General features: G+C 58.4%; 68 protein-coding genes and 1 riboswitch. Of the genes, 34 read left to right on the top strand and 34 right to left on the bottom strand.

Annotated elements, in window-relative coordinates; translation table 11 throughout:
* The first annotated feature begins 226 nt into the window (after nt 1-226).
* The 15 genes from ACNKU7_RS16480 to ACNKU7_RS16410 all read left to right on the top strand — a co-directional run bounded on the left by ACNKU7_RS16480 (nt 227) and on the right by ACNKU7_RS16410 (nt 17,214).
* A complete protein-coding gene (locus ACNKU7_RS16480; RefSeq protein WP_418298101.1) occupies nt 227-619 on the top strand; it encodes a hypothetical protein in 393 nt (130 codons plus the stop codon).
* 157 nt (nt 620-776) lie between these two features.
* Nucleotides 777-1,220: a hypothetical protein gene (locus ACNKU7_RS16475; protein WP_418298100.1), complete on the top strand. Its 444-nt coding sequence runs from the start codon at nt 777-779 to the stop codon at nt 1,218-1,220.
* 58 nt (nt 1,221-1,278) lie between these two features.
* Complete coding sequence (locus ACNKU7_RS16470) at nt 1,279-1,659, top strand: hypothetical protein (protein ID WP_418298099.1); 381 nt, start codon at nt 1,279-1,281, stop codon at nt 1,657-1,659.
* Nucleotides 1,660-1,834: 175 nt separating this feature from the next.
* The gene (locus ACNKU7_RS16465; protein ID WP_418298098.1) at nt 1,835-2,875 is read left to right on the top strand and encodes an ankyrin repeat domain-containing protein; all 1,041 of its coding nucleotides are present in this window, start codon (nt 1,835-1,837) and stop codon (nt 2,873-2,875) included.
* Between the two features lie 188 nt (nt 2,876-3,063).
* Nucleotides 3,064-3,504: a GNAT family N-acetyltransferase gene (locus ACNKU7_RS16460; protein ID WP_418298097.1), complete on the top strand. Its 441-nt coding sequence runs from the start codon at nt 3,064-3,066 to the stop codon at nt 3,502-3,504.
* 70 nt (nt 3,505-3,574) lie between these two features.
* Nucleotides 3,575-4,066: an arsinothricin resistance N-acetyltransferase ArsN1 family B gene (locus ACNKU7_RS16455; protein WP_418298096.1), complete on the top strand. Its 492-nt coding sequence runs from the start codon at nt 3,575-3,577 to the stop codon at nt 4,064-4,066.
* A 92-nt stretch (nt 4,067-4,158) separates the two neighbouring features.
* The gene (locus ACNKU7_RS16450; protein WP_418298095.1) at nt 4,159-4,362 is read left to right on the top strand and encodes a hypothetical protein; all 204 of its coding nucleotides are present in this window, start codon (nt 4,159-4,161) and stop codon (nt 4,360-4,362) included.
* Between the two features lie 113 nt (nt 4,363-4,475).
* Nucleotides 4,476-4,991 carry a GNAT family N-acetyltransferase gene (locus ACNKU7_RS16445; protein WP_418298094.1) on the top strand — a complete coding sequence of 172 codons (516 nt, stop codon included), beginning with the start codon at nt 4,476-4,478 and terminating at the stop codon, nt 4,989-4,991.
* 34 nt (nt 4,992-5,025) lie between these two features.
* On the top strand, nt 5,026-5,421 hold the full coding sequence (locus ACNKU7_RS16440) for an ACT domain-containing protein (protein WP_418298093.1): 396 nt from the start codon (nt 5,026-5,028) through the stop codon (nt 5,419-5,421).
* A 105-nt stretch (nt 5,422-5,526) separates the two neighbouring features.
* Nucleotides 5,527-6,417 carry an MBL fold metallo-hydrolase gene (locus tag ACNKU7_RS16435; RefSeq protein ID WP_418298092.1) on the top strand — a complete coding sequence of 297 codons (891 nt, stop codon included), beginning with the start codon at nt 5,527-5,529 and terminating at the stop codon, nt 6,415-6,417.
* 196 nt (nt 6,418-6,613) lie between these two features.
* Nucleotides 6,614-8,515: a glycoside hydrolase family 13 protein gene (locus ACNKU7_RS16430; RefSeq protein ID WP_418298091.1), complete on the top strand. Its 1,902-nt coding sequence runs from the start codon at nt 6,614-6,616 to the stop codon at nt 8,513-8,515.
* Nucleotides 8,516-8,576: 61 nt separating this feature from the next.
* Nucleotides 8,577-11,042 carry a glycoside hydrolase family 31 protein gene (locus tag ACNKU7_RS16425; protein ID WP_418298090.1) on the top strand — a complete coding sequence of 822 codons (2,466 nt, stop codon included), beginning with the start codon at nt 8,577-8,579 and terminating at the stop codon, nt 11,040-11,042.
* Between the two features lie 77 nt (nt 11,043-11,119).
* Nucleotides 11,120-13,021, top strand: coding sequence for an alpha-amylase family glycosyl hydrolase (locus ACNKU7_RS16420; protein WP_418298089.1), 1,902 nt, complete (start codon nt 11,120-11,122; stop codon nt 13,019-13,021).
* Nucleotides 13,022-13,146: 125 nt separating this feature from the next.
* A complete protein-coding gene (locus ACNKU7_RS16415) occupies nt 13,147-13,983 on the top strand; it encodes a DUF3014 domain-containing protein (protein WP_418298088.1) in 837 nt (278 codons plus the stop codon).
* Between the two features lie 366 nt (nt 13,984-14,349).
* Nucleotides 14,350-17,214, top strand: a complete 2,865-nt coding sequence (locus ACNKU7_RS16410) for an FG-GAP-like repeat-containing protein (protein WP_418298087.1) — start codon at nt 14,350-14,352, stop codon at nt 17,212-17,214.
* A 250-nt stretch (nt 17,215-17,464) separates the two neighbouring features.
* Here ACNKU7_RS16410 and ACNKU7_RS16405 read toward each other — a convergent pair whose 3' ends face one another.
* Complete coding sequence (locus ACNKU7_RS16405; protein ID WP_418298086.1) at nt 17,465-17,806, bottom strand: hypothetical protein; 342 nt, start codon at nt 17,804-17,806, stop codon at nt 17,465-17,467.
* A gap of 118 nt (nt 17,807-17,924) precedes the next feature.
* Here ACNKU7_RS16405 and ACNKU7_RS16400 point away from each other — a divergent pair, with 118 nt between their 5' ends.
* Nucleotides 17,925-20,495 carry an FG-GAP repeat domain-containing protein gene (locus ACNKU7_RS16400; RefSeq protein ID WP_418298085.1) on the top strand — a complete coding sequence of 857 codons (2,571 nt, stop codon included), beginning with the start codon at nt 17,925-17,927 and terminating at the stop codon, nt 20,493-20,495.
* A 92-nt stretch (nt 20,496-20,587) separates the two neighbouring features.
* On the opposite strand, the gene ACNKU7_RS16395 is transcribed toward ACNKU7_RS16400, so the two are convergent.
* Genes ACNKU7_RS16395 through ACNKU7_RS16350 form a run of 10 tightly spaced genes read right to left on the bottom strand, consistent with a single transcriptional unit; the run spans nt 20,588 to nt 28,972 of the window.
* Nucleotides 20,588-21,328 carry a hypothetical protein gene (locus ACNKU7_RS16395; RefSeq protein ID WP_418298084.1) on the bottom strand — a complete coding sequence of 247 codons (741 nt, stop codon included), beginning with the start codon at nt 21,326-21,328 and terminating at the stop codon, nt 20,588-20,590.
* Nucleotides 21,309-22,118 (bottom strand): FTR1 family protein, encoded by an 810-nt coding sequence (locus ACNKU7_RS16390; RefSeq protein ID WP_418298083.1) that lies wholly within the window; start codon nt 22,116-22,118, stop codon nt 21,309-21,311. The genes ACNKU7_RS16395 and ACNKU7_RS16390 overlap by 20 nt, the downstream gene beginning before the upstream one ends.
* A gap of 21 nt (nt 22,119-22,139) precedes the next feature.
* Entirely contained in the window at nt 22,140-22,442 is a 303-nt protein-coding gene (locus ACNKU7_RS16385; RefSeq protein ID WP_418298102.1) for a cupredoxin domain-containing protein, read from the bottom strand.
* A 37-nt stretch (nt 22,443-22,479) separates the two neighbouring features.
* On the bottom strand, nt 22,480-23,913 hold the full coding sequence (locus tag ACNKU7_RS16380; protein WP_418298082.1) for an ATP-binding protein: 1,434 nt from the start codon (nt 23,911-23,913) through the stop codon (nt 22,480-22,482).
* Nucleotides 23,910-24,572, bottom strand: a complete 663-nt coding sequence (locus ACNKU7_RS16375; protein ID WP_418298081.1) for a response regulator — start codon at nt 24,570-24,572, stop codon at nt 23,910-23,912. Before ACNKU7_RS16375 ends, ACNKU7_RS16380 begins: the two co-directional genes overlap by 4 nt.
* Nucleotide 24,573: 1 nt before the next feature.
* Nucleotides 24,574-25,251: a tetratricopeptide repeat protein gene (locus ACNKU7_RS16370; RefSeq protein WP_418298080.1), complete on the bottom strand. Its 678-nt coding sequence runs from the start codon at nt 25,249-25,251 to the stop codon at nt 24,574-24,576.
* Nucleotides 25,251-26,075: an SDR family oxidoreductase gene (locus tag ACNKU7_RS16365; protein ID WP_418298079.1), complete on the bottom strand. Its 825-nt coding sequence runs from the start codon at nt 26,073-26,075 to the stop codon at nt 25,251-25,253. Before ACNKU7_RS16365 ends, ACNKU7_RS16370 begins: the two co-directional genes overlap by 1 nt.
* 1 nt (nt 26,076) lies before the next feature.
* On the bottom strand, nt 26,077-26,748 hold the full coding sequence (locus ACNKU7_RS16360) for a TenA family transcriptional regulator (protein WP_418298078.1): 672 nt from the start codon (nt 26,746-26,748) through the stop codon (nt 26,077-26,079).
* The gene (locus ACNKU7_RS16355) at nt 26,748-28,268 is read right to left on the bottom strand and encodes an AMP-binding protein (protein WP_418298077.1); all 1,521 of its coding nucleotides are present in this window, start codon (nt 28,266-28,268) and stop codon (nt 26,748-26,750) included. The genes ACNKU7_RS16360 and ACNKU7_RS16355 overlap by 1 nt, the downstream gene beginning before the upstream one ends.
* Nucleotides 28,259-28,972, bottom strand: coding sequence for a thermostable hemolysin (locus ACNKU7_RS16350; protein WP_418298076.1), 714 nt, complete (start codon nt 28,970-28,972; stop codon nt 28,259-28,261). Before ACNKU7_RS16350 ends, ACNKU7_RS16355 begins: the two co-directional genes overlap by 10 nt.
* 565 nt (nt 28,973-29,537) lie before the next feature.
* On the opposite strand from ACNKU7_RS16350, the gene ACNKU7_RS16345 reads away from it, so the two are divergent.
* Nucleotides 29,538-32,468 carry an FG-GAP repeat domain-containing protein gene (locus tag ACNKU7_RS16345; RefSeq protein WP_418298075.1) on the top strand — a complete coding sequence of 977 codons (2,931 nt, stop codon included), beginning with the start codon at nt 29,538-29,540 and terminating at the stop codon, nt 32,466-32,468.
* Nucleotides 32,469-32,585: 117 nt separating this feature from the next.
* Here the strand turns inward: ACNKU7_RS16345 and ACNKU7_RS16340 are convergent, their stop codons facing one another.
* A complete protein-coding gene (locus ACNKU7_RS16340; protein WP_418298074.1) occupies nt 32,586-35,138 on the bottom strand; it encodes an alpha amylase C-terminal domain-containing protein in 2,553 nt (850 codons plus the stop codon).
* 345 nt (nt 35,139-35,483) lie between these two features.
* The gene (locus ACNKU7_RS16335) at nt 35,484-37,205 is read right to left on the bottom strand and encodes an alpha-amylase family glycosyl hydrolase (protein ID WP_418298073.1); all 1,722 of its coding nucleotides are present in this window, start codon (nt 37,203-37,205) and stop codon (nt 35,484-35,486) included.
* 225 nt (nt 37,206-37,430) lie between these two features.
* Between ACNKU7_RS16335 and ACNKU7_RS16330 the strand changes: the two genes are divergently transcribed.
* Nucleotides 37,431-38,273: a universal stress protein gene (locus ACNKU7_RS16330; RefSeq protein WP_418298072.1), complete on the top strand. Its 843-nt coding sequence runs from the start codon at nt 37,431-37,433 to the stop codon at nt 38,271-38,273.
* Between the two features lie 61 nt (nt 38,274-38,334).
* Here the strand turns inward: ACNKU7_RS16330 and ACNKU7_RS16325 are convergent, their stop codons facing one another.
* The 4 genes from ACNKU7_RS16325 to ACNKU7_RS16310 all read right to left on the bottom strand — a co-directional run bounded on the left by ACNKU7_RS16325 (nt 38,335) and on the right by ACNKU7_RS16310 (nt 47,435).
* Nucleotides 38,335-39,825, bottom strand: a complete 1,491-nt coding sequence (locus ACNKU7_RS16325) for a tryptophan halogenase family protein (RefSeq protein WP_418298071.1) — start codon at nt 39,823-39,825, stop codon at nt 38,335-38,337.
* Nucleotides 39,826-39,950: 125 nt separating this feature from the next.
* Entirely contained in the window at nt 39,951-42,800 is a 2,850-nt protein-coding gene (locus ACNKU7_RS16320; RefSeq protein WP_418298070.1) for a TonB-dependent receptor, read from the bottom strand.
* 219 nt (nt 42,801-43,019) lie between these two features.
* Complete coding sequence (gene glk, locus ACNKU7_RS16315; RefSeq protein ID WP_418298069.1) at nt 43,020-43,982, bottom strand: glucokinase; 963 nt, start codon at nt 43,980-43,982, stop codon at nt 43,020-43,022.
* Nucleotides 43,983-44,558: 576 nt separating this feature from the next.
* Nucleotides 44,559-47,435 carry a glycosyl hydrolase gene (locus ACNKU7_RS16310; protein WP_418298068.1) on the bottom strand — a complete coding sequence of 959 codons (2,877 nt, stop codon included), beginning with the start codon at nt 47,433-47,435 and terminating at the stop codon, nt 44,559-44,561.
* A 298-nt stretch (nt 47,436-47,733) separates the two neighbouring features.
* Between ACNKU7_RS16310 and ACNKU7_RS16305 the strand changes: the two genes are divergently transcribed.
* Entirely contained in the window at nt 47,734-48,903 is a 1,170-nt protein-coding gene (locus ACNKU7_RS16305) for a helix-turn-helix domain-containing protein (RefSeq protein WP_418298067.1), read from the top strand.
* A gap of 166 nt (nt 48,904-49,069) precedes the next feature.
* Here the strand turns inward: ACNKU7_RS16305 and ACNKU7_RS16300 are convergent, their stop codons facing one another.
* From ACNKU7_RS16300 to ACNKU7_RS16270, 7 genes are all read right to left on the bottom strand, one after another.
* A complete protein-coding gene (locus ACNKU7_RS16300; RefSeq protein WP_418298066.1) occupies nt 49,070-51,610 on the bottom strand; it encodes a glycoside hydrolase family 3 protein in 2,541 nt (846 codons plus the stop codon).
* Between the two features lie 476 nt (nt 51,611-52,086).
* The gene (locus ACNKU7_RS16295) at nt 52,087-53,607 is read right to left on the bottom strand and encodes a tryptophan halogenase family protein (RefSeq protein WP_418298065.1); all 1,521 of its coding nucleotides are present in this window, start codon (nt 53,605-53,607) and stop codon (nt 52,087-52,089) included.
* Nucleotides 53,604-55,151, bottom strand: coding sequence for a tryptophan halogenase family protein (locus tag ACNKU7_RS16290; RefSeq protein ID WP_418298064.1), 1,548 nt, complete (start codon nt 55,149-55,151; stop codon nt 53,604-53,606). The genes ACNKU7_RS16295 and ACNKU7_RS16290 overlap by 4 nt, the downstream gene beginning before the upstream one ends.
* 210 nt (nt 55,152-55,361) lie before the next feature.
* Nucleotides 55,362-58,355: a TonB-dependent receptor gene (locus ACNKU7_RS16285; protein ID WP_418298063.1), complete on the bottom strand. Its 2,994-nt coding sequence runs from the start codon at nt 58,353-58,355 to the stop codon at nt 55,362-55,364.
* Nucleotides 58,356-58,733: 378 nt separating this feature from the next.
* Entirely contained in the window at nt 58,734-59,720 is a 987-nt protein-coding gene (locus ACNKU7_RS16280) for a sugar ABC transporter permease (protein WP_418298062.1), read from the bottom strand.
* Nucleotides 59,717-61,981 (bottom strand): extracellular solute-binding protein, encoded by a 2,265-nt coding sequence (locus tag ACNKU7_RS16275; RefSeq protein ID WP_418298061.1) that lies wholly within the window; start codon nt 61,979-61,981, stop codon nt 59,717-59,719. Before ACNKU7_RS16275 ends, ACNKU7_RS16280 begins: the two co-directional genes overlap by 4 nt.
* 23 nt (nt 61,982-62,004) lie before the next feature.
* Nucleotides 62,005-63,105, bottom strand: coding sequence for an ABC transporter ATP-binding protein (locus ACNKU7_RS16270; RefSeq protein ID WP_418298060.1), 1,101 nt, complete (start codon nt 63,103-63,105; stop codon nt 62,005-62,007).
* Between the two features lie 375 nt (nt 63,106-63,480).
* Between ACNKU7_RS16270 and ACNKU7_RS16265 the strand changes: the two genes are divergently transcribed.
* The 9 genes from ACNKU7_RS16265 (at nt 63,481) to ACNKU7_RS16225 (ending at nt 85,259) form a co-directional block, all read left to right on the top strand.
* On the top strand, nt 63,481-65,052 hold the full coding sequence (locus ACNKU7_RS16265) for a TolC family protein (protein ID WP_418298059.1): 1,572 nt from the start codon (nt 63,481-63,483) through the stop codon (nt 65,050-65,052).
* A gap of 93 nt (nt 65,053-65,145) precedes the next feature.
* Nucleotides 65,146-66,003 (top strand): efflux RND transporter periplasmic adaptor subunit, encoded by an 858-nt coding sequence (locus ACNKU7_RS16260; RefSeq protein WP_418298058.1) that lies wholly within the window; start codon nt 65,146-65,148, stop codon nt 66,001-66,003.
* Nucleotide 66,004: 1 nt separating this feature from the next.
* Nucleotides 66,005-67,315: an efflux RND transporter periplasmic adaptor subunit gene (locus ACNKU7_RS16255; protein ID WP_418298057.1), complete on the top strand. Its 1,311-nt coding sequence runs from the start codon at nt 66,005-66,007 to the stop codon at nt 67,313-67,315.
* 39 nt (nt 67,316-67,354) lie between these two features.
* Nucleotides 67,355-69,601, top strand: coding sequence for a hypothetical protein (locus tag ACNKU7_RS16250; protein ID WP_418298056.1), 2,247 nt, complete (start codon nt 67,355-67,357; stop codon nt 69,599-69,601).
* A gap of 80 nt (nt 69,602-69,681) precedes the next feature.
* The gene (locus tag ACNKU7_RS16245; protein ID WP_418298055.1) at nt 69,682-79,416 is read left to right on the top strand and encodes an isopeptide-forming domain-containing fimbrial protein; all 9,735 of its coding nucleotides are present in this window, start codon (nt 69,682-69,684) and stop codon (nt 79,414-79,416) included.
* A 192-nt stretch (nt 79,417-79,608) separates the two neighbouring features.
* Nucleotides 79,609-81,102 (top strand): coniferyl aldehyde dehydrogenase, encoded by a 1,494-nt coding sequence (locus tag ACNKU7_RS16240; RefSeq protein ID WP_418298054.1) that lies wholly within the window; start codon nt 79,609-79,611, stop codon nt 81,100-81,102.
* Between the two features lie 409 nt (nt 81,103-81,511).
* Nucleotides 81,512-83,770: a TonB-dependent receptor gene (locus ACNKU7_RS16235; protein WP_418298053.1), complete on the top strand. Its 2,259-nt coding sequence runs from the start codon at nt 81,512-81,514 to the stop codon at nt 83,768-83,770.
* Nucleotides 83,771-83,931: 161 nt separating this feature from the next.
* Complete coding sequence (locus tag ACNKU7_RS16230) at nt 83,932-84,897, top strand: hypothetical protein (RefSeq protein WP_418298052.1); 966 nt, start codon at nt 83,932-83,934, stop codon at nt 84,895-84,897.
* Nucleotides 84,894-85,259 carry a hypothetical protein gene (locus ACNKU7_RS16225; protein ID WP_418298051.1) on the top strand — a complete coding sequence of 122 codons (366 nt, stop codon included), beginning with the start codon at nt 84,894-84,896 and terminating at the stop codon, nt 85,257-85,259. Before ACNKU7_RS16230 ends, ACNKU7_RS16225 begins: the two co-directional genes overlap by 4 nt.
* On the opposite strand, the gene cobO is transcribed toward ACNKU7_RS16225, so the two are convergent.
* The 6 genes from cobO to radA all read right to left on the bottom strand — a co-directional run bounded on the left by cobO (nt 85,260) and on the right by radA (nt 92,495).
* Nucleotides 85,260-85,883: a cob(I)yrinic acid a,c-diamide adenosyltransferase gene (gene cobO, locus ACNKU7_RS16220; protein ID WP_418298050.1), complete on the bottom strand. Its 624-nt coding sequence runs from the start codon at nt 85,881-85,883 to the stop codon at nt 85,260-85,262. It abuts the gene before it with no gap.
* 196 nt (nt 85,884-86,079) lie between these two features.
* On the bottom strand, nt 86,080-87,969 hold the full coding sequence (locus ACNKU7_RS16215) for a TonB-dependent receptor plug domain-containing protein (protein WP_418298049.1): 1,890 nt from the start codon (nt 87,967-87,969) through the stop codon (nt 86,080-86,082).
* Between the two features lie 116 nt (nt 87,970-88,085).
* A riboswitch (cobalamin riboswitch) is annotated at nt 88,086-88,267 on the bottom strand.
* A gap of 226 nt (nt 88,268-88,493) precedes the next feature.
* Nucleotides 88,494-89,276 carry an ABC transporter ATP-binding protein gene (locus ACNKU7_RS16210; protein WP_418298048.1) on the bottom strand — a complete coding sequence of 261 codons (783 nt, stop codon included), beginning with the start codon at nt 89,274-89,276 and terminating at the stop codon, nt 88,494-88,496.
* Complete coding sequence (locus ACNKU7_RS16205; RefSeq protein WP_418298047.1) at nt 89,273-90,265, bottom strand: FecCD family ABC transporter permease; 993 nt, start codon at nt 90,263-90,265, stop codon at nt 89,273-89,275. Before ACNKU7_RS16205 ends, ACNKU7_RS16210 begins: the two co-directional genes overlap by 4 nt.
* Entirely contained in the window at nt 90,249-91,097 is an 849-nt protein-coding gene (locus ACNKU7_RS16200) for an ABC transporter substrate-binding protein (RefSeq protein ID WP_418298046.1), read from the bottom strand. Before ACNKU7_RS16200 ends, ACNKU7_RS16205 begins: the two co-directional genes overlap by 17 nt.
* Nucleotides 91,098-91,100: 3 nt before the next feature.
* Nucleotides 91,101-92,495, bottom strand: a complete 1,395-nt coding sequence (gene radA / locus ACNKU7_RS16195; RefSeq protein WP_418298045.1) for a DNA repair protein RadA — start codon at nt 92,493-92,495, stop codon at nt 91,101-91,103.
* A gap of 355 nt (nt 92,496-92,850) precedes the next feature.
* On the opposite strand from radA, the gene ACNKU7_RS16190 reads away from it, so the two are divergent.
* The 3 genes from ACNKU7_RS16190 (at nt 92,851) to ACNKU7_RS16180 (ending at nt 94,729) form a co-directional block, all read left to right on the top strand.
* Nucleotides 92,851-93,633: a 4'-phosphopantetheinyl transferase family protein gene (locus tag ACNKU7_RS16190; RefSeq protein ID WP_418298044.1), complete on the top strand. Its 783-nt coding sequence runs from the start codon at nt 92,851-92,853 to the stop codon at nt 93,631-93,633.
* A 70-nt stretch (nt 93,634-93,703) separates the two neighbouring features.
* Nucleotides 93,704-94,081, top strand: a complete 378-nt coding sequence (locus tag ACNKU7_RS16185; RefSeq protein WP_418298043.1) for a hypothetical protein — start codon at nt 93,704-93,706, stop codon at nt 94,079-94,081.
* A 138-nt stretch (nt 94,082-94,219) separates the two neighbouring features.
* Nucleotides 94,220-94,729 (top strand): DUF411 domain-containing protein, encoded by a 510-nt coding sequence (locus tag ACNKU7_RS16180; RefSeq protein ID WP_418298042.1) that lies wholly within the window; start codon nt 94,220-94,222, stop codon nt 94,727-94,729.
* 138 nt (nt 94,730-94,867) lie between these two features.
* Here ACNKU7_RS16180 and ACNKU7_RS16175 read toward each other — a convergent pair whose 3' ends face one another.
* The 4 genes from ACNKU7_RS16175 to ACNKU7_RS16160 all read right to left on the bottom strand — a co-directional run bounded on the left by ACNKU7_RS16175 (nt 94,868) and on the right by ACNKU7_RS16160 (nt 99,629).
* Nucleotides 94,868-95,905: an alpha/beta hydrolase family protein gene (locus tag ACNKU7_RS16175; RefSeq protein WP_418298041.1), complete on the bottom strand. Its 1,038-nt coding sequence runs from the start codon at nt 95,903-95,905 to the stop codon at nt 94,868-94,870.
* Nucleotides 95,902-96,909, bottom strand: coding sequence for an alpha/beta fold hydrolase (locus ACNKU7_RS16170; protein WP_418298040.1), 1,008 nt, complete (start codon nt 96,907-96,909; stop codon nt 95,902-95,904). Before ACNKU7_RS16170 ends, ACNKU7_RS16175 begins: the two co-directional genes overlap by 4 nt.
* Nucleotides 96,910-97,026: 117 nt before the next feature.
* Nucleotides 97,027-97,389 carry a cupredoxin domain-containing protein gene (locus tag ACNKU7_RS16165; protein ID WP_418298039.1) on the bottom strand — a complete coding sequence of 121 codons (363 nt, stop codon included), beginning with the start codon at nt 97,387-97,389 and terminating at the stop codon, nt 97,027-97,029.
* Entirely contained in the window at nt 97,386-99,629 is a 2,244-nt protein-coding gene (locus ACNKU7_RS16160; protein ID WP_418298038.1) for a heavy metal translocating P-type ATPase, read from the bottom strand. Before ACNKU7_RS16160 ends, ACNKU7_RS16165 begins: the two co-directional genes overlap by 4 nt.
* 210 nt (nt 99,630-99,839) lie before the next feature.
* Between ACNKU7_RS16160 and ACNKU7_RS16155 the strand changes: the two genes are divergently transcribed.
* From ACNKU7_RS16155 to ACNKU7_RS16145, 3 genes are all read left to right on the top strand, one after another.
* On the top strand, nt 99,840-101,189 hold the full coding sequence (locus ACNKU7_RS16155; protein WP_418298037.1) for a DnaT-like ssDNA-binding domain-containing protein: 1,350 nt from the start codon (nt 99,840-99,842) through the stop codon (nt 101,187-101,189).
* Nucleotides 101,101-101,754 (top strand): replication protein P, encoded by a 654-nt coding sequence (locus ACNKU7_RS16150; RefSeq protein ID WP_418298036.1) that lies wholly within the window; start codon nt 101,101-101,103, stop codon nt 101,752-101,754. The genes ACNKU7_RS16155 and ACNKU7_RS16150 overlap by 89 nt, the downstream gene beginning before the upstream one ends.
* 121 nt (nt 101,755-101,875) lie before the next feature.
* The gene (locus ACNKU7_RS16145) at nt 101,876-102,592 is read left to right on the top strand and encodes an outer membrane beta-barrel protein (protein WP_418298035.1); all 717 of its coding nucleotides are present in this window, start codon (nt 101,876-101,878) and stop codon (nt 102,590-102,592) included.
* The last annotated feature ends 863 nt before the right edge of the window (nt 102,593-103,455 follow it).

Genomic DNA, 103,455 nt, shown 5'->3' with positions numbered 1-103,455 from the left:
GCTGCCGGGCCGGTAACTTATGGTGGTAAGTTACGGGTCTCACCTTACCGAATATTTGGGGAATTAGGCCATACAAGCGCAAGCAGTTTGCTACGGCCCTTCGGGCCTCCGCGGGACGCCCAACACTATGCACATTATGTGCGGCTCGCTGCGCTCCCAGTTTCGCACAAAATGTGCATAGAATTGGCCGCCCCTGTTGCGGGCGTTATGTGTCAGAGAGAGTAAAGTGATAGACCAAAAGCTAGAACGTAAATTTCTTAAGTGGTTGCATGAAGAATACGTCCGTAGGTACGGGTATGGTGTTAGGAATATAGATAAGTGTACGTTTTATCTAACGCGACGATGTGATTCGTTACCCGAAGACTTTTATTCTGTAGATAATGGTGTCGCAACGTCAAAGCTTCTTCACTTTGCTGAAGAGCTAGCGGCAAAAGGGCTGGTGCGTTTCGGAGATACTGGTCTTGATTATTATTTTACTAAGGAAGGTTACCAAGCTGCCTCTCAGGGCTTTTGGGGAAAAACTCTGGATTCACTAAATAAAAACCCTGGATTATGGGCAGTATCAGCCATACTAATTTCAATTGGCAGCTTGATTGTATCCATACTCGATCTCAAGTGATAAAACACATAACAATGCGAGGCAGTTTGTTCCGGCCCTGCGGGCCTCCACCGGACAGCTTACCTTGTGCACTTTATACGCTGGTCGCTTCGCTCCCTTTTTTGCGCACAAAGCGCCCAAAGTAAGCTGCCGCTGCTCGCGGCGTTAGGCATCATGCATGAATCTATCTAATTTTTTGAATTCAACTTTAAAATCAGATGAATTGATCGAGTTTTTTGAAGTCCATGATGTAGAAGTAATCTATTCGTATGACCGTCTCCACGAGGGAATGGAGGATCAGTACTTTGGTTCAATAGCAGAGTTGGGTATACAGTTTGTCTTTAATAATCAGCAAGCTTTAAAAGCAATATTTGTACATGCTCAGAATAATGGAGAGTTCCAAGCCGCAAACTTACCTGAGCTTGGAGTAATGTCGTTCGAAGAAAAGACTTCAGTGGTCGCGTATGCTCTAGATAATGGCATCAACTATTCAGAAGGAGCGGCTAACTTTCTCGGGAAAAGTCTGGAGTGGGCAAAATTTGAGTTCAGCAATCACTCGGTACATTACGAATTTAATGATGGGGTATTGGCCCTGGTAACATTGCAGCCACAAAATGCCTAACAAATAGCGGCAGAGCGACAGACAACGCTGGGCGTTATGTGATCATTCGGAAAGAGCAATGATGATTCTTGGGGAAAAACGAGAAGAAGAATTAAGGAAGATCAATTTTACTCCTGCCATCGTAAGGCTAATGAACGGTAAATTTGTTCATGATGACTTGGAGTTTCGCTTTCAAGCATTAAGGTATTCGTTGGCGGGCGATAGTATGGCACCCAAAGATATTGGCTTCATTCCGATGTGGGAAGATGACCTATCAATTACTGGCTTGTACTTAGTAGAAAATCGGCCTGTTTTTATAAAGTTCTACGTTGAAGATATGGAGCCAATTGAAATTGGCCGATCCGTGACTGATTTAATCGAGTTTATTGTAAAAGAGTATGGCGAAAATGAGAGTGAACTACGGAGTATTCTTTCCGCCCCGTGCGCTTCAACCACATAACAAGGTGCTGCAGCTGACGTCTTACTTTATGTGTCTTTTGCGCATTCGCTGCGCTCCCATTGTTGCGCAAAAGCCAAATAAAGTAAGCCGCCGCTGAGCACGGCGTTACCACTCCCGAGAATTCGAACAAACATTTACCAGACCTACGGGCACCACGACCAGCCAGGAACTAGCAATGAGTGAAATAAGGGACGAGAGCATACTGGCCGATTTGAAAACTGCTGAGAAGCACAACCTCCTGATCCGGGTCGATCAGCTTATGAGGACGAAAGACGGTGGGCCTGAAATCGAAACCCTACTAAAGCAAGGACTGAATCTCGATTGGCCGACCAATGATGGTCGTACTCTGTTGAAGCGCCTAATAGAAAAAAAGGATCACATCGGAATCCGCTTTTTATTGGATCTTGGCGCGAACGTCGAAGGCGTAAAACGGTCTCCCAAGCCGCTCACAGCTGCAGTGATCGCAGGTGACTTAAAATCTGTGAAGCTGCTATTAGAACGTGGAGCCAAACCCGACCGTGAGCCGCTAAAAACATTCATGCCGCCTTTGATCCACGCCGCTGACCGAGGATATACGGATATTGTAGCGGCGCTACTCGCTAAAGGGTGCCGCGTATCAAAAGGTCCTGAGCGTTGGGCTCTGGCGTTAGCTTGCCTTCGAGGGCATACGACCATTTGTTCGCTGCTTCTAGATGCGGGAGCACCGGTACTTCATGACCAATCCCCGCCCAAAAACCAATCAGCTGTTCCCAACGTAATGCAGCCAATCGAGGAAGCTTTGCTCAACGAGCATGTTGACTGTGCCCGGCTGCTGGTTGAGCGAGGGGCGGAAGTCACGCAGCGCTTAATGGAACGCCTGGTTGAAGACGGGCGCTTCGTGAGCTTTAGGTTCGCTTTAGATCATGTCAAAAAACTTGATCTTGGGGAAGTTTTTGCGAGAACGGCGGCATCTAGCCCAGCATGGTTGTATCCCGGAAAGGCGGCGATAGCGGAGTATATCCTTGACACACTCGGGTATGAGCCTACCCAAGTTATTCTGGAAAGAGCCTATAGGAACGCTCTTTATCATCGGGAATACGAGGTTCTGAAAGTACTGACAGATAGAAAATTGGCCTTAGACGAGCATATCAAGGCTGAAATGGGAAAGTCTATTCACGGGTCACGACATGAAGCCGAAAATAGACAATACTTCGAACTCATTCCGGAGCGCGTGTAGCCCAGGGGGCGTAAACGGCGTCGGACTGATTTTTGTTCTAGCAACGCTCTCCCAAGTCAATATCTATATAGCGTAGGCGTAAAAATCTGCCCCAGTACTTCGGTGCGCCCATCGCACAGCCTATAAAGCGTTTCGCGCTTTCAAGGCTGTGCGATGAACAGGGGTGTTAGATACCATAAGGATTCCAAGTGATTGAGCAAGTTTCAAAAGGAAATTTGAAAGAGGTTTTGCCTCTTTTCAGGGCGTACCAGGAGTTCTACAAGGTTCCGGATATAAGTGATGAAAGAAATCACAAATTTCTTTCGCAATTCTGTGAGTCGCCGGAACTTGGCAGACAATTCCTATTTCGGAAAAATGGAAACACCGTTGGATTTGCGACCGTGTACTTCACGTTCACCTCCACAATTGCTTCAAAAATTGCCATATTGAATGATCTGTACACTCAGCCAGAGCGTCGTGGCGAAGGTGTAGGGCGACAGCTAATTGAGCATTGTCGTGCATTCGCCAAAAGTAATGGGGCCGCAAGGTTGCAGTGGGTAACAGCCCCTGACAATGTGGCCGCTCAAAAACTTTATGATTCTATGGACCTCAGTAAAAGTACGTGGCACTTCTACACGTACCGCACATAACAGAGCCGGACAGTTTGGTATAAGCCTTCGGCCCTCCACAGAACAGGGTTAAGCGCAAGCAAGAATCAAAATGATACGCCAAGCTAAAAAATCCGATGCCGCAAAGATCGCTGAAATATATAACCATTACGTTTTAAAAACGTGCATTACTTTTGAGGTGGAGCCGGTATCAGAAGAGGAGATGTCGCTTCGAATTTCAGAATGCGCAAGCAATAACCTACCCTGGCTCGTTGCGGAGCACAATAATGAGGTTATCGGCTATTGCTACGCGAGCAAGTGGAAGGGGCGCGGTGCTTATCGGCACTCCGTGGAAGCTACGGTATATGTAGACTCTACCGCTGGATCAAAAGGCTGGGGTTCAAGGCTATATTCCGCGTTGTTCGCAAAACTGGCCGAGATTCATGTCCACGCCGTAATTTCAGGTATAGCACTACCGAATGCAGCCAGTATTGCGCTGCATGAAAAATTTGGCATGCAGAAAGTAGCCTATTTCAAAGAGTTGGGTCGCAAGTTTGATCGCTGGGTGGATGTTGGATATTGGCAGCGCCTGCTTCCCGCCTGACAACACCGGGCAATTTACTTGGGCCCTTAGGCCAACGAAATAGTAACGCCACTTCACGACCCTTTGGCTTAGCGTCAAATACAGAGACCATCATGAACAAGAACACAAACGATATTTACACATTCTATGTATGCTGGGGCATCTCCATAGGGCTCTCCCTGGGCATTTCTACGGGGGTGGCATTCGGCATGTACATTCAAAATATCGGTGTCGGGATAGGTTGCGGGGTAGCCATAGGCGGCGGACTGGGCACTTCCATCGGTACTATTTTGGGCATTTATAAAAGTAAAAAGTGACTCCTGAAAATATAAAGCACTGCCAGAAATAGGAGCCCTGGAACCAGGGCTATCGGTGGGACGCATTCACGTGGCGCTGTTTAGCGCGACCTTATCCAAATAGGCAATCAAACTTGGCTCTTTCATTTGCAACCTCAAGATTGAAAGTGTTCGAGATATCACATGATCTTCCCTTGCCAGAGCGTGCGAACCTTCTTGGCCGCGCTCCGGAGATTCTTACCCCATCAGTCACCGAAAATCTTCCGCCTTATTTTCACGGCATCGACTCACCAGAACGTGCCCAAGCATGGCTGGAGCGGATGTTATCGCAGAGCCGCCTATTCCTGGTTGAGACAGTAGAGAACAAATTAATTGGGTTCTTATTTGTATCCTCGACAGAGGATCGTGATGCACATGTAGGCTACTTACTTGCCGAAGAATATTGGGGCAAGGGTTTGGCCAGCGAATTGCTTCAGGGTTTCATCGAGCAAGCCTCAGAAAATGAGCCCTGGGCCAGGCTTGTCTGCGGCGTTGATCCAGCCAACATCGCGTCAGCCAACCTGCTTAAAAAGCTGGGCTTTTTCGAGCAAACCGTAAAAGACAGCGACGTCGTCTTTTACGAATACAAGCTTGCCCGCCCACATTCATAAACAAGAGCGCTGGCCATCGGGAGACGAGCACGTAATGAGCGGTATTACCGACTTGCAGCAACTGCTGCGCTCCATGAAACCGGAGCTTACGGACCAGGTCTTCGTCTTCTGTACCGTGCCGGGCAATATCGGGGATTTTGTCTCACTCACCCCCATTGCTTCATTTGCCGAGCAGGAAGGACTGACCTTGGTGCTGGCCAGGGAAACCGCCGAGCGGGCGGGCCTGCAGTTTGATGGGGTATTTCGTCAGATCACCCTCACGGTGCACTCCAGCCTCGCGGCGGTGGGTTTGACGGCCGCGGTGGCGGCAAAGCTCGCGGCCAAGGGCATCAGCGCCAATGTGATTGCAGCCTACTATCATGATCACATCTTTGTACCCGCGGACAGGGCGGAAGCGGCATTACGCGCCCTGCAGGAATTCAGCGTTTGAAACTGCACGATGGGACATGACGCTTGCTTAATCTTTGCTTCCAGATTCACCAACGATAGATTGCGCAAAAAACGCGGCGCCAGGGGAGTGATGATGTCGTTTACCATGCCCAGATCAGTTAAAGCACTCTTCATCCTGCTGCTGGTCGCAACGCATTCGCTGAGCGCCTTTGCCGAGGAAAAAACGGCGTACAAATTCGAACACATGAAGGGCAATGTCTATCGCTTTACCGCGGGGCACTACCGTTCCGTGTTTATGGTCACCAAAGCGGGAATCTTTGTTACGGACCCCATCAGCAATGAGGCCGCCACCTATTTGCGGGCGCAGCTGGCGCAACGCTTCGATGTACCTATCCGCTATATCGCCTACAGCCACAACCATGTCGACCATACGCTCGGTGGCCAGATCCTCGCGCAGGATGGCGCCGACGTGCTGGCGCATGAATATGCCGCGGAAGACCTGAAATGGGCCCGCGTCCCCACCGCCATGCCCAACATCACCTTTCGCGACAAACTGGATATTGCACTGGGTGACAGCCGCGTGGAGCTCCGCTATCACGGGCCCAATAACGGGCGCGGCTCAGTGAGCATGCGGTTTATGCCGGCCAATGTTCTGTATGTGGTCGACTGGATTGTCATCGGCCGCATGCCCTACCGGGATCTGCCGGGTTATGACATTCACGGCATGATCCGCTCGACGCGGGAGGTACTCGCCAGCGAACCCTTCGATCTCTTTATCGGCGGCCATGCACAGGCTGGAACCTATAAGGATGTCGAGCGTTACCTCGCCTACCTTGAGGCGCTGTACGCGGCGGTGCGCGATGGCATGCTGGCGGGAAAGAACCTGGAGACGCTGCAATCTGAAATCCGACTGCCTGAATACAAAGATCTGCCGATGTATGCGGAGTGGTTACCGCTGAATGTGGCCGGCGTATACAAAACGCTGGTGGAGATGTCGTATTTCAATTTGCGCCCGGACATCGATGCGGAGCTCTAACGGGCAGGCGTTCAGATCCAGCAGCGCCTACTCTCCGCGTAGTCAGCGACGGAGAAACGTACCCAGCCAAGCTGATCAGCCGGTGAGGATACTCCTCCCACCGGGAGGGGGATAACAGGGGGCGGGGGAGCGGGCACAATGGTCAAAAATGGTGCGATTGAACGCCGACCAATAAACCACCGGACAGGTGCCCGCCATGATGATGACTGCAAGAAGCCGTAATTTGAGGCTGCTTTCGTTACTTTTCGTGCTTTTTTCAGCCTCCACCCGGGCCGAACAGGCACTCGAGCAAAACCGTGCCGTAGACCGCGTGGAACCGCCGTTCTGGTGGGCGCAGATGGCGGAGCCCAACCTGCAGCTGATGCTCCACGGCGATCATCTGGCCAACGCGCAGGTGAAGGTGGACTATCCCGGGGTGACGGTCACCGGCACCGAGCGTGAGGAGAACCCCAACTACCTGTTTATCAATCTGGCCATTGCCGAGTCCGCACAGCCGGGCACCCTCGACATCCAATTCCGTGGCGACGGCTGGCAGCAGACGGTTCGCTATGCGTTGAAGCAACGCCGCGCGGGCTCTGCCCAGCGCCAGGGTTTCAACGCCAGCGACGCCATCTACCTGATCACTCCCGACCGTTTCGCCAATGGCAATCCGGGCAACGACACCACCGCCGACACCCTGGAAGCAGCCGACCGCAGCAACCCCAGCGGCCGCCACGGCGGCGACATTGCCGGCATGCGCCAGCACCTGGATTATGTGGCCGAGATGGGCTTCACCCAGATCTGGCCCAACCCGCTGGTGGAAAACGACCAGCCCGAGTACTCCTACCACGGCTACGCCGCCACCGACCTCTACCGCGTTGATCCCCGCTTCGGCAGCAATGAAGAGTTTCGCGAGTTTGTGGCTGCGGCGCGCGCCAAGGGCCTCGGCGTGATCCAGGACATGGTGCCGAACCACATCGGCAGCGAGCACTGGTGGCTGCAGGATCTGCCCGGCAACGACTGGCTGAACGGCACCGGTACCGACAAGGGCAAGTTCGAATACACCAACCACGCCCGCACCGTGCACATGGATCCCTATGCCAGCCACAAGGACCACCAGCTGTTTACTGATGGCTGGTTTGTGGATGCCATGCCGGACCCGAACCAGCGCAATCCGCGGGTAGCGAATTACCTGATCCAGAATGCCATCTGGTGGGTGGAGTACGCAGACCTGTCCGGCATTCGCGTGGACACCTACGCCTATTCCGATGCGGACTTCCTCACCTGCTGGTCCGGCCGCCTGATGCGGGAATACCCCAACTTCAATCTGGTGGGCGAAGAGTGGACCCGGCAGCCGGCGCTGGTGGCCTACTGGCAGGCAGGCAACAAGAACCGCAACGGCTATGTGTCACATATGCCGAGCATGATGGACTTCCCGCTGCTGTACGGCCTGCGCGACGGCCTGGAAAAGCCGGAGAGCTGGAGCACTGGCCTCGTCACCCTGTATGAGGCATTGGCCAATGACGTGCTCTACCCCAACCCGAACAACCTGGTGATTCTCGGCGGCAACCACGACATGAGCCGCCTCTACAGCCAGCTGGATGAAAACCTCGGCAAGTTCCGCATGGCGGTGGCCTACCTCGCCACCATGCGCGGTATTCCGCAGTTCTATTACGGCGATGAAGTACTGGCGAAAAGCCCCAAGCAGCGCGACGACGGTGTGGTGCGCAGCGACTTCCCCGGTGGCTGGGCTGGCGACAAGACCAACGGCTTCACCGGCAAAAACCTCAGTGCCGAACAGACGCAGGCACAACAGTTTGTGCGCACCCTGTTCAACTGGCGCAAGGACAACAAGGTCATTCACGAGGGCAAGCTGAAACACTTCGCGCCCATTGACGGGCTCTATGTGTACTTCCGCTACGACGCCGACAACGAGACCAACAAAACAGTGATGGTCGCCATCAACAAGAGCGACAGGGCGATTGAATTCGACCGCGCCCATTACGCAGAAATGCTCGACGGCAAATCTGCGGCCAGGAATGTGGTGAGCGGCAAGCAGAGCAAACTGAATAACCTCGTGTTCGCCGCGAACGACGCCCAGGTTTTTGAACTGCACTGACCGATTAGCAACACAGCATTACAACAGCGCGCAGGCGCTGCGACGATAAAAGAGAGTGAGCATGAGAGAGCACAATAAACCGCGCAATGCGCTGCGCCAGGGGGTCAGGGTGAGCCTGATGGTACTGGCCCTGCCGTTTGCCGGACTGCAGGTGATGACCGCCGATGCGGCGGAAAAACAGCGCGAGTACCTGGGCCACAAACTGCAGGACGGCGCACTGGTGATCCAGACCAGCGACAGTCAGGTGACCCTGACCCCGCTGAACCGTGCCGCACTGGAAGTGCAGTACCAGCGCGAAGGGCTCAAGCAACTGCCCTCCTTTGCCCGCGCCGACGAGTCCGCCGTAGAAGTTAGTGGCAAGATCAGCGAAACGGAATCCGACCTGCACTACTCCCTCGGCACCCTCACCGCCGTGGTACACAAGTCGCCTTTCTCCATCGAATACCAGCGCGGCGACCAGCCGCTGCTGGCGGAAGAGCACGGCTTCTTCGCCAACGAAACCATGCGCGGTTTCCGCTTTGCATTGCAGGACCAGGAAAAACTGATCGGCGGCGGCCAGCGGGTGCTGGGAATGGATCGTCGCGGCCAGCGCCTGCCGCTGTATAACAAGGCCCACTACGGTTACACCACCGAATCCAACCAGATGTATTTCGGCCTGCCGGCGGTGATGAGCAGCAACAAGTACATCCTGCTGTTCGACAACAGCGCCACCGGCACTATGGACCTGGGCGCCAGTGAAAACGACGTGATGCAGTTTGAGGCCGTGGGCGGGCGCACTGCGTATATCGTGGTGGCTGGTGAAAGTTATCCACAGCTGATCGAAAACTACGTGGACGTGACCGGCCGCCAGCCGATGCCGCCGCGCTGGGCGCTGGGCAACTTCGCCTCGCGTTTTGGTTACCGTACCGAGCAGGAAGTGCGGGATACCGTGGACAAGTTTGCCGAAGAAGATTTCCCGCTGGACGCGCTGGTACTGGATCTGTACTGGTTCGGCCCCGACATCAAAGGGCATATGGGCAACCTAGCCTGGGACAACAACGCCTTCCCGCAGCCGGTGAATATGATGGCGGACCTGCAGGCGCGCGGCATTAACACCATTCTCGTCACCGAGCCGTTCGTGCTTTCCACTTCCGAGCGCTGGAGTGACGCGGTGGCACAGAACGCGATTGCGAAAAACCTTGCCGGCGCCCCCAAGCAGTTTGATTTCTACTTCGGCAACACCGGCCTGATCGACGTGTTCTCCGAAGACGGCCGCAACTGGTTCTGGAATATCTACAAAGGCCTGAAGGAACAGGGTGTGGCCGGCTGGTGGGGCGACCTGGGCGAACCGGAAGTGCACCCCTCCGACACCGTGCACGCCGTCGGCATGGCCGATGAAATCCACAATGCCTACGGCCACCGCTGGGCACAGATGCTGTTCGAACAGGAAAAGGCCGACGAACCGAACGAGCGCCCGTTCATCATGATGCGCGCCGGTTTCCCCGGCTCCCAGCGCTACGGCATGATTCCTTGGACCGGTGACGTGGAGCGTAGCTGGGGCGGCCTCAAGCCGCAGGTGGAACTGTCCCTGCAGATGGGCCTGCTGGGCTTCGGTTACACCCACTCCGACCTCGGCGGCTTTGCCGGCGGCGAGAAGTTTGACCGGGAGCTGTATATCCGCTGGCTGCAGTATGGCGTATTCCAGCCGGTGTACCGCCCGCACGCGCAGGAACACATTGCCCCGGAGCCGGTATTCCACGACCGCAAGACCCGCGACATCGTGCGCGAGTACGTGAAGCTGCGCTACCGCCTGCTGCCGTACAACTACACCCTCGCATTTGAAAACAGCCAGACCGGCATGCCGCTGATGCGCCCGCTGTTTTTCGAAGACGAGTCCAACCTCGCACTGATGGACAACAAGGCCGCCTACCTTTGGGGCAACGACTTCCTGGTGGCGCCGGTAACCGACGAGAACATCGACGAGGTGGAAGTACAGCTGCCCGGAGGTGTCTGGTTCGATTACTGGACAGATGAAGCCTACCGCGGTGACACCGCGGAAGTGGACGTGGATCTCGACACCATCCCCGTGCTGGTGCGCGCCGGTGCCTTCATTCCCACCGTAGTGGATATGAAAAACACCCGCGAGTACACCAGCAAAGCCCTGCGCCTGGATTACTACGCCGACAGTTCCGTCAGCCAGTCCAGCGGCTATGTGTACGAAGACGACGGTGTGACCGCCGATGCCTTCGCCAAGGGCCAGTATGAAAAGCTGCTGTTTACCGGCGAGCGCAATGGCGACACCAGCCGCTTTACCTTCACCCGCGAGGGCAAAGGCTACAGCGGCGCGCCGGATTCCCGCGCGCTGGAGCTGGTGCTGCACAACTGGCCGCAGGCGCCGCAGCAAATCACTGTGGGCGAACAGGCACTGGCGATTGTCGAGCGGGAAAAATCCCTCGGCGAGAACAGCGCCTACTACGACAAGCGCGGCAAGACCCTGCGCATCCGCTTCCCCTGGGGTGGCGACGACCTGGCCCTGAGCGTCCAGTAAACCACTGATTATTTTCCGCTACGCGGCAACCCGGTGCATACGCAGGGTTGCCGCCAGAACAACGGACAAGTTTTTTCATGAACAAACTCCATCGCCTGATCCTGTCTTCCGTGATCGCCAGCAGCCTCCTCTCTGGTTGCGGCCCTGAAGCGAACAGCAAACAAAATTCTGCAGCGCCGCAAGCGACGGCAAATACGCAACAGACCGACGGCAAAACCGTTATCTACCAGGTATTGCCGCGCCTGTTCGGCAATACCAATGCCACCAACAAACCCTGGGGCACCATCGAAGAAAACGGTGTGGGTAAGTTCAACGACTTTACCCCGGAAGCGCTGCAGCAGATTCGCGCGCTGGGTGCCAACTACATCTGGTACACCGGCTCCCTGCACCACGCGGTAGTGCGCGACTACAGCGATATCGGCATCGCCAACGACGACCCGGACGTGGTCAAGGGCCGCGCCGGTTCCCCCTACGCCATCAAGGATTACTACACGGTGAATCCGGATCTGGCGGAAGACCCGGGCAAGCGCCTGGAAGAATTCCGCGCTTTGATCGAGCGTTCCCATGCTGCCGGTCTCAAGGTCATCATCGACATCGTGCCCAACCACGTTGCGCGCAACTACCACTCGCTGGCCAAGCCCCAAGGTGTGCGCGATTTCGGTGCTGATGACGACACCAGCGTGGCCTACGCCCGCGACAACAATTTCTACTACGTGCCCGGTGAGCCCTTCCAGGTACCGGTAGCGGAAGACGGCTACCAGCCGCTGAACGGCGAAGCCCACCCACTGGTGGATGGCAAGTTTGACGAGATGCCGGCGAAGTGGACCGGCAACGGCAGCCGCGCGCCGCAGCCGAAACAGGACGACTGGTACGAGACCGTCAAAATCAATTTCGGCGTGCGCCCGGACGGCAGCCACGATTTCCCGGAGCTGCCAGCGGACTTCGCCAGCAAGGATTACCGCGCCCACGCCACCTTCTGGGCGGACAAGGACGTACCCAGCAGCTGGAAAAAATTCCGCCAGATCACCGACTACTGGCTGGCCTTCGGCATCGACGGTTTCCGCTACGACATGGCGGGCATGGTGCCGGTGGAATTCTGGAGCTACCTGAACTCCAGCATCAAGATGCAGAAACCCGACGCGCTGCTGCTGGCGGAAATCTACCAGCCAGACCTGTACCGGGATTATGTGCGCCTGGGCAAGATGGACTACCTGTACGACAAGGTGGGCACCTACGACGCGGTGCGCGCGGTGATGGAAGGCAAGGCCGGGACCGATCCGCTGGTGGGCATCCAGCAGAGCCTCGCCGGTATCGAAGGCAACATGCTGCGCTTCCTGGAAAACCACGACGAACAGCGCATTGCCAGCCCGGAGTTTGCCGGCAACGCCGCAGCGGGCATTCCCGCCATGGTGGTCTCCGCCACCATCAGCGGCGCGCCGACCCTGGTGTACTTCGGCCAGGAATTCGGTGAACCGGGTGCCGGTGATGCCGGCTTCGGCAAAGCCAGCCGCACCACGATTTTCGATTACTGGTCTGTCCCCTCGATTCGTCGCTGGATCAACGAAGGCCGGTTTGACGGCGGCAAACTGACGGAAGAAGAGAAAGCCCTGCGCGACTCTTACCAGCGCCTGCTGAACTTCACCCGCGAGAGCGACGCACTCACCGGCGAATATCAGGATCTGCACGCCTATAACCGCGCCCAGAGCGCAAATTACAGCGACAGGCAGTTCAGCTTCGCGCGCTGGGCCGGCAATGACCGCCTGCTGGTCATCGCCAACTTCGCCGATGCCGCCCAGCAGTTTGAGCTCAGGCTGCCCGCCGACCTGGTCCAGCAGTGGCAACTGGCCGAGGGTGAGTATGTACTCACCGACCAGCTGCAGGAAGGCGGCAGCACGCTGCTCGTCAATGCCCAGGGCGAAGGTGCTGTGTCACTGCAACTGGCCCCTCATTCCGCCCGCGTGCTGAAACTCGCCCACTGAGGAGCAAGCCCGTCTGCCCGGGAAGGTTTGTACAGAAACCTTCCCGGTCTGGTACTGTCGTAGACTTCACAGTCAGTGCATTACACTGACTTCTATCTCTGTGGGATCAACGGGAGGATGGGCAGATGGGCGGAAGCATACGCGAATGGCTGGTGGCGCTACTGGTAGTGGCAGCGGTGGTGTTCGGCATTTACTGGTTTGCCGTGCGGGATGCGGCCAAGCCGGAAGTCCCGCCGCCGGTCAGTGAAAAGCCGGTGGAAGCCGCCCCCAAAGTCGACCTCGAGGAGCCGGAAGAGCCCGTGCTCCCGCCGGTGCCCGAGCCGGCGGAACCCGTCGAGCCACCGCGCACGTTGCCCGCCCTCAATGACAGCGACAAAGAAGCCCGCGACGACATCATCAGCCTTTCTGCGGACGGGGCGCTCGCCAAGTGGATCGTTCCTGACGAAGTGGTGCGCAAGTGGGTGGCCCTGGTAAACACCGCAAGCAAGGGCGAGCTGATGCCCAAGAACCGGCCCTTCACCAATCTCGAAGGCCCGATTACGGTCAAGGACCTGGAAACCCGCAGCGACGGCGCCAAGGTCTATATACTGTCCCAGGAGAACTACCAGCGCTATGACCAGGCGGTGCGCCTCTTTGCCATGGTCGACAGCGACCAGGCCGTGAAGCTGTACCAGTTCTGGTACCCACGCCTCAAGCAGGCCTACGGCGAGCTCGGCCTGAAAAATAAAAACTTCCATGCTGCGGTGATGGCGGCGATCGACCAGGCCCTGGCCGCACCGGAAATCGACGGCCCGATCAAGCTGGTACGCCCCACGGTCTATTACAAGTTTGCAGATGAGAAACTGGAAAAAATGCCCGGCCTGCACAAACTGATGATTCGCATCGGGCCGGACAATGCTGCGCGGGTTAAGGAAAAACTGAAGGAACTGAAAGCGAAGCTTCAGCAGCTGCCAACCAACTGAGCATCATCGTCTAGCCGCCATCGGCAAGGCTCCGCCCCAGTGCCTTGCCGGTCGCGGCCACCCGCTCTCGGATTCCTGTAAGTATTCCCTCCCGTTTCTGCGTCATTCTATGGGTGGCAGTCAGGCCACCGCTGGCAGACGTACACAGGGCATAGAAACTGCCTTTCTTCCCTATCCACCCTATCCTCACCTGTTTTTTACGAACACCTAACTTTCAACGGTTAACACAGACAGCTTCCAGTTGCGCAACCACCGGAATTAACCGAGCATCGACAGGGTCGGTCACGGGCCCAGCGCCAACCGCCACCGGCAATGAGGTACGTAGCAAATTCAACGATGTACTTCGGAAAACCATGGGGGATGGCGATGCAAACACCAGGAAGCCGGATCAATCTTTTCAAAGTGTTTACCTTTGTGCTCTGCACCGCGGCCGTGGCGGCCTGTGGTGGTGGTGGCGGAGGAAATACCACCGCAGAGCCACCGGATAATACGTCGGGCAGTTCTTCAAGCGGTTCCTCAAGTGGTTCATCGAGCAGTTCATCGAGCAGCTCCTCAAGTGGTTCATCGAGCAGTTCAGGCGCGACCACAAACTCCCCACCGATCATCAGCCACGTATATTTTTCGCCCTACCCGGCTTTCACCAACACGATCCTGAAAGCAAACGTCGCCAGTTCCGATCCGGATAACGATGAACTGACGACCACATTTACCTGGTCAGTGAACGGACGCATCGTAAGCGATGCCACCAGTGAGACACTGGCACCGGAACACTACGTCAAAAATGATCTGGTAAGCGTTTTGGTTGCCGTCAGCGATGGTGAATTGTCTGCGTCCAAGGCGAATGAGATCACCATCAGTGACAGCCTGCCGATTGCTACAGGTTCCAGAGTCCCCACTACCGTGGAATATGGCATTTCCACCACATTCACCGTCGGCGCAGAAGATGCCGACGGTGATGAAGTTTCAGTGCGGCTTGTGACCCGCCCCAATGGCATGACACTCGCGGAAGATGGCACGGTCACCTGGACACCCACCGGGCCCATGTTCGATACCAACCAGGTCGTGAACTGGTCGGCAATGATCGAACAGGGCAGTTTTCGCAAATCCTTCGGCAGTGCCATCACCGTTGTCGACGAAGATAGACAGGTTCCACTAAGCCGCAGTGGAATCATTTTTTCCGGCAAGCTCACCAGTGGCGATTTCAACGGTGACGGCACCGAGGAGCTGCTGGCGACCGACTACGACCAGAGCCTGTTCACCATTGGCCAGGAAGGGGACAGCTACCAGCAGAACTGGATGTACCCTTTCGCTCTATCTAAAAGTAGTAAAATCAGCCACATCACCGCTGCGGATATCGACGGTGATGGCACCGATGAAATATTTGTCGGCCTGAGCAACTTGAACGATTATCCCGACGAAGGTGAAACGCAAATACTGATCATCGATGGGGAAACCCGCCGCCTGCGTGACACCATCCATATTGCCGGAGATACTGTACAGAGTATCCGTATCGCCGACGTCAATAACGATGAGCAGCCGGAAATCATCGTTTTCATAACCAAAGGCTACTATTCCGACACCGCGCATCTCGTCGAGGTACGCCGATCGAACGACTTCAGTCAGGTTTGGCAATCCTCCCCCCTGGCACAAGTGAGCGATCTCGCTACCGGCGATACCGATGGCGACGGCACCACGGAAATCATTCTCTCTGGCGGCTATATCTTTGGGTATAACGGCAGTACTTTTACGAATGAGTGGCTGTTCGGCGATGGGACCATTCATGCTATCGATGCAGCGGATCTCGATGGCGATGGCACAGATGAGATCGTCGCCCTCTCAAATGGAAGCGGCAGCAATCAGCTGACCGTATTTGACGCCGCCAATAAAACCGTCAAGGCCGAATCGACGGAAGCTTTCTCCAGTTTCCATCTAGCAGATATCGATGGAGACCAGACCTTTGAAATATTTGCAACGCCCGACCCTTACTTTGAAGCCCGGTTGCTGGCTTTCGATAGTGATACTTCACTACTCCGTACCGACTGGACATTGAACCTGCCGTTCACCGGCAGAGGCCTGGTGGCCGACATGGACGGTGATCACGAGAAAGAATTTATTATTTTTGACGGTGGCCTGAGATCAAGAATTCTGGTTGCAGGCGCGAATCCGCAACCGGAAATCGAGTGGCAGAATGACGATATCCATAGAATATCCCTGCCTTTCGAGGGCGGGGAACTCACCAACTTTACCGGCAAGGGGAATAGGCTGGTATTTTTTGCCAAAGCCAGTTCAAAGTTTCCAACACACAGTACTTTTGGTGCCAGGGCGATCCAACTGGATCCAACCAATGGCAAACTCGAATGGTCACCGGCGCTAGCGTCGGATGTCACCGGCGTCCTCACCGATCAGGGGCAGGACGGAACCCCTGAGCTTTTGTATTTGAACCGCAATACCCTGTCCCTTTACAGCTTTTTCTCCCAGTCCGTCATCTGGACGTCCTCGCCCATGAGCGGATCTGGAATTGCGCTGGCAAAGGGAAGATTGAATACTGACCTGGAAGATGATCTCGCGATTCTCACCGAGTACGGAAATATTATTGGATTTGATCCAAAAAACCAGGTTGCGCTCTGGGAAGAGGCACGAGAGGGTGGTAGACACATTGCGCTTGCGGACTTGAATGGTGATCAGGAAAACCAGATTATCGTCGCCGACCATCATTCGCTGTCAATGTATTCGACAGGGGAAAATGGCGTAACTCTGCAGGCCACCCAAAGCCTGGAAGACCTTACGAGTATGGTCCCAGAGTCGAACTATCACTTTGATTTTTCAACTTCGTACATCAATAGTCTGGCAACCGGAGATCTGGAGAGCGACGGCAAGCAGGAAGTTGTATTCGCCGCATCCACGACCGGCGACATATCCTGGTTGGTGATACTCAATCACGACCTTTCTCCACGAAAAGTTTTTCGAAGAGCGGGAAGCGTACAGGGCGTGCTGGTACAGGATTACGGTACCGGCCACCATAATCTGCTGATCAATGAGGTGTCCGATATTTTTAACAACACCCACAGCCAATTCGTGGAAATCTCGCCCGAGTCAGGCCAGGAGGTTTCAAAGTCACCTTTGATACCCAGAATGGTCGTGGATAACGGAATGTATTTTGTCGATACAAATGGGGATGAGATCCCGGAGCTAAGCTACGGCTCAAGAATCTCGATGAATGTAACGCGTTAACATATTCCGCCAAATCGAGGTTTGCCCTTAAGCGAGCCTCGTGGTCTTTCCTTTCAGAAACAATAGCAATCACGTCCAAAAAAAGACCGGCGCGAGGTGATCGCCCCTGATACACATCACAAATTCAAACAAAACCCCCCTAACTAGTACCAGCGTACCCTCACTCATCGTTTCATGGCCTTGAAGCCAAACCTCAACAAAAAGAAAATCCCCACCCTCCAATATTTCCAAAAAAGCTCAATTTATAAAATTACGCTTTCACACAAATCAATTCTGACACTGGTAATTGCAAGGAAGGATCCGTGGCAAGACGCTCTCGTAGAGGCGGTGTGTCATCACCGTTAAATATTTTTTCCACTTTACTGATATGCCTGTCGATCAGCGCCTGCGGCGGCGGATCATCAGGAGGGGGATCCAATCCCCCTGGTGGCAGCAGTAGCTCATCGTCGGGCAGCAGCTCGAGCTCGGGCGGAAGCACATCCAGCTCGTCAAGCAGCAGCTCGAGCTCTTCCAGCTCATCGGGAAGTTCCAGCTCCTCGGGAAGTTCTGCTTCATCCAGCAGTTCCGGCTCTTCAAGCGGCGGAGTCGCCAATCTGCCCCCCACGATCAATAGCTTCGATATCACCCCTGAACAAGCCTTCAGTGATACGAATCTGACCGCATCCCTGGACGCTTCAGATCCAAATGAAAATCCGCTGGAGATAACCTATGTGTGGCGGGTCAATGGCGAAGTGATCGATGGTGCTACCGAGGCAACCCTTGATCATCAGCACTTCCTCAAAGCTGACGAGGTAAACGTCGAAGTTCTGGTCAGCGATGGCGAATTTAGCCAAACCGCAACTGCGGATACTGTGATTCAGGATTCAGCACCGAGCTTCACTGTCATCGGCATGCCAGAGACAGCGCAGTATGGCGAAGCCACAACCTTCCAGGTACTCATTGAAGACGTGGACGATGATGCGTTTACCTGGGAGTTCGTGTCACGCCCCAACGGCATGACACGAGATGAGTCGGGAACGGTTTCCTGGACACCGACGGGGCCGATGTTTGGCACCAGCATTGATACCAGCTGGGAGATTGCCGCCTATCAGGCAGAGCAGGAATACTCCGTACAAAGAACCATCAAGGTGATCGACAACGATCGACCAATGGTCTTATCCCGCGGCGGAGTCAGTCTACAAGCTAGCAGATTAATGACGGCCAAAGCAGACCTCGATGGTAAAGGCAAATACGAACTTGTAACCGCCGGTCCCTATCGCCGGCTGTTTACCCTGGCTGCCAATGGCGATAAATTCGAACTCAACTGGGATTACCCCTATGCCTTCGCGGGGCCGACAGAGCGCTACACCAGTGTTGCCGCAGCCGATATGAATGGCGATGGCCGAGACCAGATTTTGGTTGGTGTAGAAGCACATTACCTTTTTGCTCGCGACACAACACACATTTACATCTTCGATGACAACCGACGCCCGCAGCGAGTCGGGAACGTTCCGGGCAATGACGTTCAGGTCATTCGTGTGGCTGATGTGAACGACGATGGCGAGCTTGAAATCGTGCTCATGGTTGGCATCTACAATGATCGAACGTCGCCAGACGAGGTCATGAGCCAAAAACACCTAGTGATTCTCAGGGCTTCAGACCTTTCACTGGAGTGGCAATCACCGGTGCTGGAACTGGGCAGCAATATCGCCGTTGGCAATGTCGATACAGACCCCTATCAGGAAATCGCCACTGACCGCGGCTATGTTTTCGGGTTTAACGGCACTGAGTACGAAATCAAATGGCACTACGAACCGGGATTCCGCGAACTGGCGGATTCATTTGCTGACTATGTATCACTGGAAATCGTTGATGTGGACGGCGATGGCGACAAGGAAATTGTTGGCCCTCACCTCAGATTTTACGATGCCATAACAAAGAGTGTAATCAATTCCTCTAGCGTTAAAGCCAGGGATTTTACCGCGTTTGACCTGGACGGCGACGAAGTTCCAGAGTTTTTGACCAAAGACCAACTGTACAAATTTGATGCTAATGGGACTGGAAACTTCGTGGCCCAATGGGACACGCCCCTGTCCGGAATGTCGAATGGACTCTTGTTTGCAGCAAACATGGATGATGATCCAGCAATAGAGTATCTAATTCCTCAACGCGGACTAAATTCAATTTACACGAGCAGCCCAGGTGATAGGGCAGCCACACTTAAGTGGGTGTCTGACTATCCGGCCAGTGTTTATACAGAGCTATATGCGCCGCATTTCCTTGACGCCAATGGCCAGGGCGAAAAAATCCTACTGGTCGGCAAAGACCAAAGCTTAGACACCATCACCATGGCTACAATCGACCCCATCTCAGGGGCGACTTCCTGGTTATATGACATCCAGCAGGAGTTCGGCTATCACCGCTATGCAGGTGTTCCGCTAGACCTGGGCAACGATGGCAGTATGCAAATGTTCCATATCAACAATTCCACTCCTGCCGTGTTTGACTTTGGTTCGGGCACCATTTCATGGCGCGGTGAAGATACCGGCAGCAGCGTAGTTACGGCAGCGCAGGGACAGCTGGCTTCCTCGTCCGCTATCACCGCCCTGTTCACGACAGAAGACGGTACCCTGCGCGCCTACGATACGGCAACCCTGCTGCCAAGTTGGCAGCTCGCCAATGCCGGCGGGACGCACCTGGTTGTGGCTGACATAGATTCGGATGGACAACAGGATGTGCTGAGTGCCAGTACGCAAGCACTGAACCTGATCAGCGTCGAAGCCAGTGGTCCCTCGATTGCGCGCACCCTCACGCTGGAAGATTTGGTGCCAGAAGTTAATGACGAGAACTACTCAAGCAACCTGCAGTACCTGGAAATAGCGAGTATCTCGGTCGGCAAGCCATCGCCGGCATCCGCAGAAAAAATCGCATTAGTCGTTTCCACCCGAGCCTACAGTGGATCCTGGTTAATCGTCCTCAACGCGGACTTCAGTGTATACAGCCTGACGGCCTATGCTGACCGACGTATTCATTCGGCATTATTCCAGAACTACGGAGACGTCAATAGAAACCTGCTGCTCAACGTCCAGCTGGATGCACCGCGAAACCCACCGTGGCCGCATTACTACTATGACCATTACTTCATGGAAGTTTCACCGGAGAACGGCAAAGCCGTATCCATGTCGCCCGGGTTTGCGACAGATGCTATTCCGGGGAGCATGAAGTATGTGGACACAAACAACGACGGCATACAGGAACTGATTTGGAGTACCGCGTATGCGTCAGTAAATGCAACGCGCTGACCAATCCAGACATGAGGGCCCTTCGGGGCCCTTTTTTATCCGTAACGGCAAATTAAATCCGGCGATAGAAATAATTGCCATTTTCACAGTCCTTAAAAAAATTCGTATTCCAGCAGGATACGGAAACTCTGATCCGGGCTCTCATCTGTCAGCCCCAAGATGGCACCGACTTCCCAGCGCATTCTGTGGCCCGGCCTGAGTTTTATCTCGCCAAGCAGCACCGGCCCAAGCCCAAACGTATCCTGACCGGCATATAGCTCCAGGGCCGGCTCCAGTTCAGCCTTCCAGCGATAGCGCCCCTGTAGCTTCAACGCCGACTCCAGCTCCTCTTCACCACTGCCCCATTCGTAAATGGCCTCAAGGTTTGCCGTACCAGTCCAGCGCTCCCACTCGCGGCTGCTGATCAATGTGACTGCCACCTCGGACAGGTCTTTGTCGTTTTCCCGTTCAAACTCGAGCAGCAATCCCCAGTCCGCTGCGTATTCACCCTGTTCGGTGATCTGCCATTTGGCCTCCAGTTCCACACCAGCCAGGGACAGGTCTTCTTCGTGACTCCCCTCACCGATCAGGTAAACCTCACCAAACCAGCGTTCGCTAAAACCGTAGCCAATGCCCAGCCGGTGCAGGTGCACGCCATCCAGCGCTTCCTCCTCAGACTCCTCGCTCGCACCATCGCGCAGGCGAGTTGCCCGCCACTCGAGCTCCGTCTCCCCGGCTTCTACATAGGGATCGTAAATGCGATCCACTACAACACCGTCCGCAAGTGCCGCATTGGTGGTGACGGCGAGCAGAATCGCCGGCGGTAAACGCCGTTCATTCAGTGTGAAGTACATAATCAGGTCGCTCCTTGCGGCTTAGGTACAGAGCCATCACTGATAGCGCAATCATGGGGATGGCGGCCAGGCTATAGGCCGTGACTTCCGCCGCTGTCGGCGTCGCTTCGTATCCCAACAGGGCATAGAGTAACTGCCCCACCAGCGAATCTTCCCCGATCAGGTTTGACGTATCCCACACCGGCGCGGAGGAAGGCAGCCAGTCGGCCTGTATCAGTTGCTGTGCCGCCTGCAGGCACAGCCCGCTGCCCACCAGAGTCAGCAGTACCAGTACCACGCCAAGGGTGTATCGCCGCGGCAGCTCCACCAGCAGATAGTAAAACAGGGCGCCGATGCTGAACCCTATGCCCGCACCGATTAGCGCACCACTCAGCACGCCGGGCAGTAATCCCTGCTGGGGAACAAACGCCATCAGGTAAATGAATATTTCCGAACCCTCACGCAGTGTAGCCAGTGCTATCGACACCAGCATGGCATATTGCAACAGGCCGAGGTGTCGCCGGCTGCCGCGCGCGGTAATGATCAGCAATAGTGCGATTACCAGCAGAAAACCATACAGCGCAATCTGCAGGGCGGCATTGAGCAGCTCCTGCCCTACCCCGTCGGCCGCCTCGGATATGGGCCCCAGCAGCAGGCCGTAAACCACCGAGCCGAGCACCCCACAGGCAAGCGCGCCATAGAACCAGGAACGGCGCAATTCCAGAATGCGGCACATCGCCAGCAGAATGCTGAGCAACAGCGCCGCTTCCAGTACTTCCCGCAAAACGATGATGACACTGGTCAACAGCATGCCTGGCCCCCGGTGAATTCTTTACTGTGCAATGACTTTTCCCTGGGCCGTTTTTGGGTTGAATTCGCCGAAAAAGGGGTACTCTCCGGGCGCCAGCGGACCAATGAATATCACCGCTTTTTTCCCACCCATGATTACTTTTTCCCGGTTGAGCTCATAGCTCTCAAACTCTTCCGGGGTCCCATCGAGGTTGTGGACGATCAACTTGATTTTGGTATTTGCAGGAACCACTAGTTCCGATGGATAGAACAGGTGATCGCGGATCTCCAGGGTGACAACCGGGCGATCCGCCAATACCTGTACCGGTGACAGCAGAAACCAGATAACCGGGATCCACAGCCGGGCTCTGAAACAGCGACATTCAGCCAATGGAATTCTCCTTGCCAGGCGTTACGCTTTGTTCGGCGCTGCCGATACCGTTATCTCTTGCTTCTAAGTCCGCATCTACGTCTGTATCTACGTTGGGGAAATCAACCTGCACGGCAAGCCCCTGCCCCAGGCTGGAGTCACCCAGGGTAATCCTGGCTTTGTGCAATTGTGCGATATGCTGGACGATCGACAGGCCCAGCCCACACCCGGCGACAAGCGAGCCGTGGCGATCGCCGCCGACCCGATAAAAGCGCTCGAAAACCCGTTCACGTTCTTCTGCGGCGATTCCCGGCCCGGAGTCTTCCACGCACAGGCGTAGACCTGAATCGCCAGCCCGCACTGTGACCAGGATCCTGCCGCCTTCCGGGGTATATTTACCGGCGTTCGCCAGCAGGTTCTGCAACAGTATTGTCAGGGCAAACTGGTCACCGCGCATCGACGCCGAATGCCCGTTCAACTCCACCGTTTGCTGGCGCCGGTCGAACTGTTCGTAGCGCTCGGCAATGACATTTCGCGCCAGACGGTGCAAGTCAATCTGCTCAAAGCGTGCCGGGTAATGTTCCGGCGTGGTGCGAAACAGATCCAGCATCTGTTCCACCAGATGTGCCATGCGCTCAATGCTCTGCTGCAGGCGTGGCAGGGATTCAGGCTGCGGTGAGATACCCGCCTCGGTGATTTCCTGTGCAAGATTGTGCGCATGGATCTGGATCGCACTGATGGGTGTGCGCAACTCGTGTGCGGCATCGGCGGAAAAGCGCCGCTCGCGCTCAAAAGAGGCCTGCAGGCGTTGCAGCAGTGAATTGGTGGAGTGAATCACCGGGAGCAGTTCCGCGGGCGCATTGTCCTCCGGCAGCGGACGGAAATCTTCCGCCCGCTTATTGCGCAGCGCACGCGCCAGCCGGCGCAGGCTCGACAGGCCCCGCCCCACCACCAGCCAGATCAGCAAACCCGCCACCGGTAGTCCCAGGAGAATCGGCAACACCGAGTCCAGAATGACTTCATCCGCCAGGTTGTAGCGCAGGTCTACCCGCTCGGCGACATAGATCCAACGCGCATTGGGAAGGTCGTGCAGGCCAAACACACGCCAGCGATAACCGGAGAAATTGACTTCGCTGTACCCGGTTTTCCCTTCTGCGATGTGGGCGCCGGGTGCGTTTTCCGAGCGCAACAACAGCGATCCGTCGTCGCGCCAGATCTGAAACGCCAGCAGGTCATTTTGCGTCACTACTTGCGTAACTTTTTCCTGCGCCTCCACGCCCGTTCCGGCAACAGAGGCAAGCATCCGGGCGGTCGCTGCAATCTGGCGATCGAACAGCGCCTGGGCTTCATCCATGCTCGCGCGATAGCCGTGCAATGCGGATACAAAGTTCACCAGGGTGATGGTCGAAAGCAGCGCGATCAGCAAGAAAATGCGGATGGACTTCACTGGCCGTTTTCCAGCTTGTAGCCCACGCCACGAATATTGCGGATCAGTTCCGGGTACAGCTTTTTACGCAGATTGTGGATATGCACGTCCACCGTGTTGCTCGCGACTTCCTCGCCCCAGCTGTAGAGCTTTTCTTCCAGCTGCTCGCGGCTCTGGATCAACCCCGGCCGCTCGGCCAGCGCGCGCAGCAGGGCAAATTCCCGGCGTGACAGCTTCACCGCCCGGTCGCCACAGGTGACCTCGTGGGAAGCGGTGTTGATCACGACATCGCCGATGCGAAGCTCCGCGGTGGTAACGCCGCCGACGCGGCGCTCCAGTGCCCGCAACCGCGCCAGCAGCTCATCCACCGCAAAGGGTTTGGTGAGGTAATCATCGGCGCCGGCATCCAGGCCGGCAATTTTCGAGGTCAGGTCGTCGCGGGCGGTAAGAATCAACACTGGCGACTTGAACTGGCGCCGGCGCAGTTGTTTCAACACCTCGACGCCGTCGATATCCGGCAAGCCGAGATCCAGAATGACCAGGTCAGGATGCGCCGCCATCGCCAGTGCGACACCGCGCGCGCCCAGATCGGCGTGGTCGACGGCATAACCTGCATGGCGCAGTGCCGTGGAAATGCCGTCGGCCAGTGACTGGTCATCTTCGATCAGCAGAAGTCTCACGTTAGTGCAGTTTTTCCTGGATCAGCGCTTTCAGTTTCAGGATTTCCCCCATGCGCCCTTCACTCGCCAGTGGGCGGGCCAGGTCTTTGGGCGCGTGCTCGGCCTTGCTGAGGTATTCCATCGCCCGGGGATAATCCTTGTGCTTGAAAAGATAGTCGGCGTAGAAGTAATTGGCATCGATGTCATTGGCGCCGTACTCCAGGCCTTTCTTCAGAAAGGTTTCCGCTTTTTTATCATCGCCAAAGCCGATTGGCCAGCCGGGCACCTGATAATAGAGGCTGCCGAGGCTGGTGTAGGCCGCGCCGTCCTGCACGCTGCCATTCAGGGCGATGGCGTGTTCGAGGTCGGCTTTTGCCGCCTTCACTGCGGACAAGGCACCCAGGCCACCCTTTGCGCCGGCATAAGAGGCGCGGATGATGCCGCTCCATACCCACAGATCTGCGCTGTTTGGGTTGGCGCTGGTCGCCGCCTCGGCACGGCCGATCAGGTTTTCAAATTGCGCGGCCTGCTGCTTTTCCGGCAGCCGGTATTTGATTTGCGCCCACTCCCGCTGCAGTGAAACCAGCGTGTCAGATGGATTCGACGCCCAACTGGTGGTTGCCGCGAGCCCCGCCCAAACGAGCATCGCAAGCGACATCCAGGTGCGTTTAATCGAAACCTTCACAAAGGCAGTGTTCATCAGATTTCTCCTTGCGGTTTTTTCCCGGCGGCGTATTCACGCACCACCGGCAGTTTTTTGATTAACGCGGAATCCACCACGGCGGGAAGTAGCGCGTTGACCTTGATAAACAGCCGTTCAGGCCAGCCGATAAAGCGTCGGCCACTGCTGCCGGACTGCAAAAGCTTCAGGCACTGTGCGGCCACGGTTTCCGGCGCATCACTGTGATTGCCCAGTGCCCGGTTCAGGTTCTTCACGGCATCGCTATTGAGGGTCGTATCCACTGCACGCGGCGCCAGGTAGTGCACCTGCACACCGCTGTCACCCTGCTCGCGGCGCAGGGCTTCACTGAATCCATGCAGGCCCGCCTTGCTGGCGCCATAAAGGCAGAATCCGGGGTGACCGATATGACCGAAGGCGGAGCCGATATTCACCACCGCGCCGTGCCGGCTCTGCGCCAGCAACGGCAACAGATCCCGCGTCAGCGCGATCGGCACCAGCAGGTTGGTTTCCAGCACCTCGCGCAGGCTGGCGTCATCGATATGCTCCAGCAGTGCGAACTGGGAAACGCCGGCGTTGTTGATCAGCACATCCACCCCGCCGGCAAGCGCCTGGCAGCGCTCTACCAGGGATTGACGCTGCGCCTTGTCGGTGAGGTCGGCCACCATTGTCCGGTGGCGCTCGGGGTGCGGAAGATTCAGCCGCAGGGTCTCAAGGCGCTCCTGGTTGCGCCCCTGCAGCAACAGGGAATACCCCTGCGCCGCCAGCAGCCGGGCGATGGCACTGCCGATACCGCCGGCCGCACCGGTAAGCAGAACTGTGGCTGTCGATGCATCTTTACGCATGTCACGCCGCCTCCGGAACGCAGGCGAGGCTTTCTACCTCGCGGAAAATATCCCCGTACAGCCGGTATATCACCCGCGCGCTGTGGACGATGGCCGCCTGATCCCGCGCGTCTTCAATGCGATCCATCAGGCCGCGGAAAAACTCTACATGGCCCACATCCAGGGCGCCGTGGGAGCGCAGATAGCTGAACGCCGCATTCGGCAATTCCAGAGACTCCTGGATCGCACCGGCGGCCGAGTCCGCGAGCTGGATACTGGTGCCTTCGAGTACATTGACCATGCCAAAAAAGCCGAGCGGATTACCGCGCGCGATGGTGTCGTAGGCGTAGGCCACCATCAGCTCGGTACTCAGGTTCGGGCGGCTACGACGCACGGCATCGGCATCGGCACCGCAGGCCGCGATGTCATTCAGGATCCACTCCTGATGGCCGGTCTCCTCTTCGATGTACTCAGCCAGCGCCACCCGCAACCACTCCTGGCTTTCGCCCAGGCGCGCACCACAGGCCATCATCAAGGGCACGGTGTGTTTTACATGGTGGTAGGCCTGTGACAGGAAGCCGACGTATTCCTCAAGGCGTATCTCGCCGCGCGCGCCCCGCTGGATCAGCGGCACACTGAGCAGTGAATGGCGCTGGCTTTCAGTCTGCGCTTGTAACTGGGCATAAAAACTCATCAGGCAACTCCCGGGTTCAGGTGGTCAGACGAAGGATTGAGTGGGGATTCACTTCCCGGCTCGAAATAAAGTGCATGGATCAGATCGCCGAATTGCGTCGCTATGCGCTCGCGCCGGGGCCGGCCGTTCGCAGTCAGTAACCCCTCGGCAAAACCGAGGGGCCTTGGAAGTGGCGCCCAGCGCTGTACGCGCGCGTAGTCCGGGAGGCTGCGATTGAGTTCACCCAGCCATTGATCTATCTGCGCCGGCGCGCTGCCGGGCATGGGAAAAATCAGCGCACTGCAATAAGGCTGGGCATCCCCCACTACCACACACTGCAGTACCAGTGGTGACTGCAGTACTTCGCTCTCGATCCACTCCGGGGAAATATTGCGGCCGTAGGCGCTGATCAGGATGTTCTTGCTGCGCCCGGTGATGTGTACAAAACCTGCGGCATCCACCTCCCCCAGATCGCCGGTGGCCAGCCACTCGTGCTGCACCTCATCACTGCCGAGGTAACCGAGGTAGCGCGGACCGCGGACATGGATCTCACCTTTACGCACCGAGATTTCGCAGTGCGGCAGCGGCCGCCCCGCCGCGCCCAGGCAATCGGAACCGGGCAGGTTCAATGCCACCACGGAGCCACATTCCGACAGCCCGTAGCCTTCATACACGGGCAGGCCGTGGCAGCGCGCAGCGCGCAGTAATTCCGGTGCCACTTTGCCGCCACCCACGGCGACAAACCGCAGGGAGTCCGGGGGCAGCCAACCTTGCTGGATCTGCCCGAGCAACGCTTTCAGCATTTGCGGCAGCAGTATCAGGCTGTGGGGCGCCTGCTCGCTGATGCAATGGCAGAGTTTCGCCACATCCAGCTGTGAGCTGCCCCCCAGGCCGAGGGCACCAAGCCCCGGTACCAGCAGCGTGCCGCCCAGCAGCCAGCAGGTGTAAGCGCCGGCCACGTTTTCCAGTAGCGTGGCCAGGGGCAGCACGCACAGGTGCCGCTCCACACCGAGCTCGGCAAACGACACCGCCAGGGCCTCCGCGGTGGACAGCTGGGTTTCCGCTGACAGACAGACTCCGCGCGGTGTCCCGGTGGAACCGGAGGTAAAGGTAATCTTTGCCGTACCCTGTGGCAGAGCCGGCGCGCCACCGGCGTCTACCTCGAGCAATGCCAGACCGGCCAGCTCTCCGCTCACAAGTCCAACTTCAGCCAGCGCGGTAAAGCGGGCGCAGTCGTCAGTCAGCAGTGCCTGCATCCCGCTTTCGCGCAGGGTATGGCTTAGCTGTCCGGCGGAAAAGAACCCCGGCAGTGGCACCGACACCACGCCGGCAAGCTGGCAGGCAAGATCCAGCAGCAGCCATGCGGCACCGTTGTCCGCATGCAGACCGAGTACGGTGATCTCACGCCGGCGCAATTCCGCGGCCAGCTGCTCCACCTCTTCAATCAGCCCGCCATAGGTGGAACCGCCGTGCTCGCCCAACAGGGCAATCTGCTCGCCATTGTTGCGCGCGTGGCGGCGCAGGATTTCGATCAGTTGCATGACGTGCTTCCTCGCAGAATCGGCGCAAATGCTTCGGCCTGTGGCCGACACGCCTCGAGCAGCTCATTGACCAGGGGGCGCTGCAGTAGCCGTTCGCGCTCAGCTGCGACATTGATCGCGGTGACTACTGGCCGGGTATCGTAATAAGTACCCCAGTCAGCCAATGCGGTCCCCAGCCTCGCACCGTCAGCGCGGCACAGGGACAGCTGGTTATCGGTGAGTTTTTGCAGGAGCCGGTGTACTTCGGGGGTAGCAGTGAAGATCGCCCAGGAGAGGTCAGCCGCAACCATAAGCTCGGCGAGCATCAGGAACAGCATGCGGCTGCTGCCGCGCGCACTGGAAACCAGGTTGCCGATCTCGACGACCTGGGCGCGCGCCACTGGCATGCCGGCGGCGGCACTCAGGCGGGATTCCACGGGTTCATCGAGATATTGCTCAAGAAACAGCGTGCCGCTGTCTGCCCGCCGCAGGCCCAGGGCGGAACGGAAATCTCCCCCCTCCCCATACGCGAGCAGCAACGGCAGGAAACTCTTCACATTGGCGCCGTATGCATCGGCAAAACAGTGGGCGATATAGCACTCAAGCGCCAGCCGCTCACCGTCTGCGGTATTCGTCAGCTGGAATCCCGCGCGCCCGGCACGGCTGATGACCGCACTGTAACGGCTGGAAACTTCCTGTGATCCCGGGGTTTTCAAAACTTCCACTGCCTGTCTCCTTACCTGAGCCACTGACATCGAAGCTCGCGGTGGGTTATTGGATATGAGGCAGTGTATGGGGGGGAAATTAAGGGAAACTTAAGGTTTTAGGGAGGACGTCGGTTAAGGCTACCTGCATCTTCCTCCACGCACCGCCGTGGCTAGTGAAGCAGACGCCACTTCGTCGCAAAAGACCTCACTAAAACTTGCGCATCCCCTGCTTTTTATCGAATATCGATGGCACTCATAAGAACGTAAATCCGATCCATACCGGATCGATAAAACAATAAGCTCGCCTAACCGCTTACAGGGAATCAGAATGATGACGAAGGCACCTGCCAATAAATTTCAGTTCAAATTGCTGTGTGTCGCACTTCTGTCGACCTCCCTGGCGGCATGCGGGGGCGGGGGTTCTGGAGGTGGCGGCTCCAGTTCGTCCTCGAGCAGCAGCTCGAGCAGTTCATCCAGTTCCGGAGGAAGTAGCTCGAGCTCAGGCGGGAGCTCTTCCAGTTCAAGCAGCAGCTCGTCTGGCGGCTCTTCAAGCAGCTCTGGCGGACTGCAGAACTCCGCCCCGGTGATTTCCAGCCTTCGAATTTCACCAGCCCAAGCCTTTACCGACTCAACTCTGACAGCCGATCTTAACGCAGAAGATGCTGACGGTGACCCACTCGCCAGGAGCTACGTCTGGACTGTCAACGGCGAGGAAATAGAAGGAGAGATCTATTACTACCTGCAAAGCCATTACTTTGTCAGCGGCGACCGGGTACAGGTAACCGCTACGGTGAGCGATGGCATCGAGACCATTTCCCGCACGACCGAAACCACCATCCAGAACTCTCCACCCATAATCCAGGAGTTCACGCTTTCACCCGAAGAGGCATTTACCAATACAGACGTCACTGCCGTCGCAGATACCTTCGACGCCGATGGCCAGCCATTGACCACCAGTTATAGCTGGTTGGTAAACAATGAACCGATGGAAGATATCACCGGCGATACCTTGTCTTCGGAGCACTTCGTCAAAGGCGACACCATAACAGTGACCGTGGAAGTCAGCGATGGGGGGCAGAAAGCATTCCAGACAAACTCGATCATCGTCAGCGACAGCCCCGGAGCCATCACGGCTACCGGGGTACCGGAAACAGTACAATACGGGCAGCCAGTCTCATTTTCACTCAGTGCCGAAGACCCCGATGGCGACGATATCGTCTTTAAATTTAATGCGCGCCCCAACGGCATGCAGATTGATGAGGATGGTAACGTTACCTGGACACCTACCGGCCCTATGTTCGACACCCATCAGGACGTCTATTGGGAAGTGGATCTGATTCAGGACGTTCCCGGCAATCCTGCGGGCAGCAACATCCGCGTAGTTGACGAAAGTCGCCAGCCGCCACTGGCACGCAGTGGAATCGTTTTCGAAAACAACCTGAATGATGCACTTGCGCACGGCGACTTCGATGGTGACGGCGCAGAAGAATTATTGGTTACCGATAAAAACCAGCGCCTTTTCACCATTGGTTACAACGGCAGCGATTACATCCAGGAATGGATGTATCCCTATGCGCTGACAGGATCCGACGGAAATATCAGCAGTATTGCCGCTGCAGATATTGATGGCGATGATGTAGACGAAATTTTTGTTGGCTTAACCAATGATGAGTACTATTCAAACCAGGCAGATGCTTATACCGAGATATTGATCATCGATGGTCGCAGCGGCCGCTTGCGGAATTTTATCGGTGTCAACGCAGCGTCAATAAAAAGTATTGAAATTGCAGACGTAAATAACGATAACAATCCGGAAATTGTGTATCTTGCTAACTCCGACCGCTACTCATCGAGCGCACAGAAGCTCGAAGTCCGATCCACCAGCAGCGGATTCAGTTTACTCTGGCAGTCTTCGCCACTGGCCGCACAGTCCGATCTCGCCATCGGCGATACCGATGGTGATGGTGTGCAGGAAATTGTTTTATCCGGCGGCTACATATTCGGCCATAACGGTACAAACTATGCCAATGAGTGGCTATTTGGTGACGGATTCGGCAACTACATCCGTGTAGGCGACATTGACGGTGACAATATCAGTGAAATCATAGGCCAGTCCAACATCGGCGAGCGCTATCTGAAGGTATTCGACGCAGTCAACAAATCCATAAAGACACAAATCGAGGAATACTTCTCCGATGTCACACTCACCGATATCGATAGCGATGGCAGCGCGGAAATGCTCGCACTACCCGCCTACAGCAGTGAGGCCCGCCTGTACTCATTCGATCTCGCAGGCACGCAGCAATTCACAACCGACTGGACGCTGGCGATACCCAATAGCGCCACGAAAGCTGTCATTGCCGATACCGATGGCGACAGCCAATTGGAATTCGTCGCACTAAGTAACTATCGGGATCACATTGTTGTGGCGAGTGAAAAGCCCGGCATCGAAATCGAGTGGCAGTCAGATAGTCTCTACGATATTTCCGGTGCATTCACTGGCGGGGAGTTTGCGACCTTCAATGGTAAAGGTGACAGGCTCGTGTTTTTCGGCAGCGCCAGCTCATATACACCTACATACACATCGGGTAATCGCGCCATCCAGATGGATCCCTTGAATGGAGCGCTGGAATGGTCGACACCACTGACCGGCTATTCAGGCAACTTCGACGGCACACTCAGCGATCTGGGCCAGGATGGAACTATTGAATTACTGTTCGCTTCCAGCAGGACACCTTCGGTATACAGTTTTTTCTCGGAGTCCATTATCTGGAGTGCCCCGCAAATGACTTACTCCGCACAGAAGGTTGCAAAAGGCAAGATCAACTCTGATCAGGACGATGACTTCGTCATCCTGAGCTCAAGTGGCGACGTAAATGCCTACGACCCGAAGAATCAGGTTCTGCTGTGGGGAATTGACCGCGAAAGTGGAAATAGCCTGGCTGTTGCTGACCTCGATGGCAACGACAAGGATCAGGTCATTGCCGGCAACTACAAAACTGTTACGGTTTACCTGCCGGGAGACGGCGAAGCAACCCAGCAATTTACTCAGAGCCTGGAAAATATCGCGTTAGCGATTAAAGACGCGGATAAATCTGTGCAGCTTGCAAACGCAAGCATCCAGGACATTGTCACCGGTGACATTGACAACGACGGCAAGCTTGAAGTCATCCTGAGTGCCACCTATTACTCCGACAGAAGCTGGATAGTGGTGCTGAATCACGACCTAAGTTTCCGCAGCGCGTCCGAGATTGAAGGCACCATTCAAAACATGATCGTACAGGATTACGGATCCGGCAATCGCAATATCCTGTTAAACATAAACGACAACTATTACTACAATTCCCGCAGCCAGTTTGTCGAAATTGACTCGACCACTGGCAAAACAGTTTCCAAATCACCCTACATGCTGTTCATGCAGTCGCAGAACAGTATGCACTGGGTGGATATCAATGGTGACGACGTCCCGGAATTGAGTTATGGCACCTACTACTCAATCAATGTAACCCGCTAGGAAAATTTCGTACCGACCAATCGGAAAAGGGGTGCTTGGCACCCCTTTTTTCTTTCAACCACATATAACTACATTAAAACCTTAAACCTTACGCCCCATAGTTCCAGCACCCGGAAACTACTGAGCAATCAAGTTAAAAGTCATGCTTTGATCATTCACCCTGAGCCTGAAGCTGCCAGAAACCGCCGTGTAGATATCGGATCCACCCTGCTCCAATACACCATCCCCATTGCCATCACCGTAGCTTTCTGACCAGTCGGCATTCACATCGAACTTGAAGCGCTGATTTGGCTGTCCGTCAAAGTTCACCTCCAGCTCCCAAGCGTGATCCGCCACCAGAGTCATGGCCGCGCTGCCCCAGCTGTTTGGCGTGCCGCGGAAATATAGTGAGGGCAACCTGGACTGGTAATCAGTGCAATCAACACAACTGAGCTGATAGGCCAGTGTCTGGTCATTGACCTGCACCTGATAGGTACCGCTTACCGAGGTATAGATATCACCTCCCCCAAACTCCAGTGAGCCATCGCCATTGGTGTCGCCATAGTTCTGGCTCCAGTCCCCTGAGATATCGAACTTGAAACGCTGATCGGCGCTGCCATCAAACACAATGACTGCCTGCCAGGTGTTGTCAGCAACCAGAGTCATCGAATGGGTGCCCCAGGCATTCGGCGTGCCGCGAAAGTTCAGGCTGGCAAAATTAGAGGCAAATCCCTCTTGCGGATTGGTCACGGTAACAGTGGCCGTAACGCTGTCGGAAAGCCCGTCGTTATCCGTCACAGTAACCGTTTCGGAATAGGTACCTGCGCTGGTGTAGCTCAATTGCCTGGTCATACCCGCCCCACCACTACTCCAGGTGTAGGAAACAATGCTGCCATCGCTGTCGCTGGAACCGCTGGCATCCAGCGACAACACCTCATTGACCGCTATCGTGGAGGCCACAGGCGTGACACTGGCCGTCGGTGGTTGGGGCTGTACACCGGCCGGTATCAGGCTGAAGGTCATGCTCTGATCATTCACCTCCAGCAGATAGTTGCCCACGGCCTGCGTATATATGTCGGCACCAGCCTGTTCCAGTACACCGTCGGCACCGTCATCACCATAGTTCTCGGCCCAGTCTGCGTTGACGTCCAGCTTGAAGCGCTGATCCGCCTGGCCATCGAAGGCAATCTGGATCTGCCAGGTGTTGTCGGCCACCAATTCCATTGGCGACGCCCCCCAGCCGTTGGCAGTACCGCGGAAGTACAGTTGCGGAAAATTCTGCTTCACGCAGTCGTTGCAGGGTGTATCAAGCGCTCCGCCGTGAATGGCCGCCGCGGAATTGGCAGCCACGGAAAAGTTTGCATAGCCATTGCTGTCGACCGCAATTGATACCCCGCTGCAGGCCTCTTCACCGGCGAGTACGTTGCAGTAATTACCCGCAGGGAGCCCTGTGTACAGGGTCTGGTTGAGCGTGCCACTTTCATTGTTGATGACCACAAAACCTTTATTACCGCGGCCGAAAGCAATCTGGTTATTGCCATTGTCCCACCAGTTGGACACGGCCGTGCCATCCACAAAATTCCGGAAGCCCACCATATTCGCAATGTTGCCCCAGCGGTGCTGGCAGACCCAGGCACTGCTTGTGCAGTCCTGTGGACCTGTTGCAGGTGGGCCTATATCCGTATCGGTAAATACATATCCAGACATAACCTTTGGATAACCGTACGGATGCGCGAGCATAAACACGTTGGCAAGATTGTAGAGGGGCCCGTCCTTGTACGTCAGGTTGCCGCCGCCGCCATGGCCACGCTCGCGGTCATGGTTATCGATAAAGTGGACTGCTTTCCCCGAAGGCAGCAGCCCCCAGCCTTCTCCGATACTGGCCAGGTCTTTGATCTGCCCGTTGAAGTTACTCGCGACATCGGTACCGTATTTGAACTCGGTCACATGCCCGAGAAAGGTGTAGTTGCCAGGCTGGATTGCCGCCGCTTCCCCGGCCGCACCGATTACTTCGGAAAATACCCAGGGGTTCCCGGCCTTAGCGAGTATCGCCTGCAGGTCGCCTGGGGCCATATGTTTCACGGCATCGATGCGGAAGCCATCCACACCCAGAGATTTCAATTTATTGAAATAGGCAGCGAGAGTGTCCTGCACGTAAGCTGATCCGGTATTCAGGTCCGGCAGGCCGCTTAGCCGGCAATTCCACACGTGGTTTGCATCGTTGTAATTGTTAATGGTGCAGTTCGAGTGGTAGTCCTGTGGTGAAAATTCAGGATGATTGGTAACGCTCCAGGGTGTTCCCCCCCAGCCCGTTCCACCCTGAGCCCAGGCGGCCGTATGGTTGATCACCATATCCGCATACACCTTCACGCCGGCCGCATGACAACGCTGAATCATGCTCGCCAACTCAGCCTCGCTGCCACTACGACTGTTGAGATTGGCGTAGGTTACCGGCTGGTAGCGCGCCCACCAGGTATCCAGGCTGATATGCTCCTGTGGTGGGGAAATCTGAACCGCATCAAACCCTTTAGGCCCCAGGAAGTTTTCACACTCGCTGGCTATGTCATTCCAGCGCCATTCAAACAGGTGAACGAATGCCGTGCCGGCACGGACATGAACACTGGAAAAGACAAGTATCAGGCAGGTAAGTGCCCGCAATCCGTAGCGGCTGTATAAGAGAAAATTTTTCATCGCTTTGTACCATTATTATTAACATCTTTATTTTCATCCGAAATGCGGTACTTCATTGATTCGGATAACACCAGCCTAATGAAGCAGCGTGCAGCCTCACATCCTCCCTCTATTGGGCGTAGCAGAATTCGGTGACAAAGATCAAATCTCGATTGGGTAGCTTCACGATTTTTCGGCCGACCTTTTTCAGGACAAAAAAAACCGGTATCAGTACACGCCTGATACCGGCCAATCTTTCGACGAAGAAAGAGACGGGGTCACTTGCAGCTTGCGCTGCAAATTCTTAAGGACCGAACCCAAAATTCAGCCCTGCTTTCTCTTCGGAGGCTACCCTCCGCAATCAGTTCACAGTGCCACAATGTCGTTGGTGCGGACTTCGCCCAGCAGCACTATGTCAAAGTTACTAATGAGACGGACTTTCCCGTTTTCAACCCGGGCCTCGATGCCGGAATAGTAGTCCCGCAGCAGTGTGCCATCGGTGAACATACCATGCGTATCAATCAGCTTCTCGCCGGCGGGTACGTTCAGCGCAACCAGAACCTGGTCATCCGCCAGAGTGCGTGAAAATGCATAGGGTTTGTCCGCCAGCTTTTTATGCACACCGGCACCGACGGCTTTGTGCGCCTTGCGGAACTGCCCCAGCTTCTGCCAATGGGCAAGAATTTCCTGGGTGTCAGCTTTCTTCAGGCTGTCCCAGTCCATCGGCACGCGCATCGCGGCATCACCAAAGGCCTGCTCATCCGTCATCGGCCGTGCGATTTCATCGCCGTAGTATATCTGCGCGGCACCGGGAGCCAGCATGAGCTTCAGGGCTGCCAGTTTTACCTGCTTGCGCTCGCGGTCAAAGGAGTTGTGATCATCGTGGGAACCGAGGTAATTCAGCACTGCGGCATCCTTCAGGTCGCCCTCGTGCAGGATGCTCGAGTAGCGGCTGAACAGGCTTTCCATATCGTCACTTGCGTGGGACGGGAAGCCCATATTGATCAGGCTGTCAAAGCCGTGCGCAAAGAAGTCTACCTGGCGGTCGCCGTAATCGTACAGGCGGCCCTTGCTGTTGGAGAAATCATCCAGACCGTAGTTATACACTTCCCCCACCATAAAGAAGGGGCGGTCGTCGATTTTCTTCGCCGGATGGGCGGCCTTCCACTGCGCCAGGGCCAGCTCGGATTCCTTTTTCAGAATGGCCCAGATTTCCGGCTCGGTATGCTTGACCGTATCCACACGGAAACCGTCCACTCCATATTCCCGCACCCAGTCAGTCAGCCACTTCACGATGTAGTACTTCGGCGCCCGCGGGTAGCCGGTGCGCTGGAAGAACGCATCCAGTTCGGCCTGCTCTTGTTCGAGGCGACCTTCCCGCTGCCATTTTTCCGTCAGCTGCGGTGGCAGAGCAACCGGCTCCTCGCTCTCGGTGAGGATATCGGTGAGATTCGGGTGAATGGCACAGGTGACATTTTCCGCAAAGCTCGACCAGTCACACACCGGGTCGGTACGCACCCAGTCTGCCGGCCACACCGGATCCTGCTCGGTAACCGGGCCGGTATGGTTGATGATGGCATCGAGCAGGACGCGAATACCGCGCTCATGCGCCAGTTCGATCAGGCGTGCCAGATCCGCTTCGGTACCAAAGTTCGCATCGACGGCGGTCCAGTCTTTCGGCCAGTAGCCGTGGAAAGCGTAGGTGCGCTTGTCGGCTTCATCGGCGCCGTGAATGTTCTCGATGACCGGTGCCATCCAGATGGCATCCACGCCCAGGTCTTCAAAGTAGCCGGCTTCAAGCTTTTCAATGACACCCTGCAGGTCACCACCGAAGAAGCCGCGCATGTGCGCCGCATCCGCCTTGCGGCCGTAGGCGAGGTCATTGGCCGGTTCGCCGTTGTTGAAACGGTCCGGAAGCATGAAATAGACAGTCGCGTTGTTCCAGAAGGGGTCATTGACTTGGGTCAATGCGGCCTCGGGCATTTCTGGCGAAGATACCGCGGAATCCATTGCCCCCAATTGATCCGCGCCACCCTTGGAACAGGCGGCCACGGCCAGTGCGGCAACAATGCCGGCAATTTTTCTCATTATGTTCTCTCCGTCGTTATGGAACGGTCATCACTGGAGCCTACTGTACCCAGCTCGGGGCGGGTTACATCCTCCCGATCCGGGGCGTAGATGAAAAAAACAGCAACCGGTGGTAGGCTTGACCGCCTAGTCGACACCTGTTGCCGCAGGCGGTTTGTGCGGTTGAGAGAACACGGAAAGAACACATCGGGGAAGCCAAGTTCCCCCCGCTATTAAGGAGTGACCATGCAAGAAAAACCTGTCGTATTCGTCGTAGTTGACCCCAACGATGACAAGCACGTGGCGCTGGAACGCGCCCTGACCACCGCCCGCGAGCGCAACCCGCAGCCCAAGCTGGCGGTTTTCGTGGCTGTTGATGGCGAGGCTGTAGACACCCGCGCGGTGAACGACCACCTGTTCCGCGACGAATACTGGTTCCGCGACCAGATTCGCAAGCCGATTGAAGAAGCCGGCGTCGAGTTCGAAATCACCGTGTGCTGGTCCAGCGACTGGCAGGCGGCGATCATCCAGGAATCCAAGCGCTACAACGCGGAAATGATCTACCTGCCGGTACACGCGAAGACCAGCCGCCGCTTCACCTTTGCAGAATCCAAGTGGCAGGTGCTCAAGCATGCCAAATGCCCCGTGGTCCTGATCCGTCCCGGCGCCAAGGATCGCCGCAAGGTGGTACTCGCCACGGTCAACTACCAGGCCAAAACCACCCAGCAGCGCCAGCTCAACCGCCAGATTACCGAGCGCGCCGGCTATATTGCCGAATGCTACGGTGCGGAGCTGCACCTGGTGAATGCCTTCCTCGATTCCATGCTGTACCCGGATCGCGGCCAACTGGCCAAACTGGCAGAAAAAACTGGCGTACCTACCGATCGCATCCATGTGAAGCAGGGATATACCAACGAGGTGGTTGCCGAGATCGCCAAGGAAATCAATGCGGACGTGGTGGTGATGGGTACCCTGAACCAGTACGGGGAAACCGGCTCGCTGCTGCGCGGCAATACTGCCGAGCGGGTAATCGGCTCGCTGGATATCGACGTAATGGTGTGTAACGCCTTTACCAGTACTGCGCACTAAGTCACTGTGTGAATAGCCCCGCACCTGCGGGGCTTTTGGATGATTCCACGCGCCTCTGAGGTCAATTGTGGGATAAATAGGCCTCATGCGGCGGCAACTGCTCTACCGTTCCCTGGATCAGGGTCTTCAGGCTTCCCATCAGATCCTTCATCTGGCCTTCGTTCAGGCCATCGGCAATCACATGATGGTCTTGCGGCAAAATGCCCTGACCGATCATCACCTGCTGCCAGGCAATTTCGGTAAACAGGTCGTCGTAATCCCGGAAGACCTTGCCCGTGCTGCGGAAAAGCTCCATTTTTTCCCGCAGGGAATCCGGCACCGACATGTCTTCACATTGCCGCCAGAAATCGCTGTCGCGACGCTGGTTGGCCTTGTAATGCAGGATAATGAAATCCCGGATACGCTCCATTTCTACCCGTGACTGGCGATTGAACTCCGCCACTTCTTCCTGGCGAATCCCGCGATGTGGAAAACATTTGACCAGACGCGTCGCCGCAGACTGCACCAGATGAATGGAGGTACTTTCCAGTGGCTCCAGAAAACCACTGGCAAGGCCGAGGCTCACCACGTTCTTGCACCACTGCTCGCGACGATGGCCGGTGCGGAACGGAATAATCCGCGGCTCCGACAGAGCCTCACCCGGGAGGTTACCAAACAGAACTTCATGTGCCTGTTCATCGCTCCAGTGTTCACTTGAATAAACCAGGCCATTGCCAGTCCGGTGCTGTAGCGGTATCTGCCACTGCCAGCCACACGCATGGGCAATAGAACGGGTGTAAGGCGGTATCCGCTCAGGCGAGCAGCTGGGCACGGCCATGGCGCGATCGCACGGCAACCACTGCTGCCAGCTTTCGTATTCACTGCCCACGGCTTTTTCGATCAGCAGGCCAACAAACCCGGAACAGTCCACGAACAGGTCACCTTCGACAACCTGCCCGCTCTCCAGCAGCAGATTCTCTATAAAGCCAGTGTCACTGTTCTGGCGCACGTCACACACCTTGCCCTCGATACGCTTCACGCCGCGCCCCTCGGCAACGCGCCGCAGATACCGGGCGTAGAGTCCCGCATCAAAGTGGTAGGCGTAAGAGATACCCGGCAGGTTGGTATTGGGGATATTGGCAAGCGGGGCGAACTTGTTATTCATCGCCGCCTGATAATTCAGCGAGTAGTCCCAGTAACTGTCGGCACCGCCCTGCTCGCGATTGCGCAGCCAGAAATGATGAAAATCGCAAAACGGAAAATTCTTGCCGATGCTTCCGAAGGCGTGCATGTAGTGCTCGCCCTGGCGAGACCAGTTTTCAAACTGGATCCCCAGCTTGATACTGCCCTTGGTTTGTTTCAGGAATTCTTTTTCGTCCAGGCCAAGTGCCTGGTTGAAGTTCACGATGGGCGGAATTGTCGCCTCACCTACGCCGACGGTGCCTATCTGATCCGATTCCACCAGCGTGATATTGACCACTTTGCCCAACACCTTGGACATCAGCGCTGCGGTCATCCAGCCAGCTGTTCCGCCGCCGAGAATAACCAGGTTTTTTATTGTTGTGTCCTGCACAGTCTGCACCTCCATCAACTTTGCCGTGGCTTGCGCTCACTGTAGACCACATAGCCCTGGCAACAACAAAAAAAGCCCTTGTAACCGGGAGATTACAAGGGCTTTTCAGTACTACTCAGGCGGGATTACAGCTTGTAGCTGAAACCCAGCAGGTAGGTCTTGCCGTAACTCTGGTAGTCACGAACCTGCAGCGCGTTATCACCGCTCAGGGTGGTGAACGGCTCGTCGGTCAGGTTAATGCCTTGCAGGAATACAGACAGACCTTCCAGACCAGAGACACCGGACTCGCCAAAGTCGTAGCCCAGCTGGGCGTCAACAATGGTTTCACCCACTACGTCCACCTGGTCGATGTTGAAACCAACACCGTACACTTCACCTTTGAAGTCAGAGCGCTTGCGCACGCTGGTACGGGCGGAGAAGCCGTGGTTGTCGTAGTAGAAGGTCAGGTTCTGGATGCTGTCAGACAGGCCCGGCAGCTCGTATTTATTACCGTTGAGATCCTTGATATCGGAGCTAACGCCAGTGTGGCTCGCCAGCAGGCCGAATCCATCCAGGCTTTCGCTCAGGATATTGAACGGCAGTGACACAGACAGCTCGTAACCCTGCAGGGTGCCGCCGCCGCCGTTCACTTTACTGTAACGGGTCGCATTGGAGGACACGCCGTCCGGAATCAGCGCAGAGCTCAGATCCAGCACCTCGGAAACATCCACCTGGTAGTTGTCATCGAAGTGCCAGGAATCCAGGTCTTTCCAGAACAGTGCGACAGAGTAGTAACCCTCTTCGCTGAAATAGTTCTCGTAGGACAGATCCAGACCCACTGCTTCCTTCGGCTCAAGATAGGGGTTGCCGCCTTCAATCTTGAAGTTGTTGCCATTGGCGTCCGGGGTGTCGGAGTACGAGAAGTTTACGGAGGAGTTCATCTCGTCCATGCGCGCGCGAGAAATGGTTTTCGCCGCACCGAAACGCAGGGTCTGGCTTTCGTTGAGTTCCAGCACCAGGTTCATGCTGGGCAGCAGGTGGCCGTAGTCGTGCTTAACGTTAGACGCTTCGGCAACCACCAGGTTGTTCTCAACCTTGCCGGTGTAGCCCTTGGAATTTACCTGGGTGTGCACGTAGCGCAGGCCGATATTACCGCTCAGCGGCAGGCCGGCGACTTCGGTTTCCAGGCCGGCCTGGGCAAAGGCTGCGGTCACTTCTTCGCTGATATCGTAAGACTTGGTCAGGTGCTTGATATCGGTCAGGGCTTCGTCGGTCAGCTCGTAGAAACCGTCTTTCAGCATGCCCGCCGCATCATAGGCAATCATGTCGCCCATGCCGATGAAGTCGAGAGAGACACTGCCCAGACGGTACTCTTCCGGTACGACCATAGTGCCCGGGAAGTTGTCGAGGGTCATGAAGTAACCCTGGGAGCGTTTCACCTTCTGGCGGTCACGGTAGGAAACACCGTAGGAAACTTCGTTGACGATACCGGCTTCAACGATCTGGGTTGCCGCCAGTTTCAGGGAGCTCAGCTCGTCGTCAATTTCCGGCGCATTCAGGAAGCCGTCCTGCGCGGTATTCTGCAGCGGGGTACCTGCCAGGTTGTACTTGTCGTTCAGCGCCTGGCTGCCACCCCAGCTCAGGGGGCCGCCCAACTGGATCAGGTTCCAGTCGCTGTAATCCAGGCCATGCTGGAACTTGGCACCGGTGTTGCCACCGTCAAAGATGTAGCTCAGGTTATCGGCTACACCGCCGTTGTCGCCACGGCCAGTGCCGGAGTAGCTTTCGAAACTCCAGATGTCGCGCTCAACTTTAGAGTGGCTGGCGTCGAATTCCAGCTGCAGGTCATCGCTGAAGTCGTACTTGGTGTTGAAACCGAAGGACTTCATTTCCGCTGCGCGGGTTTCCAGGTCGTTGCGCACTACTACGCGCTGGCCATCGGTGTTGCCGCTGGTGATGAAGCCGCTTGCGTCGTCGATCGCGTTTGGCGAGAGGGCGCCCTGCCCCCATGCGAATGGAACCTCGATACCGCGCAGGATTTTCTCGTCGGAGAAGTCCACGTACAGGGCGTCGAAAGTGGCATTCAGTTTTTCGTTAGGCTGCAATTCTACCACCAGCATGGCGCTGTCGCGCTCAAGCACGGAGGAGCGAACAAACGGCTTGGCGCCGCCCAGCATGGAACCTACCAGTTCGTGAGGGATCGTCTCGATGACTTCGTCAGCATCGTTTTTGATTTCAGTTTTGTCGCTGGTGGTGTAGCCGCCTTGCGGGTTGAGGAATACGTTTGCGTATCCCCAGGTCTGCCAGCGCTCTTCCTGGTTCGGGGAGCTCATGGTGTTGTAGGCAAAAGCCACACCAATGGTGTCGTCCGCAAACTGGTCTACGTAAGAGAAGGTGCCGCGGTGGCCCTGGTCTTCACCGTCCGGGTTCAGCTTGTCAAAGCTGGTCTGCTCCAGCTGGCCGTTGAACTGCACTACGCGCTCGCCGCGCTCCAGCGGCTTCACGGTCTGCATGTCGATGACACCGGCGATACCTTCCGCTTCCAGGTTGGCAGACGGAGTCTTGTAAACGGTCACACCGCTCATGATTTCGGAGGGGTACAGGTCGAATTCCACACCGCGGTTGTCGGAAATGGATACCTGTTCGCGACCGTTGAAGGTGGTCGCACTTTCATTTTCACCAAAGCCACGAATGGTCACGCGGCTTGCACGTCCGTCCAGGCGCTGGGTCGCCAGGCCCGGCAAGCGGGAGATAGCTTCAGCGATGGAGGAGTCAGGCAGTTTGCCAATATCTTCTGCGGAGATGGCTTCTACAACGGACTTCGAATCGCGCTTGGTGTCGATCGAGTCCATCACGCTCTTGCGGAAACCGGTAACCGTAAGTTCTTCCAGCGCAGTAGCACCATCTTCCTGCGCATATACACCGACAGAGGACACGGACGCAGCAATAGCTACGGACAGCATCGCCGGCCGAAAACGTTTGTTAGTCAGACTCATCATCTTCTCCCTTGGACTTATCGTTATGGTGAGTACCGCCATCCTAGGCGTACCCCAAGTCCATATCCTCCACCCCCTGGGGGGGAGGAGGGGGAGAATCCGCCAGACAGAAAGGGGGGAAGTCCGGCCACGCACCAAAGGCGGGCGATTATAGCGGAAGATCGTTTTTTGACCAGAGCGAACAAAAAATATTCGCCCGATTTTACGGCGGAGGGTAAATCAGTGCTCCAGCCAGGCCGCGGCACCGATCAGGGCGGGATATCCGGCCTTGAGCACCTCCACACGAACGCCCTGCAACCATTCGCCCAAGCGCCCCTTGGTAACAAAGCGCTGCTCGAATGCGCTTTCCGGCAGCAGCGACTCGATCCGCGGCAGCACGCCGCCACCGAGGAATACACCACCGCGCGCCACATAATAAAGGGCGGCATCACCGGCGGCGCTGCCGAGGAAGTTGAGGAAATCGATCAGGGTTTCGCGGCACAGTGGATCCGAGCCATCGAGGCCACGGCTGCTGACATCCGGCGGCGTCAGGTCTTCCGCCGGGCGGCCGTGCAGCGCACACACCGCGCGGTACAGGTTCACCAGGCCGCCACCGCTCAGCACATATTCGTTGTAAACCGGCAGCTGGGTGCGCGCGAGGATCTGCAGCAGCTCCAGTTCCCGCTCGCTGCCGGCAGACAGGTTGGCGTGGCCACCCTCCCCCGGCACCACGCGGTAGGTACCGCCATCGTGAACCAGTGCGGCAACCCCAAGCCCGGTGCCCGGGCCCAGTACCACCATGGGGCCATTCGGGGTGGCCGGCACGTCCCGCAGCGCCCACTTGTCTTCTTCCGCGAGGCGCGGCAGGGAGAGCGCCAGCGCCGCAAAATCATTCACCACCAGCGCGCGATCCAGTTCCAGGCGCGCACAAAGTTCCTCGGCGCGGATTTCCCAGCCCAGGTTGGTCATGGTCACGCGACCACCCTCGGGCGTCTTTTCGACCGGACCGGCCACCGCGATGCAGGCCTGCTTGGGACGCGGCTGATCCAGGCCGTCGAGCCACTGCCCCAGCGCCGCATAAAAATCCGGGAATCTGGCACAGTTCACCACCTGAATGGCCTCCAGCCGATATCCGCCGTCCTGGGGATGGGCAATGGCGAAGCGGGCGTTGGTACCGCCGATGTCCGCAACGATTCTGGTCATGACACTGTCCTTTTCACTTTCCTTTATTGGGCAACCACGCTCGACAAAACGCTGGAACCCTACGGTTCCAGCCTCTGAAAAACGGCGCTATAAGTTAATGACTTGCCGCAGAAAACTCCAGCCCTAGCGGGGGGTGGCAGTCACAAATATGGGGGGAGGAGAGCCCGGCGATAACCTGATGGCGTTCCACTTCCTGTCCTTACCTTAGTGGGCATAACCTGGTGAGCGCAAATCTTGGCGCAAAGCGGCGCGGGCAAGTTTGAGGCAAAAAAATACCGGCAGAAATCTGCCGGTCCAGCCAAGTAATACGGGACAAACCCGCGTAGCGGGGGAAGAGAGATGATGTCGGGTTGCCAGCGCAGCAATGCAGCGGTGCCCCAGGACTCCCACAGAGACTCCCATTCACCGCGCCATTACAGGCAACATCCGATGGCCGCGAGTATCCTGAAAAGCCAAGCCCCTTTCGCCCCACTTTGCCACTTCACGCAAACTGGGCGTGCCATATCCTGCGCGACACAGTCCCACAAGTGGCGCCACAATCCGTGGCACCACGCGCTAAGCGCTCCAGAGGAAAGATCAGGGCCCGACGCTGCGGATGCGCAGCCAGTTGATGTTCCAGCCCCCGGCCGCCGCGTAAACCCCCAGGTTGAATGGCCCTGCCGGCATCTGCACCGTATGCTGCACCGTGACCCAGTTTTGCCAGCCACCGGTAACCGGGACATCCAGCTCACCGAGCACCGTCGCTCCCGCATTCATGTCCAGCACCAGGTGACCACCTGCCGATTCACTCGCCACCCGGTATTCCACCTGGTAGCTGCCGGCGGCCGGAATCTGCACATCCGCGTAGGCGAGCCAGTCGCCGGCATCGATCCAGCCCACGTTGACGCCGCCACCGGCATCTGCGGTCGGCTCTGTCTGCACCCCGGCCATAAAGTCGTAATCCTCGGCCTCGATGGTGAGATCGAAGCCGTTGCCGCCGCTGCCGCCACTACTGCCGCCACCGCTACTGCCACTGACACCATCAACCGACATCTGCCCGGCGGGCACACTGAAGCTGGTGCCGTCGGAAAAGTGCACGGTGCGCGCGCTATTGCCGAAGTTGTACGCAAGGTAGGTTTTCTCGCCGTTATTGTCGAACGCCAGCGCCGCCGGGTAATCCGCACTCAGGCTGCCACTGCCGCTGGCGAGATGCCCCAGGGCTTTATAGGTGTGGATCCAGTGATAGGTGTGCGCCTTGCTCTCGCCCTCTTCCGGGGTGTAATTCAAGTTGACGGTGTTGAAGTCCGCTACGGCCGCAGCACCGTCAGTCATGGCCCAGATATTCCACCACACATCCCGCCAGTGTCCGTCCGGCAATCCCGACGGTTTGCCATTGCTGGATTCCCCACTCATGCCCAGGCTGACATAGTCGTTCAGGTAGGCCGGGTGTTGGCCGATGTGCAGTACCAGCGGCGACAGCGGCAGACCCTGGATGCCGAGGATGTGCGCATAGGCACCGCTGAACCAGGTGGAGAATACGTGCCCGTTGCCCCAGATGATCGAGGTGGTCATCCGGGTGTAATCGGCAAAGAAGTTGTCGTAGTCACCACCGAGGCCGCGGTACCGGTCCAGGTTGTTCCAGTACTCCCAGTAGGCGGCGGTGGATGAAGCGTGCAGGTACATGCCCCGGTTGACGAGGTCGTCGTTGCCGGTAATCAGGCCGTAGAGAATGATCGCACCATAGGCGTTGGCCGCTTCGGAGGTGGATTCGTTGTTGTTGCCGAGCACAAAGTTCGCGTGCCCGGAAGCCCATGAAAACCCATTCGCCGGATCGAAATTGCGCAGATACGGGAACATTCCGTCCCCGCGGCCACCGGCGTAATCGCGAATCAGCATTTCCACCATCGGCCCCCACGCCGACGCGGAGCACCAGCCTGCATCCACCCGGCAGATTTCCGCCGCCGCGCGCACGAAGTAACCGTAGTGAAAGTGGTGGTCATTCAGCTGCTGCTGTGCGCCAAAGGATTCATCAAAGCCCAGCAGGGTGTTCCACTCGCTGTCGTAGACGAAGTATTTGTTGAGATCCAGGCCACCGGAGGTATCCGCGCGGAACCAGTCTTCCAGCTCGCCTTTCAGCCAGTTGATCAGCTGATCCGCCTCGGCTGTCATGCCGTGGCTGCGGGCGATGGCCGCCAGCTCGGCCACCTTTCCGTAGTTCTTGCCGGACCAGTAGGTATCGGTGTGGGTATTCCACTGCGACGCCCCCTGCTGCACATAGTCCTGCACCAGCTGCTGCAGCGTCTGCGTATCGTAGTCGCCGATGCCCTCGGGGAAATACGGCAGTACCCCCACAAACGGCAGCTGGTAACTGAACTGGCTGGTGGCCGCGAACTGCACCACCCCACGCGCGCTGCGCGCCTTGTACCCGGAAAGCGGCTGCGCCGAATTCTTCCAGTGCAGCGGCTGCAGACCGGCCAGGGTATTTACCGGCGCGCCCTGGTAGCGGTATTGATGGGAGATGTTGACCGAGTTATTCCCGCGGTCGACGCTGTAGCCGATAAACACCTCGTCCACCGGCTGCATCGCGTATTGGGCAAAATACTGCCGCGTGCCCGGATCCGGTACCCCGCTGACCGGCAGCCAGGCCAGTGTCAGCCGGCTGCTGCCGGACAGCGCGATTTCGGCGGAATTCGGATTGAGGAACTGGGTACTGCCATCGCCCACCGCAAGGAAGTAATTGCGCACGCCGGCCACATCAGTCCACACCCCGAGGCTGTTGCCATCGGTGTGGTAGATGCCCTTTTCCCCGCTGTCGGCGGCCTTGGTTCGTAATACCAGGTTGCCGGCAAAGGCCTCGAAGTACACGAAGGGCGAGCCATACACAAACGTGGCTTCCATGACTGGGGTCGTACCTGAGCGCCATTGCACGGTCACGCTGCCATCACTGTAATCCTTGAGGTAGGCATCCATATTGGCGAAGGCCGTGTTGCCCACGGCGATACCGTCAAACACCTCGCTGAATGGATCCGGTATCTGGTAGATCGTCTGGTTACCCACCGTCTGCAGGCCAGACGGAATCGCCAGCACCCGTGCACCGCGGTTGCTGATGCGCGCAGTCACCGGATCCGGGGTGATATAGGCGGAGTCGGCAGAATCACCGACCGTCATTTCACCGAGAAAGGAAACCGAGCCCCACCAGCGATGGGTCATCGTGGGCTGGTTACTGGCCGGCGGCACCAGCTGTGGGTGGCGCGGTATCGGCGCGCCGATGGGATTGCAGGAACTGACGCCCGGCTCGACTACCCCGGCATTGTGAATCCAGGTACCGTAGTCGACCACGCAACCGTAACCGGCTGGATTGATGGTATCGCTGACATTGCCTGCGCCGTAACTCGTGAAGCCAGCGTGCGCCAGCGACGCGCAACACAGCGCTGCGCCCAGGCAAAGCCTGGACAGTGTGTTCATCACTTTCATTGTTTCCTACCATTTCCGTTATTTTTATTTGGCACTCCTGTATCAGTACTGTATTACCTGTACTGTCCGGAAAATGGTGGCCTGAGGGTCATATCCAGTCGCCCCACTTTCGCTCACGGTGCAAACTGGGGCTCGCGGAACGGCGGATTCGCAGAATACTTCACAGTCATGGCGCGGCAATGCTTGCCCGAGCCGGCATAGAAACCTCCTACGGGCGGGCAATTTCTCCTATACTGCGCAGCCTGACGAATAAAAATAATAAAAAAGCCGTTAAAGAGTCCGATCTGACGATGCAGAGATGAAAGCCTACATATTCAATATTCCCGATGTCGTGCTGTTGATGACCGCCGCCGAGTGCCTGCTGCTGGCCATCTTCCACACCATATTGCCCAAGCGCGGACGCGATGACGGCCGGCTCCTGACCGCTTTCCTGCTGATTATTGCCGTTGTATCCAGCCTGACGCTGGTGCTCTGGAACGACCAGTTCACCCTGTCGCCCTGGTTTGAACAGTCGCTGGTGCCCTACCTGCTGCTCTCTGCACAGCTGCTGAAAGGGCCGGCGATCTACCTGTATTTCAGTTCGCTGACCAAGAAGAGCTTCGCGCTCAATCGCAAACACGCCCTGCACCTGATTCCCGTGGGACTGCTGATCCTGGCACTGGCGGTACTGGGCGTAACCAGCGCAGACCTGCGACACCTGAGCACCGGCACGGCCAGTGCACCCGCCGAATACGCCATCGAGTGGATCTGGGATTTTGCCTGCCTGGTGCCCTTCTGTTATGCAATTGCATCCTTGCGTCTGGTGCGCCGCTATCGCAAAGAGCTGCAGGATGAGTATTCGGATTTTTCCGAAGTGGAGCTCCACTGGCTGTCGGCGCTGACCTGGGGCTTACTGCTGTCCTGGGGCTGGACCCTGCTCACACACATCGTGGCCAAGTTCTCCAGCAGTGTGGTGTCGGACTATATGGGCATCGCCGACAACTATGTCACGTTCATTCTGATCAATGCGTTCTTCGCCTACAGCCTGACGTACGCCCACCAGCTGCTGGACACCAAGCCGGAGGAGAGCCGCGAGCCGGTCAGCGAAGACGAGCCCTCGGAGCCCGCCATTGCCAAGGTGCGCAATGCGATGGAAAGCGAGCGGATCTACCTGAAGAAAAATTTGAACCTGGAACAGTTCTCCGAGCGCATCGACCTGCCGGCGAAAGAAGTGTCCTCGGTGATCAACAAACACTTCGGAACCAATTTCTTTGAGTTCGTGAATTCGTACCGCGTGGAAGCCGCCAAGGCGCTGCTGGCGGATCCGGAGAAGTCCGATATGACGGTACTGGATGTATTGCTGGAATCCGGTTTCAACAGCAAATCGGCTTTCCACCGTTTCTTCAGCCGTTTGGTAGGCATGTCGCCTACGGAGTACCGCAAGCGCGCAGCGGCTGGCACCCTTGATGAAGACCCTACTGGCTCTTAATCAGATATTGCCAACACAAGTTCTCCCAAAAACTGTTCGTTGAAGCTTAGTTATGGGAGAAGGCGGCGATACCGGGTGCGGCGCCGCCACGGGGCTACTTCAAAGCAATAGATGTAAACCGGCGGCTCAGATAGATCCGCAGCGGCCGGTTTACATGGAGAGGGGTTCAACCGCAGTGGATATCCGCATCCGTGTTGGACGCAATACGGATGTCGTGGACGGTCAGGTCAAGGGCACCGGCGGTGCGCACATAGAAAGGTGACAGCACCATATCCATCTTCGCGCCGCGCTGGGCCAGGCACTGCAGATCCACCGCTACCGTTTTCCATTCACCCGGTGCCGCCGCTTTCAGCAGCTCGGTAATGGACTGCTCGGCGCCGCAGTCAGTGCCGCAATTCATACCCAGGGTCACCACATCACTGGGCACCGCATCCACTTTCACGTCGAATACCAGCGCCCCCTGGTTGCCCAGGTAGCCAGACAGATCCGTGCGGCTGTTGGCAAAGAAGCCGGCCATCGCATTGCCCTCGCCGCTCCACTGCAGGCGACGGCTGTCTTCCTGCACCTTGCGATCCACGGACTGCACCTGAATGCCCTGTAGCTTGGCCACGCTGCTGGCGATCACCGCGTGGTTATTGCCAGCGTCGAATACCTGCAGGCTCCACGGATCCAGTGCGCGACCGTTGAACACCGCCAGCGCCTCGCTGGCATCGGACTGCTGCAGGCCGCTCTCTTCCGAAAGCTCGGCCAGCTGTACGCCGCTCTGGTAGGTCAGGCCATAGCCGTACTGGAACTGTGCCAGTTCTTCGTTCTGGCCGCGGTTGCGCAGCTCAGGGCGCGCATCGTTCGGCCAGGAGAAGGTCAGCTTGCCCTTGAAGTCGTGGTTCACGGCACCGTCGGCATCGCGGAACAGCACGTCGGCCACACCGGCACCCTCGGTGCCCGGCTGCCAGATCACCACAAAGGCATCGGAGGCGTTGATTTCCGGGTTCACCCACAGCGGGCGACCGGTGATAAACAGGGCCACCACCGGGATGTCCTGCTCGCGCAGGCGCTGCAGCAGCGCCAGGTCGGCGTCGCCGTTGTAGTCCAGGTTGGAAACGTCACCCTGCATTTCCGCGTAGGGGTCTTCACCGAACACCACGATGGCCACGTCCGGCTTCTGCTCGAAGCTGCCATCGACAGAAAGCTCCGCCGTGCCGCCCGCCGCGTCCACGACTTCCGCAATACCACCGAATACGGAGGTGGCGCCGGGGAAGTCCGCGTTCTCGTTGCCGGTACCCTGCCAGGTGATGCTCCAGCCACCGGCTTGCTTGCCGATATTGTCGGCGCCGTCACCGGCCACCAGTACGCGCTGGTTGCGGGCCAGCGGCAGCAGGCCGTCGTTGTTCTTGAGCATCACCAGAGACTCGCGCACCGCCTGGCGGGCGATGGCGCGGTGTGCCGGGGCACCGATCAGGGACTCGTCTGCAGCAAAAGCGCGCTCGGAAGGCGCACCGGCGTCAAACAAACCTGCGCGCATTTTCACCCGCAGGATACGGCGCACCGCATCGTCGAGGCGCTCGGCAGAAAGCGCACCGCTCTTGGCGTCTTCCACGGTGTTCGCGTACAGCTCTTTCCAGCTGGGATCCGGTGCCATGAACATATCCAGGCCGGCGTTGATCGCCTGCGGGCAGCGCACATTGGTACATCCGTTCACAAACTGGTGGCCGGCCCAGTCGCCGATCACAAAGCCGTCGAAGCCGAGGCGGTTCTTCAGTACGTCGGTCAGCAGGTATTTGTGGCCGTGCATCTTCTCGCCGTTCCAGCTGCTGAAGGAGGCCATCACCGTCTGTACACCGGCTTCGATCGCGGAGAAGTAGCCCTGGGCGTGGAGGCGCACCAGTTCTTCTTCACTCATCTGCGCGTCGCCGCGGTCGATGCCGCCGCTGGTGCCGCCGTCGGCGAGGAAATGTTTCGCCGTGCCCACTACATGCCGGTCGCCCAGCAGCTCATCGCTGCCGATACCACCCTGCAGGCCTTCCACCAGCTCGCCGGCATAGCTGCGCACGAGCTCCGGATCTTCGGAATAGGATTCGTAGCTGCGGCCCCAGCGGTCATCGCGGGTTACCGCCAGCGTCGGTGCGAACACCCAGTCGATGCCGGTTGCAGACACTTCCGCGGCGGTAATCGCGCCGATCTGGCGCATCAGCTGCGGATTGTGGGTGGCACCCAGGGCGATGTTGTGCGGGAACAGGGTCGCGCCGATCACGTTGTTGTGGCCGTGCACCGCGTCGGTACCCCAGATCATCGGGATCGCCACGCCGCCGTCACTGGTGTCCATGGAGGCGTTGTAATAGGCATCCGCCAGCGCCACCCAGTCCGCTACGGTTGCGTGCTTGTTGTCGTTCGGGAAGGCGCCGCCACCGTTGAGGATGGAGCCTACGTGGTAGTTCTTCACATCTTCCGGGGTCGCACTGCGGATCTCGACCTGCATCAGCTGGCCGACTTTTTCCTCCAGGGACATCCTGGCCAGGAGTTCGTCGATGCGCGCTTCCATCGCCGGGTCTTTGGCGATACCGCTGGTCAGTTGCGGCCAGTCTGCATTCAGATGTGCCGTCGGGGATTCGTGACCGGAACCTTCAGTCGTGTTTTTTTCGCTGCAACCGGCGATCCCACCACCGGCGATCAGGCCGGAGATAACCCCCAGCAGAATTCGCTTCTTCATCACCGCAACACTCCACTTATTCTTGTGAATGAACCAGCACCACAGGTTCTGTAATTTCAGATTTATCAGGATCCTTTGTACGCAATGGGACATGAACCTTCGTCCCACTTTGAACCTGCGGCTCAAAATGGTGCAAACCACCTTGCCACCCTGCCGATCCGGGAAAGTGGGAGTCCTTCAGCCGCATTTTTGGCCACCAATCAGGTAAAGCGGTTCCCCCAGATGCAGTCCCGGCAGATAAAAAAAGACCTGCGACTGCAGGCCTGGATGAGCGACCGACTGAAGATCCCACTTCACAGTTCACGTACGGACACCGTGGCGGCACCACTACCGGGTATAGCTTTGTGAGACACGCCGTAAACCCATCCATGGGGGCTCGGCTGCGGCCGTCCTGGCCGCAGACGGTCTCACAAAGCTATACCCGGTAGAGGCACCTTCACGACGAGTTCAGCTCATCGAACAACATCACCTGACGTTCAAGATTTGAGACTCACCGCCGGGCAATGCTCTCGCAGAAACTCGTCGTGACTCGGCAGGGTCGCCACCATATCCGCAATCGCGGTACGGCCGCTTTCCATCGCCTGGCGAATGGTCGCCAACGGCATGTTTTCGATGCGCGGGTCGCACTGGCGCGGGCGCACGCCCATGCCCTCGAATACCGAATACCAACTGGGGCTGTGGAACAGCTCGTCGATACCCTCGCGCAGTACACCGTGGCCCTGGAACAGGGCGATGCGCTCGCGCAGGCTCTGCGGAATTTCCGCATCCTGCCACCAGCGCCAGAAGTCGGTGTCGTCGCGCGCGGTCAGGCAGTAGTGCAGCACGATGAAATCCCGGATTTCTTCGTGATCCAGGCGCATGCGGCGGTTGTATTCGGCCGCCAGCGACACATCGCAGTCCTTGCCCGGGAAGAAGCGCAGGAAGAAATCCAGCCCGCGGGTCACCAGGTGGATGGCGGTGCTCTCCAGCGGCTCGATAAAGCCGGAGGCGAGCCCCAGCGACAGACAGTTGTTCTTCCACAGCTCGTCGCGAATGCCGGTGCGGAACGGAATTACCATCGGATCCATCAGCGGCTTGCCGTCCACCGCCTGTAACAGCCGCGCCTTGGCGTCCTCGTCACTGATAAACCGGGAGTCGTAGACATAGCCGTTGCCGGTGCGGTGCTGCAGCGGAATCCGCCAGCGCCAGCCGGCGTCTTCCGCGGCGGCGCGGGTGAACGGGGTGGTATCGCCGGTGTTCTCGGTCTGCACGGTGACCGCGCGATCACAGGGCAGGTACTGCTTCCAGTCCTCAAAGCCGACCCCAAGATGCTTTTCGATCAGCAGCGCGCGGAAGCCGGTGCAGTCGATAAAGAAATCGGCCTCGACCTCGCGACCGTCCTGCAGGTGCAGGCGCTCGATAAAGCCGTCAGTGCGGCTTTTCACTTCGCTGACGATTCCCTCGACCCGCTGGACACCGCGCGCCTCGGCATACTTGCGCAGGTAGCGGCCGGCCAGCTTGGCATCCAGGTGCAATGCATAGGCACCGCCACCAATGGGGGTTTTCTGGGCTTTCTGTGGCAGGAAGAATTTCCCCTCCCGCGCCATCACCGAACAGGGGGCGTAATCCTGTAGCGGTGTATCGTCGCCGTTCTGCTGCGCCCACAACCAGCCCTGGTAAAACTCATGCATCCCCAGGCGCTGGCCGATCACGCCGAACGGGTGGAAATACTTCTCGCCCTTGGTGTGCCAGTCATCGAAGCTGATACCGAGCTTGAAACTGGCCTGGGTCTCGCGGATAAACTCGCGCTCATCGATACCCAGTCCGCGCAGCAGGCCCACAAAGGGGGGAATGGTGGATTCACCGACGCCGATGGTGCCGATCTCTTCCGACTCCACCAGAGTGATTTCCACCAGCTCGCGCTGGAACTGGTTGGCCAGCACCGCCGCGGCAATCCAGCCGGTGGAGCCGCCGCCGACAATGGCGATTTTGCGGATCCGGTTGTCTGCACTGTTCATGTGGATGACTCCTGTTGTGCGCCCAGCACGTAGCGGGCGAGAAATTCGTCGTGATCTGGCGCCTCGGTCACCGCCGCGCGCACGCTCTGCTGCATGGACTCCAGGCTGGAACGCAACGCCGGATCCGGGATCCGGTCTGCGGCCAGATCCCAGTGCTCAGGCAGGTAGTCGAAACCGGAAAACAGCGCCAGCCAGCTCGCCGGCTGGAACATTTCCCAGCGGTAGCGTTTCACGTAACCGCGCGCCTTAAACAGCTCGATCTTGCTGCGCAGGGTCTCCGGCACATCGCCCCGCAGCCACATGGCGCGGCACTCGCGCCAGAAATCGCTGTCGTCGCGGCCGTTGAGCGCGTAGTGCAGGATGATGAAATCCCGTACGCGTTCGTATTCGAGCCGCGTCTGCTGATTGAATTCGTCCACGATCACCGGCTCGATGCCACGGCTCGGGAACAGCTGCTTGATCCGTTCGATGCCGGTTTCGATCAGCGCAATGGAAGTACTTTCCAGCGGCTCGAGGAACCCGGCAGCCAGCCCCAGCGCGATCACGTTGCCGTTCCAGGCGCGCTTGCGGATACCGGGCTGGAAGCGGATCAGGCGCGGCTCGGCCAGCGCACGCTCGCCGAGGGATTCGGCAAACTCCGCCTGCGCCTGCGCGTCCGGCAGGAAGCGGCTGGCGAATACCCGGCCGTTGCCATCGCGCTCCTGCAGCGGAATGTTCCACTGCCAGCCCGCACCGTGTGCGTCGACCCGGGTGTACGGATTGGCCCTGCCGCTGCGCGCACTGGGCGCGACCCAGGCCGCATCGCACAGCAACCACTGGCCCCAGTCTTCGAAGCCGGTTTCCAGCGCACCTTCAATCAGCAGGCCGCGAAACCCGGAGCAGTCGATAAACAGGTCTCCGTCCACGGTGTCGCCGCCGCGCAGGTGCAGGGTCTGTACCAGGCCGTCATCGGTTTTCTGCACCCGCTCTATCGTGCCCTGAATATGGCGGACGCCGCCCTGTAGTGCGTGCTGCCGCAACAGCTCGGCGAAGCGCCCGGCATCCAGGTGCAGCGCCCAGTCGTACACGCTGAGGGTGGACGCAGGCTTCGGCGCGGGCGGGGAAAACTTGCCGGCGAGCGCCAGCTGCGCGCCGAGTGAAAAATCGCTGAGCTCTCCGGCGAGGCCGGCGCTTTTGGCTTTCAGCCAGTACTGCAGGAAATCCACCCCGTTGAGGGACTGCCCGAACACGCTGAAGGGGTGAAAGAAGCTGTGATTCGGTGCCTTCCAGTGGTTGAACTGGATACCGAGTTTGCAGGTGGCGCCAATCGCCTGCATCACCGGGAGATCCCGCAGGCCCAGCTGCTGGTAAAAGCGGCGGATGGTGGGCGTGGTGGCCTCACCGACGCCGATGGTGCCGATCTCCGGGGACTCCACCACAGCAATCGACAGCGGGGTGCCGCTGAAGTGGTGCTGCAGGCTCGCCGCCGCCATCCAGCCCGCGGTGCCGCCACCGACGATCACCAGCCGCCGGATATTCTGTTCGCTTGTCAAAGCTCTCGTCATGCTACATCGCCCTGCCCCCATCGGGAGCTTTGTGTGCGTTGCACTGTATTTCTATTGTTATTGCGATCGATTACAAAAAAATTCCGAACCATTGCCGCTACCGGCAACGAACATCACACCTTTGCCGTCCCCACAGACAACAAAGGCCCGAGGTTACCCCCGGGCCCTGTTGCTTTACATCCTGTGAAAAATGCAAATAGGTCGCATGCCTTAGAAGCGCGCGCGAACACCCAGGGAGTAACGGGGTTCGAACTCGTTCTGCGACAGGTACTGTTTGCCAGCGCCGGAGAAGTCGATGTAGTAGTCCTCGATTTCGCCGGTGATGTTGGAACCGTTCAGGTACACAGTCACATCGTCCATTACGTCGTAGCTGATCTGCGCGTCGACGTAGTTGGTGGGCTTCTGGTACGCCTGGAAGCCGGTGCCACCGATGTTCTCGGAGATCAGTCGGTCGCTGCGGTAGTTGTAGGCAATACGCGCCTGCAGACGATCCGCCTGGTACCAGGTTACGAAGTTGAACTGGTGTTCACTGTTGTCGTTGAACGGCAGTTTCTTGCCCTTGGCATCCAGCTTGTCCTGGGTGCTCGGGGAGTAGGTGTAGTTGGCGTCGATACCGAAGTTGCTGATGAAACCGTCGGTGAAGTCACCAAACGCGACCTTGGAACCCAGCTCCACACCGTGGATACGGCCGCCGTCGCCCTGGATCGGGCCAGATACCGGCACTTCGCGGCGCACTACGCCGTCGAGGTCGGCAAACGCGCGCTTCTCACCTTCACCGGTGACTACGAAGCTCTCGATGTCGACGTTGAACACAGCCAGGTTCACCATGGAGCCTTCGCCGAAGTAGTACTCAACGGCCGCATCCAGGTTGGTCGCGCGCCACGGATCCAGGTACGGGTTACCACCGGATTCAGCACTGGTCACACAGCGAGTGTTGAGTTCCGGACAGTCGGAGGTGTTCACCTTCAGGCCGCCACCGTAGTTACCCAGGTCCAGCGGGGTCATGGTCTTGCTCGCCGCGAAACGCACCAGCAGGTCTTCGCGCGCCTCGACGATCAGGTTCAGAGACGGCAGTACGTCGGTGTAATCGTTCTTGGCGAAGTAATCGCCATCATCGATGTTGGTATCACCGTAGTTCTTGATCGCGCCGGTGATGTTCTGCTTCACATCAATCTCGGTCTGGATCACGCGCACGCCGAAGTCACCGCGCACGATGCCTTTCTCGAAGCCCGCATTCAAGGTGAAGCTGTCTTCCACGAAGCCGACGTCGTAGCTCTGGCCCGGAACGATCACACGGTAGGCGTCGCCGAACACTTTCTTCTGGAACGCCACCACGTTGTCGAAGTCGCGCGGATCGATGGCCCAGACGCCCGGCATGCCGGAAGTCACGGAACCGTAATCGTTCACCCAGATCACGTTGTTGTATTCGTTGAGCTTGGTCGGGCGGTTTACGGTGTAACCCTGGAACTCGCCGTTCACCAGTTCACCGGCCTGACACTGGTCCTGGTTCATGACCACGTCGATGGCTTTCCACTGGGCTTCACAGCCCGCCGGATCGCTCGCGCCGTTGCCGCCGTAGAAGCGGGAGAACAGGTGGAACTGCTCGATGCTTACTTCGCGGTCGCTGCGGCGCAGGCCCATATCAACGCGGTTTACGAAACCGAACACCGGCTCGTCGAAGTCGTAGGTACCCTTGGCGGAGAACACATCCATAGACGCGTCGGACTCGTTGTTGCCCTCGGAAGAGAAAGCGGCAACGGCGTAGCTGTCCACGTTGGCCATGTAATCACGCAGGGTTGCGCCATCACCCAGGCCACCGCTGATCGGGGTGTCAAAACCGCCCCACACCGGGTGGTTGCCAGCGATGTTGTAGGTCAGCTGCGGCGCTTCGCCGTAACCTTCCGGGTTCGGGTCGATGAAACGACCGCCTTCTTCACCGGCTTCACCAACGTAACGGCTCTCGTCGTACATGCTGGCGATTTCTTCCGGGTAGAACGGCAGGATTTCTTTCGGGGTGCCCGGACGCCAGCTGGACAGGTCGCCCTGGGCCTGGCCGTTCATGGACAGGCGGTTGGCTTCGCTGTGGATGGCGCGCAGGCCACCGCGGAAGTTGCCGCCGTTGTCGTAGTTCAGCTCCAGGTTAATGTTCTTGGAGTCGGAGGTAGTGGCGCGGTTTACGGTGAAGGAGTTCACCCACAGCGCGTTGACCGCGTACTCGTCGACGTCCACCCAGTCCTGGCCGTTGTTGCCGTCAAAACCGGTATCGGTGAATTCGGTCGGGGTCAGCCAGTCGAGGGTCTGCCAGCGGTTGGACACGTTCAGGCCCACTTTGCGGTCGTACTCTTCCAGCTCGGTGTAGAAACCTTCGGCTACCATGCTGAAGCCGTTACCCAGATCCGCTTCGAATGCCAGGTTCAGACCGGTGCGCTCGCGCTCAACCACGCGGTTGAAGCTGTCGAAGCCGTGCGGCGCGCTGTAGTTAATGCCGCTGCCGCCCCAGTCGTTGTTGCCGAACACACCACCGGAGTAACCGGCGTAGTTGTTGGCCAGGTTGGCTTCGCTCTGGCTGGCAGACACCATCACACCGACGGTGTCATTGCGCCAGCTCACCAGGCCGTTCAGGCCGGGGTCGGTTTCGCCGGTGATATCACCCTGGGCCGCTTCGGCAGCGAAAGAGGAGGTGAAGCCTTCATCGAACTTCATCGGACGCTGGGTCTTCAGGTCGATGGTGCCGGTGATACCGTTCAGGGAATTGTCGAGGTTGGTGGACTTGCTGACTGAGATGCCGCCCAGCAGCTGGGACGGGATGTCGTTCAGCTTCGGCTGTGCACCACCCAGGTTGCCGGCGGTCAGGTACTGCTCGCCGTTCAGCAGGGTCACGACCTGCGGCAGGCCGCGAATATTGGCCTGTGCACCTTCACCGGCGTCGCGCAGGATCTGCACACCGGAAATACGCTGCAGGGAGTCGACCACGGTGACATCCGGCAGCTTGCCGATATCTTCCGCGATAATACCGTCGACCATCGCAACGGTGTCACGCTTCAGGTTAACCGCGGAGTTCTGGGCACCGCGCACACCCAATACCGTCACTTCTTCGAGGCCGGCATTTTCTTCGGTCTGCGCAAGAGCGGCCGCACTGAAGCCGGCCAGCGCCGCAATTGCGGCCGCCATGGATTTTTTCTTGAATCCGGTCATCTTGTTCATGGAGTGGGTCTCCCCCATCGTCGTCACGTCATTTTTCGTTATATCGGTTCGTCAGGGGGCAAAGCTCGACCGCTAAAGGGCGACCCACTCTGACGCAAGCGTATAGTCCCGCCGCGCGCCAAAGTGAGTCGTCCCACCTTGGAAAATTACCGAAATATGGACAATCCCACCTTGAAACGCGCAAAGCGGGAAATGGGAAATCGTTTTAAATCAATAAGTTAGAGCCATCATATCGATTTGCACCAAATTGGCGCAAAAAATATATCGGGCCAGGGCGAAAGATACCGGATGCGCAAAATTCAACCAACAGGAACGTTTGACCGCAGATCCACAAAAGTCAGGCGAACCGGTTGTCGCGTCAATAATCCGGCCGGGTCGTCACCCCTTTACCGCACCGGCGGACAGGCCGGAAACCAGAAAACGCTGCAGCGCGAGAAACAGCAGCATGACCGGGATCGAGACCAGGATCGAACCCGCGGCGAAGAAGCCCCACTCGGAGGCATAGTCGCTGACAAAAAAGCGCAGCCCCACCGGCACGGTGTAGAGGGATTCATCGTCCATGAAAATGGAGGCGAGAATGAATTCGTTCCAGGCGGTCATAAACGCGAACAGCCCGGTAACCGCAATCGCCGGGCGCGCCAGTGGCAGGATGATGCGGGTGAAGATCATCCAGCGCGATGCGCCCTCAAGCAGTGCCGACTCCTCGATCTCATAAGGCAGGGTGTCGAAATAGCCCTTCAGCATCCACACGCAGAACGGCAGCGCGGTGATCGCGTACACCAGGATCAGCCCCAGCCAGGAGTTCCCCAGCCCCAGCCACTGCACCACGATCACATACAGCGGGATCAGCATCAGCACTGCCGGGAACATCTGTGAAATCAGGAACAGCATCAGCCCACGCTCGCGGCCGGCAAAGCGGAAACGGGAGAAGGCATAGGCGGCGGTGCAGCTCAGGGCCAGCCCCAGCAGGGTGGTGCTCAGCGCGACCGCGAGACTGTTGCCAAGCCAGCGGATAAACGGCTGCTCGGTAAGCACTGCGGTGAAATTGGACAGGCTCCACTGCTCCGGCAGCGGGATCAGGGCCAGCAGTTGCTGGGCGAGGCTGGCGTCTTCCGGGAGCTGTACCAGCGTCAGTGACTGCTGGCCGGAAAACGCCAGGCTTACCACCCACAACAGCGGGTACAGCACCACCAGCGCGGCGAACAGCAGCAGCGCAAAGCGCCAGCTGAACATATCCCGCAGCGCGCGCATTACCCGGCCCGCAGGCGCCAGCCCACTGGCGAGTTCCACAAGGCTGGGTACCTTGCCCGGCGGCTGTTCGCCCGCCAGCAGGCCGCTCCTACCCGAATGGTTCGGACTGTTCATCGCACCACCTCCAGCGTGCGACTCACCCGCGTCTGCCACATCGCATACGCGAACAGCAGCATCAGGATCACCACAGAATAGGCCGCCGCATAGGCGTACTGGTATTTCTCGAAGCCGATGCGGAACGCCTTGGTGATGAGGATATCGTTGGCCCCCGCCGGCGCACCGTCGCTCACCAGGTAGATCACGTTAAACATATTGAAGGTCCACACCACCGACAGGATCACCGCCGGAATCAGCACCGGCTTCAGCAGTGGCAGGGTGATGTTGCGGAACTGCAGCCAGCGCCCGGCCCCTTCCACTTCGGCGGCCTCGTACAAATCCCCGGGGATCGACTGCAGGCCTCCGAGGATCACCACCAGCATGAACGGGACGCTGAGCCACACATTGGTGACCAGACCGGTGAAGAAGCTCGCACCAATGGAATCAAACCAGGCCACCGGCGCCACGCCCAGCACCTGCAAGCCCTGGTTGATCACCCCGAACTGCGGGTGGAACATGCCCTTCCACACCAGCGCGGTTATGTAATTGGGGATCGCCCACGGCAGGATCAGAATCACGCGGAACCAGCTGCGGCCGAAGATCGGCTTGTCCAGCGCCAGTGCCAGCACCAGTGCCAGCCCCACCGACAGCACCACGTTGGCAGCGGTCCAGCACACGGTGATCAGCAGGGTCCAGTAGAAGTTGTCAAAGTCGAGACTGCGTGCCGACGCCTCGCCCTGCCACAGGTCGAAGTCGGCCAGTATCGCCACGTAGTTGTCGAACCCCACCCAGCGCGACCACAGGGGCAGATGCCCGTTGTATACCGTGGTGTCGGTAAATGACAGCAGCAGCCCGTATGCCAGCGGGAAAAGCACCAGCAGGGTCATGCCCAGCATCGCCGGCGCGATATAGAGGTAGGCAGTGCGATTTGCCTGCCAGCCCGCGGCCAGCTGCGCGTGGTAACGGCGCCACAGCAGCGATGCAATAACGACCAGCGCCACCGGGATCAACCACAGCCACAGCGGCATGGACGGCGCCGTGTCTGCGCGCTCGCGCGAGCGCTGCAGCTGCGCCAGATCCGCACTGATCTGCCGCTGCAACTGGTGCAGCTCGGCCTCCGGTGCGGCGGCCCCCTTTACGACTTTCTTGAGCGAATTCTCCAGCGGCTCCCAGATCAGGGTCATGGCCGGGAAATTGGGTATCGGCACCGCTGTATCCAGCTGCGCACGAAAAGCCATCGCCGTCGCGTTGCCCGCCACCTGCGGGTGTTCAAACGCCGCCAGGTTGGCCGGCAACTGCCCCCCCTCGATGGCCATGATTTCGGCCGAGCGGCGGCTAGTCAGGTAGGCCATCAGGTTTACGGCCGCCTGCGGGTGGCGCGACCAGGGTGACAGGAACAGCCCCTCCACCGCCGCCCAGGGCGCCAGCGGCCGGCCGCTGTCACTGTTGCGCGGCAGCGGCACGACTTTGTAGGGAATATCCGCGGCAATCTCGCCCAGCATCCACGGACCGCTGATCACCATGGCCGCACGCCGCTGGTTGAACAGGCTGGTGACCAGGGTGCTGCTGGGCTCCTCCGGCAGGATATGCGCCTGGCGCACCCAGCGGTTGAGCAGCTCCAGCGAGCGGATGTTGGCGCGGCTGTCGAGCACCAGCTGCCCGCGGGCGTCAAACGGGCCCGGGCCATAACTGTTCATCAAGGCGCCGTGAAAGAAGGGTTCGGTGTAGCTGTAGGCCAGGCCAAAGCGCCCCGCCTTGCGGTCGCTGTAGCGTTGCGCTGCCGCGACCAGGTCATCGGTGGTGCGCGGGGCCTTGGATATCAGATCCGTATTGATGATCAGCGCGGTACTTTTGAAGTTGAACGGCAGCCCGTACAGCCGGCCGTTGTAACTCATGGCCTGAAGCAGGTGGTCGGGAAAGCGCGCGCGCAGTTCGGTATCCACAAGGCTGTCTATCGGCGCCACTGTCTGCCCGGCACTGGCCCAGCCTCCGAGGCGGTCGTGGGCAAACACGAACAGATCGGGCCCCTGCCCGCGCGGCAGCGCCGCGGAGAGCTTGTCGACATAGCCACCAAAGGGCACCGCCAGGGGTTTGACCACCACCTGATCCTGGCTGCGATTGTAGGATTCCAGCAGCCGCTCAAAGGCCGCGCGCTCGGCGCCGCGGTAGCCGTGCCACACGTTCAGGGTGTCGGCGGCACTGGCGTGGCCGGCCAACAGGAGCAGCAGGGTGAGCGCAGCCAGCCAGCACAGACTTGCCAGCGAGCGACCACTTGCCAAACAACACCGGCAGTTCCGCGACATCAGCACACGGCCGCTCCCGTGCGTACGCGCGCATGGCGAACCCGCTGCTGGGTCGCCGCATCAAACAGGTACAGGGCAGCGGGATCAAAGGCCAGCGTCAGGCTCTCCCCGGGAGTGAGCAGTTGCATACCCGGCAGGCGCGCGATCATCGACTCTTTCCCAGCGCGCAGGTGCACCAGGCGCTCGGCACCGAGACTCTCCACCAGCTCGACCGCGGCGCGCAGCCGCGGCCAGTGGGCCGGCGCGTCGGCGGCGTGTACCAGCTGCTCCGGGCGCACGCCCAGGATCAGCTGGGCGGCCGCGTCTTCCAGCCCTTCCAGCGCCAGCTCGAGCATGGCACTGCGCACCCCGCTTCCGGAGTACTGCGCCGGCACCAGGTTCATCGGCGGCGAGCCCATAAAGCCCGCCACGAAGGTGTTGTCCGGGTCACTGTAAAGCTCAAGCGGGGTGCCCACCTGCATCAGCTGGCCGCGATTGAGGATGGCGATGCGGGAGCCCAGGGTCATGGCTTCGACCTGATCGTGGGTGACGTAGACGGAGGTGGTGCCGAATTCCCGGTGCAGGCGGCCGATATTGGCGCGCATCTGTACCCGCAGCTCGGCGTCCAGGTTGGACAGCGGCTCATCGAACAGGAACACCTGGGGCTCGCGCACCATGGCGCGGCCGAGGGCCACGCGCTGGCACTGGCCGCCGGACAGCTGTCCCGGCTTGCGCTGCAACAGCTCGGAAAGCCCCAGGGTCTCCGCCGCCTCGCGCACCCGGCGCTCGATACCCAGTTTGGGGGTATGGCGCACACGCAGGCCAAAGGCCATGTTCTCGAACACGGTCATGTGCGGGTAGAGGGCGTAATTCTGGAACACCATGGCGATGTCCCGGTCTTTCGGCGGCAGGTCGTTGACCAGGTGACCGCCGATATACAGCTCGCCGGCCGTTACCGACTCCAGCCCTGCGATCATGCGCAGGATGGTGGATTTGCCGCAGCCAGACGGGCCGACCAGCACCATGAACTCGCCGTCGCGAATCGTCAGATCCAGCCCGGGAACGGTAGGCAGGCTGTCGCCATAGCGCTTGATCACGCGTTTGAATTCAATACTGGCCACGGGCGCAGGTCTCTCTCATCGCGATTGGAATTGCCGGCACTGTTATTTTTAAGGCGGATTTTGCCAGCGATAACAGTGTGCCGTAACCAGAGGCCATCCGCCTCCCCCCCAGTCGAGGGGCGTAGTCGGCGTACTGGCGCAGGATTTGGACTAAAAACAGAGATATGGACAATAAATGATCAACTGCCAATTTGCAAAATGACCCGCCATTCAGGTACGCCTCTGAACCATAACGCTACTCACGTTTAGCGCTACGCCACTTTTGTCTCTCCCTGCGCCAACGCCCCCAGTGACCAGAACCTGTGTACTAGATTTAGCTCGCGCTGCCGTATCGCGCGTTTAAGAAGTCAATAAGTACGCTAAGGACACAGAGATATGCGCCTGGCTCCCCTTGCGGCATTCAGCCTGACCGCGGCGACGCTCGCCGCCTGTTCGATAACGCCCACGGCCATTGACGAAGCCACTGTCGACCAACGTGCCAGCAGTGACTGGATGACCACATTTGGCAACCAGCAGCCGGTGACCGGCCCCATTGACCTCAATGAGGCGATCGCCCGCGCCATTGCCTACAACATGGACAACCGCCTCAAGCTGATGGAAGCGGTGGTGGCCAACCGCAACCTGCGCCTAAGCCGCTGGGACATGCTCCCGGAAATCGCCGCCAGCGCCGGCTACCACCACCGCAACAAACAGCACTTTGCCAGCAGCGAGGACGTCAACGGCAACCAGTCCCTGGCCCAGTCCACCTCGCTGGACAAGACCTACAGTACCGCAGGGCTGGAGCTGTCGTGGAACGTGCTGGATTTCGGCATCAACTACCTGTCGGCCAAGCAGGCCGCCGACGGCGTGATGATTGCCATCGAGCGCCAGCGCAAGCTGATGCACAACGTGATCATGGACGTGGAATATGCATTCTGGATGGCCGCCGCCGCGCAGCGCGCCCAGAACCAGCTGCCGGGCCTGATCGAGCAGACCCGGCGCGCGCTGGAGAAATCCCGCCAGAGCGCCGAGCGCGGCCTGCGCCAGACCGAGGCGAGCCTCTCCTACCGCCGCGACCTGCTGGATCTGATGCAGCAACTGCTGGCGCTGGAAGGCGACATGCACGCGGCCAAGATGGAACTGGCTTCGCTGATGGGACTGCCTCCCGGCACTGCGTTCACCGTGAGTGCTACCCAGAGCGACATCCTGCGCAGCCCCTTCTCGGAAATGAGCATGGAGGAGCTGGAGCAATACAGCCTGCGCAATCGCCCGGAACTACTGGAGGAGGATTACCGCCAGCGCATCGCCGCCACCGAAATCCGCAAAGCGTGCCTGCAGTTACTGCCAGGGCTTGAACTGCGCACCGGCTATTTCTACGACGACAACAGCTACCTGCTCTACAACGACTGGGCTGAGAGCAGCCTGCGCCTGACCTGGGATCTGCTCGGTACCGTGATCGGCGGCCGCGACCTTGTCGGCTACGCCCGCGATACCGAACGTCTCGGCGATGTACGCCGCGCCGCCCTTACGGTCGCGGTGCTCACCCAGGTCAACCTCGCCTACAGCCACCTGCGCCGGGCGCAACTGAATCACGGTTACGCGTCCGAGCTGGCGACCATCGACACCGAAATGTCGAGCCAGTCCCGCGCCCGCTGGCAGGCCAGCCAGGGCACCGAGCTGGAAAGCATCCATGCCGCCACCCAGTCGCTACTGTCCAGCGTGCAGAAAGACGTGAGCTACGCCGACTGGCGCAGCGCCAGCAGCCGCCTGGGCAACGCGGTGGGCTTCCAGCCCGAGTTCTACATCGACTATCGCCAGCCGCTGGACGTGATCGAGCAACAGGTGGCAGACATGCGCACCCAGAGCGCGAACATGGAGCTGCTGCCCATCGGCGGCTACAACTCCGAGGGCGCCCAACAGCGCGAGGCCGAGGTTCGTGAAGACGGATCGGCCGCCGCCTACTGGTGATTGAGCGCGAGCCCATGGTCATAGCGGCCCCACCTCTTGCGGGAGGCGGGGCCGCAAACAAAGAAGTATCAGTGGTACCCAGAGATGTTAAAGATGTTTCACACGCGGCCGCTGGTCGCGTCACCCTGTTCCCACCTGCCGCGCATCGCATTTTGCCTGGCGGTAATCCTCGCCTCCGCCAGCAGCGGGGCCGCGCCGGCCGACGATACCGCACCGGCCAAACTCAACGCGCTGAGCCGTGTGCAACTTTCCAGTGAGCTGGCCGCGCGCCTGACCCAGGTGAAAGTGCGCGCCGGCGACCATTTTTCCCGCGGCGACCTGCTGGCGCGATACGACTGCACGGAACTCAAGGCGGAACTCGAAGGTGCTGAATCCCAGCGCGCCCTTGCCCGCCGGCAACTGGATGCGAACATTTCGCTCAAGCAGCTTGGCGGTAACGTCAGTGAGCTGGAAATGGTGCAGAGCGAGGCGCAGCTGACCGAAGCCACCGCCAATGCCAAGGTGTTAAAGCACCGCAACAGCTATTGCGAGCTGCGCGCGCCCTTCGACGGCTTCGTGGTGAGCCGCAGCATCGAACCCCATCAGCGGGTGGATGTGGGGGCCCCCCTGCTGGAACTCGTCGACAACCGCACCCTGGAAGTGGAAGCGATCATCCCCTCCGGCTGGCTGGCGAAGCTCTCCATCGGTGACCGCTTTGAAGTCACCATCAATGAAACCGGCCGGCGCTACGCTGCGATCCTGCAGCGGATAGTACCGGTGGTGGATCCCGTTACCCGCACGGTGCGCGTTATTGGTCATATCGAGGCCGCACCCACGGAGATAACGTCGGCCGCACTGCTGATTTCCGGCATGAGCGGCGAAGCGAGATTCTCCCTCAATGACGGCAACAAGGATTTGCTGGCCGATACAACAGACGCGACCACGACTGCAACCAGCACCGGAGCCAATTGACGTGGACGCCAGACTGCTGGAAAAACTCAATCACTTCCTGGCACTGGAGAAAAAACTGCGCAGTGCCAGCAGCGAGCTGCAGGTCGCCCAGGTCGCCACCAGCGACAGCCAGCAACTGCTCCAGTTTGACAGCTGTGTGTTTTTCAGCGGCCGCCACCTCAAGCCCCTGGCCGCCTCCAATGTCACCAGCATCGACGCCACCAGCAGCGAGATCCAGAACTGGCGCCGCTTGCTCAGCGAGCATTTCGACAGCGCCTGCCACAAGGCACCTCTGCAGCTCGAGCTTTCACTTTCCGGGAACGAAGAAAACGCGGCGAAGATTGAGCGCAAGTTTCTCGTCCTGCAGCCACTGGGTAAAAACGGCGGCGAAGGTTGCCTGGCGCTTCTGCGCGGGCGGGGTTTCTCCAACCAGGAATGCGAAGTGCTGCGCGAACTAGGCGCGGCAGTTACCCAGGCCCTGCTGGCGGTGCGTGGCGCGCGGCAGTTTTCCCTGCGCCGCTGGTGCCGTCGTCGGCCGCTCATTGTCACCGCCATCATCACCGCCATCTGCCTGATCCCGGTGCGCCAGAGCGTGCTGGCGCCTGCAACCCTGGCGGCAATTGAACCGCGCATCGTGTCGGCATTGACCGATGGGGTGGTGCGTGAAATACATATTCCGCCCAATGCGTCGGTCCAGCGGGACCAGCTGCTGTTTACCCTGGAAGATGCCGAGGTCACCGCAGAGATTGACCGGGTGCAGCAGGAAATCGCGCTGTTTCAGGAGCGCCTGCGCATGACCCGGCAATACAATTTCCAGCAGGCTTCCGCCGGACACAAACTGGCCCAGGCGGAAACCGATCTCGCCATTCGCAACCTGGATCTCGACTACCAGAAAACCCTGCTGGACAAGACCTGGGTAAAAGCACCGGCGACCGGCGTAGCCATTTATACGGATCCCGCAGAGTGGATCGGGCGGCGCATCCAGGCCGGCGAAAAAGTCATGGAAATCGTGCAGCCGGAGGCGCGCCAGATCCAGATAGACCTCCCCACCCTGGACGCCATCACCCTGCCGGAAAATGCGCGCACGGTTTTTTACGCAACTTCGGATCCACTCGCCCCCATCGAGGGCCACCTGGCCTATCACAGCCTGCTCACCACCGAGGGGGAAAACCTGCCCGCGAGCTACCGCCTGCTCGCAACCATTCAGCGGGATCAACCCCAGATCCGCATCAACACGCGCGGTCACGCACGCATTTACGGCGCTCGCGTACCCCTCATTTACTACCTGTTGCGCCGTCCACTGGCCTCCGCCCGCCGCTGGATCGGAGTGTAAATGCAGCAGGGGTAACCAGTGGTATTGGAGAGGTAAGCCGTGCAGTCAGACAGTATCAGCAACCCGGAATTCGCCGCGCAAGATGGCACTGCCGGTAACGCCGGCGCTACATGGCCACCGCTGCGCAGTGATCTGCAGTTTCACCGCACGCACGACGGTGACGGGCACAACAGCTGGATGCTGTATGACCCCCTGCGCGGCCAGTACCTGGAGCTCGGGGAGCTGGAACTACTGGTATTGCACCACTGGCATCTCGGCTCTCCGGGAAAAATCGCGGGTGCCATCGCCGCGCAGCAGGGATGTACCGTCGACGCCGAGCAAATAAAAGCGGTCGTGGATTTTGTCCGCGACAACGAACTGCTCCAGAGTGACAGCCAGCAAATTGCGCAGAAGCTCGCCGCCACTTCGCCGCACCAGCAGCGGTTGATGCAATTGCAGAAAACCCTGTTCTGGCGCCGGCCACTGTTTGTCCCGGATTTGTCCAGCCGCCTGCTGCTGCCACTGGCCCGCGCCAGCCAGCGCCACGGGTTCTATGTAATGCTGTTCGTCATCGCAGTGACCGCGGGCATTTCCGTAAACCAGCACTGGCAGGAATTTCTCGCCTACTTTGACGCGAGCTGGAATGCGGCTGGCGCCCTGCTGTTTTTTGCCTGTTACCTGGTTCTGAGCCTGTTCCACGAGCTGGGACACGCGAGTGTCGCGCGCCTGTATGGCGTGCGCGCCAATTGTGTCGGCGTCGGCCTCGTGGCACTGATGCCCATCATGTTCAGTGAAATTACCGATGCCTGGCGGCTCCCGAGAAAGGCGCGCTTACATATTTCCGCCGCGGGCGTGGTGTTCGAATTTACCCTGGGTTCGATTGCCGCACTGGCCTGGTGCCTGCTGGAAGATGGGCCGCTGCGCGCGCTGATGTTTTACCTGTTCACCACGTCGCTGGTCACGACCCTGCTGATCAATGCCAATCCGTTGATGAAATTCGACGGCTACTACCTGCTGAGCGATATCGCCCGGGAAAAGAACCTGCAGCAAAGCGCGACCAGTACGCTGCGCCACTGGGCCTGGCTGAAGTTGCTAAAGGCGCGCTCGCCCGCCAGCGACCGCCGGCAAAAACTGTTGATCCTGTTTGGCCTTGCCAGCCTGTGTTACCGGCTGTCGGTATTCGCGCTGATCAGTTATGGCGCTTACCAGCTGTTATTCAAGGCGGCCGGTGTTCTGGTGCTGATACTTTGTATCGGTTTGCTGCTGATCCTGCCCGCCGTGCGTGAAATCCTCGCATTTATTTCTTTTCTCAGGGAGCAGCAAAAAAAAGCCATGACCAATAGCGATTCCCACACCACCAGCGATGCGGCGGGCACAGAGCGCGGGCAATCCCCAGGGCGACCGGCCATAGGGTATCTGCGCATATTGAATCCGTATTGCCTCGGTGCCGGTGTACTTCTGCTGGCGCTGCTCCTGGTACCGCTGCCCTGGCCGGTGCAGTTGCCCGCCACCACCTATTTTTCACAACAGCAGAACGTCGTGGCGCCAGCCAGTGCCACCCTGGAGATACTCGAGCTGCAACCCGGCCAGGCGGTGCAGGCGGGAAGCGTGATCGCCCGCCTGCACAACCGCGAACTCGACTATCGCATCGCGCGAACCCGGGAGGAATTAAAGTTGCTGCACCGCCGACAGCGCAGCGATGGCTTTGCCGAAAGCCTCGATGCCCTCGACGGGGTGTATTTACAGGATCTGCTGAGCAAGCAGCAACTCCTGCACAAACTGGAAACCGAACAACAGCAGCTCACGGTTTTCGCCAAGGTATCGGGCACTGTGGACTGGGTGCTGCCCGGGGTGCACATCGGCCAGCACCTGGACCTGAACCAGCCATTTCTCACCATTGCCGATCAGCGCACCCTGTCTGGCCGCGCCTACGCCCGCGCGATGCAGGTTTCCCGGCTGCCCGCTGCGGAAAAAGATCAGCCCATAACCGGAAAGCTGTTCCTGGGCGGCCAGTGGCGAACGCTGGACGTGGCCGTTTCCACTATCGAACAGATTGCCTCGCGCCGCATACAGGATCCTGCATTGGCCTCGGATTACGGCGGGCCACTGCAGAACCTGCCCGATGACCGCGAGCGCAGTGCCGAGGCACTGCACCTGGTGAATTTTACGATCGACGGCGATGAAACATTTGTACCCGCCAGTGCCCAGCGTACCGGGTACCTGGTGATTTTCGGCACACCGGTCAGCCTGCTGTCACTGGTCGCCGACCGCGTTGCCGGCGTCGTCATTCGCGAGAGTGGCGTGTAGCCGCGACGAAGATTTATTGCAATACAGTCCCCCGCCGCCAGGCAAGGCCGCGGGGGAAACCACAAGGAAAGAGGTATCCCATGGAACTCAATGAGTTTTCCAGATCGTCCCTGGCACAAGCCATCAACCTGCACGGCAGACAACTCACCAGCCTGCGTCGATCACTGGAAAAAAGGGTCTTGCTGGATGCCTCTGTCGCCGTGGATGTGAGCCATAGCCTGAGCGATGCCGGCGGCCCCGCGGCCATAGACAGTGGCGATGACAGTGCGCAAGCGCAGCTACAGAAACATAGTGATAAAAACACGGAGGGAAACGACAGCAACCTCGCTGCGGATGCTGCGTCTACGGACCTTGCGGTGCGCCAGGAACTGGTGGTCATCGACCTGCAACTGGATAAGGCCCAGGCGCTGATCGACGATCTCCTGAGCCAGGCGACAGAGATCACCCAGAACGCAGACAGTATTCAGCTGGTCATCGGTGACCGCAGCGTTACCCTGCTGACCCTCGATGGCAATGACAGTCTCGCCACCATCACCGACTTCCTGCAGTCCAGCGGCCAGCGCTATGACGCCGTGCACCTGATATCCCACGGCGGCGCTGGCGGAATCGATGTCGGCGGCGAAGCGCTATCGCTCACCTCGCTGGCGGCGGACGGCAGCGACAACCACCGTGCACAGCTGCAATCCTGGAACGCCAGCCTCAGCGAAAATGCCGATATTTTGCTGTACGGCTGTAACACCGGTTACAGCCTCACCGGTGAACGGTTTATTGCCCAGATTGCCGATCTCACTGGCGCCGATGTGGCGGCCTCGGACGATCCCACCGGCAGTGCGCTGCGCGGCGGCGACTGGGAGCTGGAACAGCAGCAGGGTGATATCGACACCGACATCGTTTTCTCGCAGTTGCTGCAGGGCACCTGGGAAGGGCTGATGGTGGCGACACCCTCTGCCACCGTCGACGCACCCAGCGAAGACTTTATCAACGAGTCCACGGATATCGGTTTTTCCTTTGAAAACGACGGCGACACCACAGGCTACGGCCCGTTTATCGATATTGTCGCCGGCCCCGGGCTGGAGCTTGGCAGTGTCAGCGGTCTCGATGGTGCATCGGTCATTACCTACACCTACGAGGGCGGCCAGTGGGTGGACAGCAATGGCAATGTGGTGGAATACCACCCCTACGATTTCAATCAGACGGGGCTCATTCCCCTGCCACCGGGAGAGGAAGGCTCCACCTGGTATGCCATCCAGCTGCCATTCGGTTCATATTCCCCGGATCAGCCATCATTTGATTTCAATGTCTCCGCCATTCTCGACGAAGCAGCCGGTGCGATAGTGGGTGTGCCGATTCCCATCTGGGTGCGCCCGGGTTTTGCTTACGGCAACGACCCACTGAATAACCCGGATGTGGATCCGCCCATCGTCGGCAACCCGATTGAAACGGAAATCACCCCCACAGTTATTGATGTGGAAAAAGATGCGCTGGATGGCGATGGTGACAACAACTCCATCGGCGATGACGGCGAGACAGTTACCGGCCCCAGCGAGCCGGTAACCTGGCGGGTAACGGTAGATATTGCCAACCTGTCGACGATCGAAAATCTCGTGGTCACCGAGCAGGTACCGAATAACTTCTATTACTTACCGGGCAATGTGGTGGTCACCGATTCCACCGGCGCCACCCTGCAACCGGGCGTGGATTATATTCTTACGGAGCCCCCCGAAGGCGCCAATAACGGATCAGAACTGATCGTCGAGTTCCTCAACCCGATTGAAGGCACCCTCGCCGGCAACGATATCGTGATTACCTATACCGGTTACGTGCCGGACTTCGATGCCGACGGCAACCCCATTGTCATCAATGATGGCGCCAGCGATGCCGTTCGCAACACAGTCAGTATCAGCGGTGACTATCAGGGCGAAACCCTGACCGACTCGGACGATGCCATTATCACCGCGGTGGCCACGGCGCTGCAGAAAGATGTGGTGTTGCTGGAAGACAACGGCGGTGCCGGTATCACGCCCGGGGACCGCCTGCAGTACACGCTGACACTGCAGGTGTCCGATTTCATGCGCCTGAACGATCTGATCCTGTCGGATTCGATTGGCGACGGTCTGCAAATAGACCCGGACTCATTTACCTTCTCACTGTTCCTCAACGGTTCAACCTTCGGCCCGGATGCGCTGGGCAGTGACAATCTTTCCGTGATCGAAAATGCCGGCGGCGATGGCAGTACCGATGTCACTATCAACCTGTCCCAGGAACTCATCGATCGCCTGATCAGCCCGAACGGCGGGCTAAACGGGGATCTGTTTGAAGACACCTCTATTGACGGCACCACCACCATCACCATCACTTACGAAGCCGTGATTCGCGAAACCTACCTCGCCACCGGCGCGCCGGTGAACAATTACGATGTGATCAATAACCAGGCCACCATTGACGGCTCCGCCGAATCTGCCAACGGCGGAGACGTGAGTAACAGCGGCGATGAGAGCGTGGCGATCGCCGGTGCGGAGTTTGAAAAAAGTGTCTATGCGATTGACGACAGCACTGACCCAGCCGATCTCACCGATATTGCTGTCGGCCAGACGGTGACGTTTGCCATCGACATTGACCTTGCCACTCTGGATAACAACGGCCTGGTGATTACCGATTACCTGCCACTGCCAATATTCGAAGCCATTGCCCCGGACTTTTTCGATACAGCGGACGGCACACTGATCCCCGGTATTAACCAGTGGGGCTTTGGCCCCGCGACCGAATTCGACAACTGGCCCGATGGCTATCTCGACGGCATCAACATCACCACCAGCGCCGACGCGGGCAACAACTCCATCACGTGGAACTTTGACCCGATCAGCCAGATCGATTCCATCGGCGGTCACGTGCAGCTGCTGTTTACCGTGCAGGTGCTGGATCAACCGTTTACCGATGGCCTGTTCCTGACCAACGTGGCGCAGGTCTCGGTCAACGGCACCGATGAAACGGTGACCCTGCCACCGGGCGGCATCCAGATCGAAGTGGTGTCACCGGACGTGAACGTGACCAAGGGCGTCATCTCCACCGGTGATGGCGGTGGCGTATTCGATCCAACGCCTACCGGACCGGTTACCTTTGATCCGGCGGGCACCCCCAATGACGGAACCCCGCCCTGGGATGGCACCATCACCAGTGACGACCTGGACACCACCCCGATCGATTCCAACCTCAGCGATATCGATGCCGGCGACACCGTGCGCTTTGCCATCACCCTGGAAAACACCGGCGGCTCCGACGCCTTCAACCTGGTGATCAGCGACACCCTGCCGGACGGGTTTGAAATTCCACCGGGCGGGATCAACCTGCAGATTTATACCGGCGACGGCACCCTGGTGAACTTCACCGGCAACCCGGAAGATTTATTCACCACCGGCATTAACCTGGTGGATCCCTCTGCCGAGGAAGGCGCGCTCAACGAGGGGCGCGATCCGGACACCGGCCCCACCACCGACGGCAGTAACATCATCATCATCACCTACGATTTGATTGCCACCGACACCGTGCAACCGGGGCAGGAAATCGTGAACACCGCGCAGCTTGAGCAATACGGTGGCGTGGATGGGGGCAATGACTACACCGAGGGCAATACGGATATCGACTGGCAGGACGACGCCACCGTGACCATTCTCAACAATGCTGTTGAGAAAGAACTGGTGGAAACCAGTATCAATAGCGACAACAACGCCAATGACGAAGCGGTGATTGGCGAAACCATTACCTACTCACTGACCCTGACCATCGCAGAGGGTGTTACCCCGCTCGCCAGCGTGGTGGATACGCTGGACGACGGCCTGGTATTCCTGGAGGTTCTCACTGTTACCTCCTCGTCCGGGGATATCCTGAACGAAGGCGGCACCCCCTGGAGCCAGAGTGACCTTATCGTTTCTACGGACGGCCAGCAGGTAACCTTCGACCTTGGCAACCTGAACAATATCAACCGCGACAACCTGGTCGATGAAACCATCACCATTACCTATCGGGTGCTGGTGGCCAATGAGGTGGTGAACCAGAGCGGCGACCAGCTGAACAACAACGCGCAGTTTATCTGGGACAGCACAGATGACGGCATCGACAATCCCACGATAAACGACACCGACTCAGCGGAAGTGGTGACCGTAATCGAACCGGATCTGCAGGTGGAAAAAACCCTCTCCAGCAACGACCCGGTTATCGACGCTGGCGACCCGATCCAGTACACCATCGTTATTTCCCACACTGGGTTCTCCGATACGGACGCGTTTGACGCAACCTTTATCGATACACTGCCACCGGAACTGACCAATGTTTCGCTGGCCAGTGCCACGCTTACGGTTAACGGCGTCCCTACCGATGTTTCCGACCTGTTCGTGGTCAACGGCAATACGATCGAAATGGCTGCGGCCCCGAATGATTCCTTTGACCTGCTGCTCGGCGACACCCTGACCCTGGTGATCGATGCCACAGTCGTCAACGATGTGACTCTAGGCTCTGAAGTAACCAACACGGCCACCGTCGACTGGGAAAGCATCGACGGCGATGACCCTAACGAGCGCACCGGTGAAGACGGCGCCGGCGGCGAACTGGATGATTATGAAACCGATGGCAGCTTCCAGTTTACCGTGGCAAATGTCGTCGCCGGCAAGGTCATCCTCAACAGCTCTGTCGAAGATGAGTTCAATGGCCGCACCGAAGCGGTCATTGGCGAAGAGGTCACCTATATCGCAAGCTTTGTGGTGCCCGAGGGCGTGACGTTTGATGCGCAGATCCTGGATACACTGCCGGCAGGAATGGAGTTCGTCAGCTTTGATGGCATCCTGATCGGTGACGATATCGAGCTCATCGGTGGCAGCTTTGGCCCACCCGACATCACTGAAAATACTGATGGCACCACCAGCCTTGATTTCGGTACAGCGACGGTTTCCAACAACGGCAACGACAACATCCCGGATCTGATTTCGATTGTGTACACGGTGCGGGTGACCAATGTCGAGTCCAACCAGGCCGGCGTGGAACTGACCAACAACGCGCAGTTCATTACCGGTGATGACATCGCGGAATCTTCCACCACCATTACCGTCATCGAGCCGGTACTGACCATCGACAAAACCGCCAACATCAGCGAGGGCGACAATGGCGATGAGGTGAGTTACACCATCACCGTCACCAACCCGGACGACGGCAGCAGTACCACCGCCTACGACATCAGCTTCAGCGACCCGCTGCCTCCGGAGCTGACCAATATTTCCTTCACTGCCAGCCTGCAGACACCCTCCGGTACCTCGGATATCTCCGGCTTCTTCGAAATCGTCGGCGGCGAACTGGTACTGAACCCGCAGGCGGAACTGGATTTGATTCCCGGCAGTGTGGTCACCATTACCGTAAACGGCATCCTCGCCAATACCATCGCCGGCGACACCATCACCAACGCCGCGGACGTGGACTGGACCAGCCTCGATGGGGCGGACGAAAACGAACGCACCGGTGAGGATGGCGAAGGCGGCGAACTGGACGATTACGCCACCAGTGACGATGTAATCATCACCGTCACAGCGCCGGAAATCGACAAGATCCTGGTGTCCACTTCGCAGAACGACGACCTCAATGACGACACCGAAGCCACCATCGGCGAGATAGTCACTTTCTCGGTCACCGTCACACTGCCGGAAGCCACCCTGATCGGCCAGATCACCGATGTCTACGGCCCGGGTTTTGAATTTATCGACCTGGTGAGCGTCACCGCGAGCAATCCGGATGCCATCGTCATCGACCCCGATGCCATCACCGTGATCAACGACCCGGCCAACAGCACCGTGGGTTTCGACTTCGGTACCCTGGTCAATACCGATACGGATAACACCACTGAGGAAACCGTCACTTTCGTCTACCGGCTGAGAGTCACCGATATTCCGGAAAATGTGCAGGGCACCACCCTCACCAACGATGCCTCGCTGGATTTTGACAGCAACGCCGACGGTACCCTGGACAGCAGTATCAGCGACGACGCCTCCGTGGATGTGGTCGAACCCCTGCTGGATATCGACAAGGAATTACTCAGCGACACCCCACTCACCCTGGGTGGTATCGCCACCTTCCAGATCACCATCCAGCTGGATCCCGCCAGCGGTGCCGATGCCTACAACGTCACCATCGAGGACGCGCTGCCGCCCTACCTCTCCGGGGTGGAAAATATCCAGATCGACGTGACTGGCGGCTCGCCCACCATCATCGACAATTCCTTGGCGAACTTCCTTTCGCTGGATATCAGCGAAATCGACGCCTCCACGGTGATTACCATTACCGTTGACGCGCGGGTAACCACTGACCCGGCCGCCGTGGGCCAGACCACCACCAACATCGTCGAGGGCGAATACACCAGTCTCGACACCCCCGAGGGCGGCGACGACAGCGACATCGAGCGCGAGTATGACGTCAGCGACGAAGTCACCGCCACGATCGAGGCCGTGGATCTGTTTATCGACAAGGACGATGGCGGCATCGACCTCGACAACCCCGCCGCGCCCGGCGACACCATCACCTACACCATCGACTACGGCAATCGCGGCGAGCTCGATGCCACCGGTGTGGTGATCACCGAAAGCCTGCCGGATTACGTCACCTTCGATCCCGCCGACAACCCGGGCTGGGTACTGGATGGCGATACCCTCACCTTTGAAATCGGCGATCTCGCCGCTGGGGAAACCGGCTCGGTTACCCTGGTCGTCACCGTGATCGACTCGCTGCCCTCTGGCGTGGAAGAAACCAACAACACCGCATCCATCGACGGCGATGAAACGAACGGTACCGACCCCACGCCGGAAGACAACATCGACACGGAGGTGACCCCGCTCGAAGCGGCACCGGATTATGTCATCGACAAGATCGAGCTCTTCGACGACCCGGCAGCACCCGGGGAAACCATCAGCTGGGACATCGTCGTCACCAACGAGGGCAACCAGGACGGCACTGGCGTGGTGGTCACCGACACCCTGCCCACCGGTGACTTTTTCGATGCCGGCTTTATCGCCAGCGACGGCGGAATCGTAGACCTCGATGCCGGCACCGTGACCTGGAACATTGGTGACCTGGCTGTCGGGGAAAGCATCACCCTCAGACTGACCACAACCGTCAATGAAAACGTACCGCCGGTGCTGCTGCCTACGCAGGTCAACTCGGTGGAAGTCACCGACGACGGTGCCAACGGCCCCGACCCCACGCCGGAAAACAACAGTGACAGCGAGCCCTTCGACATCACCCTGGTGGATCTCGCCATCACCAAGGACGACGGCGGTATCAGCACCACTCCCGGCGGCTCGATCACCTACACCCTGAATTACGCCAATCTCGGTGGCTTCCCTGCGGAAGATACGGTCATCACCGAGACCCTGCCGGACAACACGACCTTTGATGCGGCGAACTCTGACCCCCGCTGGGTGGATCAAGGGGACGGCACCTTGACCCTGGATCTCGGCACCCTGGAACCCGGCGACAGCGGCAGTATTACCTTCACCGTGATCGTCGACGACACCCTGCCCGCCGGGGTCGAGGAGATCTTCAATGAAACCGAAATCGACTACGGTGGCGGCAACGGCCCGGATCAGAACATCAGCAACAATACCGATGACGACACCACCCCGGTCATCGCCCAGCCGGATTATGTGATCGACAAGATCGAGAATTTCGACGATCCCGCCCATCCCGGCGACACCATTTCCTGGACTATTGAAGTCAGCAACCAGGGCAATCAGGACGGCACCGGCGTGGTGGTCACCGACACCCTGCCGGACACCAGCCTGTTTAGCGAATTCACCGCCAGCGACGGCGGGGCGATCGATCTGCAGGCCGGCACCGTAACCTGGGATATCGGCGACCTGGCCGCAGGTGAGTCGCTGACTTTCACCCTCACCGCGGTGGTGAGCGACTCAGTGCCCACAGAAATCCCCACCCAGACCAACACTGTGGTAGTGGACGACGATGGCACCAATGGCGAAGACCCGACCCCGGAAAACAACCGCGACGACGAAGACCTGGATATCACCTACGTGGATCTGGCCATCGACAAGGACGATGGCGGCCTCGACAGCGACAACCCGGCGGAACCCGGTGACACCATCGAGTACACCCTGAACTTCGCCAACAACGGTACCGCCGATGCCACCGGCGTGGTGATTACCGAAAGCCTGCCGGATTACGTCACCTTTGATCCCGCCGACAACCCGGGCTGGGTACTGAACGGCGACACCCTGACCTTTGAGATCGGCGACCTCGCCGCCGGCGAAAGCGGATCGGTAACCCTGGTGGTGACGGTGATCGACCCGCTGCCCGCCGGTGTGGACGGAACCAGCAACACCGCCAGTATCGAGGACGACGGTAGTGTCGGCCCGGATCAGAACCTGGTGGACAACACCGATGACGAAGTCACCCCGATCGACGGCCGCCCGGACTATGTGGCGGAAAAGACCGAGAACTTCGAGGATCCGGTCAACCCCGGCGACCCCATTTCCTGGACCATCGAGGTGCGCAATGAGGGCAACCAGGACGGTACCGGCGTGTTCGTCACCGACACACTGCCCGACACCAGCCTGTTCACCAATTTCACTGCCAGCAACGGTGGTGTGATCGACCTGGCCGCGGGCACCGTGACCTGGAATATCGGCGACCTCGCGGTGGGCGAAAGCGTCACCCTCACCCTGTCCGCCGTGGTGGTCGACTCGGTACCTGCCGATGTCGGCCCGCAGACCAACACTGTGGTGGTGGATGACGACGGCAGCAACGGCCTGGATCCCACGCCCGACAACAACCGCGATGACGAGACCCTCGAGATCGTATTTGTCGACCTGTTTATCGACAAGGACAACATGGGCGCGGAGCCCGGCCCCACCGACACCCTGGTCTATACCCTGACCTATGGCAACCTCGGCACCACCACCGCCACCGGCGTGGTGATTACCGAAACCCTGCCGCCGAACACCACCTTCGATGCGGCCAACTCCTCGGCCGGCTGGGTGCAGAACGGCGATACGTTTACCTTTGACGTGGGCAGCCTGGCCCCCGGCGAAGTCGCCAGCATCACCTTTGCCGTAATCGTGGACTACCCGCTGGATCCGACGGTGCAGGAGATCGGCAACACCGCCGTGATCACTGATGATGGTGACAGTGGCCCGGACCAGAACCTGGAGAACAACCGCGATGACGAAGTGACAGACCTGTTCAACCCCGGCCCGAACGTGGACAACATTACCCTGTCACAACTGTACCCCGACTACATCTATCCGCCGCGGGAGTGGGAGCGCCAGGCCCCGGAAATGCACGGCCGCCTGATCTCCAAGGAAACCCAGGACGTGCGGGTCAACCTGCAGGGCGGGCGCAACGGTGGCAACTTCGACCCGGCCTTCGGTTCGGTCGATGGCAAGCACTACCCCAACGACTGGTCGCGGGTATTCCGCAACGACCTCAGTATCGATACCGGTGACAGCACTGGAACTGAGAAATCCAGCCCGCTGGAACTGGATCAGGACACTGGCCGCTATCGCGCCAATACCCTGTTCGGGGAGTTCGAGCGACCGGCGGCGAGCCCGGAGCTGCCGGCCGGTGCAACGGACAGTGCACCGATTCCGGCCCCACTGCCGGCACCGCTGCAGGACGAACCCGTCAATCTGGAGATGGAGCGCAGCGGGGTGCAGAAGCAGCTGGATGAGATCACCCGCGAGATGCACGAATCCCGTGTGTCACCGGTGCTGGCGGCGCTTGCGGCGCTGACCGTCGAGGAGGGACAGCAACAGCCGCAACGACAGTAAGATCTCGGGTAGTATTACGCGCCACTTGCGCAAAATGTCAAAAAACTGACACCATCGTGTCAACTCCGGCCGCAGCAGATGTTTTATGCTGCGGCTGGACACGATCACGCCTGCGCGCACTACCGGTACCTGAGGTACCGGCCCCCGGGCGCCGGAACCAAAATAGCCGGAACAAAAATAAAGGGAATCGCGATGACGACCGACACCATGGCCGACCACAGCCACACCGCAAGCCATTCACCGGCAGAAGCGCCGGAAATAACCCCATCGGAGCAGGCGGACGTGTTACAACAGTTGCTGCAGCGCCAGCGCCAGGCCTACCTGGCCAACCCCATGCCCAGCTATGACCAGCGGGTACAGGATCTCAAGGCCCTGGGGCGCATGATCCGCGACCACCAGGATGAAATCGTGCGTGCGGTGAGCGCCGACTACGGCAACCGCTCCCACCACGAAACCCTGTTTGCCGAGATATTCCCGGCACTCGACGGCATCAAGGACACCATCAAGCGGTTGAAGAAATGGATGAAGCCACAGCGCCGCCATGTGGACTTTACCGCCTTCCCCACCTCCTCCACCAAAGTCATCCCGCAGCCACTGGGCGTGATCGGCGTGATCGTGCCGTGGAACTTCCCGGTGAACCTGTCCTTCGGCCCGCTGATCAACATCTTCGCCGCCGGCAACCGCGCCATGGTGAAAATGTCGGAAAACTCCCGCACCCTCACCGCACTGCTGCAGCGCATCAGCGGTGACTATTTCCCCGAAGACAAGCTGGTGTTCCTCGAGGAAACCGGCGGCGTGGGCATCGAATTTTCCAAACTGAAATTCGACCACCTGCTGTTTACCGGCTCCGGCAATACCGGCCGCAAGGTCATGGCCTCCGCCGCCGCCAACCTTACCCCGGTTACCCTGGAACTGGGCGGTAAATCCCCGGCGATCGTGGGCCCGGATTTTGATATCGACACCGCCTGTGAACGCATCCTGTTCTGGAAGCTGTTCAACGCCGGCCAGATCTGTACCACCGTGGACTACCTGCTGCTGCCGGAAGACAAGGTGGAGGCATTTGTGGAAAAAGCGAAACAACTGTTCCGCAAGCGCTACCCGGACATCCAGAGCCCGGATTACACTGCAGTGATCGACGAGCCGTCTTTCCGCCGCCTGTGGAAAACCCTCGACGACGCGGTTCAGAAAGGCGCAACCGTCATCGACCTCACCGATGGCCAGGGCAGCCGCGACGACGCTATCCAGAAATTCCCCGCGCACCTGGTGCTGAATGTCAGCGAAGACATGGACATCATGCAGCGGGAAATCTTCGGCCCGCTGCTGCCGATCAAGACCTACAAAAACCGCGAAGAAGTGGCCGCATACATCAACAACGGCGACCGCCCACTGGCGATTTACCCGTTCACCAATGATAAAACCCTGCGCGATTTCTACATCGATCACGTGATGTCTGGCGGTGTGAGCGTGAACAATGCGGTACTGCACGTTGGCCAGCACGATATCCCGTTCGGCGGCGTGGGCGAGAGCGGCATGGGCCACTACCACGGCTACGAAGGCTTTATCACCTTCTCCAAACTGCGCCCGGTGTTTTACCAGGGGCCACTGGATCCACTGAAATTCCTGATGCCGCCCTACGGAAACGTAGCGGACAAGATGATGAAACTGATGTTGCGTTTGACTAAGTAAATATGGCTTACGTAGCACGCACTCAGGTGCGAAGGTAAAGTACTGGGTGGAATTTTTCGAAAGCGTCGGCGACACGGACGTCGCCGACGCAGCGTACAGGGATGTATTCACAGCGGCTTCGAAAACTTCCACCCAGTGCTTTACCGCCATGCCTTCGAAAGAACTGCCTCCCACTAGCCTCCCGGCGTAAATTAAACAAAATTGCGATTTCCCCCTATATTTTGTAGGGTTTTCACAGAGCAATGCCACGCTGGCGCTCTTTTTTTCTGGACTCTTTTATTTCAAAGAGCCTCCAGCACATTTGCGACGATGCAACATCGTCGTGCACTCCGGGCAACAACGCCCGTCATCACATCGCGCAATCCAACACGGATCTTTACGGAACACGCGTGATCACAAGGAGAAAAACATGTCTGCCCCGAATCGCAGCCACCATCACCATTCTGACGCAGAGCCATCACAACGTCCGAACTCATCCCCAAAACTACTGGCCACGGCCATCGCACTCGCCGCCGGGATAACCACCCTACCCGCCCTCGCCGACCAGCAATCCGTCCTCGAAGAAGTGACCGTCACCGCCCAGAAACGCGAACAGTCCATGCAGGATGTCTCCGTCGCCGTCAGCGCATTCTCCGGCGACGCCATCGACAAAATGGGCTTCGAGGAAGGACTGGATATCACCCAGCAGGTGCCCAACATGAACTTCTTCGCCATCTTCGGCGAAGCCTCCAGCCCCTCAGTCAGCCTGCGCGGCATCAGCCTGGTGAATTTCTCCGACTCCTGGGAATCCCCGGTTTCCATCTACGTAGACGATGTCTACCGCGGCAACCCCGCCGGCTCCGCGATCCAGCTGTTCGACCTGGAGCGGGTCGAAGTACTGCGCGGCCCACAGGGAACACTCTACGGCCGCAACACCACCGGCGGCCTCGTACATTATGTTTCGCGCAAACCCACCGAAGAATTTGAAGCCAATGTCAGCGCCAGCATCGGCACCTACTCCGAGAGCATTCTCGAAGGCAGCCTGAGCGGGCCACTCAGCGATGGCGTGCGCGGACGCGTCGCCGTCAAAAACACCCTGAACGATGGCTGGCAGACCAACACCGTGACCGGCGACAAACTCAATGACACCGACAGCTTCGGCTACCGCAGCCAGCTTGAATTTGACCTCGCCGAAAATGCCAGCCTGCTGCTGAACGCGCACGGCAGCAGCGCCGACCAGCAGTCCGTCGGCTTTGCCCATATGGGGTACCTGGAAGAAGCTGTGGATGGCGCAGACAAGTGCTCGGTCACCGCCATTCAGAACGGCGCCTGTACCAGCGCCACCTTCGGGCTCACTGGTGCAGAAGCAGTGGGTGGCAAGTTTGACCCCGAACATGTGGCGTCCGGCGCTGACGACGGACTCACCACCAGGATTGATACCTTCGGCACTTCCGCCACACTGAACTGGGATTTCGAGAATTTCAGCCTGACCACCATCACCGCCTATGAAGAACTGGACAAGTTCCTGCAGGACGACGGTGACGGTACCGCCATCGTCTGGTTTGACGAACAGTATGCAGTGGACGCGGAACAGTACACCCAGGAAATCCGCCTGAGCGGCAATACCGAAACCAGCAACTGGGTGACTGGATTCTATTACTACAAAGACGACCGCGGTCTGGTCACCGAAGCCCCGACCACCGCAGATGGTTTATGGCACCGGGAAATCGTCACCCTCGACAGCGAATCCTGGGCCCTGTTCGGGCAACTGGAATACGACCTGACACCGGTACTGACCCTCGTCAGCGGCCTGCGCTATACCGAAGAGGAACGCGACTTCACCCAGGATGCCGGCCCCAGCTTTTATGCCGATGCTGTCGATACCACCAAAGACCTGAGCGACAGCGCCACCACCGGCCGCATCGGCCTCGACTGGCGTCCCGCACCGGGTACCCTGGCCTACGCCAGTTACTCCACCGGCTTCAAGAGCGGCGGTTTTTCCGGAAGCTACAATGCCAACGATCTCGCCACCGACCCGGTGGGTGCAGAAACCATTGCGAATTTCGAGCTGGGTCTGAAAACCACGCTCGCAGAAGTGTATCGACTGAACGCCGCCGCCTTCCATTACACTGTGGAAGACTATCAGGCGCAGGTATTTATCAGTGTTGCGGAAGGCAGCGTGATCACCAATGCCGGCGATGTCAGCGGTACCGGTGCCGAAGTGGAGCTGACCGCACCAATCACCAACAACTTCGAAGTGATCGCCGGCGCCGGCTGGCTCAGTACTGAGTTCGATTCCGAGCAGATATTTTTTGTGGCCGGCGATGCCTATACCCTCGACGGCAATGAACTGCCCTCTGCACCGGGTTTCACCTACAACCTCATGGCCCGTTATTACATGAGCCTGGGTGAAAGCGGCGAGCTGGTATTCCAGGGGGACTACGCGTGGCAGGACGACCACTACCTGCAAATTGAAAACGACCCCTACTCCCGGCAGCAGGCTTACGGTCTCGCCAACGCCAAAATCAGCTGGCACTCTCCCACCGATGCTTACAGCGTGGAAGCTTTCGCCAGGAACCTGGCCAACGAAGAGTATTTCACCTACCAGAATACCCTGGGTGGCGACTGGGGCTATGGCGTCTGGGGCCAGCCCCGTACCGCCGGTGTGCGCTTCAACTGGAAACTCTGATTTTCCCCGGCGAATTTTTCGTTCATCACAAGCGCCTCAAATGAGGCGCTTTTTTTATTGTCAACTGGTACGCACTTACCTTCAATTCCCCTGAATCCCGCGCGCAGATCGATTAGTATTTTCCTTTCCCGATTTCCCACCATTTTCAAAAGGATCTGAAAATGAGCACTCTTCTGCTGTGCAACAGGGACATGACGTCTCCAGCCATACAACAAGCCTGTAGCGCCAACCTGCAACAATATTCCGCACCCCACTGCCCCGATCCGCGCATTGCCCGCGCCAATACGCCCTACCTGCTCAACGGACACAGCGACAGCCAGGGCAAACGCATCCAGACCCTGCTGGCCCCACCGCAGGTTGCCCGCTCCGTCACCGAGCTGTCTCTCACCTTCGGCGAGGACAACACCATCGCAATCGCGGCGATGATGGATCAATTGCGGGATTACAATATTGCGCTCACCGGCGCCTCGACCAGTGTCTATGATGAGCGGATCAAGGGCTTTGCCGAATCGGTAAAAAGGTACCAAGTAGCACTGCTGAGCTACCGGGATGCAAAACTCAGTCAAGCCACCAACCAGGCACAATTGAAACAGCAGGCACACACCGCGTTCTATAAGATGCAGGCCCAGTTTCGAGCGGAACTGAACGCTGCCACCAGTCACATCCGCTCCCGCCGCGGCACCCCACTCACCAGCGCTGAACGCGGCACCAACATTGCCAGCAGCAGCCGCAGTGTGGCCAAATTGCAGTTAAGCAACGAAATTCAAGCACACAAGCTGGTTAAGTTCAGCCAGTACACGACTCTTCTCGGCAATGGTCTGGCGGTGATTGATTTTGGATCAAAGGCCGGCAGGGTTCATTCTAGCTATAAGGCCGGAGGCAATTGGGAGAAAGATCTCTTTATTGAGTCGAGTCGATTCGCGGCCAGTGCCGGAGCGGGTGTTATAGCCGCAAAGGCCGGACTCGCACTCTTTATGTTCGCCACTCCAGTTGGCTGGGCAGCGGTAATTGCCGGAGGGCTTATCATTGCTGGAACGGCCACCATCTCCATCACCGCCGACCGCCATTTTGAGAAAAATGGTGAAATGTATTACGACACCATAATGCACGCACTAAATCGACCATGAGCACATTAAACTACATAATACTATTTTCATTTTTCGGCTTACTTCTGGGCTGGATTCTATTCGTAATTTTCGGGCAAGTTACGGTACGAAAACTACGAAAAAACCCAGAAACCAAGGATTACTTGGGAATTGAGTTCTTAAGTGGATGGGATATTTTCAACGTTGCCCAAGCACTAGCCACACCCAGAAAATTCCACAAAATCCTGGAAAGAGGAAAACTGTCGGCACTTAGCGCCAAGACAGATATTTTACGGAAGCACACCAACAAGCTGGACAGATTTCTAGCAATTATATTTTTTTGGGTTTTTCTTGCATCTGGCTCAATGATGATTTTCAGCATCCTTCTTGAATCTATGAAATAACTACCACTCCACACCCTTCCTCGCAGAAACACCACTCTCAAACGCGTGCTTCTGCGATTTCATTTCCGTCACTGTGTCGGCAATATCCATGAGGTACTGCTTGGCACCACGCCCAGTCACGATCACGCTCTGCTCTTTTGGCCGGTTCTCGATGGCCGACAGTACTTCTGCTTTATCCAGCCACTTGTAGTTCAGCGCGTAGGTAAGCTCGTCCATCACTACCAGATACACGGAATCATCGGCCAGGGCCGCCTTCAGTTTTTCCCATACAGCCAGCGCAGCGGCTTTATCGGCTTCAAAGTCCTGGGTTTCCCAGGTGAAGTCGGTGCCCATTTCAAACCACTGCAAAGGGTATTGTTCAGATGGCAACTGGCTCAGCAGGTTCTTCTCGCCGCACTCCCATACGCCTTTGATAAACTGCCCTACCACGACCTTGTAGCCGTAACCCAGCGCGCGGGTAACCGTGCCCATGGCCGCCGTGGTCTTGCCTTTGCCGTCACCGGTGTAGACGATAAAGATCCCGCGCTCTTCCAGCGCTTTCGCCACACCGGCGTCCACGATTTCCTTGCGTGCCTGCATGCGTTTTTTATGGCGCTGCTGCTTGTCGTTTTCAGAGTTGCTCATAACAAACCACTAGAATAATTTGATGGGAAGCATAACAGGAATCGCAGCTCACAAGTCGCCGAGCGAAAGCGCGCTGGCGGCCCGATACGGGACGATTGCCAACAGGTTGTGGAGTATCGGGCCGCCAGCGTGCGCCCGAGGGTAGGAAGAAAGCAAAACCAAATAGCGGGCCTTGCGACCCGCTTTACCGAGCGGATCAGTCCAGACTGAACTGTACGCCCGCGTATATCGCGGCACCCGCCGTGTTAAAGCCGGCTACTTCGCGGTAGCCTTCATCGAGCAGGTTTTCCCCGCGCAGGGTGAAGGCAATACGATCGCTGAAATCGTACTTCGCATTCAGATCCAGCCGGTTGTAGCTGTCCAGCGCCAGCGCTGGTTCGCCCCATACAGGATTGAGGCTATCGCGATCGGCAACATACCGCCAGTTACCGGCAAGGCTCAGGCGCTCGTCCAGCAGGCTGTAATTCACCCCCAGGTTGTACACCTCCTGCGCCACATTCAATCGCTGCTCACCCGCACTGTCTGTACTGTCCAGCCAGGTGCCATTGGCATACCAGCGGGCAGAGTCGGTGAATTTTCCTGAAAGGTAGAGCTCATACCCTTCCGAGTCACTCTCGCCGTCATCCTGCGCATAGGCGCCCCAGCCCGAGCCGAGACCGCTCACATACACGATGGCATCGCTGACGGTCTGGCGGAAGGCAACCAATTCCAGTTGCAGCAATTCGGCGAAGCTGTACTCCAGGCCCAGCTCAAAACCACGACTGGTTTCCGGGCCAACCGGCGCAACACCGCCGTCCAGGTTGGTGGTCATCTCAAAAGGACTCGGCGAACGAAAACCAGTACTGGCGCTGGCGCGGTATTTGATCTTCTGGTTATCGCCGATCAGATGTGGCACAGCCGCCGAGATACGCCAACTGTCATGATCATCATCTTCCAACCGGTCATGGCGATAGCCGATCATATAGAAAACCTTTTCCGCCATTTCCCCACGCCATTCAGCGTAGAGCCCGACAAGATCTACAGATTCCGGCTTATCAAGAGGCTCGTACTCTTGCTCGTACTCCTGCTCGTCCAGATCGGCGCCCCAGGAAATCGCACCGCTATCCAGGTTCCAGTTACCGGAGTAATTCCACTCGTCGATGCGGCCTGCCACCGCATTACTGCTGGCGCCCTCCACCAAGCTGTCGCGCTCCAGCTGCTGGCTGGATATCGTGACCCTGTGCTCCACCCCATCGGTATTCAGTTTCGCGGTCAGCTGGTAAGTTTTTTGCTGGTACTGGCCTTCACAGTCGTCACTCGGGTTCCAACCCACGGAACAGCCGTCGAACTCAGTATCCGCATCGATCTGGCGCACCTGCCCTTCGACAGAAAATTGTTCACTGAATGCATAACCGAGACTCGCACTGGTAGTGCGGTTGTCATAGCCATCACGCTCGCCACTGGAATCAGTTTCACGCGCATTGAAGCCGTCGGAATCGAGCTGACTCAGGTTCAGTTTGTAATTCCAGCCAGCCTGTTCACCGCGCAGTGCCACCTGATTGCGATTGGTGTTGTAACGGCCGGTCTCCGCACTGAGCTGCAACTCCAGCGGTTTTTGCGCGCGTTTGGTAATGATATTGATCACACCACCGGCACCGGCGCCGTACATCATGCCCTGAGGCCCGCGCAGTACTTCGATGCGCTCCACGTCACTGGCAAGCAGGTGCTGGAACTGGGTGGTAACCTGGGTATTGGTTGGATCGGCCACGTTCACGCCGTCCAGTAATACCAGGGTGCGGGAACCGGACTCCCCGCGCACATAAATATTGCTGACTTTACCCAGGCCGCCGTTATTGCTGACGGAAATTCCCGGCAGGGTTTTGACCACATCCATCAGGGTGGCATAACCGAGTTTTTCGATATCGACAGCGGTCAGCACGGAAACCGACACAGCGGTCTGCGCCCGCGGGATTTCCACCCGGCTGGCGGTAACAACAACCTGTTCCAGTGTTTGATCTACGGAAGTGACGGTGCTTTCCGCCGTGGCGGTTTGCACGAACGCCGAAGCGCTGGCAACGATGGCGCTGGCGAGCAGATTTTTTTTCATGGTATTCCCCAATCTGAAAATGCGTTCGATTGAGGGAGGGGAGACGGGCGACAGAGACAGGCGTGCGCGCACACCGGCAATGAATGACTAGCCCGGACAAAGCCCTCCGCTTTATCGCAGTTACTGTCCTCAAGGCCGGTATCGGGCTTATCGTTCTCTGCGGACTGCGGAAAGCGAATCACCGTTGCGGGGGCAGCGCCGGATTTAAAATACTCACACCGGACTTCCCGTTTAACCCAACCAAGCCAGCCGCTTGTGGCGACTATGACTGCTGGGCACCTGGAGAGGGCGCGAGTATATAGGAATTGTGCGGGGGCGGGAATGAAGGGCTGGTCACAGCATGCCGAATTAGGTGCTATGGCGGCACTGCTACCGGGTACAACCTTGTGCGACACGCCGTGAACCCATCCCTGGGGGCTCGGCTGCGGCCGTCCTGGCCGCAGACGGTCTCACAAGGTTGTACCCGGTATCAGTGCCTTCGCGGATATTTCTGCGCACGAAACGTAAATCAGAACAGCAACGGCTTAAATCAGGTCTCCGGCAACAAACTCCGGGCGCTCGTCACGCCAGCGGAATTCACTGTGTATACCATACACCTCACCTACCCGCGCCGGCGTCAGTACCTCTTCGGCAGAACCCTCTGCCGCAAGCGATCCATTGTGCAGCAGAAGAATCCGGTCACAATAGCGCGCCGCGAGCGCGAGGTCGTGCAGTGCGAGGATCACGGTTTTGCCCATATCAGCCTGCTGGCGGAAAGTCTGCATCAACTGCAACTGGTGGCGGATATCCAGTGCCGCGCCGGGCTCGTCCGCAATCAGCAGCGGTGCATCGCCTACCAGTAGCCGCGCCAGCTGCACGCGCCGCAATTCCCCTCCTGAAAGCTGCGTCACCGGCCGCGCCGCCAGGTGCCCTGCATCGACCTGCTGCAATGCCAGCAGGGCGCGCCGGGCCCTCTCAGGGCGGTCTATGGAGCGCCCCCAGGGCAGCAGCCCCAGCGCCACCAGATCCTGTGCCGCCAGGCTCCAGGCCGGCGCTTCCTGCTGTGGCAGGTAAGCGCACAGCTGTGCCCGCTCCGCCGCCGCAATGCGATGGAATGCACGCGCTCCCAGTGAAAGCTGCCCTGCACTGGCCGTATAAATACCGGCGAGACAACCCAGCAGGCTGCTCTTGCCGGCGCCATTGGGGCCAATTACTGCGGTAAGTTCGCCGGGCCTGAAGACGCATCGGATACCCTCGAGTACCGTGCGCTGATTGCGCGCCAGGGTCAGGTCACGACAGGACAATTCAAGATTCTGCAAATCGCTCACAGGCTCATCTCCCGCCGCCCGCTGACGATCAACCAGAAAAAGAACGGTGCACCGATAAAGGCAGTCACCGCACCGATGCGCAGTTCCTGGGTGCCTACGGTGTTGAGCACCAGTACATCCGCCAGCTGCAGCAACAAGGCACCGGCAAGCGCGCTGGCCCACAGCAGCCGCCCCGGATCCTGGCCGACCAGTGGACGCATCAGGTGTGGAACTACTAGGCCGATAAAGCCGATAGTGCCGGCGACGGCCACCGAACTGCCCACGGCAAACGCGATGCCGAACAGTACCAGCAGTGGATAGCGGCGGCCGGCGAATCCGAGGGATGCCGCACTGGCCTCACCGAGGGAAAGCGCGCGCAGGTAATTGCGCGCGCAAAACAACATGACGGCACCGGCAATGATAAACGGCAGCGCCAGCAGTACCTGATCCCATCCGCGGTTGGCCAGGGATCCCAGCAGCCAGAACACGATTTCCTGCATGGCAAACATGCTCGGCGCATAATTCAGGGCCAGTGCCATCAGCGCCGACAGAAATGCATTGATGGCAACGCCGGCCAGCACCAGCCGGCTGGCGCTGGCTCCGCGCCCGGCCAGCAGCCAGACTCCGCCGACGGCGAGCAGTGCACCGCTGATGGCGAGTAACGGCAGCAGCAGCCCACTCACCGCCGCGCCGTAATACAGCACCAGAATGGCGGCCAGCGCGGCGCCACTGCTCACCCCCAGCAGTGCCGGTTCCGCAAGCGGGTTGCGCAGCATGCCCTGCATGGCCGCACCACCCATGCCCAGCGCTGCGCCCACCAACAGGGCCAGTGCGGCCCGCGGCAGGCGCAGCTGCCACAGGATCACAGCGTCACTGCTGTCGCTGCGCCAGCCACTGGCAATAGCTGCCGGCAGGTCGATGGCCACTGGCCCGCTGGACAATGCCAGCAGCAGGGCAACCGGCAGCGCGGCCAGTAACAGTGCCATGATGGTTTTATTCCGCGTCGACAATTTCCGCTCTCTTCTGTTTCAGTTGCTGCAGCGCTTCCACCGCCGCCAGAGCCGGGCAATAGCCCAGCTGTTCCGGCAGTCGATAGGTCCGTCCGCTGTCGATATACCGCCTCAATACCGGATGGCGTTCAGCCAGGTGGGCGATGGCGAAGTCCTGCGCGCCGCCGTAAAGCACCAGCAGATCCGGCGCCAGTGCGACGACCTGTTCGAGGCTGACGCGCCCCAGCTGGTTCACGCCCTCTTCTGCCGCCAGGTTGGTAAAACCGGCGCGGGTAAGTAGCTGGTGCTCCAGCATGCCGCTGCCGTAAGTAATATTGTTGGCGGAAAGGATCAGGGCGCGGGGCTGGCTGTGTTCGTTGCCTGCGGAAGGTTTATCTGCGAGCAGCTGGGCCAGCTGTTTTTCCTGCGCGGCCAGCTGCGGCAGTGGCCCCAGTGCTTCATCGAGTGCCGCCAGTTGTGCCTGCAATTGCTCCAGGCTGTAGGCATCCGGAATGCGCACCACGGTAAAGCCCAACTGTTCCAGCCGCGCCGCTGCGCGCTGCGCGCCAAACTGCCCCGTGATCACCAGATCCGGTTTTAGCGGCAGTAATTCTTCGGCCTGGGCGCGGTTCAGGTAGATGTGCTCAGGCACCGGCGCGCGACGATATGGCGACTGTCCCGAGAGCCAGGTGACGGAGACGATCTTTTCTGGCGGTAACCAGTTGAGCAGTATCTGGTCGAGGCACAGGTTCAGGGAGGCAATGCGCTCTGCCGCCAATACAGGCGCGGCACACAGCCACAAACCGCACAACAGCCATACCCGCGGTCGGGTCGTCCTTCCCTGGCGCCCCATGAATCAGCTCATCTCGATGGCGTTGAGCGCTTCTGCGAGAGTCTTCACCGCCACCACTTCCATGCCTTCGATATCGTTTTTCAGGCGGTTACCCGCCGGCACGATGGCCTTGCGGAATCCGTGCTTGGCGGCTTCCCTGAGACGCTCCTGCCCGGACGGCACCGGGCGGATTTCCCCGGCGAGGCCCACCTCGCCGAACACCACCATGTCCCGCGGCAGCGGGCGGTTGCGGAAACTCGAGACCACCGACACCAGCAGTGTCAGGTCGGCGCTGGTTTCCATCACTTTCACGCCCCCAACCACGTTGATGAACACATCCTGGTCACCCACCAGCACCCCGCCATGGCGGTGCAGCACCGCGAGCAGCATGTTGAGGCGGTTCTGATCCAGGCCCACGGCGACCCGACGCGGGTTGCCAAGGCTGCTGTCATCCACCAGAGCCTGCAGCTCCACCAGCAGCGGCCGCGTGCCTTCCCAGATGGTAGTGACCACGGAGCCCGCGGCAATTTCGTCGGCGCGCTGCAGGAAGATCGCCGAGGGGTTGGACACTTCCTTCAGCCCCTGTTCGGTCATCGCGAATACGCCCAGCTCGTTTACCGCGCCAAAGCGATTCTTGTGCGCGCGCAGGGTGCGGAAACGGGAATCGTGGGTGCCTTCCAGCATGATCGAGCAGTCGATGATGTGTTCCAGCACTTTCGGGCCGGCCAGGCTGCCGTCTTTGGTGACGTGACCCACGAGAATCAGCGCCGTGCCAGTCTGTTTGGCATAGCGGGTGAGGTAGGCGGCACTCTCGCGCACCTGCGCCACGGAGCCAGGCGCGGACTGTACTTCGGCCATATGCATAACCTGGATGGAATCCACCACCATGACCCTGGGTTTTACCTCGCCGGCGGTGAGACAGATCTGCTCGACATTGGTCTCAGACAGCATCTGCAGGTGATCCGCCGGCAGCCCCAGGCGCTTGGCACGCATGGCCACCTGCTGCAGGGATTCCTCGCCGGTCACATACAGCGCCGGCAGCTTCTGTGAAAGATGACACAGGGTCTGCAGCAGAACCGTAGACTTACCGGCACCGGGGTGCCCGCCAATCAGCACCACCGATCCGGGCACCAGCCCGCCGCCCAGCACCCGGTCCAGCTCACTGGCATTGGTGGGGATGCGCGGCAGCTCGCTGAGGTCGATCTCGGAAAGCTTCTGCACCCGGCCCTGCCCGGCCGCACCGGCGTAGCCGGCCTGAGCACTGGTAAAGTTGGCGGAGCGACTGTCGGTATGCGCCGGCCCCAGCCGCACTTCACTCAGACTGTTCCACGCCCCGCAGGCACCGCACTGGCCCGCCCATTTGCTGTAGTCGGCTCCGCATTCATTACAGACAAATGCGGTTTTGGATTTTTTGGCCAAGATGTTCTCTCGTCGCTCGGTTGGATGGCGGTCTTGTTCAAGTCCGGTGGCGGTGCCGCTATCGGATGCGAATCTCTGAGGCACGGGCCAGGCGCCCGGAACTTGCTGACAAGGTACGCGGAAAGCGGAGAAGTTTACCCCTCCGCCACAGCGGAGGAAAACCGGGGATTCCTACCACTATCATTTGCATGGAGCGAGGCCCCCAAAAAATGCGGCCTCCGACTCAAAGCACTGGCGGCATAATTGCCTTGTTGCTAGCCTGTCGAGTCTTCAACAGCTAGCCTGAGAGTAACGTCGGTCGAAATGCGGCCGCGCCAGCTCTACTATCGGGAACCGTTTCACCGCGGTAGTCACCATGAACCCAGAACCGCACCGTCCACCGCACATGTCTCTCGGGAAGTCGCCAGTTGCCGCCAACGCTTCCAGACTCCCTGGAATCTGGTTGCTGCGCACTGACGATATTATTTCTGGCAGCCCATCCGCCGACGCGCTGGCCAAATTGCTGTCCGGGGAAGAACGCGCGCGCCAGCGCAGTTACCGCAGTGAAGACGCGCAGCACCAATTCCTGTTAGGCCGGGCACTGATGCGGCGGGTACTCGGCAAGCTCAGTGGCACCCAGCCCGAGGCCCTGAGGTTTTCACGACTGCCCAGTGGCAAACCCCTGCTGGAAAACGCCCCCGAACTCCACTTCAGTCTTAGCCACAGTGGCCGCTGGATCGCGCTGGCCGTATCAGAAAGCCAGGCCATTGGCATCGACATCGAGCAGCCGCAAAAACCACGCAATTTCGCACGCATCGCCCGCCACTATTTCCACCCCCAGGAATGTGCCTTGCTGGATGCGCCACCACGGGAATTGATGCCCATACACTTCTACCGGATGTGGACCCTCAAGGAGGCCTTCTACAAGGCCCGGGGCACGGGTATCTCCGAAGGGTTGGGACGCGTCGATTTCTCAGGCTTCCACCTGGGAGAGGGCGTGCAATTTGCCAGCGACCTTCCCGGACGGGAGCTGCCGTGGCAGTTTTTCTATGCCATGTATCCCCTGCGCGACACGTCCCAGCTACATCTGGCAGTAGCCGGGGTCGACCCTGCGATTGCTGACCTGTCAGCCAAGGCGATTCGTCGCGGAATGGCCTGAGGCTACTTGCGCCGCGCTGCTGCAACTCCTAAGATCCTGCGCAATATTCGCTCGCATCATCCCCGTATTCATGGTCAAGATCCTCAGGACACTGCTGTTACTTGCGCTGTTCGCCCTCGCAGGTGAAGCCATGGCAATGCCCTGTGAGCAGGGCGGTGACCGGGGAGCCCCACAGAGCGAGCACGATGCGATGTCCCCGTCGGCGAATAACACACAAAGTGAAACCGAAAGCTGTCCATGCAGCAGCGACAGCTGCCATTCCGGGATGGCCTTGCAGCAAGACTGCAGCAGTGATTGCCGCTGCTGTTCCGGCGCCTGTGCCGGTGTCATTCCCCCCACAGCGATGCCGACTGAATTTGCCCGGTTCAATCTTTTCCGGCTGGCCTACCTGGCACCGGACTCAAGCCAGGAGCCCGAGACGGTCATCCGTCCACCCATACTCTCCTGACCGGAAACCAGTGGCCTTGCAACGGGCATTTCTGGTCATCCCCACGCCACACACAGGGTAATCCGCCCTTACAGCCGGCCATTGCCGGGACACCCAACTCGCGGGTATTCACATATTTTTTTACAGCAGGACACCATTATGCGACCAACATTACTGACGCTCGGCTTGATGCTTTTTTTCCTGAGCGGCTGCAGCGAGAGCGAGCGCCAAAACCCAGTGGCCAAAACCGCCTCGGTTGCTACGGCTGACACCATAGCTCTCACCACGTTCAAATCCGCCACTTGCGGCTGCTGCAAACTGTGGGTCGATCACGCCAGTGACGGCGGCTTTGCCATCGATGCCCGCGATGTTGACAACCTGAATGAGATCAAGCAACGGCACCAGATCGCGCCGGAATTCCAGTCGTGCCACACCAGCGTGTCGGATAACGGTTATGTTTTCGAAGGGCACGTTCCCGCAAAATTGATTCGCCAGTTCCTGCAGAACCCGCCGGCAGGTGCCCGTGGACTTGCCGTACCCGCCATGCCGCTCGGCAGCCCAGGGATGGAAGTGGGTGATCGTTTTACGCCATACGAGGTTTTACAGCGCAACAACGATGGAAGCCAATCCATCTACGCCAACATTACTCGTCCGGAGCAGCAGTACTGAGGTAGCGACGGGGTAGCCGTGATCTCGCGACAGGCGCTGCATCGCGTCAGCGCCTGGTTACGCGGGCATGCCTGAGTGGTGGTCGGGGAGCCGGTCAGTGATCGCGTCTCCCCTATTTTCCCAGCCCGCAGTGCAACGCTAGCGCTGCGACAACTGCGCAAACCCACCTGTTGCGGTACTGAGGGTATTTGAAGCTAAAAACTCCCGCGCCTGCAGGTTATCTTTCAGCTGTGCGTCGAGGAAAGCCAGGCTCACCGCATTGGCCATCAGCAGCGCCTGCTCCTGCGGCTCCGCCTCCCGCTCCAGGCGACAGATCAAATTACCGAAATAATGATCGGCGCCCTCGGTGACCAGCAGGTTGTTCAACCCTTTGGCGCCGCGCTCATAGCTCATCGCATGCAATCGCCAGTCGCGGAAAAAGCGTGCTTCCACATCCCAGGTTCCGGTGGTCACCAGCTGCGGAACCGTCATGTTTTGCCAGCTCTGTTCATCGATCATGTCGAACATCGGCCCCGGAGGGCTGATGGCCACAACTGCCTGGATTCGGGCATCAAAGTCCCGCAAGCGCGAGTCAGCACCCGGCACTGCTGCGTCGGCACCACCAAGCATTTGCGCGGTAAAGGCCCCAAAACTGTGACCTGTAGCCGCCACCCTGCTCCGGTCGATACGTCGATCCAGCTGCGCCGATTGAGCCGCAAGCTGATCGAGCCCGTCGAGGATATTCACCAGATCCCGCGGACGCTGTTTCATCACGCCGTCCTGACCATAGCGCGTCATCGCCAGAATTCCGTTCAGCATCCCGCCCGCATCCAGATGGTCGGGCGCCAGCACCACATAGCCATGGCTGACCCAGTGATCGATGATGCGGTCATAGGCACGCCGGTCTGAAAAATTGCCGTGGGAAAACAACAGCAGGGGGAAGGACCCAGCGGATTCCGGATAGAACGCGGTCAGCATTAGTGGTCCGTCCGGAGTTGTGAGGGTCATTTCCGGAATAACCGCCACCGCATGGGGCCCCTGCTCGAGCCCGTAGAGCGAAGATATATCGGCATCAGCGGGCATCGGCCGGGCTTCCGCCAGTACCACTGGTTCAGGCTTGAACATCAGGACATAAAGTCCCCAGCTACCGGACAGTAAAATCACGACGGCCAGGGATAATCTCTTCAGCGTTTTCACTGGCCTTGCTCCTGTCCGACAAATGCAAGCAGATCCTGCAACGCCGACTCCACCCCTTCAACCGGCAGGAGGTGGCCAGCGCCTTTGTAGACCCGGAGTTCCACTGGGTTGCCGCTTTGCGCAATCAGAGTTTTAAAGCGTTCCGCCTGGGCTTCGGGAAGCTGTGGATTTTTTTCTCCCCACATCACCAGCGTCGGCACCGGGATCTCGGGCAACACCGATTCAGTGTCAGGAGATTTAAAGTCCTGCATCCGCCCAATGATGCCGCGCCTTATATTCCGGTTCCTGAATGTCCGAATGAAATCCGTTTTAAATGTCTCACTGGCGTTGTTGTCCGCAGTCAGCCAGTCTACGAACTGGACAAGTGACCAGTCCGGCAGGTAACGCAACACCCAGTAGGCTCCATCGGGCAGTCCCGCATTTTCCGCCGTGGACTGATCATGTCCCTCAAGCCCCCCGGAATTGACCAGGATCAGTTTCTCGACCCGATCCGGGTTTTGTGCTGCAAAGTTAAACATGGTCGCACCACCCATGGACGCACCGACCAGAATAGCGCGTTCGATGCCGTGGTGATCCATAAAAGCCCGCAGCGTATTCATGGTGCTCTGCAGCGAATAATTTCCATCCTCCGCCAGCGAGGAAAGACCATGACCCGGCACATCAAAGCGGTATACCGGCCGGCTGTGCGCCAGCTCGCGCGCCCACTCGTCCCACATTCCCATATGGAAAAACATCGCATGCAGGAGAATAACGGGTGTCTCGCCATCGTGGTCGAGACCTTCGGCGCGATAGGCGATTTCGGCCGGCCCGACGTCCAAAAAGGAAACGCCGCGGGAAAACTCAGTATCCTTCAGCGCGTGATCCCGGTATGCGTAACTGCCATAGAGCGCAAACAACAGCACAATTAAGAGGATCGCGCCCAGAAGGCGCAAGAACCATTTCAAGACAACAGTCATTATGACTACCTCGCCCGCAGTTTTTATTTGTTTTATAACGCCAACCAATAAACATCGCGCGACACCGCGAGGCACTCCAGATTTAATTGCCCCTTAAATTATCATTTATCAATTTTTGTCAAAAAAACGTCCTGTAAAAAACGGCAGCGTTGACACATGCAAGCCTCATTCTGCCACCAGCAGCCCCCGGTACATCTTCATCTGGCACGTAAAGGGATATTCGCCGGCTTCCAGCGCCGGAAGCTTTACCTCAACAGTCTCATGCACGGGTAGCCGGGTGCTGATATCCAGATCGGAAAAGACTACGTACTCCGCGCAAGGACTCGGATCCTCACGCAGGAATTGCAGGACAACCGCCTGCCCAGCGGGCACTGTTATATGGTCAGGTTCGTACACACCGTCATTTACCCGAATCACCAAAGACTCCTGGTAGCGCTCCCCGGATGATTTTTTTCCCGCAATCCAGAACCACCACACAATCGCGGCAATCAATAGCAAGCCGGCAATGTTTATCAGTGCACTTATCACGACTGCACCTCCTTGAGCTCCGAAGGCTTGAAAAAACGCAAACGGTTCGCATTGCTTACCACCGTCACGGAAGAAAGCGCCATGGCCGCACCCGCAATCACCGGACTCAATAACGCGCCGGTGAATGGATACAGCACGCCTGCGGCAATAGGAATGCCCAGCGTGTTATACACAAAAGCGCCGAATAAATTCTGCTTGATATTGCGCAGGGTCGCCCTGGACAATTCAATCGCATCGGCGACCCCGTGCAGTGAAGAACGCATGAGCGTTACGTCGGCCGTCTCAATAGCTACATCGGTACCGGCACCAATAGCAAATCCGACATCCGCGCGTGCCAGCGCCGGCGCATCATTAATGCCATCACCGGCCATGCCTACGCGTTTACCCTTTTGTTGCAGTTTCTGCACAAGCGTCTCTTTGTCTTCCGGCTGCAGATCCGCATGCACCTCATCAATGTTCAACTGCCTGGCGACTGCCTCGGCCGTCGCGCGATTGTCACCGGTCAGCATTTGCACCCGCAAGCCAAGTTTCTGCAACCGCGCAACGGCCGCCTCCGCATCTTCCCGTATCGGGTCTGCGACGGCGATAACCCCGGCAATGCGCCCATCCACGGCCGCGTACATGGCGGTACGACCTTTTTCCGCCAGTGCTTCCGCGCGCGCGGGCCATTCGCCCACGTCAATTTGTTCCTTTTCCATCAGCTTGCGATTACCGAGCATCACCGTTTTGCCCTCAACGGTTCCCCGTACCCCATGGGCGGTAATGGCTTCAAATTCTGTTACCCCGGGTAATTTCAGACCTTTGCCTTTGGCCGCCTGAACAATGGCTTCCGCGAGTGGGTGTTCCGAGCCTGTCTCCAGAGCAGCCAGCTGCGTAAGCAATGCGTCTTCCTCAGCGTCCGTCTCGATGTCCGTCAGCTTTGGGGCGCCCTCCGTCAGGGTTCCGGTTTTATCCACCACCAGCGTCTCGATATTACTGGCCTGCTGCAAGGCCTTGCCGTTGCGGATCAGCACACCGTGCTCTGCCCCCTTGCCGACACCCACCATCACGGACATGGGCGTGGCCAGACCAAGGGCGCAGGGGCAGGCAATGATCAGCACAGAGATCAGGACCACCAACATATGCGCGGCAACGGGCTCCGGGCCAAAGTTGAACCAGACCAGCGCGGCAACGATGGCTATGATCATCACGGTCGGGACAAAAATTGCGGAAATGCTGTCGGCAAGACGGGCGATTGGAACCCGCGAGTTTTGCGCGTTGCGCACCATTTCAATGATCTGTGAAAGACGGGTCTCTGCGCCCACCTTTTCTGCAACAAATACCAGCGTGCCGTTCTTGTTGAGCGTACCGGCAGACACGCTGTCTCCCGCTGTTTTTTTTACCGGAACCGGCTCACCGCTCAGCATGGATTCATCCACCAGGCTACTGCCTTCGTCGACAGTGCCATCCACAGGAATTTTTTCCCCGGGGCGCACGCGGATTCGGTCGCCTTTGTGAACGGCATTCAGTGGCACATCCCGCTCTTCGCCATCTTTGAGCACCCGCGCGCTGGTGTCCTGTAATTCAAGGAGTTTTTCGACTGCCGCGCTGGTTTTGCCACGGGCACGCACTTCGAGGGCTTGCCCGAGATTGATCAGACCGATGATCATCGCGCTCGCTTCAAAGTAGACATGCCGCGCCGATTCCGGCAACAGCTCGGGCCAGAGCACAACCAGCATCGAATACAGCCAGGCGGCGCCTGTGCCGAGCGCGATCAGCGTGTCCATATTCGCGTTGTGATGCCTGAATGCTTTCCAGGCCCCGGTATAGAAGTGCCCACCACAGAACACCATCACCACCAGGGTAGCCAGCCCGACCAAGCCCCATGCCAGCTGTTGGCCCGATGAGTGCACGGACATTTCCCCGGTGATCAGCCCCCAGGCCATCAGTGGCAGACCGACAGCCAATGCCGCAATACAGCGCCACAGCAGCTGGCGGTAGTGGCGACGATCCTCTGCCCTCTGCTGCTCCCGCTGTTCTCTCGGATCAGGCAGGGCCGGCTCTGCACCATAACCGGTATTTTCCACAGCTTCGATACAGCGCTTTTCATCCACATCGCCAGTGACGGTCAGTGTTTTCTCAGCAAGATTTACCTTGGCCTCATCAACACCGGCGAGGTTCTCCAGTGCGCCCTCGATTTTCCGCACGCAACCGGCGCAGGACGCACCGCGCAGGGTGAAAACATGTTTCTGGTTCGCCATCGCATCACCGCCTTCAAATATTCAACGTCCAATCTTGCTACCATGAGCATATAGGCCTGCCCCGGGGGTAAGGCAACTCCCCCCTATGGGCCGGGCTTGCATACCTGAAATCCCGGCTTTGGCCCACTGGTCAGCCCACTCTCCACGGGAATGGTGAGTCAACCCAAATGGCACACTGTCACCAGATGCCGGCAATGGTAGAATCGCGCCATGAAACATCCCCTGCTCCCGGAAAGACCACTCTGTGTTTCCCCCACTCTGGCCGCGACCCTTGGCCTGGAGGAAGCTGTGCTGCTTACCGCCCTGGGGGACATGCTGCCATTTCTGACTAATGAGTCCCACCCTGGTCGAGAATGGTATACCGCCGATAGCGAGCAGCTGCAGCAGTTGCTGCCGTTCTGGCGTCCGTCCGATATCCAACGCGTTGCCACCAGCCTGCGCAACCAGGGCGCCCTGCTGCTCGGCGCTGCGCCATACGGCGACAGCGGCATCCTGAAGTTCGCACTGCCCGCCACGCAGTCACCACCTTCCTCGCCGGAAAACAGCGGACACATCCAGACACACCAGGGACACTCGCCACCGGCTCATGCCCGTGGCCGCAGCGCCAACACCATTGGCCCCAACTGGACACCAGACAGCGAGACTCTGGCGCGCATCAGTCAGCTCGGGATACCTGAACATTTTGTCAGGGAGCAACTGCCAGAGTTCGTGACGTATTGGCGCGACCGGGGTGAATCCCGCCATTCATTCGGTTCACTGTTTCTCAAACTGGTAAAATCCAAGTGGGAAGCCTTTCGGGCCACCCAGGATCGCAAACGCCCACTGCCTGAAGAATGGCGTCCCGGTGAAGAGACACTGCGCAAGCTGTCCGACGAAGGCGTTCCGAGCACCTTCGTGCGCCGTTGCACACAGCGGTTTGTGGATTATCACCGCAGCAGTGGCAAGCAGTCTGTGTCCTGGGATCTTGAGTTCAACGACTGGGTGATGGAAGACTGGGAAAAGCAGGACGCGCCCTTTATTGAGAAGCGCAAACCCGTTGCGATGACCCGAGACTGGCAGCCGAGCGAGCACACCTGGGAGCAATTGCGTCGGCTCGCCATCAATCCGAATTTTGCCGCTGAACTGCTGCCTGAATTTATCTACAAATGGCTGGAGCGCGGTGGCCACAGTGCGCGCTGGGGTGAGCTCTTTATTGACTACGCGCGGGTTGAATGGGCGTATTACTGCCAGGGTATCGAGAAGAACCCGGTGGCCCGCCCTATCTCCCGCACCTGGCAGCCGTCGAGCGACTGTCTCGGCCACCTGCTGAATCAGTGTGAAATCGACCGCGAATTTGCCCTCGGGCTGGTGCCGGAGTTCCGCCTTTACTGGCGTGAACAGGGCGCTGCGCGCAAAAGCTGGGATTCAGTCTTTGTGCGGCACGCGCGCCATCAGTGGGCCGAGCGCAACAAGTTTGCAATAGGACAACATCATGGCAAGCCACAAGAATCCGGGAAACCAGCCAATCAGCGCACCCGCGACACATCCGTCTGGGACATCGTCACAGACACAAACTGGTAACTCCGAACTGGATGCAAAGAAGCGCGCGCTCAACGAAGTATTCGGGCTCCTCAAGCTTAGCTATCACAACCAGTTCAATTCGGCTTTTCCCGACGTCCAGACCCTGAACCATGCCAAGCGCTTGTGGCTCGAGTCGTTGTCAGGCTTTACCCCGGAACAAATCCTGATCGGTACCAAACGCGCCATTAAACAGTGTGAATACCTGCCGACTATCCACAAGATGCTGCAACTTTGCGCCGAGGGAGAAAGCGGTCTGCCCGAGCCTCGCGCGGCTTATCGGGAAGCCTGCAACGCACCCAGCCCCAAGGCAAACTTCAAGTGGAGCCACCCTGCGGTCTATCACGCTGGACGAGCCGCGGACTGGTTCTTTCTGGCAAATAATCCGGAAGCCTCGGCTTACCCCGTATTTGCCGCGCATTACAAGAAAATCTGTGAGCGCCTGATGGCCGGAGAGAGCCTTCCCGCCCCCGAGCAGATCCAGCTTGAGCATCAGCCCACCAGGCCCCTTTCAAAAGCGGAAAACGCCAAAAAACTCGCAGAATTACGCGCCCAATTAGAAATATGATTCGATCCGGGCCTGGGGCAGTGTTGGTTTAAGCTCCCGGGCCCGGTACGATTGATGCAGCTCTGCGCAGGATTTCCGCAGTGCATTATCCACATCAAACCAACCAACAGCAGGTAACGCCATGGCCCGGCCTATCATTCTGCTTGTTGTACCCGCAGCCCTGCTGGCCAATACCGCCAGTGCCGATTTTTACTCCCACCGCTACGGTGGCGTCAGTGTCCTCAACAGCAATTTCAGCGGCTTCTGTCCAGCCAGCCGAGCCTTTGTAAACAGCCTTGTCTCACCTACCCTGCAGGCCAGCCCCGGGGATTGCACAGAAAGCACGAGCAGCGGCTGGAAAATCTATGGAGGCTGGCAGTGGACTGAGCATTGGGCTGTAGAGGCTGACCTGCGGCAAGCCGGTGAGGGAGAGCTGTATTTCACTATGATGAGTCCCCGGTTGCCGCAGTTAAATGTCAGAGACCGGCTTACAACTCGCATGGGTAACGCTTTTGTTGTGGGCCACCTACCAATTGGCCGCAGCGGTATCAGTTTGTTCGGCAAAGTAGGGGCGGGCTTCTGGTTGAACCAACTCACCGAATACCAGGAGGGTGAAGCGCTTTTCACGGTACTGATGAGCGATGGTTCAACGCAGGGTGTCGCGGTACCTGTGTCAGGCAAGCTGAAAGACAATGCCAGTGGTTTTCACTGGGGTTACGGTGCAGGGGTCAGTTACCGCCATCACAACAGCTGGACGCTGCGCGCAGAGTGGGAAGTATTTCCCGACATTGGTTCAGAAGAGCTGCGCGCCCGATACGAGCTGGAGACGACATCACTCGGGTTGAGTATGCATTTCTGATCCGCTTGTAGATAACTCACCGGTTTTGGAATTGAGTTATCTACATGTGGTTTTTCCAGCTCCCCGTCAAACATTACTCACAGAATCATTGGATAGATTTGGGGATAACTCCGGGGTATCTGCGCGCAGCCGCATGGCTGCTGGCTTTCCCCAAACGGACAAAAAAACGACGAACGAAACAGCCGTAATTCCGGTTAATCCCGGATGAGCGCCGCTCTATTTTCGCCCTCGGGTTCCGCTCCGCGAACGGGCAAAAACCAGACTGATTTGATTCAGTTTTTTCCGCTTATACACAGGCCTATTACTCACAGAATCTCTGGATAGAGCTGGGGATAAGTACGGGTTATTGGCGTGAGGCCCCGTGGTTACTGGCTTTCCGCGAGCGTATAAAAAAACAACTTCTTTTACCTGCGCGGCCTGGAGCCAACCGTAAACAAATTTTACACGGCTTCCTGTTCGGATTGACCGCGCTTCAATTTTCAGATTGGAACCAATTTGATTTGTTTAGCTTTTCCACCGTTATCCACAAGTGGCTTACTCACAGAAACACTGGACAGAGCTGGGGATAAGTCCGGGATATTGTCTCTGGCTGGCGTGGTTGCTGGGTTTGGGAAAGCGATTAAAAAAGCGTCGCCAGAAGTGTGCCGTGAAATCGTTACCGGGGTGTAACAGGACGGCTCTAGTATCGTTGTTTTGTGGGTAACTTTTGTGTTGCTTTGAGGTTATCCAGGATCGGGCAGAGTCCTGTGGATAGTGATGGAAATGTGGCACAGGGATGTGCCAAACGAAAAAAGCCCTGACCGCGTTAGCGATCAGGGCTTTTGGAATAAAACCTGACGATGACCTACTCTCACATGGGGAAG

Origin of the sequence: Microbulbifer weihaiensis (assembly GCF_048323715.1) — a bacterium.
GTDB lineage: Bacteria > Pseudomonadota > Gammaproteobacteria > Pseudomonadales > Cellvibrionaceae > Microbulbifer.
This window is presented reverse-complemented; position numbering and strand designations above follow the sequence as displayed.

What these genes read in the sequence shown, in the direction of transcription:
- ACNKU7_RS16475 (WP_418298100.1), top strand. Translation starts at nt 777, where the DNA reads ATGAATCTATCTAATTTTTTGAATTCAACTTTAAAATCAGATGAATTG.
- ACNKU7_RS16470 (WP_418298099.1), top strand. Translation starts at nt 1,279, where the DNA reads ATGATGATTCTTGGGGAAAAACGAGAAGAAGAATTAAGGAAGATCAAT.
- ACNKU7_RS16465 (WP_418298098.1), top strand. Translation starts at nt 1,835, where the DNA reads ATGAGTGAAATAAGGGACGAGAGCATACTGGCCGATTTGAAAACTGCT.
- ACNKU7_RS16455 (WP_418298096.1), top strand. Translation starts at nt 3,575, where the DNA reads ATGATACGCCAAGCTAAAAAATCCGATGCCGCAAAGATCGCTGAAATA.
- ACNKU7_RS16450 (WP_418298095.1), top strand. Translation starts at nt 4,159, where the DNA reads ATGAACAAGAACACAAACGATATTTACACATTCTATGTATGCTGGGGC.
- ACNKU7_RS16440 (WP_418298093.1), top strand. Translation starts at nt 5,026, where the DNA reads ATGAGCGGTATTACCGACTTGCAGCAACTGCTGCGCTCCATGAAACCG.
- ACNKU7_RS16435 (WP_418298092.1), top strand. Translation starts at nt 5,527, where the DNA reads ATGCCCAGATCAGTTAAAGCACTCTTCATCCTGCTGCTGGTCGCAACG.
- ACNKU7_RS16430 (WP_418298091.1), top strand. Translation starts at nt 6,614, where the DNA reads ATGATGATGACTGCAAGAAGCCGTAATTTGAGGCTGCTTTCGTTACTT.
- ACNKU7_RS16425 (WP_418298090.1), top strand. Translation starts at nt 8,577, where the DNA reads ATGAGAGAGCACAATAAACCGCGCAATGCGCTGCGCCAGGGGGTCAGG.
- ACNKU7_RS16420 (WP_418298089.1), top strand. Translation starts at nt 11,120, where the DNA reads ATGAACAAACTCCATCGCCTGATCCTGTCTTCCGTGATCGCCAGCAGC.
- ACNKU7_RS16415 (WP_418298088.1), top strand. Translation starts at nt 13,147, where the DNA reads ATGGGCGGAAGCATACGCGAATGGCTGGTGGCGCTACTGGTAGTGGCA.
- ACNKU7_RS16410 (WP_418298087.1), top strand. Translation starts at nt 14,350, where the DNA reads ATGCAAACACCAGGAAGCCGGATCAATCTTTTCAAAGTGTTTACCTTT.
- ACNKU7_RS16395 (WP_418298084.1), bottom strand. Translation starts at nt 21,328, where the DNA reads ATGTACTTCACACTGAATGAACGGCGTTTACCGCCGGCGATTCTGCTC.
- ACNKU7_RS16390 (WP_418298083.1), bottom strand. Translation starts at nt 22,118, where the DNA reads ATGCTGTTGACCAGTGTCATCATCGTTTTGCGGGAAGTACTGGAAGCG.
- ACNKU7_RS16370 (WP_418298080.1), bottom strand. Translation starts at nt 25,251, where the DNA reads ATGAACACTGCCTTTGTGAAGGTTTCGATTAAACGCACCTGGATGTCG.
- ACNKU7_RS16365 (WP_418298079.1), bottom strand. Translation starts at nt 26,075, where the DNA reads ATGCGTAAAGATGCATCGACAGCCACAGTTCTGCTTACCGGTGCGGCC.
- ACNKU7_RS16360 (WP_418298078.1), bottom strand. Translation starts at nt 26,748, where the DNA reads ATGAGTTTTTATGCCCAGTTACAAGCGCAGACTGAAAGCCAGCGCCAT.
- ACNKU7_RS16355 (WP_418298077.1), bottom strand. Translation starts at nt 28,268, where the DNA reads ATGCAACTGATCGAAATCCTGCGCCGCCACGCGCGCAACAATGGCGAG.
- ACNKU7_RS16340 (WP_418298074.1), bottom strand. Translation starts at nt 35,138, where the DNA reads ATGAAAAATTTTCTCTTATACAGCCGCTACGGATTGCGGGCACTTACC.
- ACNKU7_RS16335 (WP_418298073.1), bottom strand. Translation starts at nt 37,205, where the DNA reads ATGAGAAAAATTGCCGGCATTGTTGCCGCACTGGCCGTGGCCGCCTGT.
- ACNKU7_RS16330 (WP_418298072.1), top strand. Translation starts at nt 37,431, where the DNA reads ATGCAAGAAAAACCTGTCGTATTCGTCGTAGTTGACCCCAACGATGAC.
- ACNKU7_RS16320 (WP_418298070.1), bottom strand. Translation starts at nt 42,800, where the DNA reads ATGAGTCTGACTAACAAACGTTTTCGGCCGGCGATGCTGTCCGTAGCT.
- glk (WP_418298069.1), bottom strand. Translation starts at nt 43,982, where the DNA reads ATGACCAGAATCGTTGCGGACATCGGCGGTACCAACGCCCGCTTCGCC.
- ACNKU7_RS16310 (WP_418298068.1), bottom strand. Translation starts at nt 47,435, where the DNA reads ATGAAAGTGATGAACACACTGTCCAGGCTTTGCCTGGGCGCAGCGCTG.
- ACNKU7_RS16305 (WP_418298067.1), top strand. Translation starts at nt 47,734, where the DNA reads ATGAAAGCCTACATATTCAATATTCCCGATGTCGTGCTGTTGATGACC.
- ACNKU7_RS16300 (WP_418298066.1), bottom strand. Translation starts at nt 51,610, where the DNA reads ATGAAGAAGCGAATTCTGCTGGGGGTTATCTCCGGCCTGATCGCCGGT.
- ACNKU7_RS16295 (WP_418298065.1), bottom strand. Translation starts at nt 53,607, where the DNA reads ATGAACAGTGCAGACAACCGGATCCGCAAAATCGCCATTGTCGGCGGC.
- ACNKU7_RS16290 (WP_418298064.1), bottom strand. Translation starts at nt 55,151, where the DNA reads ATGACGAGAGCTTTGACAAGCGAACAGAATATCCGGCGGCTGGTGATC.
- ACNKU7_RS16285 (WP_418298063.1), bottom strand. Translation starts at nt 58,355, where the DNA reads ATGAACAAGATGACCGGATTCAAGAAAAAATCCATGGCGGCCGCAATT.
- ACNKU7_RS16280 (WP_418298062.1), bottom strand. Translation starts at nt 59,720, where the DNA reads ATGAACAGTCCGAACCATTCGGGTAGGAGCGGCCTGCTGGCGGGCGAA.
- ACNKU7_RS16265 (WP_418298059.1), top strand. Translation starts at nt 63,481, where the DNA reads ATGCGCCTGGCTCCCCTTGCGGCATTCAGCCTGACCGCGGCGACGCTC.
- ACNKU7_RS16260 (WP_418298058.1), top strand. Translation starts at nt 65,146, where the DNA reads ATGTTTCACACGCGGCCGCTGGTCGCGTCACCCTGTTCCCACCTGCCG.
- ACNKU7_RS16245 (WP_418298055.1), top strand. Translation starts at nt 69,682, where the DNA reads ATGGAACTCAATGAGTTTTCCAGATCGTCCCTGGCACAAGCCATCAAC.
- ACNKU7_RS16240 (WP_418298054.1), top strand. Translation starts at nt 79,609, where the DNA reads ATGACGACCGACACCATGGCCGACCACAGCCACACCGCAAGCCATTCA.
- ACNKU7_RS16235 (WP_418298053.1), top strand. Translation starts at nt 81,512, where the DNA reads ATGTCTGCCCCGAATCGCAGCCACCATCACCATTCTGACGCAGAGCCA.
- ACNKU7_RS16230 (WP_418298052.1), top strand. Translation starts at nt 83,932, where the DNA reads ATGAGCACTCTTCTGCTGTGCAACAGGGACATGACGTCTCCAGCCATA.
- ACNKU7_RS16225 (WP_418298051.1), top strand. Translation starts at nt 84,894, where the DNA reads ATGAGCACATTAAACTACATAATACTATTTTCATTTTTCGGCTTACTT.
- cobO (WP_418298050.1), bottom strand. Translation starts at nt 85,883, where the DNA reads ATGAGCAACTCTGAAAACGACAAGCAGCAGCGCCATAAAAAACGCATG.
- ACNKU7_RS16215 (WP_418298049.1), bottom strand. Translation starts at nt 87,969, where the DNA reads ATGAAAAAAAATCTGCTCGCCAGCGCCATCGTTGCCAGCGCTTCGGCG.
- ACNKU7_RS16200 (WP_418298046.1), bottom strand. Translation starts at nt 91,097, where the DNA reads ATGGGGCGCCAGGGAAGGACGACCCGACCGCGGGTATGGCTGTTGTGC.
- ACNKU7_RS16190 (WP_418298044.1), top strand. Translation starts at nt 92,851, where the DNA reads ATGAACCCAGAACCGCACCGTCCACCGCACATGTCTCTCGGGAAGTCG.
- ACNKU7_RS16185 (WP_418298043.1), top strand. Translation starts at nt 93,704, where the DNA reads ATGGTCAAGATCCTCAGGACACTGCTGTTACTTGCGCTGTTCGCCCTC.
- ACNKU7_RS16180 (WP_418298042.1), top strand. Translation starts at nt 94,220, where the DNA reads ATGCGACCAACATTACTGACGCTCGGCTTGATGCTTTTTTTCCTGAGC.
- ACNKU7_RS16160 (WP_418298038.1), bottom strand. Translation starts at nt 99,629, where the DNA reads ATGGCGAACCAGAAACATGTTTTCACCCTGCGCGGTGCGTCCTGCGCC.
- ACNKU7_RS16155 (WP_418298037.1), top strand. Translation starts at nt 99,840, where the DNA reads ATGAAACATCCCCTGCTCCCGGAAAGACCACTCTGTGTTTCCCCCACT.
- ACNKU7_RS16150 (WP_418298036.1), top strand. Translation starts at nt 101,101, where the DNA reads ATGGCAAGCCACAAGAATCCGGGAAACCAGCCAATCAGCGCACCCGCG.
- ACNKU7_RS16145 (WP_418298035.1), top strand. Translation starts at nt 101,876, where the DNA reads ATGGCCCGGCCTATCATTCTGCTTGTTGTACCCGCAGCCCTGCTGGCC.